Annotated in this window: 103 protein-coding genes, 1 tRNA gene and 2 pseudogenes (1 of these 106 only partly in view); 65 read left to right on the top strand and 41 right to left on the bottom strand. The window is 72.9% G+C overall.

Features of this window, described 5'->3' with window-relative positions:
• The 7 genes and pseudogenes from gdhA to AC0666_RS25190 all read left to right on the top strand — a co-directional run.
• Positions 1-679, top strand: the 3' portion of a protein-coding gene (gene gdhA, locus AC0666_RS25220; protein ID WP_478708343.1) for an NADP-specific glutamate dehydrogenase. Its footprint begins 677 nt before the window's first position; the window shows 679 of its 1,356 coding nt (coding positions 678-1,356); the start codon falls outside the window, past its left edge; the stop codon is at positions 677-679.
• 144 nt (positions 680-823) lie between these two features.
• Positions 824-2,191 carry an AMP-binding protein gene (locus tag AC0666_RS25215; protein ID WP_478708342.1) on the top strand — a complete coding sequence of 456 codons (1,368 nt, stop codon included), beginning with the start codon at positions 824-826 and terminating at the stop codon, positions 2,189-2,191.
• Positions 2,192-2,301: 110 nt separating this feature from the next.
• Positions 2,302-2,950 (top strand): annotated as a pseudogene (locus AC0666_RS25210) (DMT family transporter); the annotation flags it as partial.
• A 525-nt stretch (positions 2,951-3,475) separates the two neighbouring features.
• Complete coding sequence (locus AC0666_RS25205; RefSeq protein ID WP_478708341.1) at positions 3,476-4,588, top strand: bifunctional DNA primase/polymerase; 1,113 nt, start codon at positions 3,476-3,478, stop codon at positions 4,586-4,588.
• Positions 4,589-4,590: 2 nt separating this feature from the next.
• Entirely contained in the window at positions 4,591-6,174 is a 1,584-nt protein-coding gene (locus tag AC0666_RS25200) for a DNA primase family protein (RefSeq protein ID WP_468971911.1), read from the top strand.
• Positions 6,171-6,560: a DUF6009 family protein gene (locus AC0666_RS25195; protein ID WP_478708340.1), complete on the top strand. Its 390-nt coding sequence runs from the start codon at positions 6,171-6,173 to the stop codon at positions 6,558-6,560. The genes AC0666_RS25200 and AC0666_RS25195 overlap by 4 nt, the downstream gene beginning before the upstream one ends.
• Positions 6,561-6,719: 159 nt before the next feature.
• Positions 6,720-8,279, top strand: a complete 1,560-nt coding sequence (locus AC0666_RS25190) for an FAD-dependent monooxygenase (protein WP_478708339.1) — start codon at positions 6,720-6,722, stop codon at positions 8,277-8,279.
• Here AC0666_RS25190 and AC0666_RS25185 read toward each other — a convergent pair.
• Entirely contained in the window at positions 8,243-8,917 is a 675-nt protein-coding gene (locus tag AC0666_RS25185; RefSeq protein WP_468585598.1) for a ScbR family autoregulator-binding transcription factor, read from the bottom strand. The genes AC0666_RS25190 and AC0666_RS25185 overlap by 37 nt on opposite strands.
• Before the next feature lie 134 nt (positions 8,918-9,051).
• On the opposite strand from AC0666_RS25185, the gene AC0666_RS25180 reads away from it, so the two are divergent.
• Positions 9,052-9,900, top strand: a complete 849-nt coding sequence (locus AC0666_RS25180; RefSeq protein ID WP_468971880.1) for an NAD(P)H-binding protein — start codon at positions 9,052-9,054, stop codon at positions 9,898-9,900.
• A 27-nt stretch (positions 9,901-9,927) separates the two neighbouring features.
• Here AC0666_RS25180 and AC0666_RS25175 read toward each other — a convergent pair whose 3' ends face one another.
• Positions 9,928-10,929 (bottom strand): ScbA/BarX family gamma-butyrolactone biosynthesis protein, encoded by a 1,002-nt coding sequence (locus AC0666_RS25175; protein WP_478708338.1) that lies wholly within the window; start codon positions 10,927-10,929, stop codon positions 9,928-9,930.
• Between the two features lie 382 nt (positions 10,930-11,311).
• Between AC0666_RS25175 and AC0666_RS25170 the strand changes: the two genes are divergently transcribed.
• The 10 genes from AC0666_RS25170 to AC0666_RS25125 all read left to right on the top strand — a co-directional run bounded on the left by AC0666_RS25170 (position 11,312) and on the right by AC0666_RS25125 (position 24,394).
• Entirely contained in the window at positions 11,312-11,932 is a 621-nt protein-coding gene (locus AC0666_RS25170; RefSeq protein WP_468971876.1) for a ScbR family autoregulator-binding transcription factor, read from the top strand.
• A gap of 251 nt (positions 11,933-12,183) precedes the next feature.
• Positions 12,184-13,059, top strand: a complete 876-nt coding sequence (locus AC0666_RS25165) for an AfsR/SARP family transcriptional regulator (RefSeq protein WP_478708337.1) — start codon at positions 12,184-12,186, stop codon at positions 13,057-13,059.
• A gap of 100 nt (positions 13,060-13,159) precedes the next feature.
• Positions 13,160-13,837 carry a ScbR family autoregulator-binding transcription factor gene (locus AC0666_RS25160; RefSeq protein ID WP_468971872.1) on the top strand — a complete coding sequence of 226 codons (678 nt, stop codon included), beginning with the start codon at positions 13,160-13,162 and terminating at the stop codon, positions 13,835-13,837.
• Between the two features lie 14 nt (positions 13,838-13,851).
• On the top strand, positions 13,852-14,682 hold the full coding sequence (locus AC0666_RS25155; RefSeq protein ID WP_468971909.1) for an AfsR/SARP family transcriptional regulator: 831 nt from the start codon (positions 13,852-13,854) through the stop codon (positions 14,680-14,682).
• A gap of 92 nt (positions 14,683-14,774) precedes the next feature.
• Positions 14,775-16,433: an FAD-dependent oxidoreductase gene (locus AC0666_RS25150; protein WP_478708336.1), complete on the top strand. Its 1,659-nt coding sequence runs from the start codon at positions 14,775-14,777 to the stop codon at positions 16,431-16,433.
• Between the two features lie 968 nt (positions 16,434-17,401).
• A complete protein-coding gene (locus AC0666_RS25145; RefSeq protein ID WP_478708335.1) occupies positions 17,402-18,664 on the top strand; it encodes a helix-turn-helix domain-containing protein in 1,263 nt (420 codons plus the stop codon).
• Positions 18,665-18,729: 65 nt separating this feature from the next.
• Positions 18,730-19,695 carry an SRPBCC family protein gene (locus tag AC0666_RS25140; RefSeq protein ID WP_478708334.1) on the top strand — a complete coding sequence of 322 codons (966 nt, stop codon included), beginning with the start codon at positions 18,730-18,732 and terminating at the stop codon, positions 19,693-19,695.
• Positions 19,696-19,749: 54 nt separating this feature from the next.
• Positions 19,750-21,303, top strand: a complete 1,554-nt coding sequence (locus AC0666_RS25135; protein ID WP_478708333.1) for a hypothetical protein — start codon at positions 19,750-19,752, stop codon at positions 21,301-21,303.
• On the top strand, positions 21,300-22,241 hold the full coding sequence (locus tag AC0666_RS25130) for a 4'-phosphopantetheinyl transferase family protein (RefSeq protein ID WP_478708332.1): 942 nt from the start codon (positions 21,300-21,302) through the stop codon (positions 22,239-22,241). Before AC0666_RS25135 ends, AC0666_RS25130 begins: the two co-directional genes overlap by 4 nt.
• Before the next feature lie 110 nt (positions 22,242-22,351).
• Positions 22,352-24,394: a condensation domain-containing protein gene (locus AC0666_RS25125; protein WP_478708331.1), complete on the top strand. Its 2,043-nt coding sequence runs from the start codon at positions 22,352-22,354 to the stop codon at positions 24,392-24,394.
• A 180-nt stretch (positions 24,395-24,574) separates the two neighbouring features.
• Here the strand turns inward: AC0666_RS25125 and AC0666_RS25120 are convergent, their stop codons facing one another.
• The 5 genes from AC0666_RS25120 to AC0666_RS25100 form a co-directional block, all read right to left on the bottom strand.
• On the bottom strand, positions 24,575-26,167 hold the full coding sequence (locus tag AC0666_RS25120; RefSeq protein WP_478708330.1) for a class I adenylate-forming enzyme family protein: 1,593 nt from the start codon (positions 26,165-26,167) through the stop codon (positions 24,575-24,577).
• A 182-nt stretch (positions 26,168-26,349) separates the two neighbouring features.
• Positions 26,350-27,171, bottom strand: a complete 822-nt coding sequence (locus AC0666_RS25115) for an AfsR/SARP family transcriptional regulator (protein ID WP_356852998.1) — start codon at positions 27,169-27,171, stop codon at positions 26,350-26,352.
• Between the two features lie 283 nt (positions 27,172-27,454).
• Entirely contained in the window at positions 27,455-28,378 is a 924-nt protein-coding gene (locus AC0666_RS25110; RefSeq protein ID WP_478708329.1) for a 4'-phosphopantetheinyl transferase family protein, read from the bottom strand.
• Positions 28,375-30,147 carry a beta-ketoacyl synthase N-terminal-like domain-containing protein gene (locus AC0666_RS25105; RefSeq protein ID WP_478708328.1) on the bottom strand — a complete coding sequence of 591 codons (1,773 nt, stop codon included), beginning with the start codon at positions 30,145-30,147 and terminating at the stop codon, positions 28,375-28,377. Before AC0666_RS25105 ends, AC0666_RS25110 begins: the two co-directional genes overlap by 4 nt.
• A gap of 31 nt (positions 30,148-30,178) precedes the next feature.
• The gene (locus AC0666_RS25100; RefSeq protein WP_478708327.1) at positions 30,179-30,949 is read right to left on the bottom strand and encodes a phosphopantetheine-binding protein; all 771 of its coding nucleotides are present in this window, start codon (positions 30,947-30,949) and stop codon (positions 30,179-30,181) included.
• Positions 30,950-31,128: 179 nt separating this feature from the next.
• Between AC0666_RS25100 and AC0666_RS25095 the strand changes: the two genes are divergently transcribed.
• A complete protein-coding gene (locus AC0666_RS25095; protein WP_468585616.1) occupies positions 31,129-31,254 on the top strand; it encodes a hypothetical protein in 126 nt (41 codons plus the stop codon).
• 70 nt (positions 31,255-31,324) lie between these two features.
• Here the strand turns inward: AC0666_RS25095 and AC0666_RS25090 are convergent, their stop codons facing one another.
• Positions 31,325-31,798, bottom strand: coding sequence for a DUF1772 domain-containing protein (locus AC0666_RS25090; protein ID WP_361716244.1), 474 nt, complete (start codon positions 31,796-31,798; stop codon positions 31,325-31,327).
• A gap of 172 nt (positions 31,799-31,970) precedes the next feature.
• Here AC0666_RS25090 and AC0666_RS25085 point away from each other — a divergent pair, with 172 nt between their 5' ends.
• The 22 genes from AC0666_RS25085 (at position 31,971) to AC0666_RS24980 (ending at position 55,244) form a co-directional block, all read left to right on the top strand.
• A complete protein-coding gene (locus AC0666_RS25085) occupies positions 31,971-33,185 on the top strand; it encodes an FAD-dependent monooxygenase (RefSeq protein ID WP_478708326.1) in 1,215 nt (404 codons plus the stop codon).
• A gap of 164 nt (positions 33,186-33,349) precedes the next feature.
• Positions 33,350-34,315, top strand: coding sequence for an ACP S-malonyltransferase (gene fabD / locus AC0666_RS25080; RefSeq protein WP_468971849.1), 966 nt, complete (start codon positions 33,350-33,352; stop codon positions 34,313-34,315).
• Positions 34,316-34,407: 92 nt separating this feature from the next.
• The gene (locus AC0666_RS25075) at positions 34,408-34,830 is read left to right on the top strand and encodes an acyl carrier protein (RefSeq protein WP_356846264.1); all 423 of its coding nucleotides are present in this window, start codon (positions 34,408-34,410) and stop codon (positions 34,828-34,830) included.
• Positions 34,831-35,045: 215 nt separating this feature from the next.
• Complete coding sequence (locus AC0666_RS25070; protein WP_361716235.1) at positions 35,046-35,813, top strand: SDR family NAD(P)-dependent oxidoreductase; 768 nt, start codon at positions 35,046-35,048, stop codon at positions 35,811-35,813.
• 39 nt (positions 35,814-35,852) lie between these two features.
• Entirely contained in the window at positions 35,853-36,305 is a 453-nt protein-coding gene (locus tag AC0666_RS25065; RefSeq protein WP_356846262.1) for a hotdog family protein, read from the top strand.
• Entirely contained in the window at positions 36,302-37,588 is a 1,287-nt protein-coding gene (locus AC0666_RS25060; RefSeq protein WP_478708325.1) for a beta-ketoacyl-[acyl-carrier-protein] synthase family protein, read from the top strand. Before AC0666_RS25065 ends, AC0666_RS25060 begins: the two co-directional genes overlap by 4 nt.
• The gene (locus tag AC0666_RS25055) at positions 37,585-38,040 is read left to right on the top strand and encodes a 3-hydroxyacyl-ACP dehydratase FabZ family protein (RefSeq protein ID WP_356846260.1); all 456 of its coding nucleotides are present in this window, start codon (positions 37,585-37,587) and stop codon (positions 38,038-38,040) included. Before AC0666_RS25060 ends, AC0666_RS25055 begins: the two co-directional genes overlap by 4 nt.
• Positions 38,037-39,323 carry a beta-ketoacyl-[acyl-carrier-protein] synthase family protein gene (locus AC0666_RS25050; protein WP_361716229.1) on the top strand — a complete coding sequence of 429 codons (1,287 nt, stop codon included), beginning with the start codon at positions 38,037-38,039 and terminating at the stop codon, positions 39,321-39,323. The genes AC0666_RS25055 and AC0666_RS25050 overlap by 4 nt, the downstream gene beginning before the upstream one ends.
• Positions 39,324-39,369: 46 nt before the next feature.
• Complete coding sequence (locus AC0666_RS25045) at positions 39,370-41,742, top strand: beta-ketoacyl synthase N-terminal-like domain-containing protein (RefSeq protein ID WP_468971843.1); 2,373 nt, start codon at positions 39,370-39,372, stop codon at positions 41,740-41,742.
• 2 nt (positions 41,743-41,744) lie between these two features.
• Entirely contained in the window at positions 41,745-42,854 is a 1,110-nt protein-coding gene (locus AC0666_RS25040) for a 3-oxoacyl-ACP synthase III family protein (RefSeq protein WP_361716223.1), read from the top strand.
• 40 nt (positions 42,855-42,894) lie between these two features.
• Positions 42,895-43,764 (top strand): ester cyclase, encoded by an 870-nt coding sequence (locus tag AC0666_RS25035; protein WP_478708324.1) that lies wholly within the window; start codon positions 42,895-42,897, stop codon positions 43,762-43,764.
• Positions 43,765-43,889: 125 nt separating this feature from the next.
• Positions 43,890-44,882, top strand: a complete 993-nt coding sequence (locus AC0666_RS25030; RefSeq protein WP_468971907.1) for an aldo/keto reductase — start codon at positions 43,890-43,892, stop codon at positions 44,880-44,882.
• Between the two features lie 34 nt (positions 44,883-44,916).
• A complete protein-coding gene (locus tag AC0666_RS25025) occupies positions 44,917-46,110 on the top strand; it encodes an FAD-dependent oxidoreductase (RefSeq protein WP_468971841.1) in 1,194 nt (397 codons plus the stop codon).
• Positions 46,111-46,155: 45 nt separating this feature from the next.
• Entirely contained in the window at positions 46,156-46,809 is a 654-nt protein-coding gene (locus AC0666_RS25020) for a thermostable hemolysin (RefSeq protein ID WP_468585625.1), read from the top strand.
• Positions 46,799-48,427, top strand: coding sequence for an AMP-binding protein (locus AC0666_RS25015; protein ID WP_468971838.1), 1,629 nt, complete (start codon positions 46,799-46,801; stop codon positions 48,425-48,427). Before AC0666_RS25020 ends, AC0666_RS25015 begins: the two co-directional genes overlap by 11 nt.
• Positions 48,424-49,332 (top strand): TauD/TfdA family dioxygenase, encoded by a 909-nt coding sequence (locus AC0666_RS25010; protein WP_468585627.1) that lies wholly within the window; start codon positions 48,424-48,426, stop codon positions 49,330-49,332. Before AC0666_RS25015 ends, AC0666_RS25010 begins: the two co-directional genes overlap by 4 nt.
• A gap of 70 nt (positions 49,333-49,402) precedes the next feature.
• Positions 49,403-50,914 carry an MFS transporter gene (locus tag AC0666_RS25005; RefSeq protein ID WP_468971836.1) on the top strand — a complete coding sequence of 504 codons (1,512 nt, stop codon included), beginning with the start codon at positions 49,403-49,405 and terminating at the stop codon, positions 50,912-50,914.
• Positions 50,915-50,974: 60 nt separating this feature from the next.
• Complete coding sequence (locus tag AC0666_RS25000; protein WP_468971834.1) at positions 50,975-51,562, top strand: cupin domain-containing protein; 588 nt, start codon at positions 50,975-50,977, stop codon at positions 51,560-51,562.
• A 105-nt stretch (positions 51,563-51,667) separates the two neighbouring features.
• The gene (locus AC0666_RS24995) at positions 51,668-52,135 is read left to right on the top strand and encodes a nuclear transport factor 2 family protein (protein WP_356846248.1); all 468 of its coding nucleotides are present in this window, start codon (positions 51,668-51,670) and stop codon (positions 52,133-52,135) included.
• A gap of 225 nt (positions 52,136-52,360) precedes the next feature.
• Entirely contained in the window at positions 52,361-53,854 is a 1,494-nt protein-coding gene (locus AC0666_RS24990; protein WP_468971831.1) for a DHA2 family efflux MFS transporter permease subunit, read from the top strand.
• Between the two features lie 143 nt (positions 53,855-53,997).
• Positions 53,998-54,600 carry a dTDP-4-dehydrorhamnose 3,5-epimerase family protein gene (locus AC0666_RS24985; protein ID WP_361716193.1) on the top strand — a complete coding sequence of 201 codons (603 nt, stop codon included), beginning with the start codon at positions 53,998-54,000 and terminating at the stop codon, positions 54,598-54,600.
• The gene (locus AC0666_RS24980; RefSeq protein WP_361716190.1) at positions 54,597-55,244 is read left to right on the top strand and encodes an NADPH-dependent F420 reductase; all 648 of its coding nucleotides are present in this window, start codon (positions 54,597-54,599) and stop codon (positions 55,242-55,244) included. Before AC0666_RS24985 ends, AC0666_RS24980 begins: the two co-directional genes overlap by 4 nt.
• Before the next feature lie 111 nt (positions 55,245-55,355).
• Here AC0666_RS24980 and rfbD read toward each other — a convergent pair whose 3' ends face one another.
• Genes rfbD through AC0666_RS24965 form a run of 3 tightly spaced genes read right to left on the bottom strand, consistent with a single transcriptional unit; the run spans position 55,356 to position 58,299 of the window.
• A complete protein-coding gene (rfbD, locus tag AC0666_RS24975; RefSeq protein ID WP_468971828.1) occupies positions 55,356-56,246 on the bottom strand; it encodes a dTDP-4-dehydrorhamnose reductase in 891 nt (296 codons plus the stop codon).
• Positions 56,243-57,235 carry a dTDP-glucose 4,6-dehydratase gene (rfbB, locus tag AC0666_RS24970; RefSeq protein ID WP_478708323.1) on the bottom strand — a complete coding sequence of 331 codons (993 nt, stop codon included), beginning with the start codon at positions 57,233-57,235 and terminating at the stop codon, positions 56,243-56,245. The genes rfbD and rfbB overlap by 4 nt, the downstream gene beginning before the upstream one ends.
• On the bottom strand, positions 57,232-58,299 hold the full coding sequence (locus AC0666_RS24965; protein WP_468971824.1) for a glucose-1-phosphate thymidylyltransferase: 1,068 nt from the start codon (positions 58,297-58,299) through the stop codon (positions 57,232-57,234). The genes rfbB and AC0666_RS24965 overlap by 4 nt, the downstream gene beginning before the upstream one ends.
• 162 nt (positions 58,300-58,461) lie before the next feature.
• Here AC0666_RS24965 and AC0666_RS24960 point away from each other — a divergent pair, with 162 nt between their 5' ends.
• Positions 58,462-58,881 (top strand): ester cyclase, encoded by a 420-nt coding sequence (locus tag AC0666_RS24960; RefSeq protein ID WP_468971822.1) that lies wholly within the window; start codon positions 58,462-58,464, stop codon positions 58,879-58,881.
• A gap of 78 nt (positions 58,882-58,959) precedes the next feature.
• Here the strand turns inward: AC0666_RS24960 and AC0666_RS24955 are convergent, their stop codons facing one another.
• Positions 58,960-59,925: a Gfo/Idh/MocA family protein gene (locus AC0666_RS24955; protein ID WP_468971820.1), complete on the bottom strand. Its 966-nt coding sequence runs from the start codon at positions 59,923-59,925 to the stop codon at positions 58,960-58,962.
• On the bottom strand, positions 59,922-61,322 hold the full coding sequence (locus AC0666_RS24950; RefSeq protein WP_468971819.1) for an NDP-hexose 2,3-dehydratase family protein: 1,401 nt from the start codon (positions 61,320-61,322) through the stop codon (positions 59,922-59,924). The genes AC0666_RS24955 and AC0666_RS24950 overlap by 4 nt, the downstream gene beginning before the upstream one ends.
• Before the next feature lie 192 nt (positions 61,323-61,514).
• Between AC0666_RS24950 and AC0666_RS24945 the strand changes: the two genes are divergently transcribed.
• Entirely contained in the window at positions 61,515-62,687 is a 1,173-nt protein-coding gene (locus AC0666_RS24945) for a glycosyltransferase (RefSeq protein WP_468971817.1), read from the top strand.
• A 289-nt stretch (positions 62,688-62,976) separates the two neighbouring features.
• On the opposite strand, the gene AC0666_RS24940 is transcribed toward AC0666_RS24945, so the two are convergent.
• Positions 62,977-64,602: a condensation domain-containing protein gene (locus AC0666_RS24940; RefSeq protein ID WP_478708322.1), complete on the bottom strand. Its 1,626-nt coding sequence runs from the start codon at positions 64,600-64,602 to the stop codon at positions 62,977-62,979.
• Between the two features lie 164 nt (positions 64,603-64,766).
• Here AC0666_RS24940 and AC0666_RS24935 point away from each other — a divergent pair, with 164 nt between their 5' ends.
• Positions 64,767-65,357, top strand: a complete 591-nt coding sequence (locus AC0666_RS24935) for a TetR/AcrR family transcriptional regulator (protein ID WP_478708321.1) — start codon at positions 64,767-64,769, stop codon at positions 65,355-65,357.
• Here the strand turns inward: AC0666_RS24935 and AC0666_RS24930 are convergent.
• The 3 genes from AC0666_RS24930 to AC0666_RS24920 all read right to left on the bottom strand — a co-directional run bounded on the left by AC0666_RS24930 (position 65,341) and on the right by AC0666_RS24920 (position 69,881).
• Positions 65,341-65,799, bottom strand: a complete 459-nt coding sequence (locus AC0666_RS24930) for a DUF2871 domain-containing protein (RefSeq protein WP_361716160.1) — start codon at positions 65,797-65,799, stop codon at positions 65,341-65,343. The genes AC0666_RS24935 and AC0666_RS24930 overlap by 17 nt on opposite strands.
• 109 nt (positions 65,800-65,908) lie before the next feature.
• Positions 65,909-66,340 carry a hypothetical protein gene (locus AC0666_RS24925; RefSeq protein WP_468971812.1) on the bottom strand — a complete coding sequence of 144 codons (432 nt, stop codon included), beginning with the start codon at positions 66,338-66,340 and terminating at the stop codon, positions 65,909-65,911.
• A gap of 67 nt (positions 66,341-66,407) precedes the next feature.
• On the bottom strand, positions 66,408-69,881 hold the full coding sequence (locus tag AC0666_RS24920; protein WP_468971810.1) for an AMP-binding protein: 3,474 nt from the start codon (positions 69,879-69,881) through the stop codon (positions 66,408-66,410).
• Positions 69,882-71,148: 1,267 nt separating this feature from the next.
• On the opposite strand from AC0666_RS24920, the gene AC0666_RS24915 reads away from it, so the two are divergent.
• Positions 71,149-71,274 (top strand): hypothetical protein, encoded by a 126-nt coding sequence (locus AC0666_RS24915; protein ID WP_361716151.1) that lies wholly within the window; start codon positions 71,149-71,151, stop codon positions 71,272-71,274.
• Positions 71,275-71,361: 87 nt separating this feature from the next.
• On the opposite strand, the gene AC0666_RS24910 is transcribed toward AC0666_RS24915, so the two are convergent.
• Both AC0666_RS24910 and AC0666_RS24905 read right to left on the bottom strand, forming a co-directional pair.
• The gene (locus AC0666_RS24910) at positions 71,362-71,685 is read right to left on the bottom strand and encodes an acyl carrier protein (RefSeq protein ID WP_361716148.1); all 324 of its coding nucleotides are present in this window, start codon (positions 71,683-71,685) and stop codon (positions 71,362-71,364) included.
• Positions 71,686-71,863: 178 nt separating this feature from the next.
• The gene (locus AC0666_RS24905) at positions 71,864-72,073 is read right to left on the bottom strand and encodes a hypothetical protein (protein WP_468971807.1); all 210 of its coding nucleotides are present in this window, start codon (positions 72,071-72,073) and stop codon (positions 71,864-71,866) included.
• 382 nt (positions 72,074-72,455) lie between these two features.
• Here AC0666_RS24905 and AC0666_RS24900 point away from each other — a divergent pair, with 382 nt between their 5' ends.
• From AC0666_RS24900 to AC0666_RS24890, 3 genes are all read left to right on the top strand, one after another.
• Positions 72,456-73,679, top strand: coding sequence for an aminotransferase class V-fold PLP-dependent enzyme (locus AC0666_RS24900; protein ID WP_468585645.1), 1,224 nt, complete (start codon positions 72,456-72,458; stop codon positions 73,677-73,679).
• Positions 73,680-73,799: 120 nt separating this feature from the next.
• Complete coding sequence (locus AC0666_RS24895; RefSeq protein WP_468971805.1) at positions 73,800-75,374, top strand: acyl-CoA carboxylase subunit beta; 1,575 nt, start codon at positions 73,800-73,802, stop codon at positions 75,372-75,374.
• Entirely contained in the window at positions 75,371-75,589 is a 219-nt protein-coding gene (locus AC0666_RS24890) for an acyl-CoA carboxylase subunit epsilon (RefSeq protein WP_468971803.1), read from the top strand. The genes AC0666_RS24895 and AC0666_RS24890 overlap by 4 nt, the downstream gene beginning before the upstream one ends.
• A gap of 229 nt (positions 75,590-75,818) precedes the next feature.
• Here AC0666_RS24890 and AC0666_RS24885 read toward each other — a convergent pair whose 3' ends face one another.
• Complete coding sequence (locus AC0666_RS24885; RefSeq protein ID WP_468971801.1) at positions 75,819-76,544, bottom strand: TetR/AcrR family transcriptional regulator; 726 nt, start codon at positions 76,542-76,544, stop codon at positions 75,819-75,821.
• Positions 76,545-76,641: 97 nt separating this feature from the next.
• On the opposite strand from AC0666_RS24885, the gene AC0666_RS24880 reads away from it, so the two are divergent.
• Both AC0666_RS24880 and sigJ read left to right on the top strand, forming a co-directional pair.
• Positions 76,642-77,715: an alpha/beta fold hydrolase gene (locus tag AC0666_RS24880; protein WP_468971800.1), complete on the top strand. Its 1,074-nt coding sequence runs from the start codon at positions 76,642-76,644 to the stop codon at positions 77,713-77,715.
• A 61-nt stretch (positions 77,716-77,776) separates the two neighbouring features.
• The gene (gene sigJ / locus AC0666_RS24875) at positions 77,777-78,661 is read left to right on the top strand and encodes an RNA polymerase sigma factor SigJ (RefSeq protein WP_468971798.1); all 885 of its coding nucleotides are present in this window, start codon (positions 77,777-77,779) and stop codon (positions 78,659-78,661) included.
• Between the two features lie 126 nt (positions 78,662-78,787).
• Here sigJ and AC0666_RS24870 read toward each other — a convergent pair whose 3' ends face one another.
• Positions 78,788-79,969, bottom strand: coding sequence for a hypothetical protein (locus tag AC0666_RS24870; protein WP_478708320.1), 1,182 nt, complete (start codon positions 79,967-79,969; stop codon positions 78,788-78,790).
• 155 nt (positions 79,970-80,124) lie between these two features.
• Here AC0666_RS24870 and AC0666_RS24865 point away from each other — a divergent pair, with 155 nt between their 5' ends.
• Positions 80,125-80,877 carry an HAD family hydrolase gene (locus tag AC0666_RS24865; protein ID WP_478708319.1) on the top strand — a complete coding sequence of 251 codons (753 nt, stop codon included), beginning with the start codon at positions 80,125-80,127 and terminating at the stop codon, positions 80,875-80,877.
• Positions 80,878-80,968: 91 nt separating this feature from the next.
• Here AC0666_RS24865 and AC0666_RS24860 read toward each other — a convergent pair whose 3' ends face one another.
• The gene (locus AC0666_RS24860; protein ID WP_468971792.1) at positions 80,969-81,982 is read right to left on the bottom strand and encodes a ScbA/BarX family gamma-butyrolactone biosynthesis protein; all 1,014 of its coding nucleotides are present in this window, start codon (positions 81,980-81,982) and stop codon (positions 80,969-80,971) included.
• A gap of 116 nt (positions 81,983-82,098) precedes the next feature.
• On the opposite strand from AC0666_RS24860, the gene AC0666_RS24855 reads away from it, so the two are divergent.
• From AC0666_RS24855 to AC0666_RS24845, 3 genes are all read left to right on the top strand, one after another.
• Complete coding sequence (locus AC0666_RS24855; RefSeq protein WP_468971790.1) at positions 82,099-82,734, top strand: ScbR family autoregulator-binding transcription factor; 636 nt, start codon at positions 82,099-82,101, stop codon at positions 82,732-82,734.
• A gap of 67 nt (positions 82,735-82,801) precedes the next feature.
• Positions 82,802-83,572: an SDR family NAD(P)-dependent oxidoreductase gene (locus AC0666_RS24850; protein ID WP_468971788.1), complete on the top strand. Its 771-nt coding sequence runs from the start codon at positions 82,802-82,804 to the stop codon at positions 83,570-83,572.
• Positions 83,573-83,814: 242 nt separating this feature from the next.
• Complete coding sequence (locus AC0666_RS24845) at positions 83,815-84,423, top strand: sigma-70 family RNA polymerase sigma factor (RefSeq protein ID WP_468971786.1); 609 nt, start codon at positions 83,815-83,817, stop codon at positions 84,421-84,423.
• A 64-nt stretch (positions 84,424-84,487) separates the two neighbouring features.
• On the opposite strand, the gene AC0666_RS24840 is transcribed toward AC0666_RS24845, so the two are convergent.
• Complete coding sequence (locus AC0666_RS24840) at positions 84,488-85,051, bottom strand: TetR family transcriptional regulator (RefSeq protein WP_478708318.1); 564 nt, start codon at positions 85,049-85,051, stop codon at positions 84,488-84,490.
• Positions 85,052-85,595: 544 nt separating this feature from the next.
• Between AC0666_RS24840 and AC0666_RS24835 the strand changes: the two genes are divergently transcribed.
• On the top strand, positions 85,596-86,522 hold the full coding sequence (locus AC0666_RS24835) for a response regulator transcription factor (protein ID WP_478708317.1): 927 nt from the start codon (positions 85,596-85,598) through the stop codon (positions 86,520-86,522).
• Positions 86,523-86,686: 164 nt separating this feature from the next.
• Here the strand turns inward: AC0666_RS24835 and AC0666_RS24830 are convergent, their stop codons facing one another.
• Positions 86,687-87,829, bottom strand: a complete 1,143-nt coding sequence (locus AC0666_RS24830; RefSeq protein WP_468971780.1) for an MFS transporter — start codon at positions 87,827-87,829, stop codon at positions 86,687-86,689.
• Positions 87,830-87,960: 131 nt separating this feature from the next.
• Between AC0666_RS24830 and AC0666_RS24825 the strand changes: the two genes are divergently transcribed.
• Positions 87,961-88,359 (top strand): MerR family transcriptional regulator, encoded by a 399-nt coding sequence (locus AC0666_RS24825; protein ID WP_468971778.1) that lies wholly within the window; start codon positions 87,961-87,963, stop codon positions 88,357-88,359.
• Between the two features lie 46 nt (positions 88,360-88,405).
• On the opposite strand, the gene AC0666_RS24820 is transcribed toward AC0666_RS24825, so the two are convergent.
• The 10 genes from AC0666_RS24820 to AC0666_RS24775 form a co-directional block, all read right to left on the bottom strand.
• Positions 88,406-89,305, bottom strand: coding sequence for a fumarylacetoacetate (FAA) hydrolase (locus AC0666_RS24820; protein ID WP_478708316.1), 900 nt, complete (start codon positions 89,303-89,305; stop codon positions 88,406-88,408).
• Positions 89,306-89,381: 76 nt separating this feature from the next.
• On the bottom strand, positions 89,382-90,686 hold the full coding sequence (locus AC0666_RS24815) for a pyridoxal phosphate-dependent aminotransferase (protein WP_468971774.1): 1,305 nt from the start codon (positions 90,684-90,686) through the stop codon (positions 89,382-89,384).
• 153 nt (positions 90,687-90,839) lie between these two features.
• Positions 90,840-92,495 carry an AMP-binding protein gene (locus AC0666_RS24810; RefSeq protein ID WP_478708315.1) on the bottom strand — a complete coding sequence of 552 codons (1,656 nt, stop codon included), beginning with the start codon at positions 92,493-92,495 and terminating at the stop codon, positions 90,840-90,842.
• Positions 92,492-93,610, bottom strand: coding sequence for a Glu/Leu/Phe/Val dehydrogenase dimerization domain-containing protein (locus AC0666_RS24805; RefSeq protein ID WP_468971770.1), 1,119 nt, complete (start codon positions 93,608-93,610; stop codon positions 92,492-92,494). The genes AC0666_RS24810 and AC0666_RS24805 overlap by 4 nt, the downstream gene beginning before the upstream one ends.
• 65 nt (positions 93,611-93,675) lie before the next feature.
• Positions 93,676-94,239: a type 1 glutamine amidotransferase gene (locus AC0666_RS24800; RefSeq protein WP_361716085.1), complete on the bottom strand. Its 564-nt coding sequence runs from the start codon at positions 94,237-94,239 to the stop codon at positions 93,676-93,678.
• Positions 94,240-94,250: 11 nt separating this feature from the next.
• Positions 94,251-95,072 carry an amino acid kinase family protein gene (locus AC0666_RS24795; RefSeq protein WP_478708314.1) on the bottom strand — a complete coding sequence of 274 codons (822 nt, stop codon included), beginning with the start codon at positions 95,070-95,072 and terminating at the stop codon, positions 94,251-94,253.
• On the bottom strand, positions 95,069-96,127 hold the full coding sequence (argC, locus tag AC0666_RS24790; RefSeq protein WP_468971766.1) for an N-acetyl-gamma-glutamyl-phosphate reductase: 1,059 nt from the start codon (positions 96,125-96,127) through the stop codon (positions 95,069-95,071). Before argC ends, AC0666_RS24795 begins: the two co-directional genes overlap by 4 nt.
• Positions 96,124-96,972: an ATP-grasp domain-containing protein gene (locus AC0666_RS24785; protein WP_468971764.1), complete on the bottom strand. Its 849-nt coding sequence runs from the start codon at positions 96,970-96,972 to the stop codon at positions 96,124-96,126. The genes argC and AC0666_RS24785 overlap by 4 nt, the downstream gene beginning before the upstream one ends.
• A 1-nt stretch (position 96,973) precedes the next feature.
• A complete protein-coding gene (locus AC0666_RS24780; RefSeq protein ID WP_361716073.1) occupies positions 96,974-97,159 on the bottom strand; it encodes a lysine biosynthesis protein LysW in 186 nt (61 codons plus the stop codon).
• Between the two features lie 79 nt (positions 97,160-97,238).
• Entirely contained in the window at positions 97,239-98,393 is a 1,155-nt protein-coding gene (locus tag AC0666_RS24775) for an isopropylmalate synthase (RefSeq protein ID WP_468971762.1), read from the bottom strand.
• 439 nt (positions 98,394-98,832) lie between these two features.
• Here AC0666_RS24775 and AC0666_RS24770 point away from each other — a divergent pair, with 439 nt between their 5' ends.
• A complete protein-coding gene (locus tag AC0666_RS24770) occupies positions 98,833-100,005 on the top strand; it encodes an acyl-CoA dehydrogenase family protein (protein WP_478708313.1) in 1,173 nt (390 codons plus the stop codon).
• 21 nt (positions 100,006-100,026) lie between these two features.
• Positions 100,027-101,250 carry an acyl-CoA dehydrogenase family protein gene (locus AC0666_RS24765; RefSeq protein WP_478708312.1) on the top strand — a complete coding sequence of 408 codons (1,224 nt, stop codon included), beginning with the start codon at positions 100,027-100,029 and terminating at the stop codon, positions 101,248-101,250.
• Between the two features lie 588 nt (positions 101,251-101,838).
• Here the strand turns inward: AC0666_RS24765 and AC0666_RS24760 are convergent.
• Both AC0666_RS24760 and AC0666_RS24755 read right to left on the bottom strand, forming a co-directional pair.
• The gene (locus AC0666_RS24760; protein WP_468971757.1) at positions 101,839-102,522 is read right to left on the bottom strand and encodes a hypothetical protein; all 684 of its coding nucleotides are present in this window, start codon (positions 102,520-102,522) and stop codon (positions 101,839-101,841) included.
• Between the two features lie 119 nt (positions 102,523-102,641).
• Complete coding sequence (locus tag AC0666_RS24755) at positions 102,642-103,394, bottom strand: GbsR/MarR family transcriptional regulator (RefSeq protein ID WP_468971755.1); 753 nt, start codon at positions 103,392-103,394, stop codon at positions 102,642-102,644.
• A gap of 242 nt (positions 103,395-103,636) precedes the next feature.
• Between AC0666_RS24755 and AC0666_RS24750 the strand changes: the two genes are divergently transcribed.
• From AC0666_RS24750 to AC0666_RS24735, 4 genes are all read left to right on the top strand, one after another.
• On the top strand, positions 103,637-104,308 hold the full coding sequence (locus AC0666_RS24750; RefSeq protein WP_469156795.1) for a DUF4097 family beta strand repeat-containing protein: 672 nt from the start codon (positions 103,637-103,639) through the stop codon (positions 104,306-104,308).
• A 28-nt stretch (positions 104,309-104,336) separates the two neighbouring features.
• A complete protein-coding gene (locus AC0666_RS24745) occupies positions 104,337-105,299 on the top strand; it encodes an ATP-binding cassette domain-containing protein (protein ID WP_478708311.1) in 963 nt (320 codons plus the stop codon).
• A complete protein-coding gene (locus AC0666_RS24740; RefSeq protein WP_468971749.1) occupies positions 105,296-106,087 on the top strand; it encodes an ABC transporter permease in 792 nt (263 codons plus the stop codon). Before AC0666_RS24745 ends, AC0666_RS24740 begins: the two co-directional genes overlap by 4 nt.
• 993 nt (positions 106,088-107,080) lie before the next feature.
• Positions 107,081-107,707 (top strand): ATP-binding protein, encoded by a 627-nt coding sequence (locus AC0666_RS24735; protein WP_478708310.1) that lies wholly within the window; start codon positions 107,081-107,083, stop codon positions 107,705-107,707.
• A gap of 619 nt (positions 107,708-108,326) precedes the next feature.
• Here the strand turns inward: AC0666_RS24735 and AC0666_RS24730 are convergent.
• Both AC0666_RS24730 and AC0666_RS24725 read right to left on the bottom strand, forming a co-directional pair.
• Positions 108,327-109,037: a hypothetical protein gene (locus AC0666_RS24730; protein WP_468971745.1), complete on the bottom strand. Its 711-nt coding sequence runs from the start codon at positions 109,035-109,037 to the stop codon at positions 108,327-108,329.
• 457 nt (positions 109,038-109,494) lie between these two features.
• Positions 109,495-109,568: transfer RNA gene (locus tag AC0666_RS24725), tRNA-Met, on the bottom strand.
• Between the two features lie 258 nt (positions 109,569-109,826).
• Here AC0666_RS24725 and AC0666_RS24720 point away from each other — a divergent pair.
• On the top strand, positions 109,827-110,228 hold the full coding sequence (locus AC0666_RS24720) for a transposase (RefSeq protein WP_478708309.1): 402 nt from the start codon (positions 109,827-109,829) through the stop codon (positions 110,226-110,228).
• Positions 110,229-110,413: 185 nt separating this feature from the next.
• On the opposite strand, the gene AC0666_RS24715 is transcribed toward AC0666_RS24720, so the two are convergent.
• Both AC0666_RS24715 and AC0666_RS24710 read right to left on the bottom strand, forming a co-directional pair.
• Complete coding sequence (locus AC0666_RS24715; RefSeq protein WP_468971741.1) at positions 110,414-110,797, bottom strand: VOC family protein; 384 nt, start codon at positions 110,795-110,797, stop codon at positions 110,414-110,416.
• Between the two features lie 203 nt (positions 110,798-111,000).
• Positions 111,001-111,825, bottom strand: a complete 825-nt coding sequence (locus tag AC0666_RS24710; RefSeq protein ID WP_478708308.1) for a TetR/AcrR family transcriptional regulator — start codon at positions 111,823-111,825, stop codon at positions 111,001-111,003.
• 88 nt (positions 111,826-111,913) lie between these two features.
• Between AC0666_RS24710 and AC0666_RS24705 the strand changes: the two genes are divergently transcribed.
• Entirely contained in the window at positions 111,914-112,303 is a 390-nt protein-coding gene (locus AC0666_RS24705; RefSeq protein ID WP_468971737.1) for a VOC family protein, read from the top strand.
• A gap of 329 nt (positions 112,304-112,632) precedes the next feature.
• Here the strand turns inward: AC0666_RS24705 and AC0666_RS24700 are convergent, their stop codons facing one another.
• Positions 112,633-112,914 carry a hypothetical protein gene (locus tag AC0666_RS24700; RefSeq protein ID WP_478708307.1) on the bottom strand — a complete coding sequence of 94 codons (282 nt, stop codon included), beginning with the start codon at positions 112,912-112,914 and terminating at the stop codon, positions 112,633-112,635.
• Between the two features lie 368 nt (positions 112,915-113,282).
• Between AC0666_RS24700 and AC0666_RS24695 the strand changes: the two are divergent.
• A pseudogene (locus AC0666_RS24695) lies at positions 113,283-113,537 on the top strand (hypothetical protein); the annotation flags it as partial.

The following is a 113,537-nucleotide window of genomic DNA, read 5'->3' as shown; positions in this document are numbered from 1 at the left end:
GCTGAAGGTCAAGGGCGCCTCCCTGGACGGCCTGAGCGCGGTGGTCTCCGGTTCGGGCAACGTGGCGCTGTACACCATCGAGAAGCTCCAGCAGCTCGGCGCGAACCCGCTGACGTGTTCCGACTCGCAGGGCTACGTCGTCGACGACAAGGGGATCGACCTGGCGCTGCTGCGGCGGATCAAGGAGGTCGAGCGGGGCCGGGTCAGCGAGTACGCGGAGCGGCGCGGGTCGTCGGCGCGCTACGTGCCCGGCGGGCGGGTCTGGGAGGTCCCCGCCGACGTCGCCTTCCCCTCCGCCACGCAGAACGAGCTGGACGCGCAGGACGCCCGTACGCTCGTCGGGAACGGCGTCAAGGCGGTCTCCGAAGGCGCCAACATGCCCACCACCCCCGAGGCGGTACGGATCCTGCAGGAAGACGGGGTGGCGTTCGGACCCGGCAAGGCCGCCAATGCGGGCGGTGTCGCGGTCAGCGCCCTGGAGATGAGCCAGAACGCCGGCCGGGTGGCGTGGAGCGCGGAGCGGGTCGAGGCCGAACTGGCCGGCATCATGCAGTCGATCCACGCCGTCGCCCACGAGACGGCCGAGCGGTACGGGGCCCCGGGCGACTACGTCACCGGGGCGAACATCGCCGGCTTCGAGCGGGTCGCCGACGCGATGCTGGCGCAGGGCGTCATCTGATCCGAGCGGCATCCGGCCTGATCAGGTGCCGTGTGCGACCTGATCGGGCCGCGGGCCCGGGGCGCCGCCGGATCCGGGGGAGCCGTAGCCTGGGCTTCCGTGCCGCCGGTGGCGGCGCCGGGGACATGACACAGGAGGCTTCGCGTGCTGACCGCGCTGGACGGGGTGTACGGGGACCGGCGGGACGCGGTCGCCGTGGCGGGGCGCACCGCCTCGTACGAGGAACTGCTCGGGGCTGCCCGGGCTGTGGCCGCGGACGTGGCCGGGGCGCCGGCCTTCGCGGTGACGGCGACGGCTTCGCTGGAGACCGTCGCCGCCGTGGTCGGCGGGCTGCTGGCCGGGGTGCCCTTCGTGCCGCTGCCGCCGGACGCGGGGCCCGCCGAACGCGAGCACATCCTGCGGGACTCCGGGGCCGTGCCCGTCGACGTGGACTTCGCCCGGCGCTCCGACTGGAAGGGGCCCGCCGCCGCGCCCGGGGATCCGGCGCTGGTGCTGTACACCTCCGGGACGACGGGCGCCCCCAAGGGCGTGGTGCTGACGGCCGCGGCGATCGCCGCCGACCTGGACGCCCTCGCCGGGGCCTGGCAGTGGAGCGCCGAGGACACCCTCGTGCACGGGCTGCCGCTGTTCCACGTGCACGGGCTGGTGCTCGGCGTGCTCGGGGCGCTGCGGACCGGCAGCCGGCTCGTGCACACCGGCCGGCCGACGCCGCAGGCCTACGCCGGGGCGGGCGGCAGCCTGTACTTCGGGGTGCCGACCGTGTGGTCCCGGATCGCCGGCGCGCCGCAGGAGGCCGCCGCGCTGTCCGGGGCCCGCCTGCTGGTCTCCGGCAGCGCCGCGCTGCCCGCACCCGTCTTCCGGGAGCTGGAGCGGCTGACCGGGCTGCGGCCCGTGGAGCGCTACGGGATGACGGAGACGCTGATCACCGTCAGCGGGCGCGCCGGGGGCGAGGTCCGCCCCGGTACGGTCGGCACCCCGCTGCCGGGCATCCGGACGCGGATCGCCGCCGAGCCGGGCGCCGAGATCGGGGAACTCCAGCTGACCGGGCCGACCCTGTTCGCCGGGTACCTGGGCCGCCCGGAGGCCACGGCGGCGGCGTACACCGAGGACGGGTGGTTCCGTACGGGCGACATCGCGGCCGTGGACGAGGCGGACGGGGTCCACCGGATCGTGGGCCGGGCCTCCATCGACATGATCAAGTCGGGCGGCTACCGGATCGGCGCGGGCGAGATCGAGAACGCGCTGCTGGACCACCCCAAGGTGAGCGAGGCGGCCGTGGTCGGGGTCCCGGACGCGGACCTCGGGCAGCGGATCGTCGCCTTCGTCGTCGCGGAAGGCGTCACGGGCGCCGAGCTCACCGAGTTCGTGGCCGCGCACCTGTCCGTGCACAAACGGCCGCGCGAGGTGCGGTTCGTGGCGGCGGTGCCGCGCAACGCCATGGGCAAGCCGCAGAAGAAGCTGCTGTTGGCGGGGGAGCCCGAACGGCCGGCCGGGCGGGAGGAGCACGCCTGAGGGGCGCGCCTGAGGGGGCCGTCTTAAGGGGCGGGCCTGAGGGATCGGACGTCCGTCCGAGGGGTCGACAAAGTGTTCGGGCGTCGGGGCGGCGTGGGTAGGTTGCCCGGATGGACGACTCGGCCGGCGATCCCAGCACCGACTACCGCGCCCTCGCAGCCGCTTCCCCGACCGTCGTGCTGTGGGCCTCGGCATTCGTTTCCATCCGGGTCCCGGCGGCCACTCTCCCCGGGGGCACAGGTCCTGGGCCGGCTGCTGACGGCCTCGCTCGCCCTCGGCCCGGTGCTCCTGGTCCGGCGGGTCCCGCCGCCGCCCCGGGCGGCCTGGCCGGGGATCCTGGGCTCGGGAGTGCTCTGGTTCGGGCTGTACATGGTGGTGCTGAACCGGGGCGAACAGCCGGTGGACGCGGGGACGGCGGCCATGGTGGTGAACATCGGCCCGATCGTCATCGCCCTGCTCGGGGGCCTGCTGCTGAAGGAGGGTTCCCGCCGAGGCTGCTGGCGGGCATGGCCGTCTCCTTCGCGGGCGCCGTGGTGGTCGGCCTGTCCACCTCCACGGGCGGCTCCGCCCCGCTCGGCGGGGGTCCTGCTCTGCCTGGCCGCCGCGCTCGCCTACGGGGCGGGGGTGGTCGCGCAGAAGCCGGCGCTGGCCTACACGTACCCGCTCCAGGTGACCACGTACGGCTGCTTCGTCGGCACGGCGGTCACCCTGCCGTTCGCGGGGCAGCTCCTGCACCAGCTGGCCGGGGTCGCCGTGTCCCGCCGCGGGGGCGGCGGGAGGAGCCCGCAGACGGACGGGTTCAGTAGCTGCTCGCTTCCGTCTCAAGGCGCGGTCCAGGCGGGGTGGAGGGCCCGCAGAGCGGGGTTTCGGGGCGCAGCGACTGAAGAAAAGCGACTGAAGGCTCTTTCAGTCGCTGCGAGGGTGGAACCGAATGCGCAGGTCAGAGGCCATGGTTGGACCGAACAGCGACTGAAGCGACTCAAGGTCCGGGTATATGGAGACATTCGCACGTGCGCGTGCGCGTGTGCGCGTGTACGTCATATATAGGGACCTTGAGTCGCTTCAGTCGCTGTTTCCTCTTGTGCAGGGCTGTGACCTGGTGTTCTGTGAGCGGCTCGGGCAGCGACTGAAGGAGCTTGAGTCGCTGCCCCTTCAGTCGCTGGGTCGCTCCGGACGGCCGGGGGGCCGTACATGTGTTCTGGCTCAAATGCCTCTCGTCTCCCAGCGGTTTCGCTAATCTGTTGTCGGGCGTTGAGTCGCTTCAGTCGCTGATGGGGGAAGTGAATGGCAGCTGAGCTGCGGGTTTCGCGCAGCGACCCAGGGCGCCTCGGAAGAGCCGCGCCGGTCGCCCCGCCCTCCCTGACGACGGCCCGGTGGTGTGCGCGCCAGGGATGGCCGGTTCACCCCCTGGCCCCGGGCCGCAAGACGCCCGTGGGCAACTGCGCCGCCTGCCGGGCCCCCGGACACGACCGGGGAGCCTGCGACTGCCTCCGGGCGGGCCGCTGGTGCCACGGCTTCCACGCCGCCACGCTGGACCTCCCGCGGATCGACCGGTGGTGGGGGCAGCACCCCGACCTCGGAGTCGGCGTGGCCACCGGGCCCGCGGGCCTGGTCGTCATCGACATCGACGCGCACGCGCAGGAGTTGCCCGGCCGGGACCGGTTACTGCCCGGGGTGGGGATCTCCGCCGCAGTCGATCTGACGGGGCTGGCGAACGGCTTCCACACCCTGGGCGTCCTGGCCGCCCTGCGCGGCGCTCAGAGCCCCGCCGACGACGACTCCACCCTGCGCGTGCGCACGCCCTCGGGGGGCCTGCACGTCTGGTACCGGGGCGACGGGGCCCACCGGTGGCAGTGCTCCGCCGGATCGGGCGCGGGTCGCGCCCTCGCCTGGCAGGTCGACGTACGGGCCCACGGGGGGTACATCGTGGCGCCCGGCACGGCGACCCCCGCGGGCGTCTACCGGCCCGTGGGGGAGGCGCGGATGCCCGCCCCGCTGCCGGGCTGGCTCGCCCGGGAACTGGAACGCACCGGGCACCTGGCCTGTGAGCCCGCGGGCGGGCCCCGGCCCGTACCGCCGCGCGCCCGGCAGGCCGTCATCGCCGCGGGCGGGGGAGGGGGCGCCCCGGGCCGGATTCTGGCGGGTGCCCTCGCGGAGGTCACCGCCTGTGCCTCCGTACCCGAAGGGGCCGCCTTCTCGGAGAAGTTGAACCGTGCCGCGTACACCCTCGGCGGACTGGTCGCCGCGGGACACCTCACCGAGGAGGAGGCCGCGCGGGCCCTGCAGGAGGCCGCCGCGCAGGCACGCCCGGGGCAGGAGCGCCGCTGCCGGGCCATCATCCGGGGCGGGCTGGGCGCCGGCCGGGCGCGTCCGCTGTCGCTCGGGGGCCGCGCGTGAGCGTGGACAACGAGAGTGCGCTGTCCGCCTTCGACGTCCAGGCCGTTGCCGCGCAGATCCTCGCGCAGCCCGTCCCGGCGCCCCGGGCGGGCCCCGGCTCCGGCGCGGCCGTCGGGAGCCCTGCCGTGCAGGCGGGTCCTCCCGCCGTCGACACCGCCGCTGCCGCCGCCGCCTCAGCAGTGACGGGCGGGCACGGCGAGGCGACGGCGCAGGGACTGCTGCCCGACACCCTCACCGACCGCGGCAACGCCAAACTGTTCGTCAAGCTCTACCGCCAGGACTACCGGCACGTTCCGGGGATCGGCTGGTTCCGGTGGGACGGGACCCGCTGGCAGATCGACGAGGACGACACCGTGCTGTGGTCCGCGGGCGACCTCGCGGAGTCCATCGCCACCACCGACCCCCGCGGGGTCCACCCCGCGGCGGCGCTCCAGCAGCACCGCCGCCGCACCCTCAGCACCAGCGGGATGAACGCGATGCTCACGCAGGCCAGGTCCGCCCCGGGGATGGTGCTCAACGCGGCGCTGCTGGACGCCGACCCGTACGCGCTGTGCACGCCCGCGGGCGTCGTCGACCTGCGCACGGGCCGTATCCGCGCCGCCGAGCCCACGAAGGACTTCCACTCCCGCTCGACCTCGGCCGCACCCCTGCCGATGCCCACCCCGCGCTGGAACCGCTTCCTGACCGACACCTTCGGTGAGGGAGCGGAGGGCTCGCAGATGATCGACTTCCTGCAGCTGCTCCTCGGCTACTCCGTCACCGGCGACGTCGGCGCCCAGGTCATGCCGTTCCTGTTTGGCTCCGGAAAGAACGGCAAGTCCGTGCTGCTGGACGTGCTGATGAAGCTGCTCGGGGATTACGCGGACGCGGCGCCCCCCGGCTTCCTGATGTCACGGCCGTACGAGGGGCACCCCACCGACCTCGCCGAACTGCACGGCCGGCGCGTGATCGTGTGCAGCGAGGTCAAGCCGGGCGACCGCTTCGACGAGGCCCGCGTCAAGCTCCTCACCGGAGGCGACCGCATCAAGGCCCGCCGGATGCGGCAGGACTTCTTCAGTTTCGAGCCGACGCACAAGCTGTGGCTGCTGGGCAACCACCGGCCGGAGGTGGGGACCGGCGGCTTCGCGTTCTGGCGGCGCATGCGGCTGATCCCGTTCGAGCGGGTCGTGTCCGACGACCGCAAGATCGACAACCTGGCGGACATCCTCGTCACGCAGGAAGGGCCGGGCATCCTCAACTGGCTCATCGAGGGGGCCCGCCGCTACCTCGGCGGCGACAAGGACCTCACGGGCCCCGAGCGGGTCCGCATCGCCACGACGGCCTACGCCGAGACCGAGGACCACACCGGGCGCTTCATCGGCGAGACCTGCCGGCTCGAAACCGATCTGCGGGCCGAACAAGCCCAGCTCTACGCGGCCTACAGGAGCTGGTGCCAGAATGAGGGGGCCCCGGCGCTGTCGTCCCGGGCCTTCGCGGCACGCGTCCGCGAGGTGGTCGGACTGGCGTCGCCGAAGGACATGATCCTGTCCAACCAGCGCAAGTACTACCCGGGCATCGGCCTGCTCGCGGACGAGGAGACAGCATGAGCGCCCTCATCGCAGAGGACGAGATCGTCCACGAAGTGGACCTTGTCTGGCTAGAGGACATCAGCCGCCTGGACTACGTCCGCCAGAGCCTGGACCGGCTGCCGACCAGGCGCGGGCGGCCCGCCTACCACCGCGACGGCCGGATGGTCGGGTACGCGCTGCTGGGGCCGAAGGCCAGGCCGTCCCGCTCCTCGGGCACTTTCCGGCGCCGGGTGTTCTGGCTCCTACCGCACGACCGCGACAGCGACCCGGACGGGCTCTACGCGACGGGAGCGCCCGCGGAGGCCGTGGACGCGCGGACGCTGGCCCCCCGCAGCAAGGGACACAAGACCGAGCGGTCCGAGGGCGGCCCCATGTCCTCGGCCATGCGGGGCCTGCTGCCCTGAACCCCCGGGAACCGGCCGGGCCCTGAGCAAGGGCCCGGCTTTCCTCGTTCGCGGTCATGGAAAAGAAACAGTCCAGCCGGTATATTTCTGGGCCGGAGTTACACGGGCCAAGGGGGAGGTACCGCTGTGCACGGGGTACGTCGGTTGCAGGCACGTCGGTTGCAGGCACAGGTGGTGGTGGCCGGCGGAGGGCCGGTCGGCATGCTCGTCGCGGCGGAGCTCGCCGCCTACGGTGTCGACACGGTGGTCCTCGAATCGCGGACCCGGGTGTCCGAGCGGCCCAAGGCGACCACCCTGCACGCCCGGGCGGTGCAGTCCCTGGCCCGCCGCGGTCATCTGCCGCCCGTGGCCGGGGTGTCCGCTGCTCCTGGCTCGTACGCCCCTTCCGCCTCGGCCGGGCCCGGCAGTCCCTTCCACTTCGCGGGCCTGCCCGGGCTGGTGATCACGGCTCCCGAGAGCGAACCGGAGCCGATCCTCAAATGCCCCCAGGCGGAGCTGGAGCGGCTCTTCGAGGCGCGGGCACGGGCGGCGGGGGCGCGGATCCTGCGCGGGCAGCGGGTGACCGCGGTGGTCCAGGAGCCGGGCGGCGTACGGATCACCGCCGAGGGGCCGGGAGGGCGCACCGCCTGCACCGCGCGGTACCTGGTCGGGGCGGACGGCGCGCGCAGCACCGTCCGCGAGGAGGCCGGCATCGCCTCCGACACCCACCCCGCCACGGTCTCCGCGCTGATGGGCGCCGTCACCCTGCCCGACCCGGACGCGCTGGCCGACGGCTGGCACCGCACCCCGCGCGGCTGGATCGCGGTCAAGCGGGACGCGGAGGGCCTGACGCACCTGCGGACGCTCAACTGCGCACGCGTCCACCCCGACCGGCGGTCGGAGCCCACGCTGGACGAACTGCGCCGGGAGGTGGCGTGGATCGCCGGACGCGACATCGCGATGGAAGGGCCGCGCTGGCTCAGCCGGTTCAGCGACTTCGCCCGGCTGGCGCGCACCTTCCGCGCGGGACGGGTCTTCCTGGCCGGGGACGCGGCGCACGTGCACTTCCCGATCGGCGGCCAGGGTCTGAGCACCGGAGTGCTGGACGCCCTCAACCTGGGCTGGAAGCTGGCGCTCGCCGTGTGTGGAGCGGCCGGCCCGGACCTGCTCGCCACCTACGACCCGGAGCGGCGGCCGGTGGCCCGGCGGGTCATCGACACCACGCGCGCCCAGCTCGCCCTGATGCGGCCCGGCAGCGAACTCGACGCCCTGCGCGAGGTGTTCGCGGGACTGCTGGCGGGGGACCGGGCCCAGGGGCGGATCAGCGGCATGATCAGCGCGCAGGACACCGTGCTGCCGGAGGGAGCAGGGCGGCCCGCCTCCGGTGCCGGAACGTTCCTTCACAACGTGGCGCTGACGACGGACACCGGCGAGAGCGATGTGATCAGGCTGCTGCAGGACGGCCGGCCGCTGCTGCTGCTCTTCGGGGAGCGGGGCAGCCGCTACGCGGCCGGGGCGCAGGACTGGGCGGGAGTCCTGCGCGTGGAGCGCGCACGGCCCGCCACCGGCGTGCCGTACGACGCGCTGCTGGTGCGGCCCGACGGGTACGTCGCCTGGACGCCGGGCGGCGAGGACCTGGCCGCGGCCCTCTCGGTGTACTTCGCCCGCGGGGCACGGCTGGCGCCGGGCCCCGCGGCACCGGCTCAGGCGGAGGCCGCCGCGCCTTCCGCGGCCTGCTGAGCCGCCTCCAGGGCCTCGGCGTACACGGTGGCTCCCCTGGCCTCGGAGAGGTCCAGCGAGGCCAGGACGGAGGGCAGCGCGACGCTGGGCAGCACGTGGCGCATCAGCGCCGAGACCCTGACCACCAGGTCGGCGTAGTCGCAGACGGCCTGGGACATGGACTGGATGCCGGCGAACGAGCCGACGATGACGTCGGCCGTTTCCCGCGGGTCGACATGAGGCAGCAGCTCGCCCTGGGCCTGCGCCTTTTCGAGGAGTTCGAGGCCGACCTCGGACCAGCGCAGGAACGGGCCGCTGCGGTCGAGGCCTTCGGCCTGCTGGTCCATCGTCAGCCGTACGCCGGCGCGCACCATGGGATCGGTCTGGAGGCGGTGTGCGTGCAGCATCACCACGTCGACGACCTCCTGCACCTTGCAGGCGCGGTGCGGAACGTAGATGTGCTGGTCCTGTTCGGCGAGGACGCCCTGGGCCAGGTCCTCCTTCGAGCGGAAGTGGAAGTACAGGGCCCCCTTGGTCACCCCCGCCGCGCCGAGGATCTCGGAGATGGTGGCCGCCTGGTAGCCGTTCTCCTCGAAGACCTTGGCGGCCGCCGACAGGATCGTACGGCGTGTGCGGATGGCTCGTACTTGCTCGGCCACGCTGCCTCCTCCCTCCTCAGGGTGCTCAACACAAAATAAAGGTCAGAAAAAACCGTCCAGTTTGTATATTACAGCGAGTTGCGCGCCATCCCGAGTGCCGGGGGCGGAAATATTCACGTGACGGAGGCCAGACCATGATCCTTGTGACCGGATCCACCGGTACGATCGGGCGCGAAGTACTCCGAAAGCTCCCTGCTGACCTGGCAGTTCGGCTGTTGGCCCGGGACCCGGCACGCGTCACCGGCGCGTCCGGAACGGCTGAGATCGTACGGGGGGACTACGACGATCCGCGGTCACTGGAGTGCGCCATGAGGGGTGTGCGCTCCGTGCTGCTGGTGACAAACCGCGTCGGGCAGGACGACGACCGGCGCCTCATCGAGACCGCGCGGTCGGTTGGCGTCCGCCATGTCGTGAAGCTGTCCGCCGCGGCCGTCGAGGACCCGGCGGCCGACGACCTGATCACCCGCTGGCAGCGGGACAACGAGGAGCTGCTGCTCGCCTCCGGACTGGAGTGGACGCTGCTGCGCCCGCGCTCCTTCATGTCCAATGCGCTGTCCTGGGCGGCCTCGGTGCGGGCGCAGTCGGTGGTCCGGGTGCTGTACGGGCAGTCCGCCAACACCTGTGTGGATCCCCGGGACATCGCGGAGGTGGCGGTACGGGCCCTGACCGAGCAGGGCCACGCGGGCCGGGTGCACACGCTGACCGGGCCGGAGGCGATCACGGCCGCACAGCAGACGGCCCAGCTGTCCGAGCTGCTGGGCCGTCCGCTGCGGCTGGAGGAACTGACCCCCGGGCAGGCGCGGGTGGCGCTGCGCGGGCGCCATCCCGAGGCGGTGGTCGAAGCGCTGCTGAGCAGCGCGGAGCGCCAGCGCGAGGGCGCGAAGGCAAAGGTGGAGCGTACGGTCGCGGACCTGCTCGGCAGGCCTGCGGGCTCCTTCCGTGCCTGGGCGGGCGCGCACCTGGGCGCGTTCGCGGCGGCCTGACGGCCGCGGCCGCCGTGCCGGGCGCGGTCAGCAGCCGTGCGAGCCGGCGGTCACGGTGGAGCTGAAGACGGGATGGCCGCCCTGGTGGGCGGTCACCCGCACGGCCTGCTCGCCGCCGGGCAGCGCCCCGGGCAGGCGGCGCGCCTCGATCATGCAGGGCGCGTCCAGTTCGGCGTACCGGGTGAACGCGCTGGTGATGCCGAGCGGAAGGTAGGAGGAGCGGCCCAGTACGGCGGCGGTGGCCTGCCGGGCCGCTTCGAGCAGGACCATCCCCGGTACGTGGTCGACGGCGTGCTCGAAGAGGACGGGGTGGCGGGTGTCGGCCCGCAGCTGCCAGCGGGCGGGGTCGGCGGTGGGCGAGAGGACGACGTCCATGGGGGACATGCGTCCGACGCTCTGCGGCGCCGCCGGGCTGATGAGCGGGAGCTGGTACCAGTCGCCGCCGCGGGCGTGGTCACCGCGCAGGCGGCGGTAGACCTCCGGGGTCATGCAGGAGAAGGAGCCGCCGCCCGTCGCGACGACGTGGCCCTCGCGGCGGAACACCGCCTCGAAGCGCAGCCCGGACAGGCGTCTGCCGCGCCGCTTGATCTCCGTGCAGGTGACGTCGATGTCGAGCGCGGCCGGGGCGTAGCCCACCCGCAGGTGCTCGGGCCGGACGGCGACGTCGATGTCCCAGACGATGAACTGGTGGCCGAGGGGCACGCCGAACTCGGCGTGGCCCAGGAGGATGCCGATCTGGCGCAGTGTCTCGCAGGCGATGAGCGGGTCGTGGTAGCCGTCGGCCACCGGGGTGAAGAAGCTGTGTCCGCGGGGCCACTGGGCGGTCATGACGAAATGGGTCTCGTCCAGGCGCTGCCAGTCGGTGAGCATGACCTCGGAGACCGCGGCCCGGTGCACCAATTCCTTCGGGACGGTGACGGTCAGCGACGGGTAGCGGAAGCTGTTCGGGATGACGGCCGAGGCCGGGGCCGACCCGGTCGGGTCCTGTGCGGTCGTGGTGCGTTCGACGTGGAACGTGCTCGCAGACATTGCTCCCCCTGGGTGCGCTGGCGAGAGAGGCGCAGATTACCTCTGGCCGGGGAAGATACATACCAACCGGTTTAATTTCTAGGGGTATCCGAGCCTCCGCTCCGGGCAGCAGGGGAGGGATTTATTCCGATCCTCACGTTTCCGCTGGTGAAACCCCTCTTTAGTGATCATCTGCGGGATCGTTCCCCGGTTTTCGGCCAGGCCGGGGGTCGAGCGCGTCTGGATCGGCCGTCGAGCGGACGCGGGGAGGGTGTCGGAGACCTCGGGGACCGGCGGGAGAGAGTCGGCCGGATCGCGTCTCGAAAAACCGCACAGACGGTTTGTTAGGATGTCCTGACCCGGGACGTCACCCGGCCATCTCCCCGCAGTGACGGAGCAGTCGATGGTCAAGCAGGAACGCGCTGCGCGTACGCGCGAGACCCTGATCAGGTCCGCCGCCGAGATCATCGACCGGGAGGGCTTCGCGGTGGCCTCACTCGCCGCGATCAGCACCCTGGCGGGCGTGAGCAACGGGGCGCTGCACTTCCACTTCGCCAGCAAGGCGGCGCTGGCCGACGCCGTCGAAGGGGCCGCCCTGGCCCGGCTGTTCGTCGTCACCGACGCCGCCCTCCCGCCCGGGGCGAGCCGCGTACAGCTCCTGGTCGACGTCACGCACGGGCTGGCCCGCGCCCTGCGCGGAGACGTGGTGCTGCGGGCCGGCTTCGAGCTGAGCGTCGAGGCGGCGCGGCCGACACAGACCGATCTGAGCCGCTGCTGGCAGCGGTGGGTCGAGGACCTGCTGGCCCAGGCCGCCGCGGAGGGCGAACTGCACCCCGCGGTGGACGCCCAGGACGGGGTGGCCGCCGTGGTGGCGGCGACGGTCGGCTTCGAGGTGCTCGGGGCGCGGGACGCGGTGTGGCTCTCGGCGGCCACGGTCTCCCGCTTCTGGCGGCTGCTGCTGCCGACGCTCGTGCGGCCCGGACTGCTGGGCGACCTCCGGGCCGAAGGGACCGCGGGCCCGTAGGCGTCCATGCGGTCTGTTTTGACCCGGGGATCGTCTCCGTCTGGAGGGAATCTGGAGCGAACGGAGAGGGGTCCTGTGCTCACAAAGAGCCCATTCGGCCAATAAAACAGCAGCTCACAGGCTTGATAGGTACCCATGACGTCCTCCAGGCGAACAAAAACAGCGCGGTCGGTTTTGTATTGACAAACCGCGGGTCCTGTTTTTTACTGAGCTCACGGCGGACGGCTCATCCACGGACAGGGGAGTACGGCGTGGACATCGATGTACTGGGCGCATTGGCAGTGCGGGAGCACGGAGTCTCCATCACGCCGACCGCCCCCAAGCCCCGGCAGGTCCTGGCCCTCTTGGCCCTCCATGCCGACCAAGTGGTGCCCGTGGCGGCACTCATAGAGGAACTGTGGGGCGGAGAACCGCCGCGCAGTGCGCGGACGACGCTCCAGACCTACGTCCTGCAGTTGCGCGCACTCATCGCCACCGCACTGGAAAAGGGTGCGGGAGCGGGCGCCGACAGCCCGCAGCACGCCGAATCGGCCCGGGAGCGCGCCTCGCGGACCGCCAAGGACGTCCTGGTCACCCTGCCCGGCGGCTACCTGCTCAACAGCGGCGGCGGCACCCTCGACGTCCGGGAGTTCGACCGGCTCGCCGGCATGGGCTACCGCGCCATGGACGCGGGGGACTTCCCCTCGGCGGCGCGACTGCTGCGCGAGGCGCTCGCCCTGTGGTCCGGGGCCGCCTTCGCCGACGTACAGGGCGGGGTCCAGCTGGACATGGAGACCCGGCGGCTGGAGGAGACCCGGCTGTGCGCCCTCGACCAGCGGATCGAGGCCGACCTGAGGCTGGGGCGGCACCGGGAACTGCTCGCCGAACTGACGGTGCTGGTGAGCCGCTACCGCACCCACGAGAACCTGCACGGGCAGTTCATGCTCGCCCTGCACCGCTCCGGCCGGCGCGGCGAGGCCCTGGACGTGTACCAGCGGCTGCGCACCACCCTCGTGCGCGAGCTCGGGCTCGAACCGTCCGCCGGGCTGCGACGGTTGCAGCGGTCGATCCTGATGGCCGGCCCCGAGAACCTGGCCGAGGCGGGCGCGGAGGCAGGCGGCCGGCCCGCCCCGCTCGTACGGGTCTGAGGCCCGGGTGTCGGGTCGGGGAGCCGGGCCCGGAGGCGGCCGCCGCGGCGTCGGGCCGGCCCAGGACCGGGGGCGGCGGCGGTCGAGAGGAGGCGGCTCGGTGCAGGAGAGGTCGGAGCGGACCCGCAGGCGGCTGGTCTGCGCGGGCGCCGGGATGTTCCAGCTCCACGGATACGCGAACGCGACGCTCGGCGACATCGCGAGCGCGGCCGGAGTGACGAAGGGGGCGCTGTACTTCCACTTCGCCTCCAAGGACGAGCTGGCGCAGGCCGTGCAGCAGCGCGGCTGCGCGCTGCTGCACGGAGCGGTACGGCAGCTGCGCGAGGACGGCGCCTCGCCCCTGCAGACCTTGATCGACATGACGCACTGGCTGGCGCGCACGCTGTACGAGGACCCGGCGGTCGCCGCGAGCTTCCGCATCACCAAGGAGTGCACCGCGACCGGCGTGCGGCCGGCCGCGGAGACCAGGCCCGCGCCGGTGGACTTCCAGGCGACGTGGATGTCGGTGGTGCGCGCCCTGCTCCGCCTGGCCCGCGACACCGGCGAACTGCCCGCTGCGGGCCGGGACTGGGAGAGCGCCCAGGCCCTGGTCGCGGCCGCGGCCTGCGGGATCGAGGTCATGGCGGGAACCGGGATGCCCTACGGGGAGTTGCAACGCAACGTCTCGGCGCTGTGGCACCTGCTGCTGCCGGGCCTCGTGGCCGGCGCGGGGGCGGACGCGTACCGGACCGACACGGCGCCCGCCGACGCCGGCGCGTTCCTGGAAAGGGCGGTGTGAGCATGCCCGTTCCCGTGAGGATCCAGGTGCTGGGCCCGCTGAGCGCCGAGGTCGACGGCGGTTCGATCCTCCCGACCGCCCGCAAGCCGCGGCAGATCCTGACGCTCCTCGCGCTCTACCCGGGGCGGGTGATGCCGGTGCCCACGCTCATGGAGGAGATATGGGGCGCCGAACCGCCCCAGAGCGCGCTCACGACCTTGCAGACGTACATCCTGCAGCTGCGCCGCAAGCTCGGCATCGCCATGGGGCCGGCCGGCTCCGGCGGCGCGGGCGGGGCGAAGGACGTGCTGGCCACGCGGCACGGCGGGTACGTGCTGCACATACCGCCGGAGTCGGTCGACGTGCACCTGTACGAGGGCCTTATCGCCCGCGGGCGGGACGCCTTCGAACGCGGGGACGACGAGGCGGCCGCCGCCCGGCTGCGCGAGGCGCTCGCACTGTGGCAGGGGCCCGCGCTGGTCGACGTCCACGCGGGACGCGTCCTGGAGATCGAGGTGACGAGGCTAGAGGAGAGCCGGCTGGTCACCGTCGAGCGGCGGATCGACGCGGACCTGCGGCTCGGCCGGCACGGCGAACTGCTGGCGGAGCTCGCGGAGCTGACCGCCCGCCACCCCGAGCACGAGGGGCTGCACTCCCAGGCGATGGTGGCGCTGTACCGCTCGGGCCGCCAGGCGGCGGCCCTGGACGTCTACCGCAGACTGCGCGCGCGGCTGATCGAGGACCTGGGAGTCGAGCCGTCGCCGCAGCTCCAGCGGCTCCACCAGGCCATGCTCGCCGTGGATCCCGCGCTGGACGTGCCGGCGGGGCCGAGGCGGGGGTCGACCTTCGACCTGTACGTCGCCTGACCGGGGGCGCTCCCGAGCGGAGCTCCGGCGGCCGTCGAGCGGGACCGGGCACCGTGGAGTCCCCCTGCCGGCGAGCCCTGGGAGACATCGTGGTGACCGTCCGGCCCGATCGCGCCGAGGTGCTCGTGGTCGGCGCCGGGCCGGCCGGGCTCACCGCCGCCTGCGAGCTGGCCCGGCGCGGACTGCGCGTCCGCGTGGTCGACATGGCCGCCCGACCCCGGCGTGCGGGCGACTCCGGCGGGGCCGTCGCCCTGCACCCGCGCACGCTGGAGACCCTCGACCAGATGGGCCTGGCCGGCCCGCTGCTCGCGCAGGGCCGGCACGTGGACGCCTTCACGCTGTTCGCCGGCGGCCGGCGGCTCGTCCGGCTGGCGGGCGACCACGGCGGCATGCCGACCCGGTTCCCCTTCACCCTCGTCATCGGGCAGTCCCGCGCCGAAGCCCTGCTGCGCAAGGCCGCCCGGCGGTTCGGGGTCGGGGTGGAGTGGGGGGTGCGGCTGCTCGGATTCGCCCAGTCCGCCGACGGGGACACCCCCGTACGGGTGCGGCTGGCGCACGCCGACGGGCGCGAGGAGGCGTACGAGGCCGACTGGCTGGTCGGCTGTGACGGCCGGCACAGCACCGTCCGCCGGCAGCTGGGCCTTCCGCTGCTGGGCCAGAGCGCGCAGTCCCTGGAGATCGTGGACGCGCCGGTGGCCGGGGCCGGCCTCGACCCCGGCTCGATCCACTGGGTGCACACGGACGGACAGGCCCTGCTGATGCTGCCCTACGCGCGGGACGGGCACTGGCGGCTGCTGCACACCGCCGCGGCCGACGCGGCAGCGGACCTGCGCACGCCGGCGCAGCGCTTCTCGCAGAAGCTGTCGGCCGGGCTGGGCCGCGAAGTCCGGGTCGGCGAGCCCGAGTGGAGCTCCGTCCTCGCCTTTCGCCGGCGCATGGCGACGCGGTTGCGGGTCGGCCGGTGCTTCCTGGTCGGAGACGCCGCCCACGTGCACAGTCCCGCGGCCGGGCAGGGCGTGAACACCGGGATCCAGGAGGCGTACAACCTCGCCTGGAAGCTGGCCATGGTCGAACGCGGCCCGGCCGGCCGGGCCTTGCTGGACACGTACGAAGCCGAGCGGCTGCCGGTGTGCCGGGCGCTGCTCGGCTCGCAGACGACCCACCTCCTCGGCCAGCTGGCAGGGCTGGTGCTGCCGGCCGTGATGGACCTGGTCCGCGGCACCGGGTTGATGCACCGGGCCATCGGGCGCACCATCCAGCGCAACGTGCTCGACACCCTGTCCGGGCCCGAACCGGGCTATCCGACCAGCCCCTTGAACACCCGGGTGGACGGCGCCGGCCTGCCGGCCGCCGGGTCGCGGGCGGCGGTCCCCCCGGCGGGCGCCGCCGACCCGGGAACGGACGGCCTGCGGGCGGAGCTGCGGGATCCGCGGTGGTCGCTGCTGTACGTGCCCGAGGGCACCGGTGAGGCCGTGGACACGGCGCTCGCCGCGCGGGAGCAGCACCGAGACTGGCTCTCGGTGCGCACCGTCGCCCTCGGCGGCGGCCCCGCCCCGCTGGCCGACCCGGAGGGCCGGCTGCGCGAGGGGCTCGGCCTCGCGGCCGGCAGCTGGCTGCTGATCCGCCCCGACGGATACGTGGCCGCCGGCGGCAGGCAGCTGACCACAACAGCGCTCGACGCGGCACTCCGCCCGCTGGACACCGAGCCGGTACGCCCGCCGGCCCCCCTGACCACCCGCCGCGCCGGCTAGAGCACCGGCCTCTCGGCTCCACCGGGGGGCTGCCGGCCCGGGATGCCCATCCCCTGGCCGGGGCTCGGAACAAGGGGCCATCGACCCCGAATGGGGAACTGCCAACGGGAAACGGCCCGCCCCTCACCGACGGGCCCGCTCCTGGACTCTCACCCCCCGGCCATCCTTCGGGGGCTTCCCGGCAGTCTGTTGTCTTTCCGGGGCGGGCCGGGCAGTCAAGGGTGGCCGAAGGCCATCGCGAAGCGACGCGAACGCAGTGAGCGCCCTTGACGGCCCGGCCAGCCCCGGAAGGACAGTGGACTGACGGGAAGCCCCCGGACTCCCTCCGACCCCGGACGCGGGGCTCCCGCACCCCGAAGCCGGGGTGCAGCCGGGCAGCCGGGCAGCCGGGCAGCCGGGCAGCAGTGCAGACGGGCAGCAGTGCAGACGGCAGCCGGACGGCAGTGCAGGCAGACAGGCAGACAGGCAGCCGGCGCCGGTGGGAGCGGCCGCCTTGGTCGGCCGGGGGAGGGCCTACTTGGGCCAGCCGATGTCGTCTTCGTTCATCACGTCCTGGACCGGTTCGGCCGACTGGTGTGAGTCGGCGGGGGCGTGCGCCGGTTGGGTTGCCCGGGGTGCGCACACCGATGGCCTCATCGTCGACTCCCCGGCGCTCGATACGAGAAGAGCAGGTCACCGGCCGGTCGACGGCCGGGCTCTGGAGAGTCTGCCGGGATGCGGTCGAGGAACGCTTGAGGAACGCACGGCATCCGCACGAGAGCGGGCGCGTGCGCGTGGCAAAGGTTTGCCCGGCTGTTTCCCGGTCACCTACGCTCGAAGCCGGTTCCCGACAGATTCCTTGCCCACCGCTTCGTTGCCCACCGCTTCGTTGCCCACCGCTTCGTTGCCCACCGCTTCGTTGCCCACCGACTCCCAGCCCCCGCTTCCTCCCCCGCCCATCGTTTCGCCCACCGACCTCAGGGATGCTCATGCTGCGACAGCCCGCGTTCGGACAGCGCCTGAGAAAGCTCCGGATGGCCCAGGGCCTGTCCCAGACGGCGCTGGTGGGGGAGGGGATGTCCACCGGCTACCTCTCCCGGCTGGAGTCGGGGGCCCGCCAGCCCACCGAGCGGGCCGTGGCCTACCTCGCCGACCGACTGGGCCTGCAGCCCGCCGACTTCGAGGAGCCGGCCACCGGCTCCCTCGCCCACGCGCTCACCCTGGCCGCCTCCACCGGCGCCCCCGACGCCATCGAGTCGCTGCGCCAGGCGCTGGCCGCCGAGGGTCACGAGAGCCCGGTCCTGCGCTGGCAGGCGCTGTGGCTGCTCGCCCGGGCCGCCCGGATCCAGGGCGACCTCGCCGTGGAACGCGACCGGCTCACCGAACTCGTCGCGCTCGGCGAGGAGGTCGGGGTCAGCGAGCTGCGGGTACGCGGTCTGACCCGGCTCGCCCGCTGCCTGCGTTCCGTCGGTGAGATCACCCCGGCCCTCGACGCGGCCGTCGAAGCCCACGGGATCGCCCTGCGCGAGCAACTGGGCGTGGAGGACCGGGCCGCCGCCCTGCTCGCGCTGGTCTCCGTACAGGCCGAGGCCGGGCGGATGGGCGACGCCCGTACGCACGCCGACGAGCTGACCGCCCTCGTCGAGGGCCGCACCGACGCCCTGTGGGCCGAGTCGATGTGGACCGCCGCCGCCGTCCGCATGCGCCAGGGCGACTACGCGGGCGCCCAGGCCTGCCTGGATGAGGCCATCGAGCGGTTCACCAGCCAGGAGGACCTGATCCTGTGGATCCGGCTGCGCCTGGCCACCGCACGGCTGCACCTGCAGAAGCTGCCCGCCGACCCGGCCCAGGCGCAGGGCCGCGCCGCCGAGGCCGAGGCCGCCCTCGCCTTCGCGGGCACACCGGCCCTGCGCCAGGACCTGACGGCCCTCAAGGCCGACCTCGCCTTTGCCACGGGCCGTTACGACGATGCCCGCGACCTGCTCGGTGCGCTGGCCGCCGACCCGTCGAGGATGACCTACCGCGGCCAGGTCCGGCTGGAGATCCTGCGCCACCAGCTGCTGATCCTCGGCGGCGACCCGGCCGGCATCCAGGGCCTGCGCGCCCTGGCCCAGCAGGCACAGCAGGACGCGAACATCGACCTGGCCGCCGAGATCTGGCGGGTCCTGGCCGACGCCCTCACCCAGGCCGGGCAGCCGGCCGCGGCCGTCCCGGCGGCCCGGAGCGGGGAAGCCGCCGTGCTCGGCGGTTGAGGAGGGCTCAAGTCGCCAGGTGCAGGCTGGGCACACCCGCACGGGCGATCAGGGGAGGTGCACTCATGCCGTCGCAACGCGTGCACGCGAGCGAGCAGACGGCGTGGGTGGCCGCCCCGGCCGGTGTGGTCTACGGGCTGCTGGCCGACGCCGTGCGCTGGCCCCTCCTGCTGCCCCTGCCCGTCCACGTCGAGCGCATCGACTTCGACGGGGTCCGCGAACGGCTGCGGCTGTGGGAGATGGACCCGGCCGGGGAGCGGGTCCGCTCCCTGCACCTGCGCCGGGTGCTGGATCCCCCCGCCCGTACCGTCGCGTTCGAGCAGGAGGACGCCGCCCGCCCCGGCCTGCCCACCACCGGCACCTGGTCCGTCGAGGCGCACGGCGAGACGCGGTCGCTGCTGACCCTGCGCCAGGAACGCGCCATGGAGGGCACGGCCTCCGCGGGCACCGCGCACAGCCGGCAGCAGTGGCAGCGGGATGCAGCCGCCCTGGTCGCCGCCGTCAAGGAGGTCGCCGAGCGCTGGGAGCGCCTGGACGGGCTGCTGCTGTCGTTCGAGGACAGCGTGCACGTCGACGGCCCCGCCGAGCTCGTCTACGACTTCCTCTACCGGATCGGGGACTGGAGCGGGCTCCTGCCCCACGTGGACGCGGTCGAGGTGACCGAGGACGAGCCCGGAGTGCAGCTGGCCGTCATGGACACCGCAGGCCCCGACGGCCGGTCCCTCACCACCCGCACGGTGCGGCTGTGCTTCCCCTCGGCCACCCGGATCGTCTACAAGGAGCCCGCGGCGCCGGGCCTGATCGCCGCGCACAGCGGCGAGTGGTCCCTCGTACCCGAGGGCGACGGCGTGCGGGTCGGCTGCGCCCGGCAGGTGATGCTGCGCGAGGAGGCCGTCGAGGAGGTGCTCGGTGCGGGCACCGGCCTCGTGGAGGCCGGCCGGTACGTGCGGACGTGGCTGGGGCGCGCCGGCACCGAGACCCTGTCCCTGGCCCGATGGCACGCACAGAGCGCTGTACGGCGCCTGCGATGAGCACGAGCCTGCGATGAGCACGAGTCTGCGATGAGCACGAGAAGGAGGCCGTAGATGGCCCTCACCCGGCCCGGTCCGCTGGAGGACCGTGAGACCCCGGTGCCCGCGGAGACCCCGGTGCCCGCTGGGGCCCCGGGGCCCGCGCCCGGACCTTCCGCCGCGGGCGCGCAGGCGTCCCCGCCACGGCGGCCGGCGCGGGCCTCCGCGCCGGCCCGTTCGTACGCGGCGCTCGCCCCCACCGTCGACATGGCGCTGCGCGCGGTACGCCTGGAGGCGCTGCTCGGCGACCCCCTCGACGAGGCCAACCCGTACGGCTTCCGGGCCCTCGCGCAGGGTTCCCCCGCGCCCGACCGCGCGGCGGCCCTGCTGGCGGACCTGGTGGGCGCCGAGTTCCGCCCGGCCTACGGGGGTGGCGTCAGCGGCGGGACCGACGGGGCCGGCGACAGTGCCGGGACCGACAGGGCCGGCGAGTACGTCGGCGGCGAGCAACTGGTGCGCGTCCTGCGCCCGCTGCTGCGCCGCGACCTCGCCCTCGGCCACGCCCAGTGCGTGCAGGGCCTGAGCGGCGCCCGGGCCGCGGGCGCCCCGGCCGGCGCACCGGCGGCCGGGCTGGAGGCCCTGCTGGCCCCGGCCGCGCTGGTCGCCTCGGCAGGCACGGCGCTGCGCGCCGCCGTACGGGTGGTGGCCGACCGTGGTCCGCACGACGCCGCCGTCCGGCAGTGGCGGGGCCCGCTGGCCGCCGCGTTCGCCGATCTGCTGGCCTGCGAGAGCCTCCTCGGCGTGGCCCTGCGCGCGCTCGCGCTGCCCCAGGGCTGCGGCCCGGCGGTGCGGGCGGCCGCCGGGTACATGGTGCCGGTCGTGGTCCGCGACGTACTCGACGAACTCGACCTGGTCCTGCGGGAGAGCGGCCTGGGCGCCGGTGCGCCGGCGCGCCGCACGGTGGCCAAGCTCGTCGCCGACCTGCCCGCGGCCGCAGCGGGCGAGGCGCAGGTGGCCGCCCGCCAGGCCGAGCTCGTACGGGAACTGCCCGCGCTGGCCGCGGCGTTCGCGCGGCGGGGGGACGCGGCGGGCTCCGGGCCGCTGCTGCGCCTCGGGGAGGAGCTGCCCGTCCGGAGCTTCCCCCCGTCGCCCGGCAGCGACGACACGCTGGTGGCGGTGCCCGCCGCCGCGCACACCCGGCTGACCGCGGCGGCCCAGGCCGGCCCGGCCGGCGACGGCGACGACCCGTTCACCGCCGTGCTCGCCCGGGTGGCGGGGCGGCTGCTGAGCGAGCAGCGCGCCCTGCTCAGGCCGAGCCGGGCCGCGGAGGAGGTGGACCCCCGCGATCCCGCGGTCCGGGCCGTCGCCGACCGGCAGGCCATGGTGCTGCTGGGGGCCGCCGTGCTCGGGGTCCAGGGGGCCGCCGACGACGGCCGGGGCCTGTTCCTCGGCGGGCGCCCCTGGGCGCTGCTCGCGGCCCTGCGGATCACCGAGCGGCTCGGGATCGCCCCCGAGGGCCCCGGCGGCCCCGCCGCCACCGCGGCGCAGCAGCGGGTCTGGGCGGAGTTGGACGCCCGGGACCGCAGGGGCGTCGACTGCGACGTGTACGCGACCCGGGTGCTGTGGTGAACGGCGGTCCGCCCGCCGGGCCCGCCGAGCCCGTCAGGCCCGCCGAGCCCGTCGAGCCCCTGCACGTGCCGGGCCCGGAGGGTCCCTGGGAGGAGGTGGGGGACCGGCTCGACGAGCACGGCCGGGTCGTGGTCTTCACGACCTGGGGGCAGTGGATGACGGCCGCGCTCCTCGACCCGGGACTGCGCCCGCTGCTCGGACAGGACTGGCCGCGCTACCGGCAGACGCCGGCCGCGGCCGGGCGGCTGCGGTTCGCCGTCTCGCGCGCCGTCATGAAGTACACCGCCGCCACCGCCCTGGACGTGTCCCCGGCCTCCCTGGACCTGGGCCACCACCCCGGCGGGCGGCCCGTACTGCGCGGTCTGGGCGGTGAGGTGGAGCTGAGCCTCGCGCACACCGACGAGCTCATCGTGGTCGGGGTCAGCCGTACCGGGCCGATCGGCGTGGACGCGGAGCCGGCCGACCGGGCCCTCTCCTTCGACCTGTTGCGCGATCACGTGTGCACGGCCCGGGAAGGCCGCGTGCTGGCCGCGCTGCCCGAGGAGGAGCGCCGGGCGGGGCTGCTGCGCCTGTGGACCCTGAAGGAGGCCTACACCAAGGCGCTCGGGCACGGACTGCGGCGCCGCTTCCCCGGCTTCGGCTTCGGCCGGGACGGCCAGGGCCGCACCGTCCTGACCGAGGGACAGGACGACGGGGCGGGCGCCGGAGCGGGTGACGGGGTGTGGGACTTCGCCACCCACCTCGTCCAGGACCGCTACGTCGTCAGCTCGGCGCACCGCCGGCGCCCGCCCGCGACCCCTCCCCGGGAGCCGGCGGTCGACACCGCTTCGGGCCGCGGTGCAGGCCCGCTTGAGGAAACGGCGGCCGGGGCCGGGGGCGAACTACGCTTTTTGCGACCGGTGACCTCCGGCCCGGGCAGAGGAAGGCGGACGCCGTGAAAGCCAGTGAACGGGCCGCGTACGTACCGTGCCCGCCGTGCCGTGCGCGCGCTGAGGGCTGAGCCGCCGCGCCCCGCCCGTCCGCCCCTCGACACCGTACGGAGCGGCCGATGAGCGGCCGCGACGCGGCAGCCGGACCCGGCCCGGTCCTGGTGGTGGTGCACGAGGTGGCGGACCGCGCGCCCGGCGCCGCGCTCCTCCTGGACGTACGCGGGCTGCGCACGGACGCGGACGCCGAGCTGCTCGCCGCCCGTATCGCCGGACGCCACCGGGGCTTCCAGGTCACCCTGGACTGCGCGGGCCCGGGCGGGCACACCCTGCGGCTGCTCCCCGGCACCGACGGCGGCCCCGCGCTGCTCGGCCCGGACCTGCTGGCCGACCTCCTGGGCCCCTACCCGGGCACCGGCGAGCCGCTCGCCCTCGCCGGCCACCAGCGCGAACTGCTGCTGGAGGCCGTCACCCGCCCCGACGGAGCGGACCGCCACCTGGAACAGGTCCACTGGACCTGGACCGGACCGCTGGAGCGGGCCCGCTTCCGGGCGGCCTGGCAGTCCGTCTGCGAGCGCGAGTCGGTCCTGCGCGCCGCCTTCGACTGGGCGGCCCAGCCGCGGCTGGTCCTGCACGCCCGCGCCGACGCCGACATCGTCCACCACCGCGCCCGCGACATCGGCTGGCAGGACCTGCTGGAGCGGGACCGCCGGCACGGCTTCGCGCTGAACCGGCCGCCCCTGCTGCGCCTGACCGTGCTGGAGGCCGAAGCGGGCGGACCGGCCCGGATCCTGCTGACCTACCACCGGGCGCTGCTCGACGAGCGCAGCGTGCACCTGCTGCTGCGCGAGTTCTACCGCGCCTACCTCGCCGGGGGCCGGCTGCCCGGCGGTGAGCGCCGCCCCGACCTGCGCGACCACGCCCGCTGGCTGGCCCGTCAGAACACCGAGGGCGCCCGGCAGCTGTGGACGCGCACCGCGCCCCCGCGCCATGCCGCCACCGCGGTGGGCCGCCGTGGCGGCGCCACCCGGCAGAGCGGAGCCGGCCGGCTGTACCGGCGGCTGGCGGAACCGCACACCTCCCGCCTGCGGTCCTGGGCGGCCGCGCGGGGCGCCGGGGAGAGCAGCGCGCTGCACGTGGTGTGGGCGCTGCTGCTGTACCGGGCGGCGGGCATCGAGGGCCCCCTGCAGGTCAGTTTCGGGGTGCGGCTGTCCGGCCGCGACATCCTGATGCCCGGGGCCGCGGGCGTTCCGGGACTGCTCGCCGGCCCGCTGCCGATGACCGTCCGGGTGGACCCGGCGCAGCCGCTGGCCGACCTGCTGCGCCAGGTGCGCGACGTGCTGCTCGACATGGCGGCGTACCCCTGGGTCTCCTCCGACCGGATCCGCGAGTGGACCGGCCGCGACGACGGCGAACGGCTCACCGACACCCTGGTCTCCTTCGACGGCCCGGCCGAACTGCCGCAGGCGCTGCGCGAGGAACTGCGGGCCCAGGGCGTCGAGGTGGCCGAGCCGCGCCAGGCCGGAGGCGGAGCCGGCCTGCCCCTGACGGTCTTCGCGCGGCACGAGAACGGCGGGGCGCTGGTCCTGAACGCCGTCTACGACCGCTCCAGCCTGGCCGACGCCGACGCCGCCGCCGCCCTGGGCCAGTGCGTGAGCCTGCTGCGGGCCCTGGCCGACCTGCCCGACCAGCACGCCACCGTCGGCCAGGCCCTGGACCTGCTGGCGGACGTCGACGTCCCGTCGATGGCACGGCTGCTGCCCCGGCCCGGGCGCACCGGGGCGCGGACGCTGCGCACGGGTGCTCCCGGGGCCGATCTCATCTGCCTCGTGCTGGTGGCGGGCGCGGCGCGGGGCGCGTACGAGCTGTTCGCCCGCCGGCACCGCGGCCCCGAGGAGGTCGTCGTGCTGGACCTGGCCGGCCCGTCGGCCCGGCGCGCTGCGGGGGCGCTGCCCCGGGAGTTGACCGAGGCGCGGGCGGCCGGGCGGCGCCTGGTGCTGTGCGGCAGCGGTCCCGGCGCGCGGGCCGCGTACGAGCTCGCGCGGGGGCTCGCGTACGGCGGCGGGGACGCGGTCCACGTGGTCATGACCGGTGTCTGCGGCCCGGAGAGCAGCGCGCACGCCCTGGCGCAGGGCTTGGCCGCCCTCCCCGTCCGCCGCCCTTGAGGTCCGGCCCGGCCGGGCCCGCCGACGGCCGCCCGGGCGGCTGGGCCGAAGGGGCCGCGCCGGCGAAGGAGGGCGAGCGCCCGGAGGAATGCGCGAGGAACGAGCGGATTCCGAGGACGTACGTCCTCCTGGAGCCGGCAGGGGCGGCCCCGGAGGCGAAGCCGCCCGAGGAAAAGGGCCTCAGGCTGCTGCCTCGACGGCGGCCTGGGCGTGCAGACGGGTGCGGACGCGGCGGCGGGCGGGTGTGCCTCCGGGGCCGCGCGGGACGGAGTCGAGGGCTTCGAGGCGGCGGATCTGCTCGCCCGGTCCCAGACGGGAGTTGGCGCGTTCGGCGATCGAGTCGAGGACGTCGAGCAGCCCGGCGGACCCCGCGGACGGCGCCCCGTCGCGCAGCACGATCCCGGCCCACACCAGCGCCCCGTGCACGGGGTCGGGCCAGTCCGCGACGATGCATTCCGCGACCCGCGGGTCCTGCCCGATCACCCGCTCGACCAGCGAGGGGGCCACGAGGGCCTCGTCGCACGCGAAGACGTCGCCGAGGTGGTCCACCACGTGCAGTCCGCCGTCCTCGTCGAGGTAGCCCGCGTCACCGGTGCGCAGCCAGCCGTCCTCTCCGTCCGGCGCCGCCGCGCCCAGGCTGCCGGGGGCCACCTGCGGTCCGCGGACCTCCACGGCACCCGTCGCCCACACCGGGACGGGGGTGCGGCCCGCGGGGGCCACGACGCGGCATTCGGTGCCGGGCAGGGGCACCCCCACCGCGCCCAGCCCGGGCCGTGCGCCGGGCAGCTGGTGGTGGGAGAGGGTGCACAGCTCGCGCAGGCCGTATCCCTGCAGGACGGGTACGCCGAGGACGTCGCGCAGCCGCCGGGCGGCGGCGGCCTCCAGGGCGGTGCCGCCGGCGAGCACGGCGCGCAGCCGCAGCCCCGCCAGGTCGGGGTGGCCGGCGGTGAACCGCTCGTCGCGGGCGAGCCGTTCGAGGCGGGAGGCGAGGCCGTAGTAGTGCGCGGCCCCGGTGCGGGCGGCCAGGGCGAGGCCCGCCCACGGGTCCGGGTCGGTGCACAGCACCTGCCGGCTCCCGGCGTGCACGGCGGCGTTGAGATGGGCGGGGTGGTGCAGCGGCAGGTGGTTCACGACGACGGCGCCGGGCACCAGCTGGTGGGCGATGGCGGTCTGCGCCGCGTTGGCGATGAGGTTGCGGTGCGTGAAGCGGACCGGGCGCAGCCCGCCCGCGCCGTGCGGGGTGAACTGCGTGCAGGCCACGGCGTCGACGTCGGGGGCGGCCGGCTCGTACGGCGTCTGCGGTACGCCGGCCAGGGCCGCGGCGAGCGGTACGGCCGAGCCGGGGGCGACCCCGTCGGCGGCGTCGGTCACCACGACGGTGTGCAGATGGGGCAGCCGGTCCTCCAGTTTGAGGAGGACCTCGGCGAGGGCGGCGGGGACGAAGGCGATCTCGGCGCCGGCCGTCGTGAGGACCTCGTACAGGGCGGCAGGTCCCGTCTGCGGGTCGACCAGGGCCAGCGGGTGTCCGCTGCGCAGCACGCCGTAGTACACACAGGGGAAGACGGTGTCGGGGGTCGGGACGGCCGCGACGGCGGCGCCGGGGCGCCGTACCGTGCGCCGTACGCAGTGTGCGATCCGGTCCGCCTCGCGGTCCATCCCGGGGTAGGTCAGCGTGGCCCGGCCGGCGGTGACGGCCGGGCCGTCACCGCCGCGGGCGGCCGCACGCCGCAGCAGGTCGTCCAGCGGGTTTTCCAGGTATCTGAGGATGGCCACGGCGCGCTCTCCTGTGCGGTACGGCGACGGCGGTGCGGAAGACCCCACTGTCCGCGCCGGTGCTCAAGAGGTCGTCGAAGGCTGCTGGAGGTCCCCACCGGGGACGTACCGGGGCTGTACCCGGGGGCGTACCGGGGCCGTACCCGGGCCGTGTGGCGCCGCGGTTGGCCGCCGGACGCGCCCTACGCGGCGAACAGGTCGAAGGTCGAGGTGTGCCGCGGTCCGGCGAGCACGTCGAGCTGCGGGTCCACGGCCAGCATCGCCTGGTGCAGCCGCTGGAGCTGCGGCGAGGGCTCCACGCCGAGGTCCTCGATCAGGCGTACGCGCAGCCGGCGGTAGACCTCCAGCGCCGATGCCTGCCGGCCCGAGCGGTAGAGCGCCACCATGGCCTGCGAGTGGAGCCCCTCGTGCTGGGGGTGACGCGCGGTCAGCTCGGCGAGTTCGGCGATCAGCCCGGAGTGGCGGCCCAGGCGCAGATCGGCGTCGATGCGCCGCTCCACGGTCACCAGGCGGCTCTCCTCCAGGCGCATGGTCTCGATGTCGAGGATCGGCCCGACCCGTACGTCGACCAGGGCCGGGCCCCGCCACAGGTCGAGGGCGGCCCGGAAGCGGTCGGCGGCCACCTGGCTCTCGCCCGCGTCGAAGGCGCTCTGGCCCTCGCGGACCAGGCGGTCGTAGTCGTGGACGTCGACGCTGTCCTCGGGGATCTGGAGCAGGTAGCCGCCGTGCCGGGTGGCCAGGACCTCCTTGGCCCCGCCGGGGGCGCCGGGGCCCATGGCGGTGCCCAGGCGCCGGCGCAGCTGGAGGATGTACGTCTGAAGGGTGGTCAGCGCGCTGTTGGGCGGCTGGGTGCCCCAGATCTCCTCCATGAGGGTGGGAACGGGCATGACGCGCCCGGGATAGAGCGCGAGAAGCGACAGAACCTGTCGTGGTTTTCCGGCCGTCGGAACAATGGATTCCCCGTTGACCTCGGCACTCAACGGACCCAGAACCTGAATCCTCACGGTCTCCTCCGTACTCGTCGAGTTCCTTGTCTCTTTCTTTCCGTCCGGTGACCAAAAAACTGCCCCCGCTGCAGGAACGCTAGCGGGGGAAGGTGCTTTCCATCTCTTTCCTTTAGTGGCTCTTGAGTCGCCTTCCACCTGCGAACTTGTGATCCGCGGCGGTGGTCGGCCGGGCGGGTTCCGAACGGGAATGGGAGAGGGCGAACCGGAGGTAAATCGTCGGCAAAGAAATGCCTTGGAACCGTTACCCAGACGGATGCCGGAACCGTTGCCCGAAGATCCGTCAAAAAGCCGGGGAAGTCCCCGGGCCGAGGCCCACCGGCGCAGGAAGCGGAAAATTCTGCGGTGCCGACCGGCTCCACGGGAAGCCCAGGTTGAGCTGGATCTCCCCGTCCTGCGCCGCGTCGGCGGGCACGGCGACGGCGACCAGCACGTCGGGCACCGGCTCCAGTTCGATGAACCACCACAGCCGGCCCGTGTCGTCCTCGGGCGGGGTGAAGGCGCGTACACCGCGTTCGTCGTCCATCGTGAAGACGAAGCTGTCGAACGGCAGCCCCAGGCCCAGGCCGCGCGCCTTGGAGTACGCCTCCTTCAGCGTCCACACGCGCAGCGCGCGCCGGTCCCGCTCCCGCCCGGGCGCCAGCTGGTCCACCCAGGCGCGCTCCTCCTCGGCGAAGGTGCGCACGATGGTGGTGATGGCCTGCTCGTCCCGGTCGTCGAGCCGCTCCACGTCCACCCCGATGCGCTGGCGCCGCACGATGCCGAGCAGGTTGTAGCCGCCCGCGTGGGAGAGGTTGAAGTCGAGCTGTGAGCCGCCGCGCGGCAGGGCGTCGGGGGCGGGCCGCAGGAAGGGACGGCCGCGCGCGGAGCGCCAGATGACCAGCTCGGCCTCGGGCAGGCCCGCCTCCAGGGCGAGGGCGCGCCGCACCAGGGTGTGGGCGATCAGGTACTGGCGGCGGTCGCGCTCGAAGAGGAACTTGCCCGCGGTCTTCTGCTCGCGGGCGTCGAGCCAGTGCCGGGCCAGCAGGCTCGCGACCTCGGGGGCGACGTCGTCGTTGGGGCACAGCCACAGGGTGACCGGGCCGGGCACGTGCGGCCCGGCGCCGACCGGGGGAGCCGGAGCCGGAGCCGGAGCCGGGGCGCTGGCCGGGGCCGGGGCCGGGGCCGGGAGCGCGGCGATCGGCGCCGTCTGCAGGTCGATGCTCACCGCTGCCCTCCCCGCGTCGCCGCCGCGGCGGAGGCGGGCCCGAGGGGCCGCGGGCGCAGCACGCTCGTGGGCAGGGTGCCCACCCGCCCGGTACCGGGGGCCGGGGCGGCGGTCAGGACGTCGAGGCCGCCCAGCCACAGGCGGGTGAGCTGCTCCCACCGGCCGCCCTGCCACAGGGCCTCGACGTACGCGAGCGTCTCGTCGAGCCCGTCCAGCAGCAGCGGATCCCCGGGGGCCGCGCCCAGATCCGCGGTGCGCACCCCCGGCGCCTGCCCCTGCTCGGCGAAGCCGGCCAGGGCCGAGGCGAGTTCGGGCAGGTCCTGCGCCACGAGGGCGAGGCGGCAGGCCATCGCGGCCCGTCCCGTACGCAGTTCCCCGGCGACGGCGGACAGCTCGTGGGCCGCCCCTTCGGGCCGCTCCAGCCAGTCGGCGATCCGGCGGGCGGTGGCGGCCAGATGCGCGGGGGTGGGCGCCGACACCAGCACCAGCTCCCCGGCCCGGCCCGCCGGCGCCCCGGGTGGCGCCGGGCGGCCGACCGAGGGCGGAGCCTCCTGGAGGAGCACCACGGCATGCGGGGCGTGCGCCGGGTGCACCCCCACCAGGGCGCGGCGGGGCGCCGGGCCGGCCCACGGGGCGGGCTCGGCGGGGCCGCCGGGCTCCGGCAGCCGCGTGGCGCGCTGCAGTTGGAGTACGGCGCGGGCGAGGGCGGCCGCGCCGGTGGCCGCCCCGGCTTCGCCCACGCAGGCCGCGACGGTCGCGGCGTCCTCCGTCAGGCCGACCTCCGCGGCCGGGACCCGGGAGGCGGCCAGGGCGCGGCGTACCAGGCGCTCGCGCAGCGGGCCGGGCTCGCCCCGGCCGGTGTGGCCGACGGCTCCGGCCAGCAGCACCGCGTGCACCGGATCCGCGTCGGCCAGCGCGGCGGACAGCGGTTTGAGCAGTACGGCCGCGACGGCCTCACCGCTGCCGGGCCGCTGCCGTGCGGGGTGCAGCCGCAGTTCGGCGGCGGCGACCAGGGCCGCCGCGCACTCGCCCGCGCGCAGCGAGGCGAGGGCGAGGTGCAGGGCGGTGAGGAAGGAGGAGTCGCCGGTGTCGACGCTCTGGCTGGGGCCGTGCAGGTCCAGCAGCTGCGAGAGCCGGCCCGCGGCGTGGGCCGGGGCGCCGGCGGTGGGTTCGGCGCGGGCGACCTGACCGTCGTGGGCGGCCTGGGCGGAGCGGCCGACGGCCGTGAACACGCCGACGGCGCGCGGTGTGCCGTCGGCACCGGTCAGCCCCGCAAGGCGGGCGCCCGCGTAGCCGGCGCCCTCCAGGGCCTGCCAGGCGCTCTCCAGCAGCAACCGCTCCTGGGGGTCCATCAGCGCGGCCTCGGCGGGGTCGATCCCGAACAGCTCCGGATCAAAGGCGTCCACGGCGTCCAGGAAGTGGCCCGGGCCCGCCGGGCCGCCGCCTTGCGGGCGGCCGTCCGGGGCCGGGCCCGAGGTGTCGCGCGCCTCCAGGGCCACCTGCCAGAACGCCTCCAGGTCGGCGGCCTGCGGGAAGCGGCCGTGGAGCGCGATGACGGCGCAGGGCTCGGCGCCCGCGTCCGCGTCCGCCGCCGCGGTGCGCGGGCCGGCGGCCGGGACGGCGGCGACGGCGGGTACCGGGGCGGTGGCCGCGGCGGGACGGCTGGCCGGACCGGGCGGGGCCGCCGGGGCTCCCGTCAGCAGGGCCATCGCGTGCCGTCGCTCCAGGGTGCCGTTCTTGAAGAGCGTCAGGATTTCCCGGTCGTCCATCTGGCTGGCGTGCCCTTCGTCTCGTCTCGTCTCAGGCGGTGCGGGCGGCCAGCAGGGCGGCGGCCTCGTCGATGCCGAGTACGTCGTCGCGCACCGCGTCCAGCAGCGCGTCGAGGTCCAGTGGCGGCGCGGCGGGACCCGCGGCCGCCGCCCGCGCCGGTGCGGACGCGGCAGCGGATCCGGCGGCCGGCGCGGGGGCGGGGACGGATCCGGCGGTCTTCGGCGCGGGGGCCGGGACGCCCAGCCGCTCGGCGAGGTGGGCGGCAATGGCGGCGAGGTCGGGGTGGTCGTAGAGCAGGGCGGCCTGTTCCTTCAGCCCCCAGGTGCGGTTGATGCCCTCGACGAACTCCGCCGCCAGGATGGAGTCCAGGCCCAGCACCGTGAAGGGCGCCCGGTCGTCGAGGTCGCCCGGCGCGCAGCGCAGGATCCGCGCCAGCTGGGTGCGCAAGGCGGTCAGTAGCGGCTCGTCCCGCGGGATGGGGGCCCGTACCGGCGCGGGGGACGGGGCCGGGCCGTCCGGGGCGCCGAGCCGCGCGGCGATGTGGCGGGCCAGCGCCGCGGGCGTCGGGTGCTCGCCCAGCGCCCCCGCCTCGATCCGCGTGCCGTAGCGGGCCCCCAGGGCGCCGAGGAACTCCACGCCCCGCAGCGAGTCCAGGCCCAGCAGCGGGAACGGCAGCCCGGGGTCGACGAGGTGGGCGTCGGTCCCCGTCATGCCGGCCAGCACCGCGGTGAGCTCGGCGAGCACGTCGGCGGCCGGGGTCTGCGGGACGGGCTGCCCGGCCGGGTGGGATGCGGTGGTCATGAGGGCGTCTCCAAGGGTCGGATCCCGGTGGCCTCCGTGTACTTTCCTGCATTTCCCTGGACCGGTCCTCGAATTGCGGTGGGGCTGCCGGAAAGGAGTCTTGACGCGCCGCCGTGCCGATGCCGAATCTCGAAGAGGCATTTCGCCGAGCGCTGCACGCGTCTGAAGGGGACATCATCGTGGTGAACAAGAAGAACGTGGCGGGATCCGAGCCGGAGCTGTCGGCGGTGGCATCGGTCGAGTCCGGTGACGGCGTGGACGAGAATGCGGACGCGTTCCTTCTCGGCAACATCGCGCTTCAGTAGAGACGCGCTCGCACGCATACGTCAGGGGGCCCACCGCCGGTGGGCCCCCTGACGTATGCGGCGGGCGGGCCTACGAGGCGGCCAGGGCCACGCACATGCCGCCGAGCGCGACGGCCTGGAGCACCACCCGGGCGTTGATGACGCTGTCCCAGGTGCGCTGGAGCGCACGCGCCTCGGGGGCGACCCGGCAGTCGAGGGCGGCGCCGGTCAGCTCCTTGTTCACCGGGGCGCTGACCTTGTTGTAGATGACCAGCCACACCACCAGTGCCAGCGCGGCCACCCCGGCGGCAATGGACGGGGCCGCCTTGCCGTCGAAGCCGGCCACCGCGGCGGTGGCGACCGTGGCCACCAGGCCGAAGACGCCGGGGACGGGCATCCGGGCGTCCCCGAAGCGGTGGATCTGGCCCATGGCGCTGGTGAGGGCGGCGTCGTCGACGTGCGCCATGGCCGGCCGCTGCACCAGCGCGGAGAAGACGTCGGTGCCGTAGACCACCGCGTTGGCCATGGTGGCCACCACGGCCAGCGTGAGCAGGAGCGCTTCCATCACAACCACCTTTGTCGGTCTTCCGGTTGCCGCGTGGCCGCGGGCCACGGGGTTTTAGCGATGCTAGATGTCCTGCCGACACTATCAAGGTCGATGCTTGAAATGCTAGCGTTGACAACTCCACGAGTCCGTCAGCGATTTCACGCCCGGACAGCCCCGAGGAGACTCAGAGATGGCCATAGGACGCGCCCGACGCATACTCATCGCCGGCGGAGGGATCGGCGGTCTCGCCGCTGCCCTCGCCCTGCAGCGCAGGGGCTTCGAGACCGTCGTCCTGGAGCGCGCCGAAGAACTGCGGGACGGCGGCGCCGGCCTGCACATCTGGACCAACGGCGTGCTCGCGCTGGACTACCTGGGCCTGGCCGAGCAGGTCCTCGCCGTCGCCCCCGCCCAGCAGACCGCGCACTTCAGCACCTGGCGGAACGAGGTCCTCGGGGCCTGGCCCATCGGCGACTTCGTGGCCCGCTACGGGGCGCCCACCATCGCCGTCGAGCGCTCCGTCCTGCACGGCATCCTGCGCGAGGCGCTGGAGGGCCCCGTGGTGCGCACCGGTGCGCACGTGGTCGGCTTCGACCAGGACGCGGAGGGCGTCACCGTCCGCTTCGCCGACGGCGGCAGCGAGCGCGGCGACCTGCTGATCGGGGCCGACGGCATCCACGGCGCCGTCCGCGACTGCATGTTCGGCCCGGCCAGGAACCGCTTCAGCGGCTACATCGCCTGGCGCGGCCGGGCCCCGATGGAGCACCCCGAGATCCCCTCGGGCACCTTCAACGCGATGTTCGGCCCCGGCACCCGCTTCACGTACTACGACGTCGCGCCCGGGCTGGTGCACTGGATGAGCGTGGCCAACGGCAAGCCCGGAGGCCGCGACGAACCCGGCGTACGGGACATGCTGCTGCGCCGCCACGAGGGCTGGGGCGGCCCCGTCGCCGACATCCTGCGCGCCACCCCCGAGGAGTGGATCCTGCGCGGCGACGTCGAGGGCCGCAAGCCCGAACGCCAGTGGGGCCAGGGCCGCGTCACCCTGCTCGGGGACGCCGCGCACCCCATCACCTTCAACATCGGACAGGGGGCCTGCCAGGCCCTGGAGGACGCCCTGGTCCTCGCCGAACACCTCGCCGGGGCCGGCAGCGACCCGGTCGCCGCCCTGCGCGCCTACGAGGGTGAGCGCCGCAAGCGGACCGCCCCCCTGCAGAACATCGCGTGGCGGATCGGGCAGATGGGGGCCGTCGAGAACCCGCTGCTGATCAAGGCGCGCGAGGCGTTCATGCGCAAGAACTGGAACACCAAGGCCTTTGTGGCGGCGGAGAAGGGCCAGGTCGCCTACGGCGCCCGCTGGGCGAAGAAGCCCGGCCGGCAGCCCGCGCCCGCCGAGCCGCTCTGGTAACCGCCGCCCGTGAATGCGGGGCCCGCCCGCCGCTGCGCAAAGGCGGGCGGTCCAGGCGCATTCGAGGAATGCGCCAGAACGAACTGCCAGATTTCTCGGAGTCGAGAACTGCTCGCCGACGACTCGACGACCTTTCACCCGCAAAGAGTGAGGTAGGAACGGGGATGATCGACAACCTATTCACGATGTTTCCCGGACAGGGTTCGCAGCGCGCGGGCATGGCCGGACATCTCCTGCGCGAACACCCCCGCACGGTCGGACGCGTCCTCGCGCAGGCCGAGGAGGCCACCGGGCTCGCGTTGACCGACCTGTGCACCACCTCTCCCGAGGCGGACCTCGCGCCGACCGAGATCGCCCAGCCCGCCATCGTCGCCACCAGCCTCGCGATCTACGAGGTCCTGCGCGAGGAGGCCGGCTTCCGGCCCGGTGCCGTCGCCGGGCACAGCCTGGGCGAGTACACGGCCCTCATCGCCGCGGGCGTCCTGGAGGCGGGCGACGCCCTGCGTCTGGTGCGCCGCCGGGGCGAACTGATGGCCGGCGTCTCGCGGACCGTCTCGGGAGCGATGACGGCGCTCATGGGGCTGGCCCCCGAGCGGATCGAGGAGCTGTGCGCGGCAGCCGCCCCGCTCGGCGTGGTGGAGGTGGCCAACTACAACGAGGTGGGCCAGACGGTGATCTCCGGGCAGAGCGCGGCGGTCGAGGAGGTCGGCCGGCTCGCCCTGGAGGCCGGCGCCGAACGCGCCGTGCCGCTGAAGGTCTCCGCCCCCTTCCACTGCTCGCTGATGAGCGCGATCGAGGACGAGTTCGCGGCCGAGCTGGAGCGCACCGCCTTCCACGCGCCCCGCCTGCCCGTCATCAGCTCGGTGACCGGCGCCCCGGTACGGGACGAGGCACACGCCCGCGACCTGCTGCGGCGCCAGCTCGCCGGCCCCGTGCGCTGGGTCGACGTCCTGACCGCCGCGTCCGCGTACGGGGTCGGCGGCTACCTGGAGGTCGGCCCGGGCCGGGTCCTCAGCGGATTCGCCAACCGGACCGTCGCCGACGTCCCCGTCCGCAGCACCAACGACGAACGGCGCATCGCCGCACTCCTGCGCGACCTGCGGCCGCAGCCCGTCGCCACGGCCGCCTGACCGCGACCGCCCTGCTCCCCTCCCACGACCGTGCGGCGCGTACGCCCCAGGCAGGCGCCGCAGGGAACAACCCATCTGAAAGGCAGCCAACGGTGCCCGAAACCCTGATCACCACTTCGACCGACTACCTCTCGGCGGTCCAGGCCGCCATCGCCGACGCGCTCGGCATCGACGAGGCCGAGGCCGTTCCCGAGGCGACCCTGCTCGGGCAGCTGGGTGCCGAGTCGATCGACCTGCTCGACATCCTCTTCCGGCTGGAGCGCGCCACCAAGGTGAAGATCACCGTGGCCGACATCGCCAACCTGCTCCAGGGCGGCATCCCGGACGAGGAGTTCGGCGACGAGAACGAGGTCGTCAACGACACGGGCCTGACCCACCTGGAGAAGGTCCTCCCGCAGTTCGACCGCAGCCAGCTCTCCGAGCCGCTGACGGCCGAGGGCGTGCTCGGCCTGTTCACCGTGCAGAACCTCACCGATCTGCTGACCGAGCGCGCCGCAGCCGCCGCCACCTCCTGACCCGGCGGTCCCCGGGCCGCCCCGAGACGGCCGCGGCGGGTCAACGGCGCCCCGCCCACGCCCCCGGAGGGATCCGGTGACCGCGCCGCCCCCCGTATCCGCCCGGCCGCCCCTCGCGGGCCCGGGCGGGCGGGACGGCGGCGCGCCGGGCGCGCACACCGCCCCCCTGGCACCAGCGACCAGGACGCCCACTCGTAGCAGAAACGGGAAGACAGATGAAGCTGAAGGACCGCTCCGCCCTGGTCACCGGTGCCTCACGCGGCATCGGCCGGGCCATCGCCCTGGCCCTGGCCGAACAGGGGGCGGCTGTCGCAGTCAACTACCGCTCACGCCGGGAGGACGCCCTGGCGGTCGTCAAGGAGATCGAGGCGGCGGGCGGCCGGGCCGTGGCGGTCGGCGCCGACGTCGCCGACCCCGAGGACGCGGCCCGCCTGGTCGCCGAGGCGACCCGTCAGCTGGGCTCCCTGAACATCCTGGTCAACAACGCCGGTGTCAGCGACGACGGGCTCATCTACCAGTCTGCTCCCGACGCCTGGTGGAACGTCATGAAGGTCAACTTCGGCGGCGCCTACCACTGCACCCACGCCGTCATGGACCAGTTCATGACCGCGGGCGACGCCACCATCGTCAACATCTCCTCCGCCATGGGCGAGCGCGGCTGGATCGGCCAGTCCAACTACTCCTCCTCCAAGGGGGCCCTCAACTCCTTCACCCGCTCCGCCGCCATCGAGCTCGCCCGGTTCGGCGTACGGGTCAACGCGGTCCTCGCCGGCTTCACCCCGACCGAACTGGTGGACGAGGTGATGCAGAAGGACGGCGGCAAGTCGATCAAGCGGCAGATCCCGCTGCGCCGGTTCGCCACGGTCGAGCAGGTGGCCGCCGCCGCCGTCTTCCTGGCCGGCCCCGACTCCGGCTACACCACGGGCGAACTGCTCACCGTCGACGGCGGGTTCTCCGCCCAGCTCGGCATCGGCCGTCCGTAGCGGACCGGAGAAGAGGAAGAACGGAAGAAGAAGACGACGATGCGATTCCACCTGATCGACCGGATCGAGTCCTGGACCCCCCGCGAGCACATCACCGCACGCAAGGTCACCACCGTCGACGAGGACTACTGGCAGGCCGCCCCGGCCGGCCCCGCACTGCCCTTCGGCCTCGCGCTGGAGGCCCTGTGCCAGTCGGCGACCTGGCTGATCATGCTCAGCACCGACCACCGGCTGCGCGCGGCGCTGCTCGCGGTCGGCGAGGCCACCGCGCACCGCGCCGTGGCACCCGGCGAGGTGCTGCGCATGGAGGCCCGGATCGAATCGATGAACGACGAGGCCGCCATCCTGGACGGCACCGTCAGCGTGGACGGCGAGACCGTCCTGGAAGCGAGCGGCATCCTGTGCGCGCTCATCGACGCCGAGCGCCTCGACGACCCGGCGAACACGGCGCGCATGGCGCGACAGCTGCAGGGCGGAGGGCCGGTGGGATGAGCGGGACCAAGCGTGTGGCCATCACGGGCATGGGTGCCGTCACCCCGCTCGGCAACGACGCGGACAGCACCTGGGAGGGCCTGTCCACCGGGCGCAGCGGCGTCGGGATGCTGACCACCTTCGACGCCTCCGGGTTCCCGGTACGCATCGCCGCCCAGGTCAAGGACTTCGACGCGGCCGCCTCCATCCCCGCCCACGTCGGCCGCAAACACCTCTCGCGGGTCGGCCAGTTCGGGGTCGCCGCCGCCTGGGAGGCGGTCCGCCACGCCGGGATCGACCAGGTCTCCGAGGAGGTCTACCCCAGCGACGAACGCGGGGTCGCCATGGGGGCCAGCGTCGGCCGGCCCGAACTCCAGGCGCTCCTGGACATCGGCCACCTGCGGGCCACCACCGGCCGGGCGGATGCCTTCATCTGCCAGCCCCCGGCCGTCACCCTCACCGACGACCAGAACGTGCCGCTGGCCGCCATGGCCCGCATGGTCGGCGCCACCGGCCCGATGATGGGCATCAGCACCGCCTGCTCGGGCTCCGGGCACGCCATCGGGGAGGCGTTCCGCGCCATCCAGGAGGGCGACGCCAAGGTGATGGTCGCGGGCGGCTACGACTCGCTGACCACCTGGCTCGACCTGCTCGGCTTCAGCCTGCTGGGCGCGCTCACCGACCAGTACAACGACGACCCCGAGCACGCCTCGCGGCCCTTCGACGCCAACCGCTCGGGCTTCGTCGTCGGCGAGGGAGCCGTCGCCGTCGTCCTGGAGGACATGGACGCGGCCCGCGCACGCGGCGCGACGATCCTGGCCGAGGTCCTCGGCTACGGCTCCACCCTGAACGCGTGGCGGATCACCGACTCGCCGCCGGACGGCTCCGGCGCGATCCAGGCGATGGAGGGCGCCCTCGCCGAATCGGGCCTGGGCACCGCAGGCGTCGACTACGTGGTGGCGCACGGCACCAGCACCCACGGAAACGACCAGTCCGAGACGGTCGCCATCAAGAAGGTGTTCGGCGCCGACGCCCAGCGGATCGTGGTCAGCGCCCCCAAGTCCATGGCCGGCCACCTCACCTCGGCGAGTCTGGGTCTCGGGGTGCTCGCCGCGGTCAACGCGATGCGCCACTCGCTGGTGCCGCCCACCGTCAACCTCGACGAGCCCGACCGCGGGCTCGACCTCGACTACGTGCCGCACACCGCCCGCCCGATGCCGGTGGGCGCCGCCCTCATCAACGCCTTCGCGTTCGGCGGCAGCAACACCAGCATCGTCATCGGCGCCCCCCGGGAGGAAGCGTGAGCACCGCCGCCGACGCCGCAGCCACCCTCGGGGCCGCCACCCTCACCTCGCTCGCCCCCGGGGTCTTCCAGGGCTTCGACCGGCTCGTGGAACTCGTGCCCGGCGAGCGGGCCGTGGCCGTCCGCAACATTCCGAGCACGCTGCCGGTCTTCGACCACCACTTCCCGCGCCACCCGATCCTGCCCGGCGTCCTGCTCCTGGAGACCATGGCGGCCCTCGCCAAGGCGGCGGCCGGCTCCGACACCCCGTGGCGGCTGGCCTCCGTGGGCGGTGTGCGCTTCAAGCACTTCGTCGGCCCCGGCGACCAGGTGGAGATCACCGCCGAGGTGACGCAGCGCACCCAAGACAAGACCGACGTACGGGCCACCGCCCGGGTCGGGGGCCGTGTGGTTGCCGCCGCTCGCGTCCTCGCCCTCGTGAGCGCCGAGAAGCCCTGGGAGGGCACAGCATGAGCGACGACAGGCGGCGCGTGATGGTGACCGGCATCGGTCTGATGACCGCGATCGGCCAGGGCGCCGCGCCCACCTGGGAGAACATCCTCGAAGGCCGCAGCGGGATCGGCCCGCTGCGCGCCTACGACCCGGCTCCGCTGCGCACCCCCATCGGCGCGGAGATCCACGACTTCGACCCGGCGCAATGGGCGACCCGGCGCACCCTGCGCATGCTGTGCCGCGGGGACCAGCTGGCCCTGGCCGGGGCCACGCTGGCCCTGCGCGACGCAGGCCTGGACGGGGAGAAGGACCTGGGCCTGCGCGCCGGCCTCTTCCTCGGCAGCAACAAGGAAATGCCGCGCATGGACGAGCTCATCGCCCAGCTGCAGGCCGTCCGCGCCGAGGACGGCACCCCCGACCTGTACACGCTGGGCCGGACCGCCTCCTCGGTGGTCGCCCCGCTGTTCTTCGTCGAGGGCCTCCAGCCCGCGGCCGGCTTCCACATCTCCGAGAAGTTCGGCATCCGGGGCGCCAACGCGTACTTCGCCGGGACCGCCGACTCCGGCGCGATGGCGATCGGCCGCGCGATGCGCACCGTGCGCCGCGGCGAGGCCGACCTCGTCGTCGCCGGCGGCTACGACGACGCGACCGGCTGGTGGGCCATGTCGAAGATGGACGGGCTCGGCGTCCTGTCCACCCGCCCCGAGCTCGGGCAGGAGGCGTTCCGGCCCTTCGACCGCGACCGCAGCGGCTCCGTCTTCGGCGAGGGGGCCGCCCTGCTCGTCCTGGAGGAGCGCGAGCACGCCCTGGCCCGCGGCGCGCACTGCTACGCCGAGGTCACCGGTTTCGGCGCGGGCAACGACTGCGTACGGCCGCCCAGCCCGCAGGCCCGCGCCCGCGGACTGTCCCGGGCCATCACCCGGGCACTGGCCGACGCGGGCGGCGTCTTCCACGACGGCGGCTACATCGCCGCCCACGGCTGCGCCACCGTGCAGGGCGACGCCAGCGAGACCATCGCCCTGCACGACGCCCTCGGGACCTCCGCCAAGGCGGCGCAGATCAGCAGCGTCAAACCGCAGACCGGCCACCTGGTCGGGGGCGCCGGCGCGCTCAACGCGGCCGTCGCCGCGCTGACCCTGGACTCCGGCGTCGTCCCCGCCACGCAGAACCTCCACAACCCCGCCGAAGAGTGCGATCTGGACTACGTCCCGCTCACACCGCGCGAAACCCGGCCCGACAGTGCACTGGCCCTCGCCCGCGGCCTGGAAGGCCAGGCGGTGGCCGTCGCCATGGGGCGGGCCTGATGACGGACATACGGAACACCCTGAAACACCCGGACGGAGTGCGGACATGACCGACGTGTACGAGCACGACACCGCGCCCGAGGGCACCGCCCGGCCGCGGACCGTGGTGGTCTGCGGCGTGGGCGCCGTGACGGCCCAGGGGGACACCGCCGAGGCGCTGTGGGAGGGCATCCGGTCAGGCTTCTCCGCCATCGGCCCCGTACGCGGCATGCCGATGGACGGCTACGGCACCGACATCGGCGGCGAGGTGGAGACCGACCGGCTGCCCGCGTACGACTACCTCGCCTCCTTCGGCGGCAGCGAGCGCGAGCCTGCGGCGGACTTCGCCCTGCTCGCCGCCGAGGAGGCCCTCGCGCAGGCCGGCATCACCGGCCTGCCCGCCGAGCGCTGGGGCGTCTCCTTCGGCTCCTGCAACGGCGGCCTGCGCAGCGCGGAGAAGCTGGCGCGCCGCACGCAGGAGAAGAGCGGCGGCGAGGACGACGGCCGGCACTACCTGCTGGTCCCGCCGCAGGCCATAGCGGAGGCGCTGAGCGGCGCCTTCGGCCTCAAGGGCCCCTCGCTGTCGGTCAACACCGCCTGCGCCTCCGGCGCCCACGCCATCGCCCACGCCACGGAGTCGATCCGGGCCGGGCGCGCCGACGCGATGCTCGTCGGCGGCAGCGACGCCTTCACCGAGACGGCCTGGGCCGGCTTCACCAGCCTCCAGTCGCTGTCCACCAAGCCGGCCGCCCCGTACTCCAAGGACCGCGACGGGCTCTCGCTCGGCGAGGGCGCGGGCATGCTGGTCCTCGCCGAGGAGTCCGTGGCGCGCGCCGCGGGCGCCCCGATCCTGGCCGAGGTCCTCGGCTACGGGCTCTCCGCCGACGGCTACCACGCCACCGCGCCGCACCCCAAGGGCGAGGGAGCGGCCCGGGCGATCCGCGGGGCCCTCCAGGCGGCCGGACTCGGCCCCGAGGACGTCGACTACATCAACGGCCACGGCACCGGCACCGCGAAGAACGACTCCGCCGAGAGCAACGCGGTGCGCGCCGCCCTCGGCGAGGCGGCCGGGGGCGCGCCGCTCAGCAGCTCCAAGTCGATGATCGGCCACCTGCTCGGGGCGGCCGGCGCCGTCGAGGCCATCGTCACCGTCCAGGCGCTGGTGGAGCAGATCGCCCCGCCGACCGCCAACTTCACGGGCGTGGACCCCAAGTGCGGCCTGGACGCGGTGCCGGACGCGGACCGCGCGATGGCGATGGACGCGGCGCTGTCGAACAACTTCGCCTTCGCCGGAGCCAACGCGTGCGTGGCCTTCGGCAGACCGGCCGGGCGCCGCTTCACGCCCGCGCCCGAGCCGGCCGCGGAGAAGATCGTGATCACCGGCTTCGCCGCGATCACCTCGGCCGGCGAGGGGGCCGAGGCGTTGTGGCAGGCATGGCAGGAGGGCCGCCCGCTGGGCACCGAGGAGGGCGGAGTGCGCGTCGCGCGGGCCGACTTCGACCCGGCGGCGTACACCACGCCCGCCGAGCGGCGCCGCATCGACCGCCTCAGCCAGTTGGCCATCGCCTCCTCCCGCATGGCCCTGGAGCACGCCGGCCTCACCGCCGACGAGCGGGTCGGCGTGGTCCTGGGCACCGGTCTGGGTCCGATGCGCTCCATCGAGCAGTTCCTGCTGCCGGTCCTCGGGGGCTGCCCCGACCACGGCAGCCCGGCCGTCTTCCCCAACACCGTCTTCAACGCGGCGGCCGGCCAGGTCGCCATGAACGTCGGCGCCAAGGGCCCCACCTCCACGGTGACCACGGGCCACGCGGCCGGGGCCTCCGCCCTGACCGTCGCCCACGACCTGCTGGTGCAGCACCGCGCGGACGCCGTCCTGTGCCCGGCGGTGGAGGACCTCTCGCCGGGCGTACTGGAGGCCTACCGCGGGCTGCCCCTCTTCGAGGACGCCGGCTACACCCTGGCCGAGGGCGGCATCGCCCTGGTGCTGGAGCGCGAGTCGACGGCCCGGGCCCGCGGGGCGCGGATCCTGGCCGAGTTCGCCGGGCACGCCACCGCCTCCGACGCCCAGGGCATCGGCCGCTGGGACGACCGGGGCGAGGGCGTGGAGCGGGCGATGCGCCAGGCCCTGGCCCACGCCGGGGTGGAACCGGCCGAGCTGACCGCGATCTGGGCCAATGCGGCCGGGCTGGGGCGGGCCGACGGCCCCGAGGCCCTGGCCACCGGCCGGCTGTCCGCGCAGGCGGACTGCCCCGTGCACACGCCCAAGCGGACGCTCGGCGAACCGGTCGGCGCGGGAGCCCAGCTGGCGGCCCTGCTCGCGCTCACGAGCTGGGACGGCGGCCGGGACGGTGGCCGTGGCAGCGGCCCGGTGCTCATCAACAGCTCCTCGCTCGGGGGCACCCACATCAGCCTCGTCCTGCGTCCCGCTACGGAGAACTGACCATGTCCACACCTGCCGACCGGCACGTATCGATCCTCGCGACCGGCGCCCACCTGCCCGGCGACCCGCTCGACAACGACGACCTGGCCCGGATCTGCGGGCCGCTGCCCGACGACGTACTGGAGGGCATCCAGGTCCAGCGCCGGCACTGGATGGTGGACCCGGCCACGGGTGAACACCGCACGAGCACCTCCGCCATGGCCACCGCGGCCGCCCGCCAGGCACTGGAGCGGGCGGGCGTCGAGGCGGCCGAGGTCGACCTGATCGTGCTCTCCACGGCCAGCCCCGACTACCTGCTGCCGGTCGCCGCCACCTACGTGCAGGAGCAGCTCGGCCTGGAGGGCTGCGCGGTCATCGAGGTCCGCGCCGGATGCGTCGGCGCCGTCCAGGCGCTCGACATCGCGCGCCGCCAGCTGGCCGACGGCACCTACCGGACCGCGCTCGTCATCGGCTCGGAGTCGGTCTCCCCGCTGCTGGCCCCGGTCTTCCTCGGCCGCGACCCGTACAGCGTGCGCATGCGCGACCGGCTGACCGTCTACACCTTCGGCGACGGGGCCGGGGCCATGGTGCTGCGCGCGGGCGAGGAGGGCTCGGCCCACGAGGGCAGCCGCCAGGTGTTCGCCACCCGCTCCATGGGCGGCGCCCGCAAACCCGGCATGCTCATCGTCGGCGGCGGCACCGACGTGCCGCTGGCCGAGCAGCAGCAGCGCAAGCGCCTGATGGACATCAGGCTCGACATCCCCGGCACCGCGCAGTTCGGCCCGCGGGTCTTCGTCGAGGGCATCCACGACATGCTGCGGCGCTCGGGGCTCGCCCTCGACGACATCGACGCGTGCGTGCTGCCCGAGGGCAACGCCGAGTACTTCGCCAGCGAGTACGGCACGGCCGGGCTGTCGGCCGCCGACCAGGCCACCCTCAGCAAGATCATCGTGGAGAACCTCACCGACGTCGGCGCCACCGGCTCCGCCGCGGTGCCGCTCGCCCTCGACGCCGGCTGGACCGAGGGCCGCATCAAGCCCGGCGACACCGTGCTGCTGCTCGCCATCGAGGCCAGCCGCTACCTGTACGCGGGCCTCACCCTCACCTGGGACGCCCCCACTCCCGCCCGCTGACGCCCACCTCGCCAAGTGACCACGTAAGGATGGATGGAACGTGTCGATACAAGAGACCGAGCGCACCGGCGTGAGTGTCGAGGAGCGCAACAAGAAGACCATCCGATCGGTCTTCGACACCTTCGTCAACAAGGGCGACTTCTCGATCGTCGACGAGATCTACAGCCCCGACATGGTCGACCACCAGCCGCTGCCGGGCGCACCGGAGGGCCTGGAGGGCGTCAAGTACACCATCGCGGGGCTGCGGGAGGGCTTCCCGGACCTGCACGTGACCATCGAGGACATGAGCGCCCACGGCGACCACGTGGTCATCCACAACACCTGGCGCGGCACCCACCTCGGCGAGTTCCTCGGCATGGAGCCGACGGGCAAGTTCATCGAGTTCCAGGGCGTCGTGGTGTGGCGGCTGCTGGACAACGGCCTGATCGCCGAGCGGTGGGGCATCGGCGTCGAGTCCAACATGCTCTCCGTGCTCGGCATGCGCCGGCTCGCCCCGGCCTCGCGCGGCGCCGCGCGCGCCGCCGCGCGCCGCACCGTCAAGCCGGCCACGGTGCTGCTGCCCCTGCCCGAGGGGCGGGCCGGGCGCTGGGCGCAGGTCCAGGAGCAGCTCGCCGGTGCGCGCCTGCGCGCGTACGAGGCCTCCCGGCGGCGGGCCGGGATCCTCCAGGAGTCCTTCGCGGTGCAGGAGCTCGGCGGGCAGGACGTCGTGGTCCTCCAGCTTGAGGCCCGTGACCCGGCGGGCGCGGCGAAGCGGCTGCGGGACTCCGAGGACGCCTTCGACGTGTGGCTGCGGCAGGAGGCGGCCGAGGTGTTCGGGACCGACCCGTGGGCGCGGCTGGCGCAGGGCGGTGCGGCCGCCCAGGGCCACAGCTGGTCCTCCGTCACCGCCGAACTGGCCGCGAAGGGCTGACACACGCGCAACGACCCCTTGAGGCCGGGTGCTTGCACCCGGCCTCAAGGGGAGCTCGGCCACTTCTCTAGTCTAGCAACGATAGAATCTCAAGCGACGACAACCCACCGGGAAGGCGCACGATGATGCGGCAACGAAAGCTCGGCAGCCAGGGTCTTGCGGTATCCGAGCAGGGGCTCGGCTGCATGGGCATGACCTTCGCCTACGGGCCGGCCGACGACCAGGAGGCCCTGCGCACGGCCCACCGCGCCCTCGAACTCGGCGTGAACCTGCTCGACACCGCGGACTTCTACGGCCCGCACACCAACGAGGAGTTCGTCGCCCGGGTCATCGCGGGCCGCCGGGACGACGTCATCGTCTCCTCCAAGGTCGGCAACGAGGTCACCGAGGACGGCACCATCACCGGCAGGCTCAACGGCCGCCCGGAGTACATCCGGGCCTGCGTCGAGGGCACCCTGCGGCGCCTGGGCACCGACCGGCTCGACCTGTACTACCTGCACCGGGTCGACCCCCAGGTCCCCGTGGAGGAGTCCTTCGGCGCCCTCGCCGAACTGGTGGCCGCCGGCAAGGTCCGCTACCTCGGCATCTCCGAGGCGGCCGCCCCCACCATCCGCCGCGCCCACGCCGTCCACCCGCTGACCGCCGTGCAGACCGAGTACTCGCTGTCCACCCGCGACGTCGAGGTCAACGGCGTCCTGGAGACGGTGCGCGAACTCGGCATCGGCTTCGTCGGCTACAGCCCGCTCGGCCGCGGCCTGCTGACCGGGGCCATCCGCGGCGTCGAGAACCTGGCCGCACACGACTTCCGCCGCATCGCCCCGCGCTTCCAGAAGGAGAACCTCGACGCCAACCTGCACGTCGTCGAGCAGCTGGAGGCCCTGGCCGCGACCAAGGGCATCACCACCGGGCAGCTCGCCCTGGCCTGGGTCCTCGCCCAGGGCGAGGACGTGGTCGCCATCCCCGGCACCAAGCGGGTCAAGTACCTCGAAGAGAACGCGGCGGCCTCCGCCGTCACGCTCAGCGCCGAGGACCTCGCGGCGCTCGACCGGATCGCCCCCCACGGCAGCACGGTGGGAGACCGCTACCCCGCCGGCGCCATGGCCACGCTCGACGGCTGAGCCATGCCCTGCCAATCCGAAGGTGAGTGAGTGCATGACCACGGCGAACATCACGATCATCGGCGGTGGACTGGCCGGCCTGGCCGCGGCGATCGCAGCCGCCGAGAAGGGCGCCACCCGCATCACCGTCCACGAGGCCCACTCGCACCTGGGCGGCCGCGCCCGGTCCGCGTCCGGGCCCTACATCACCAACGACGGCCCGCACACCATCATGGACAACGGCCCCGTCTGGCAGTGGCTGCTCAACCGCGGGCTCGCCGGACGCTACGTACGGCTGTCCTTCCACGAGTGGACGCGGATGCGCTTCCGCCACCAGGGCAAGCTGCGCATGACGCTGCCCGGCGGCTACATGAAGATGACCTGGATGCACCGGGACATCGAGGTCCCCGTCGACCGCTCCTTCCAGGACTGGGCGAGCGAGCGCTTCGCCCAGCAGACCGTCAACGAGGCCCTCGGCTTCCTCGGCCCGATCCTCTTCGACGGGGACCCCGGCCGGCTGTCCGCCGCCTTCGTCTGGGAGCGGCTGCTGCGCGTGGGCACCCCCCGCTTCCCGCTGCCGAGCCGCTACTTCATCGGCGGCTGGGGAACCGTCATCGAGCGCATGGAACGCGTGGCCAGGCGGCACGGCGTCGTCATCGAAACCGGCTCGCGCATCACCGAACTGCCCACCGACGGACCGGTGATCGTCGCCACCTCGCTGGCCTCCGCCCGCAGCCTGCTCGGCGACAGCTCGCTGGACTGGCCCAGCGGCACCGCCGCCCTCGTCGACCTGGCCGTGACCCGCTCCAAGAAGGACGGCAACGTCTCCTTCGACATGGACGAGGGCGGCTTCACCTCGCAGTACTCCGACCACGATCCCTCGCTCGCCCCCAAGGGCCAGGCACTCTTCCAGGGTGCGATGCCCCTGCGGCCGGGCGAGTCCAAGGCCGAGGCGATCGGCCGCCTGGAGAAGCTGTTCGACCTCACCACACCGGGCTGGCAGGACCGCACCCTGTGGCGCCGCGACGGAGTCTCCCGCGGCCGCACCGGAGCCCTCGACCTGCCCGGCCTCAGCTGGCGCGACCGCCCCGCCATCGACCGGGGCGACGGCGTCTACCTGATCGGCGACGCCGTGGCCGCTCCCGGCATCCTCGCCGAAACCTCCGTCAACAGCGCCCTGCGGGCCGCGGAACTCGCCGTCAGCACACAGCCGGCGGCCAGGCGTTCCGCCGCCCTGCTGGGGCGGTGAGCACTTCCCTCCGCTCCCACTCCATCCTCTAAGGCGGCGCAGCACATGAGAATCACGCTTTCGCAGCGCGGTACACCGGACTGGCAGGTCGCTGCGGACATGGCACGGGAGGTGTTCGCCAAGCAGTACCAGGCCGACATCTCCCCCGACCCCGACGGCTTCCTCGCGTTCTTCGAGAAGAACGAGGACGGCAGGGAGGAAGTCCTCGCCTGTGCGGGCCTGTCCTTCCCCGAGGGCGCCGACAGCATCCTGCTGGAGTGCTACCTCGACGCCCCGGTCGAACAGGTCATCGCCGGCGCCGTGGGAGAGGAGGTCCAGCGCTCCCAGGTCCTCCAGATAGGCAACATCGCCTCCGTCCGGGCCTCCGCGGGCGGCGAGATCATCAAGTCGATCCCCCTCGTCATGGCCTGCCTCGGCCGGCCCTACGCGGTCATGACGATGACCGGCCGCCTCGCCGCCCTCATGGAGCGCCTCGGCTGCGTCTTCCACCCCCTCGCGGACGCCTCGCCCGACCGGCTCGCCCCCGAGGAGGCCGCCTCCTGGGGCTCCTACTACGACACCCGGCCGATGGTCGGCTACGCCAAGGCCGTCGACCAGAGCACCCTGCTCTTCGCCGCGATCGGCCGCTACTGCTTCGAGTCCGTCGACATGAGGCTGCTGAGCAGCCGTCCGGAGAAGGTGCTGACCCGTGCCGCCTGAGACCGCCGTCCTCTCCCTCGCCGAGGGCCTGCTGGCCCAGGCCGACAGCGACGCCGTGATGGTGCGGGTGCTCTCCGCCGACGGAGCCGCCGGCGCCACCTGGCGCTACCGCGACATCATCGGCGCGGCGCTCGTCCTGGCCGGACAGATGCAGGAGTGGGCCGCCGACCACGGCCGTCCGGCCCGCGTCGGACTCCTCGCCGAGAACTCGCCCGAGTGGGTCGTCGCCGACCTCGCCGTCCTGTTCTCCGCCGCCGTCGAGGTGCCCGTCCCCACGGCCTTCGCCGCCGACCAGGCCGCCTCGCTCCTCGATGCGGCCGACATCTGCCTGGTCGACGAGGGCGGCACCCGCGCCCTGGAGCGCTGGGCCAAGGACACCGAGCGGGGCGTCCTGCGGGCCGACTGCCCCGTGGTCCCGATCGACGTACGGGCGCTGCTGGCCCAGGCCGGCGACGGAGCGCCGCGGCCCGAGGTGCCCGCCGAGGACGCCGTCGTCAAGGTCATCCACACCTCCGGCACCACCTCCGCCCCCAAGGGCGTGCAGATCCGCCGCCACGGCCTGGACGCCCTGCTGACCTCGCTGCGCGCGCGCACCGAGCCCGCCGTCTTCGAGCGCTACCTCTCCATCGTCCCGCTCAGCCTGCTCATCGAGCAGGTCGCCGGCCTCTACATGCCCTTCCTGGCAGGCGGTTCGGTCTCCTTCCTGCCCCCCGGCACCGCGCTGGTCGGCACCGCCGCCGACGCCGCCCCCCGGATGCTCGCCCTGCTGCGCCAGGCCCGCCCCACCGCCCTGGTCGTCCCGCCCACGGTCGCCGGCCTCTTCCTCGCGCTGTGCGACCAGCACCCCGAGGAGAGCGTGGCGCAGCGGCGCACGCGCATCTTCGGGCACGAGGCCGGGGTCTTCATCGCCTGCGGCGGAGCGCCCGTCCCGGCCGAAATCCTCCAGCGCCTGGACGCGTACGGGCTCACCGTGCACGAGGGCTACGGGCTGAGCGAGAACTCCTCGGTGGTCTCCTGGAACTTCCCCGGCGAGGTCCGCTTCGGCACCGTGGGCCGCCCCCTGGACCACGTCCAGGCCGAACTCGCCGAGGACGGGGAGCTGCTCATCCGCTCCACCTCGCTGTTCGCCGGGTACACCCGCGAGGACCCCTCCAGCGTCGTCGTCGACGAGCAGGGCCGCCTGCACACCGGCGACCTCGCCGAGATCGACGAGGACGGCTACCTGCGCATCACCGGCCGCAAGAAGTCCATGGTGATCACCGCGAGCGGCCGCAACGTGTCGCCCGAGTGGGTCGAGGCCCGCTACCGGGAGATCGGCTTCATCCGCGAGGCGGCCGTCGTCGCCGACGGGCTGGAGCAGGTCCACGGCCTGTTCGTCATCGAGTCCGGTCTCGAACACGGCCCCGCGCGGCGCCGTATCGAGGAGTTCGGCCGCGAACGCCTCTCCGGCATCGAGCGCGCCGCCGTGGTGCACCTGATGTCCGAGGACGACCCCGCATACGCCACCTGCTTCACCGTCACCGGCCGTCCGCGCCGTGACGTCATCCGGTCCCACGTGCTGCGAGAGCACCGGGCCGGCGAAGGCGCCGAGCCCGCCACGACCAAGGAGAGAGCATGAGCACCGCTGTGAAGACCACCGCCTACGGCACCGGTAGCGGGCTGCTGGTGGAGCCCGTCGAGGGCGGCAGCCTCGCGGACGTGGAGCCCAAGGTCCTGCGCGACCTCCTCGCCGAGGCCGGATTCCTGCTGCTGCGCGGCTTCGACTCGGACATGGACTCCTTCACCACGCTGGTCCAGAACACCTCCACCTCCACCACCCTCGACCCCGCCCGCGACTTCTACTCCGAGGTCGCCCAGAAGGTCGACGCGGGCTTCGACGAGGTCGGCCTGCACACGGAGAACGGCAACAGCCCCTTCCGGGCCCACGTCGCCTGGTTCTTCTGCGAGAAGGCGGCCTCCTCCGGCTCCCAGACCACCGTCTGCGACGGCTACCGGGTCTGGGACGCCTTCAGCCCCGCGGCCCGCGAGGCCTTCGCCGCCCAGGACATCGTCTACAGCCGCTACGTCTCCGAGGCGCAGTGGCGCGCCATGGCCCACCACCTGCTGGGCAAGACGAAGCCCGCCGAGGAGATCAAGGTCGAGGAACTCCTCGCGCTCGCCTCCCGGCTGGACGGTACGGAGATAGTCCCCCAGGAGGACGGCGGCGTCCGCTACTCCTTCCGCACCCCCGCCGCCGGCACCACCGTCTTCGGCGAGCGGCTCTCCTTCGCCAACTCCATCCTGGGCCCCTCCTTCAACTACGAGAAGCCCACCATCACCTTCGCCGACGGCACCGCGTTCCCGCCGGAGCTGCTGGCCGAGGTCGAGGAGGTCACCGCCCGGCTGACCGAGAACCTCGACTGGCAGGACGGCGACGCCGCCGTCATCGACAACACCCGGGTCATGCACGGCCGCCGCGCCATCACGGACCCCGACCGCACGATCTACAACGCCCTCAGCTACATCGAGGCACCCGCCGCCTGACCGGCCCGTGCCCGCCCCGGCATCCCACCGGTGCCGGGGCGGGGACCGGGGCCACACCCGAGGGGACACCATGGACACCGAAAAGCGCGCGGCCCGCCCCGGCGGCGAGCAGGCATCCGCAGACAAGGACAGCGCTGCCGGCCCCACCGCCCCACCGCCCGACCCCAGGCGCTGGCGCCTGCTCGTCTTCGTCGCGCTGGCACAGTTCATGGTGCTCCTGGACACCACCGTGGTGAACCTGGCGCTGCCCGCCATCCAGTCGGACCTGGGCGCCGGCGCCACCGGCATCGAATGGGTGCTGACCTCCTACGTCCTGTGCTTCGGCGGCCTCATGCTGCTGGGCGGGCGCACGGCCGACCGCTGGGGCCGGCGGCGGACCTTCATCGTGGGCGCCGTGCTGTTCACGGCCGCCTCCCTGCTGTGCGGCCTCGCCGACGGCACGGGCCTGCTGATCGCCGCCCGCGCCCTCCAGGGCTGTGGGGCGGCGTTCCTGTCGCCCGCCGCCATGTCCCTGGTCACCACCATCTTCCCGAGCGGCAAGGAGCGCACCACCGCCCTCGCCATCTGGGCCGCGCTCGCCGGTCTCGGCGCCACGCTCGGCGTCATCGTCGGCGGCCTGATCACCGACAGCCTCGACTGGCGGTGGATCTTCTACGTCAACCTCCCCATCGGGGCCGTCGCGGTCGCCGGGGTCCTGGTCCTGGGCTCGGGGCGGACCGAGGCCCGCGGCAGCGGACGCCCCGACCTGCTCGGAGCCGCCACGGTCACCGGCGGTCTGGCGGCCCTCGTGTACGCGGTCGTCAGCATCCAGGACCACGGCTGGAGTTCGCCGGCCCACGTGCTGGCCCCCGCCGCCGCGGCGCTGGCCCTGCTCGGCGCCTTCGTCCTCGTCGAGCGGCGCGTCGCCGACCCGCTGATGCCGCTCAAGCTGTTCGCCACCCGCTCGCTCGCCACGGCGGGCCTCGGCCGGGTCCTGACCAGTGCCGTCCAGGCCTCCGTGCTCTTCCTGTCCAGCTACTACCTCCAGCGCACCCTCGGCTACTCCACCCTCAAGTCGGGCTTCGCCTTCCTGCCGCTCGGGATCATGGCGATCCTGATCACGGCGCCGGCGACCGGCGTCATGCACAAGTACGGGCCCCGGCCGGTGTACCTCGCCGGAGCGCTGGGCACCGTCCTCGGCCTGGTCCTGCTCAGCCAGGCCCCGGCCCACGGCAACTACCTGCTGGACCTGCTGCCCGCCCTGCTGATCCTGGGGGCGTCCATGCAGTGCTGCGGCATCCCGGTCAACGTCCACGGGGTCTCCGACATCCCGCAGGAACAGCAGGGCATCGCCTCGGGCGTCCTGGTCTCCGCCTTCCAGGTCGGCGCCTCGCTCGGGGTGGCCACGGTCGCCACCAGCGCCCTGTCCCGCACCACCGGCGCACTCGAAGCCGGCACCGCCCCGGCGCTCGCCTGGCTGGACGGACTGCACCTCGGCTTCTGGATCGCCGCGGGCATCGCCGTCCTCAACGTGCTCAACGCCTTCCTCGGACTTCCCGGGCGCCGGAGCACCGCCGCGGCCGCCCGGACCCGTACCGCCTGAGCGACCGCCCCCTGCCACCCGCCCGCCCGACCACCCCCGTACCGAACGGAGAGTCATCCGATGGCACGTCCCGGAGACATCCTGCACCTCGGAAACGACCGCCTGACCTTCCTGACCACCGCGGCGGAGACGAACGGCGCCTACGTCGAGGTGGAGGTGGACTACGCGGCCGCCGCCGTCAAACCGCCGGTCCACTACCACCCCCGGCAGACCGAGAGCATGCGGCTGGAGAGCGGCGAGATCCACCTCCAGCTCGACGGCGTCGTGCACAAGTACAAGGCGGGCGACGAGTTCTACATCCCGCCGGGCGCCGCCCACTCCATGTGGAACCCGGGCCCGGAGCGGACCCGCATGGTGTGGCGGACCACTCCCGCCTACCAGACCGAGAAGGTCTTCGAGACCCTGTGGGGGCTGACCAACGAGGGCCGGCTGAAGCCCGACGGGACCCCCCGTCTGCAGATGCCGCTGCTCGCCCTCGCCTTCCGCGACGAGTACCGCGTCGTGACGGGCCGCCCCTTCGCCCTCGACATGGCCCTGTGCACCGTGCTCGCACCGGTCGGCCTGGCCTGCGGGTACCGGCCCACGTACAAGCCGCCGCAGCCGCCGGCGCAGGCGCGGTCGCAGGCGCGGCTCCAGTCCACCGCCTGATCCGACCCCCTCTGCGTGTGTTCGAGCGCCGCGCGAGGGTGCGACGAGGTGCGCGCCCTAGCGTCGGCCGCAACCGAAGACGGTCGAATGCGTGGAGGAATGGTCATGGCCATGGAGAACGAGTTCATCCTGCCCGGAGCGGACCTCCCGGCACCCGACGCCGAGCTGCGCAAGAGGCGCGAGGCGGTGGTCCTGGAGCACACCGTCGCCGAGATCGCCTGGGACCTGGACGGCGTGTTCGCCACCTTCCCGCGCGGCCCCGTCTACCGCATCCAGGCCTTCGAGGACAGCCCGTTCGTCGGCGCGGACGCCATCAAGAAGGGCTACTTCGCCGAGCTCCAGGCCGCCTTCCCCAACATGGAGCACGAGCTGCACCACGTCCACCACACGCCGACCGCGGTGATCCTGGAGGCCCAGGCCCGCGGCAAGCAGGAGGCGGACTACCGGGGCATCCCCAACCGCGGCAAGTCGATCGACGCCCCGGTCGCGGTCTTCTTCCACTTCGACGGCGACGTGCTGGTCGACGAGACGCTGTTCTTCGACTTCGCCACCTTCCAGCGCCAGCTCGCCTGACCCCTCCTCCTTTGCGCAGCCGCGGGGCTCCGTACCGGCACCGGTACGGAGCCCCGCCGCGCCGGCCGGCCGGGACGCCCCGAGTCCGGTTCAAGGGGGACTTGAGTCTCGTTCCGTAGCGTCGTGAGCGCCCGGCACGGAGTGTGCCCGCGGCGGTCACCGCAAGTCAGACATGTCTCGGCGATGAGCATCTCGTACTGACAAGCCTCCAGAAAGGATGCTCGGATGAGCTCCGTCAACCCCCCAGCCACGGGCGGTGGAAAGAAGGGGGTGGTCTTATGGGCCATCCTCACCACCAGCGTCGCCTCCTTCATGGCGGGGCTGGACAACCTTGTGATCATCACGGCGCTGCCGACGATCAAGGACAAACTCGGCGGCAGCCTGGCCGACCTCGAATGGACGGTCAACGCCTACACCCTTTCCTTCGCCGTGCTGATGATGTTCGGTGCCGCCCTCGGTGACCGCTTCGGCCGGCGCAAGGTCTTCGTCCTCGGCCTGCTGCTGTTCACCCTCTCCTCGGCCGCCGGGGCGCTCGCGCCCGGCATCAACGAGCTCATCGCGGCCCGGGCCGTGCAGGGCGCCGGCGCGGCGCTCATCATGCCGCTCTCGGTGACGCTGCTGACCGCCGCCGTCCCCGCGGAGAAGCGCGGTACGGCCCTCGGCATCTGGGGCGCCGTCAACGGACTCTCGATCGCCGCCGGCCCGCTCGTCGGCGGAGCCATCGTCGAGCACCTGTCCTGGCAGTGGATCTTCTGGTTGAACGTGCCGATCGGCCTGGCCCTGGCCCCCGTCTCCTGGCGCAAGCTCACCGAGAGCCGCATCGCCGGGGCCCGTCTGGACGCCGTGGGCACCGTCCTCGCCAGCGTCGGACTCTTCGGCATCGTCCTCGGCCTGATCAAGGGCCACGGCGACGGCTGGACCTCCGCGGGAGTCCTCGGCTCGCTCATCGGCGGCGCCGTCGTCATGGTCCTGTTCGTGGTCTGGGAGACCAAGACCGAGCACCCGATGGTGCCGATGGGCATGTTCAAGATCAAGGCGTTCACCGCGATCAACCTGTCCGGCACCCTGATGTCGGTCGGCATGTTCGGCGCGATCTTCCTGATGACGCAGTTCCTGCAGAACATCCAGGGTTACTCGGCGATGGAGGCCGGCGTCCGGCTGCTGGCCTGGACGGCCATGCCGATGGTCGTGGCCCCCCTCGGCGGCATGGTCTCGGACAAGATCGGCGGCAAGCCGGTGGTCACCCTGGGCCTCGCGATGATGACGGCCGGCATGGTCTGGTGGGCCGTGATCCTCGAACCGGACACCTCCTACGTCGCCCAGCTGCCCTCCCTGATGATCTGCGGCGCCGGCATGGCGCTGTTCTACGCACCGCTGATGAACCTGACGATGGGCTCCGTCGCCGAACACGAGCAGGGCATCGCCTCCGGCGTCACCGCCGCCACCCGCGAGGTCGGAGCGGCCCTCGGCGTGGCCCTGCTGGCGTCCATCTTCAGCGCCAACGGCGGATACGCCTCGCCGCAGAACTTCGTCGACGGCCTCGTGCCCGCGATGTGGGTCGGCGCCGCGGCGGTGGCCGCCGCGACGCTCTCCATGCTGATCGCCCCCGGCCGCAGGAAGGGGACCCACGCGGTGGCCGCGTCCGCGCCCGCCGCGGCGGCCGCACCGGCCGCGCCGGCCCCCGTGGCCGGCCAGCCCGCCCCGGCGCCGGTGCGCTGAGCACCCCGCCCCTCCCGTACGCCGATGGCCCCCGCAGCCGCGGGGGCCATCGGCGTACGGGCTCCAGCCGCACCCGAGCGGGTCAGGAGAAGGTCGCCACAGAATCGAATCCGGCCTTCACGACGACAAGGAACCGAGGAAGCATGGCAATCGAGGAGATGAAGATCCGCGACGCGTTCCGGATCACGCCATCGCAGCTGTCGGACAACCGGGGCCTGTTCTACGAGGCCTGGCGGATCGGTGAGCTCACCGAGCTCAGCGGCCAGCCGTTCACCGTCAAGCAGGTCAACTTCTCGGTGTCCCGGCGCAACACCCTGCGCGGCATCCACGGCACCACCCTGCCGCCGGGCCAGGCCAAACTGGTGACCTGCGTGCGCGGCGCGGCCCTCGACGTGGTGGTGGACCTGCGGGTCGGCTCCCCGACCTTCGGCATGTTCGACACCACGCTGCAGGAGGCGGACTCGGGCATCGGCGTCTACCTGGCGGACGGCCTCGGCCACGCCTTCCTCGCGCTCACCGAGGACACCTGCATGAACTACCTCTGCTCCGAGGAGTACGTGCCCGGCACCATGGTGGACATCCAGGCGCTCGACCCGGCCCTCGGCATCCCGTGGAACACCTCCGAACCGCTGATCCGCTCCGAGAAGGACGCGGCCGCCCCCACCCTGGACGAGGCCGTCGCCCTCGGCCTGCTGCCCACCTACCAGCAGGCGGTCGCCTCCTACGGCGGGGGCCGCACGGCATGAGCGCCGTCGCCGTCCTGGGATCCGGCAGCGTCGGCTCCACCCTCGCCGCGGGCCTGGCCCGCGCGGGGCACACGGTGCTCATCGGATCGGGCGACCCGGGCCGCCGCGCCGCGGACGCCGGCGCCCTTACCGCCGCCGGGGTCCGCTTCACCGGCCGCGCCGAGGCCGCCGGGGCCGCCGACGTGGTCTTCAACGCCACCCCGGGCGAGGCCTCCGTCGAACTGCTGAGCGCCCTGGAGCCGCAGTTGCGCGGGCGGGTCCTGGTGGACGTGGCCAACTCGGCCGTGCGCGGCCCCGAGGGCTTCCCCGTCGCGCCCCTCTACCCGGACAGCAGCCTCGCGGAGGAGATCCAGCGGGTGCTTCCGCACACCGCGGTGGTCAAGTCCCTCAACACGATGGACTCCGCGGTGATGGTGGACCCGCGGATCCTGTCCTCGCCGCCCACCGCCTTCCTGGCCGGGGACGACGCCCGGGCCAAGGCGGCCGCGGCCGCGCTGCTCGACGGGCTCGGCTGGCCGAAGGAGTGGATCCTCGACCTCGGCGGGCTCTACAACGCGCGCGCCTTGGAATGGAACTACCTGATGCTCGGGCCGTTCGTCCGCGCCCACGGTTTCGTGCCGTTCAGCCTGGCCATCACCCACTGATCCGGCCGGCCGCCCCACCGGACCGGCCGCGGCGGGCGACATCCCCCCTCGCCCGCCGCGGCCGCCTTCCCGCGCCCACCCGCCCCGGCCGACCGGCCGGCGCGCCCCGCCTCACACCCGGGCCGGCTCCGGCAGCTCCGCGGCCCGCAGCGCCGGCATCGCCGCCCGCAGCGCCTCGCGCCAGTCGCGGATGGGTGCGATGCCCGCCGCCTCCCACCGGTCGTGGCCCAGCGCCCCGTACGCCGGTCCTCGCGCCGCCGATCGGGAGGCGCCGGCCGCCGGCCGGACCCGCCGCGGATCCGCGCCCAGCAGCCGGAACACCTCGCGCGCCAGCTCCAGCCGGCTGCACTCGCCGCCGCTCGTCGCGTGGTAGATGCCGGGCGCCGCCCCGCGCAGCGCGGCCTGCCCCAGCGCCGTGATCCGGTCGGCCGCATCGGCGCACCAGGTGGGCTGCCCGCGCCGGTCGTCGGCGACCTCGACGAAGTCCCGTTCCCGCTCCAGCCGGATCAGGCGGCGCACGAAGTTGTCGCCGCCCTCCCCGTACAGCCAGGCGGTGCGCACCACGTAGCCGGTCCACGGCAGCAGCCGCAGCACCGCCCGCTCGCCCTCCAGCCTGGTCCTGCCGTACGCCGTCCGGGGCGCGGGCCAGGCGTCCTCCGCGTAGGGCGTGCGGGCATCGCCGGAGAACACGTGGTCCGTGGACACGTGCAACAGCAGCACCCCGAACTCCCCGCAGGCGTTCGCGAGGTACAGCGGCGCCGCACCGTTGACGTGCCGCGCCTGCGTCTCGTGGCTCTCCGCCGCGTCGAGGTCGGTGAAGGCCGCCGCGTTGACCACCACCAGCGGCCGGTGCACGGCGATCGCCGCGCGCACCGCCCGCCGGTCGCGTACGTCGAGTTCCGCCCCGGGAAGGGCGACGGCCTCGACGCCGGCCCGGGCGAGCGCGGAGCACAGATCCCGGCCGAGCAGGCTCTCCGCGCCGGTCACGAGCCATCTGCTCACAGGGCGGCCCTCTGCTTGAGCGGCTCCCACCAGGCCCGGTTGTCCCGGTACCACTCGAAGGTCTCCGCGAGGCCCTTGGCGAAGTCCTTGCGCGGGCGGTAGCCGAGCTCGGTGGAGATCTTGGTGCAGTCCACCGAATAGCGCAGGTCGTGGCCGAGCCGGTCGGCCACGTGCTCCACCCGGTCCCAGCCCGCCCCGGCCAGGTCCAGGAGCAGGGCGGTCAGCTCCCGGTTGGTCAGTTCGGTGCCCCCGCCGATGTTGTAGACCTCACCCGGGCGGCCGCCCGCGCGGACCAGCTCGATGCCCTGGACGTGGTCGTCGATGTGCAGCCAGTCGCGGACGTTGCGCCCGTCCCCGTACAGCGGGACGTTCAGCCCGTCGAGGAGGTTGGTCACGAACAGCGGGATGACCTTCTCCGGGAAGTGGTGGTGGCCGTAGTTGTTCGAGCAGCGCGTCACCCGCACGTCCAGGCCGTGGGTGCGGTGGTAGGACAGCGCCACCAGGTCGGAGGACGCCTTGGAGGCCGCGTACGGGGAGTTGGGCCGCAGCGGGTCGGTCTCGGGCCAGGACCCCTCGGCCACCGAGCCGTACACCTCGTCGGTGGAGACGTGCAGGAAGCGGGCGCTGCCCCCGGGGCGGCGCAGCGCCGCGTCGAGCAGGGTCTGGGTGCCCAGCACGTTGGTGGTGATGAACTCGGCCGCGCCCAGGATGGAGCGGTCCACATGCGACTCGGCGGCGAAGTGCACGATCTGCTCGTGCTCGGCGACCAGGCCGGCGACGAGCACGGTGTCGCAGATGTCGCCCCGGACGAAGCGGAAGTCCGCGTGCCCGCGGACCGGGTCCAGGTTGGCGGGGTTGCCGGCGTAGGTCAGCTTGTCGAGGACCGTGACCTCGACGTCGCCCGGCCCCTCGGGGCCCAGCAGCGTGCGGACGTAGTGGGAGCCGATGAAGCCGGCGCCGCCGGTGACGAGGATGCGTGTGGTGGTCATGAGGATATCTGCACCTTGCTGTGGTCGCCGAGTACGAGCCGGTGCGCGGCGGGCACCCGCGGGGCGGGCGTCACCTCCACGTTGCGTCCGATGATCGAGGCCTCCACGCGGCTCGTTCCGGTGAGCGAGGAGCCGTCCAGGACGATGGAGAACTCGATCTCGCTGTCGGTGATCCGGCAGTCGCGGGAGATCGAGGTGAACGGGCCGATGTACGAGCCGCTGACGCGGGTGCCCGCGCCGATCACGGCGGGGCCCACGATGCGCGAGGCGGTGACCGAGGCGCCCTCCTCGATCACCACCCGGCCGATGATCTCGCTCTGCGCGTCGACCTCGCCGAGGTTGCGGGGCTCGGCGAGCTCCAGTACGCAGCGGTTGACCTCCAGCATGTCCGTGACGTTCCCGGTGTCCTTCCAGTAGCCCGAGATCGTCGTGGAGCGGACGTCGTGCTGCCGGTCGATCAGCCACTGCAGGGCGTGGGTGATCTCCAGCTCGCCGCGCCAGGACGGCTTGATGGCACGTACCGCCTCGTGCACGGCGCCGGTGAAGAGGTAGACCCCCACCAGGGCCAGATCGCTCTTGGGCACCTCCGGCTTCTCCTCCAGGCCCACGACCCGGCCGTCGGCGCCGAGCTCGGCCACGCCGAACGCCCGGGGATCGGAGACCTGGGTGAGGAGGATCTGCGCCGCCGGCCGCTCGGCGCGGAAGGAGTCGACGAGTTCGCGGATGCCGCCGACGATGAAGTTGTCGCCGAGGTACATGACGAAGTCGTCGTCCCCGAGGAACTCGCGGGCGATCACCACCGCGTGCGCCAGGCCCAGCGGCGCCTCCTGCGGGATGTAGGTGACCCGCAGGCCGAACTTGGAGCCGTCGCCGACGGCCTGCCTGATCTCGTCGGCGGTGTCGCCGACGACGACGCCGACCTCGGTGATACCGGCGTCGGCGATGGCCTCCAGGCCGTAGAAGAGCACCGGCTTGTTGGCGACGGGCACCAGCTGCTTGGCGGACGTGTGGGTGAGGGGGCGCAAGCGGGTTCCGGCCCCACCGGAGAGAACGAGTGCCTTCATGGCATCCGACGCTAGGAGCGGCGACTTGAGCCGGGGTCGGGGGCGGACCGGGCCCAGGGGGTTTTCCAGGGGGGCTCGACCGGGGGTGCGGATCCTCGGGGTGGCAGCGCCCGCCCAGCGACATCAGCACCGTGATGCGAGCCCCCAGAGAGGCACTCACCCATGGCAGAGAACCACCGCGCACTCGTCCAGCTCTTCGTTGACATGATCAACAGTCATGACGTGAGCACCATCGGCGAGCACACCGCGGCCGGACACATCGACCACAACCCCATCGTCGACGACGGCATCGAGGCGAACCGCGCCTTCTTCCAGCAGATCTTCGACGCCTTCCCGGACGTCAAGGCCGTCGCCCACGACGTGATCGTCGACGGGGACCGGATCGCCGCCCGCCTGGAGTACTCCGGCACCCACCAGGGCACCTTCTTCGGCATACCGGCCACCGGGCGCACGCTGAACTTCCAGTCCATCGACATCTGGCGCGTCGAGGACGGCCTGCTCGCCGAGCACTGGGACCAGCTGGACGTGGCCGGGATGTTCCACCAGCTCGGCGCCGATTTCTACGCCCTCCAGGCCCAGTAGCGGGCCCCTTCCCCCCACGCTCCGCGCCACGGCCCGGCGGGTACCGCGTACCCGCCGGGCCGTGGCGCGTCCCGCCCCTCAGCCCTGTGCCGCGCGCTCGATCTCGTCCACGAGCCGGGCGTGCGCGAGGACCGCCTCGGTGTGCGGGGTGAAGTCCTCCCCCTCCAGCACCGCCCGGGCGAACACCCCCGCGATGTTGGTGAAGTGGTGGTCCCGGGCGAGCGGGATCTCGCTGGTGACGCCGCCGCGCTCGACCTGGAGCACCGGCGTGAACTCGTCGGGGGTGCTGAACGCGCGCTCCAGGCGCAGCCGCCCCTCACTGCCCCACAGGCCGTACCCGCTGCGGTAGCCGTGCTCCACCCCGTACGCGAGATGGGCCGCCACCCCCGAGGGCGCCGTAAGCAGCGCACTGCCCGCGGGCTGCGGACCGTACGGGCTCGCCGGGCGCACCTGGGCGCCCGCCACCCTCAGCCCCTCGCCGAGGAAGAGCCGGGCGGCGCGGATCGGGTACGCCGCCACCTCCGGCAGGGTGCTCGCGCGCTCCCCGCCCGGGCGCAGCGGGATCCCGAACTCCGAGGTGAACAGCTGGACCTCGCCGATCAGCCCCTCCGCGACCAGCTCGCGCACCCGGGCGTGCTGCGAGTGGTGGAGGAACATGAAGCTCTCCATCAGCAGCAGACCGCTCTCGCGGGCGAAGGACACCGCCTTCTCCGCGTCGGCCAGGGAGGCGGCGAACGGCTTCTCGCACAGCACGTGCTTGCCGGCGGCCAGCGCCCGCAGGGTCCACTCCACGTGCAGTTCGGGCGGCAGCGGGATGTACACCGCGTCGACGTCCTCGCGCTCCAGCAGCCGTTCGTAGCCGGCCACCGCGGCGCCGCCGAACTTCGCGGCGAAGTCCTGCGCCCGCTCGATCCGGCGGCTGGCGACGGCCGCCACCTCCACCAGGGGCTGGCGCAGCATCGAGGGCAGCATCCGCCGCTCGGCGATGTCGGCGCAGCCCAGTACGCCGATCCGTACGGCTCCGTTGGCTCCCGCGGTGCTCACCGTCCGTACCTCCCGTTCAGTGCCGAGACCGCGCCGAGGCCGGTCAGCAGGGTCCTGGCCTCGATGTTCAGGTAGTTGCTGTGCCGCAGCAGGCCGGTCAGCTGGCCCGGGGTCACCCAGAGGAACTCCTCCGGCACGTCCACCGGGAACTCCTCCCCGACCTCGACGAGCGCATAGCGGTTGCCGGCGTGGTGGAAGCGGCCTCCCTCCTCCGACTGCACCGTGTCGTACAGCAGCTGGCCCGGGCCCGCCCGCAGCACCAGGTCGAGGAAGCGCGGCTGCTGGGCCGCGGGCAGGGTCAGGGCCCGGCCCGGCTGGCACTGCACGGTGGGGCCGAGCTCGGCCACGTCCAGGACGCCGGCCTCGGACCGGGCCTGCGCCAGCAGGTGGGGCACCCCGCAGATCCGGCGGACCACGAAGGCCGCGAGCCCCTGTTCGGCGGGGGCCAGGAGGGGCTGGGTCCAGCTGGTCACCTCGCGGTTCGCCGCCGCCACGGAGGCCGCGATGACGGTGAAGTGGTGGCCGCTCTCGTGCCCGATCTCGTACTCGGTGTGCTGCCACTGCTCGACGTCGGACAGCGGGATGGTGCTCTGCACCAGCTCCCGCATGGCCTTGATCTCGGTGAGCCGGTTCAGGAGGTGCTCGGTGGAGTGCAGCGACGGGCCGTCCTCGGCGAAGGAGGGGATCAGCGACAGCACGGTCCGGGCGTCCATGTTGACGAGGTTGGACTGCTGCAGCAGCTGGTGGATCTGGCCGAGGGTCAGCCAGACGAAGTCCTCGTGCTCCGGCACGTCGCCGATCGCCTCGACCACCATGTTCCGGTTGCGCTTGCGCAGGAACCAGGAGCCCTGCTCCGACTGGAGGGAGTCGTAGAGCACCTTGGAGCTGACCCGGGGCGGGCGGAAGTACTCGATGTAGTGGACGGCGTTGCCCTTGTGCACGCCGGTGTAGTTGCTGCGCGTGGCCTGCACGGTGGGGGAGAGCTCCACCGTCTCGATGTTCCCGGGCTCCATCTTCGCCTGCATCAGGAAGTGCAGGACCCCGTCGAACTCCTTGACCACGATGCCCAGGATGCCGATCTCGGGCTGGTTGATGATCGGCTGCGACCAGGAGGCGCCCCGCCCCTGCCACTCCGTGCGCACCCGCAGGCCTTCGACGGAGAAGAACCGGCCGCTCTCGTGCACCAGGTTCCCGGTGGAGTCCTGGAAGTGCCAGCCGACCAGCTCGGAGAAGGGGATGCGCTGCACGTCGTAGCGGTTGGTGCGGCGCTGCTGCGCGAACCACTCCCGGAAGACCGCATTGGGCGTCACAGGGCTGTCCAGGGTCTCGGCCGACAGCGCGAAGCGCTGTCCGAGGCTCGTCGCGATGCCGGGGGGCACCAACTGGGTGATGGTCATCAGTGGACTCCTTCGCCTTCTCCTGCGTGCCCAGGGGCAGTCGGCCGCACGACGACGATGGGGGAGGGTGATCGGCTGTGGCTGGAGGACGCCTGGAGATGCCCCGTACGACGGCTCGACAGATGGGTTGTCGATGCTAGGTTTACTAGCGGCACTAGACAAGGGGTGGGCGGCGCCCCTACGCTGAGGCTCATGAGAATCCTCTTCGCCAGCGTGGGCAATTTCGGGCACATCTTCCCCTTGCTTCCCTTGGCAGGGGCCGCGCGAGCAGCCGGCCACGAGGTCGCGTTCGCCACGGGCGAGCAGTTCCACCAGACCCTGCGCGAGGCCGGCTTCGAGCCGGTGACCGCAGGCCGCTCGGTGCCCGAGGCGTTCATCGAAGCAGCGGGCGGTCAAGCCTTCCTTGAGCAGCACGGCGGCGAGGTGGGCGCCCAGGACGTCCCGGCCGAGGTGCTCGCCGACCTGCACATCAAGGTGTTCGGATCGGTGCTGCCCCGCTGGGTCGCCGCCGACCTGGCCCCCGCCCTCGAACGGCTGCGCCCCGACCTGGTCGTCCACGAGGTGCTCAACCCCGGGGCCGGCTTCGCCGCCCAGCTCGCCGGCATCCCCGCCGTCGCGCACGGCGTCGGCGTGCTCTCCCAGGACCACGAGGCGGCCCGCCTCCAGCAGGAGGTGCTCGCCACCGCCGCCGAGCTCGGCGTCCGCGTGCCCGACGGGCAGGCCTTCACCCTCGGCAACACCCTCATCGACATCTGCCCGCCCTCCCTCCAGGACCCGGCCCTGCTCTCCTCGGGCCTGCCGCGCATCGAGCAGCGCCCCGTCTCCTTCAAGGAGGAGGGCGAACTGCCCGGCGCGCTGGGCCGGTCGGGCGAGCCGTTCGTGTACCTCACCCTCGGCACCGCCCTGGGCTCCGCCGAGAACCTGCGCACCGTGATCGACGGCCTCACCCCGCTGGGCCTGCCGGTCCTGGTCGCCACCGGCTTCCGGGTGCAGATCGCGGACCTCGGCGAACTGCCCGAGAACGTCGTCGCCGCGCCGTGGCTGCCCCAGTCGCAGGTGCTCGCGCGTGCCGCCCTCGTCGTCCAGCACGGTGGCAGCGGGACCACCCTGGCCACGCTGGAGGCCGGGCTGCCGCAGCTCATCGTGCCCCAGGGCGCCGACGGCCCGGCCAACGGCCGTGCCGTGCACGCCGCGGGCGCCGGCGAGGTGGTCTTCGACCTCAAGGCCGAGGCCGTGACGGAGTACGCCCGCCGCATCCTCGGCGACGACGGCTACCGGGAGGCGGCCCGCAAGATCGCCGCGGAGATCGCCTCGCTGCCCGGCCCGGACGAGGTCGCCGCGAAGCTCCCCTCCTTCGCGGCCTGACCCGGCAGGTGCGGGGCGGCCCCGGCCGGCGTCCCGCACCGGTCCTCCTGCTCCCGGGCGGACGTCCCCCGCCGCCCGGGGTCACCGGCATCCGGTGCGCGCACCTCCCCGGTCGCGCGCACCGGATGAGCCGGCTTCCCGGCCGTCAGGCGAACCCCGCCGTCAGACGAACTCCGCCGTCAGGCGAACCCCGGCGTACGACGGCCCCCCGTCCGCGTGGCGTGGGTGAGTGCGGCGGGGGACCGTCGGCTTGCGGGCGTCGCAGGTCTCGTACGGGAGTCGTACGGGCCTACGACACGGGCACCGGTGCGAGGGGGGCCAGGTCCAGCCGCGGGGGCAGCAGGTCCTCGACCGCGGCGGCGGGCCCGGCGGCCGCGAGGGCCTCCAGGGCCGCGGCCACCTCCTGCGCCAGCCCCGCGGCCTCGGCGCGGGTCAGCACCGAGGAGGCGAAGTCCAGGGACAGCAGCGGCTCCTCCCGCCAGCCCAGTACGGCCAGCTCCGCGTCCGCGGTGGCTCCGCCCAGGTGCCCGTGGTGGAAGCGCGCCGTGAGCGGCCCCGCCTCCAGGCGCGCCGGGAGCAGCTCGTCGTGGGCCGCGAAGGCCACCTGGGTCAGGGCGGTCCGCGACCGGTCGCCGCGCACCCCGAGCTCCCTCGCCAGCGCCGCCGGGTCGAGGTCGGCGTAGCGCAGCCCCTCGCTGAACGCGCAGGCGATGCCGCGCAGGAAGTAGTCGGTGCCGCCCTCCAGTTCGCAGCAGACCGGCACGTGCACCGTGCACGGTGCGACCGTGCGCAGCAGGGCCGCCGTGGGGCGGCGCGGCATTTCGGCGCCCACGAGCAGCCACTCGCGACCGGCGCGTCGGCCCACGGCCAGCGCCCAGGCGGCGAGCACCACCGCGGTGTGCGGCACGCCGGCCCGTGCGGCCGTCGCGTCGACCGCGTCGCGCAGCCGCGCGTCGAGCCCGAACAGCAGCCGCTCCCCCCGGAAGTCGAAGACGGCCGGCCGCCGCGCGGGCGCCGCCAGGTCCACCACCTCGGGGAACTCCCGCAGTTGCCCGACCCGTTCGGCCGTCAGCGCGCGCAGTGCACCCGAGCGGTCCAGTGCGGCGGCCCGGGCGGCGACCGCGTCGGGCCCGGGTGCGGGCGCGAGGTCCAGCGGACGGCGGCGGACCGCGCGGGCGTAGTCGGCGAGCAGCTCCCGCCAGACCAGGGCCGCGGACCAGGCGTCGGCCACGGCGTCGTGGTACAGGAAGGTCAGCAGGTGCCGGTCGGCGGCCAGCCGGCTCAGGACGAAGGCCAGCGGCGGCCGGTCGGGGTGGCCCACCAGGCGGTCCACGTCCGCGGCGATCCTCGACTGCACCGCGGAGACGGCCTCTTCGCCCTCGTACGCCTGCGGCGTCGACATCAGCGGCACCGTCCAGTCGTCGAGGACGCGGCGTACGGGGCCGCGCGCCGAGGAGGCGAAGGCGGTCCGCAGCCCCTCGTGCCGGGCGCCGAGTGCGCTCAGCGCCGTACGCAGCGCGGCCATGTCGAGGGGGCCGGCCAACTCGGCGGAGAGCATGCGGTGGACGGCGGCGGCGCCGGTGTACGGCTGGGCGGTGAGCGCGGCCAACTGGGAGGGCAGGAGGTCCTGCGCCGCGGACGGCCCCGGGAGCGGGAGCGGCACGGGGGCCTGCGGTACGGGAAGGGCCCGCGCCAGTACGTCGGCGAGCGGGACGGGCCCCATCAGCCCGGACAGGTCGAGCGCGAGCCCGAGCCGTTCACCTGCGCGGGCCTGGAGCCGCATGGCCTGCCCCAGTCCGCCCCCGAGCGTGACGAACGGCGAACCCGCGGCTGCGGCGTGCAGCGTGCGCCGGTCGCGGCCCAGGGCGTCCGCGGCCAGGTCGAGCAGCTCCTCCAGGGGAGTCGGGGTCTGCATGGGGGTGGCCCTCTCTGTGGGCGGTCTTGCCCCGCATGCTGCCGACCGTGCCTCGAAGGACACTTGAGGTCCGCCGGCGGCGTGTTCACCGGGGGGGGGCGGACGAAGCGCAGGATTCTATCACTGCTAACTAAAATTTCGCCGAAAGTGCTAAGGTGGGCGGCATGACTCCCCGAGAGCGCCGCCTCCGCGAGCAGGCCCAGCGAGGCCGGCTGATCCTCACCACGGCCCGCGAGATGGCCGAGGCCGAGGGCTGGGACTCCGTCACCACGCGGCGCCTCGCGGAACGCATCGAGTACAGCCAGCCGGTGCTCTACCAGCACTTCAAGAACAAGGACGCGATCGTCCACGCGGTCGCCCTCGAAGGGTTCGCCGAACTCGCCGCCGAACTGCGCGCCGCACGCCTCGGTGCCGCCGACCCGCACGCCGCACTGGACGCGGTCGCCCGCACCTACCTCGACTTCGCGGCCCGGGGGCCGGTCCTCTACCAGGCCATGCTCACCCTCGACGTGGGGCTCGAACACGCCGGCCCCGACACCCCCCGGCCGCTGCTCGACACCTTCGCCGAGATCCGCGATGCGGTCGGGCCCGTCGCGGGCGAACGCGACCCGGAGGTGCTGGCCGAGGTGCTGTGGAGCGCCTGGCACGGCCTGGCCACCCTGTCCTGGGGCCGCCGGCTGCGCCCCGGGCCGGCCCAGGAGCGGCTCGCCGCCCTGACCGGCCTGGTGACCGGACCGCTCAGGCAGCGGTCCTGACCTGCTCCGGCTCGGTGGGCTTGGCGGGCTCGGCGTTCGCGGGCTCCTTCAGCTTCTTGCCGAGCAGCACGAACAGCAGGATCAGACCGACCGTCAAGACGATGTGGCCGATGCCGCCGACCAGCGAGAAGAGTTCGGGGACCTCGTTGCCCAGCACGGTCTGGGTGCCGCGGTAGAGCATGCTCGCGCAGGTGATCGTCAGACCCGTGTTGTAGAACCAGAAGAAGTAGGTGAACTGCTTCGTCCCGGACAGTCCGAATACCTTGTCCAGCCCGAGGACGATGAGGAACACGAGCATGCCCAGCGCGAGCAGGTGGGTGTGCAGCACGGCGAGCTGGGTCTCGCCCTCGAAGTCATTGATCTTGGTGAGCTCGCGGTAGTACAGCCCGGAGATCACTCCCACGATCATGTAGACGTGTGCCGCGTAGTACGACTTCCGCATCTCCGCACTCGCTCCCTGATGATCCGATACCGCCCCTGACGGGGCCCATTCAAGCACTGGGAGTGGGCAGTTCATCGCCCCTTCGGATCATCACTCAAGCGGAGCTCGACTACGCCTCGACCAGTTCCCGAGCGGCCGGCGAGAGCTGCGGCAGATCGACCAGCGAGGCGAAGGCCCCCGCGGTCTGCTGGAGTTCCCCGTCGGGGTTGTGGAGGAACCGGGGCCGCGGAAGGCCCTTGGTGCCCTTGACCCAGCGCAGGTAGCGGGCCGCCTCGTCCATGAGCGGCGCGGAGGTGTCCAGGGTGAAGACGGGGAGGTCGGCGGTCCGCGCGAGGTACTCGGCGCTCAGGTGGACCGCGTCGTGGTCGAAGCGCAGCAGCATGACCTCGACGCCGTCCCGGCGCAGGGCGAGGTCGGCGGAGGGGGTCAGCGGGCTCTCCACGAGCAGGACGGCGGAGGGCGCCGGACCCGGGGCGGAGCCGGGGGCGGAGTGCGGGGCGGCCGGTGCGGTCACGATGCTCAGGGGGGTCATGACGGTCATGACGGGCTCCTCGGAAGTCGTGGGCGAAGGCGGGCGCGGCCGGGGTCGGAGGCCGGGCGGGAGGGTTTCAGAAGCGGTCGTTCAGGTGGTCGTTGAGGTGGTCGAGGCAGAGCTCGTACACGTCCTCGGAGTGCGTCTCGTGCCAGCCGGCCACGAGGGGGACGCGGGCCGGCCACAGCGCCCGGTGCCCGGCGCCGTCCGCGACGACCACGAAGGTGGCGAACTCGTCCGCGAACGGGTCGTCGGCGCACGGGTGGTCCAGGACGTGCAGGCTGCCGTCCTCGTCCACGCGGGCGGCGTGCCCGGTGCGCCACATACGGGCCGCCGCGTCCCCCGGCCCCGCGAGCGGGTCGGGCAGGAAGCGCTCGCCGGTCGCGCCGGGCAGACCCGCGTACCCCTGGGCCACGCCCACCCCGCCGATGTACAGCGCGCCCACCGCCCCGGCCGCGACCGGCCGCAGCTGCGCATCGAGCACGTAGGCCCGGTAGCCGGGAGCGGGTCGGGTGCGGCCGCCCGGCGTCCGCTCGACCAGCAGCCGCCCCTCGGGCCAGCCGCTGCTGACGGTCAGCGCCGTGTCCTGCGCCCGGGCGAGCGCCACCAGCACGTCGTCCGCCGGGCCGAGCACCACCGAGGCGCCCTGCTCGCGCAGCCACTGGAGCACCTCGTGCGGGGCGCCGTGGGTGAGGGCCGGGCCGGGCAGGTGCACCCGGGCGCCGCCGACGAGCGCACGCAGCAGCCCGAGCGCGGCCTCCGCGTCCGGGTAACCGGGCACCAGCCAGGCGGCGTCGGCAGCAGGCCCCGGGCCGGCCGCGGCGGCGCTGAGCCGTTCCCCGCCGATCGCGATGGTCGCGGCGGTCGGGATCGTCGCGTGGGCGGTGTGCGCCAGCAGCACCGGGGCGTCGGGGTCGAGCGGCCGCGTACGGTCGGCCGCGCGGACCGGCCAGCTGCTGCCCGCCGGCAGCTGGTCGGCGGCCGCGGCGCGCACCAGCCGGACCGCCCGGGGCACCGGCGCCAGCACCCTGTCCGCGGCCTCGTCGAGCAGCAGGACCGCCGGCCACACCGCGGCGGGCAGCCCGAGCGCCGGATCCAGCGGCATGCACGCGGCGCCCGCCTTGGCCACGGCGAGCGCGGCGACGGCGAAGCCGGTCGGGGAGGCGATGGCGGTGACCACGCAGGTGCCGGGCCCCGCCTCGTGTTCGAGCAGGACGTGCGCCAACAGGTCGGAGCGGGCGTCCAGTTCGGCGTAGTCCATGCCGCCCAGGGCGGCCGCCCCCGGGGTGCGGGCCACCTGCTCCGCGAAGAGCGAGGCCACGCTCTGCGCGGGTACGGTCGGCAGCTCCCGCCCGACACCGCTCCACAGGCCGACGGCGTCCACCGGCTCCGCGCCGGGCAGCAGCCGCAGCCGGCTCAGTGCGCTGTCCGGGGTCTCGACGGCCGCCTCCAGCACCGCGACCAGCTGGCGCGTGAGCGAGGCGGCGGCGGCCTCGCCGATCGCCTCGTACGGGAAGGCCGCCGCCCCGGCGATCCCCGCGGGCTCCCCCTCCGGGTCGTGACGCTCGGTCAAGGTCAGGCCCAGGGACGCCGTGGGCGAGGGCAGGCGGGGCTCGGCGGCCTCCACCGTCAGCGCGCCGGCCGCGAAGACGCCGGCCGTCTCCTGCAGCACGGTCAGCGCGACCCCGCCGGGCAGCGCCAGGGCCGCCTCCCCGTCCCGGTACGCCGCGAGGTCCGCGGCGCGCACCCGCCGCAGCAGCTCGGTGAAGGCGGGATCGCCGGAGGCGTCCACGGACAGGGCCAGCACCCGCCCGTACGGTCCGACGGCCCGGCGCAGGGCAGCGCTGTCACGGGCCGGGACCGGCGCGGCCACCGTGACCACGGGACCCGTGCCGAGGCGCGTGAGCAGCGCCGCGAGCGCGGCGTGCACGAGCATGAAGAGGGTCACCCCCTGCTCGGCGGCCAGCGCGGCGAGCTGCGCGTGCAGGCCGGCGTCGAGCGCGAAGGCCAGGTGCCCGGCCTCCGCATCACCCGCGTACGGGCCGCTGCCCGGGACCGCGGTGGGCTCGGCGTCCCCGAACAGGGCCCGCTGCGCACCCTGCGGCGCGGCCGTCGGCCAGCGCGGGGCGTCCCCGCGGGCCCGCGCCCCGTAGGCCAGGGCCAGTTCGGCGGCCAGCGGTGCGTGCGACCACAGGTCCACCGCATCGCCCGGCAGCGTCAGCTCCAGCAGGTGCTCGGCCGCGGCCAGGGACCGCAGCCGGGTGCCGGCCGAGCCCAGCCGGCTGTTGCGCAGCGCCTCGTGACGGCGGCCCAGGTCCTTCAAGGCCTCGTCCAGGGCGTCCGTGTCCAGCGGGCCGCGCAGCCGCAGGGGCAGTACGGCGCTGCCGGCCGCGGCAGCCCGCCCCGGTCCGGTGGCGGCCGCGGGGCCGTCCCCGACCAGCGCGGCGAACAGGGCCGGGGTGGGGGCCCGGCCGAGGGCCCCGCCGCCCGGGTCGGCGTCCAGCACCTCGCGGGTCCGCGCCAGCAGGCGGGCCGCGGCCGCCGGGCCGCCGCCGAGGCGGAAGAAGTCGCTGTCCGCGTGCACCGCGCTGCGCGGTACGCCGGCCGCCTCCGCGAAGAGGTCCCGCACGATCTCCTGGACCGGCGTGCCCGGCGGCGTCGCGGCCGGGGCCCCCGCACAGACCGCGCCGGGTGCGGCCGCCTCGTGCCAGGCGGCCGGGGTCCCGTACAGGTGCAGCAGCCGGGGCGCGGAGCCGGCGCGGTGCACGACCTGCCGCAGCAGCTGCGGGTCGCAGGCCGTCGGACCGCCGAAGGCGAGGGTGTGCAGCGGGTCGAAGGCCGCCGGCCGTTCGCGGGCGGTCCGCTCGAAGTCCGCGCCGGGCAGGAGCAGGACGCTCACCTCCCCCTCCCGCAAGGCCGCCGCCAGCCGCCCCGGGTCGGCGACGGTGTCCGCGTCCAGCCCCACCAGCCGGGCCCCGGCCGTCAGGGCCGCCCAGACCTCCAGGGAGGCGGTGTCCTCGTCGGGAGCGGCGACCTGCCCCACCCCTTCGCCGGGCCGCACCCGCAGCGGACCGTCCGGCCCGGCCAGGGCGAACACCTCGCGGAGGTACGCCGACTCCTGCGCCTCGGCCGCCACGCCGGGCAGGGCCCCGGGCCGGGCGGCGATCTGCGCGGCCTCGGCGTCGAGGGCGACGACCTCGGCGCCCAGGCCCGCGTACGCGGCGGCCCGCCGCCCGGAGGCCACCACGGCGCGCACGGGGCCGCCCGGCAGACCGGGGCGGGCGCCGGGGTCGAGCGCCACGTACGAGGCGCCGGCCCGCAGGACCGCGAGCCAGGCCGTCACCAGCTCGGGGCCGGCCGGCAGCACGGTCGCCACCCGGTCACCGGGGCGGACACCGCGGGCGATGAGATGGGCGGCGAGCCGGTTGGCCGCGAGGCTGAGCTCCCGGTAGCCGAGGGAGGTCCCTCCTGCGCCGGGGGCGCCGTAGGTGAGGGCGATGGCCTCGGGCCGCGCGAGGACGTGCTGCTCGATGAGGCCGGAGATTGACATCAGGGCTCGCTCCTTCGACAGCGGCTCGGCTTGTTTGGCAAAACCTTGCCTAGATGCTGGCAAGCGGAAACTGAGGCTCTGTCTCGAACCGCTGGAGATTCACTCGACCTCGCCGCCCCCCACCGCCACCTGCCCGGACCCCACGCACGCCGCCCTGGGCAAGCGGCGCTACCGGACATGCGCAGGGCCGCGCCCCGCGTACGGGGGCGCGGCCCAGTGCCCGGCGCCCGACCCCGCGTCCGGGGCGGGGCCCCGCATGCTGCCCGGTCGGCGGCCCGGCAAGGGGCGCTGGGCTGTCCCGCGTACGGCCGGCGGCCCGGCGTCCGCGCCCGCGTACACGGCGCCCGGCCCCGCGTGCGGGCCGCGGCCCCGCACGCCGCCTTGTCGGCGGCCCCGGCAAGAGGCGCTGGGCTGCCCGGCGTACGGGCGGCGGCCCGGCGTCCGCGCCCGCGTGCGTGGCGGCGGCTCCCAGTAAGAGGCGCAGGGCAGGCGCCTGGGGCAAGAGGCGCCCAGGCTGGCGTGCGCAGGACCTGCCCCCCGAACGGGGGGGCGCCCGGACCGTGGGCCCGCGGGCACGCGTTCGTGGCGGCGGCCTCGCGCCCGGCCCCGGCCCGGCGTTTGGGGAGCCCGCATGCCGCCCGGTCGGCGGCCCCGCGCCCGCGGACGTGGCAGCGGCCACCGATAGGAGGCGCCGCCGGGCAGGCGGCCTGGGGCAAGAGGCGCCCGGCCTGGCGTGCGCAGGACCTGCCCCCCGAACGGGGGTTCGGCACCCGACCTGTGGGCCCGCGGGCATGCGCAGGGGCGCGGACCCGCGGCGGCCCGGCACTCCGGACGCGCGTACGGGTGCGGCGGTCTTGCGCAAAGGCTCCGGCCGGGCGTGCGCAGGACCCGCGTCCCCGCGTACAGGCGGGCCCGGCGCTCGGCCCGGCATGGGCAGGGCCGTGACTCCGCGTACGGGCCAGAGGCCAGGCCCCCGCGTATGGGGCGCGGCCCGCACGCCGCCCGGTCGGCGGCTTCGGGCAAGAGGCGCCGGGCCGCCCCGCGTACGGCCCGCGCCCTCACGTACGAGGTCCGGCCCGGCACCCGCCCCGCAGGCATGCGCAGGACCCGCGACCCCGCACGAGAGGCGGCTCCGCGTACCGGCCGCGGGCCCGCACCCCGGACCGCGGACCCGGGGGTCCGCCCGCGGCGCCCGGGGCGTTCGAGGCCGCTGCGAGGCGGCCCTGGCACGCTGGTCCCCCGTTCCCTGCCACCGTGGAGGCCGACCATGGGCACACGCATCCCCCAACCGAAGCCCGACCGCGGCGAGGCCCCCGAGGTCTCCGCTCAGGCCGAGTCCGACGAAGCCCCCGCCACCTCGCGCACCGTCCTGTCCCACATCTCCAGCCTCTGACCCGCTCCGCCCGGAGCGGTACGGACAGCGGAAACGACCGAAGCCCCCGCCGACGGCGGGGGCTTCAACGGTTGTACGGGCCGTTCGTCAGGCGACGGCCCACGGGGAGGCGCTGCGGATGCCGCCGACCGGTTCGGCGCGGCGGTCGTCGGCCCACACCGGATGGAGGGCGGCGGACAGGATGCCCCAGAGCTGACCGGCGGTCAGGGTGCGGACGGGGATCACCACCTGGCCGGCGAGGCTGACGCGGAACGCCGACTCCAGGCTGCTGACGATGCCGATGAGCGCCATGGAGTCCAGGCCGTACGCCTCCATCGGAACGTCCGCGGCCGGCGCCTCGCCCCGGCCCAGTCCGGGAAGTCCCTGGCGCAGGAGGTTCTCGAACTTCGCGTTCCACGGTGCGTGGGCCATCGGTGGACTTCCTTCCGGGACGGGCGACGTGGTGCCCCTGCACCGTGCCGCATCCCGCTAGAGCCGCCGTGGACCCCTTCTCGCTCCCCGAGCACGGCGGGCCTGGATGAGCCCGCCCGGCGAGCCACCCGGCGTACCGCCCGGCGCACGAGGAACGGCGCAGGAGGAACGGCGCCGGTTACGGCCAGTCGATCTGCCCGGCGGCCGGGCCGGTGGAGGTGCCCGGGGCGACCGGCCAGTCGATCTGGGCGCCCGCCGGGGCGGCGGAGGTGCGGGGGGCGACCGGCCAGTCGATCTGTCCGCCGTCGGCCTGGGCGACACCGCCCGCAGTGAGAACGGCGGCGGAGACGAGAGCGGCGGTGGCGACGGCGCGGGCGATGGTCTTCATGGTGACTCCTCGGTGGCAATTGTTTGTTTCGGCTTGGCAAGTCCTCTGCCAGAAGATTGGCAACCCCCCCTCGGGATTCACTCGGAAATCGCTCAAGATTCCCTGGAGGCGGCGCCCAATACCCGCACACAGGGCCCGTCGCGCCCTATTCGGAAGCGATCACACCCGCCTTGACCTGCGCCTTTCCTGAATCGGCGGGCACGGCAATACGAGTTGCCAAAAGTTGCCAGAAACCCGCTGACTTGAGCCTCGCCGGAGCGGGGTTGCCCGGATATTGCCAAGGCGGCCCGGCGTTGGGCAATGTCTTGCCAAGCGAGTTGGCAATTCTTGGTACAGCAGGGCCGGGTACCCGCCGGGCCCCACAGCGGAGGGAGGCCCCTCGATGAACGCGCCGACGCACCAAGGGCAGCGAACGGCCCACCTGGACACCGCGGGCACCGGCCGGATGCCGGCCGCCGTGCAGTCCGTCCTCGCCGACTGCACCGCCCGCGACGACCGCTTCGGGACGCACGCCCTGGAAGAGGAGCTCGGCGCCGTCCTGCACACGGGGATCCACGAGCGCCTGGGCGCCCTGCTCGGCGTCCCGGCCGGCCGCACCGCCCTGGCCGCCGGCGCGGCCGACGCCTTCCACGCCTACGTGTCCCGCCTCGACCTCGGTCCGCGCGACCGGATCTGGACGACCCCGCACGAGGGCGTGGCCCACCTGACCACCCTGTACGCCCTGCGCGAGCGCACCCGCTGCCGGCTGGAGGTCGTCCCGCTGCGCGCGGACGGCGACCTCGACCTGGAGTGGATGCTGGAGCACATCGACGAGGACGTCGCCCTCGTCTCCGTCGTGCACGTCTCCGCGGTCTGCGGAACCGTCAACCCGGTGGAGGCCGTCGGCCGGCTCCTCGCCCCGCACCGGGCCCTGTACGCGGTCGACGCCTCACACGCGGTGGGCCGGCTGCCCGTCGACGCCGCGCGCATCGGCTGCGACCTGCTCACCGCGGACGGCTGGAGGTTCCTGCGCGGACCGCAGGGCATCGGCTTCGCGTACGCGGGCCCCCGGTCGGCCGAGGCGTTCCCGGCGCCGCCGGCCCCGGCCGCCGTCGCCGCCCTGCACACCGCGCTCGGCCACCACACCGCGGCCATGTCCCTCCCGCACCCGGAGCTCCTGCCGCGCCTGCGCAGCACCGTCGCCCGGGCGCCGGGGATCGAACTGCTCGCCGCGGGCCGGGTGCAGGCCGGGATCGTGGGCTTCCGCCACGGTGAGGTGCCCGCCGCGCTGATCCGGCGCGCCCTGGCCCGGCGCGGGATCGTCGTACGCAAGACGGTCGCGCAGGAGCACCCGCTGCACCCGGCAGGGCGCGAGGCGCCCACGGCCCTCGTCGCCTCCGTCCACTACGACAACACCGCCGAGGACATCGACCGCCTCGGGACCGCCCTGCGCGAGGCACTGCACGAGATCGTGCGCGAGGAGCGGAAGTTCGCCGCCGTCTCGGCGGTACGGGTGCTCGCCGCGGCCGGAGCCGCCCCCGTGGGCCGCCCGCCCGTACGGCAGGACCCGTACCGCCGCCCGGAACCCGTCCGGCGCGGCCACCTCACCCTGCACACGACGTCCTGAGCCCCGCGCGACGACCCGGTCCCGACCCCGTATCGCGGGGGGTTCCAGCGGACTTCGACGACATCTTGAGCCCCGCCCGCGACGGTGGCTGCAATCCGGCCTCAGACCTGGAGGATCCACATGACCATCATCGACGCGCCCCTCATACCGGTCCTGGACCGTGCCGCGGAACTGGCCGACATCAAGGCGCAGGCCGTCGCCGGACCGGATGAGCGGGCCACGCAGCGTCAGCACGACAAGGGCAAGCTCACCGCCCGCGAGCGCATCGACCTCCTGCTGGACGAGGGCTCGTTCCACGAGATCGAGGCGCTGCGCAGACACCGCGCGAGCGGTTTCGGACTGGAGGACAAGCGCCCCTACACCGACGGCGTGGTCACCGGCTGGGGCACCGTGGACGGCCGTACCGTCTTCGTCTACGCCCACGACTTCCGCATCTTCGGCGGCGCGCTCGGCGAAGCGCACGCCGAGAAGATCCACAAGGTGATGGACCTGGCCGAGTCGGCCGGCGCCCCCCTGGTCTCCCTCAACGACGGCGCGGGCGCCCGTATCCAGGAGGGCGTCTCGGCGCTCGCCGGGTACGGCGGCATCTTCCAGCGCAACACCCGCGCCTCCGGGGTCATCCCGCAGATCTCCGTGATGCTCGGCCCGTGCGCGGGCGGCGCCGCGTACAGCCCGGCCCTGACCGACTTCGTCTTCATGGTCCGCGAGACCTCGCAGATGTTCATCACCGGCCCCGACGTCGTCCGCGCCGTCACCGGCGAGGAGATCTCCCAGAACGGCCTCGGCGGCGCCGACGTCCACGCCGCGACCTCCGGGGTGGCCGCCTTCGCCTACGACGACGAGCAGAGCTGCCTGGAGGACGTCCGGCACCTGCTGTCGCTGCTGCCGGCCAACAACCGCGAGACCCCGCCCCGTGAGTTCACCAACGACCCGGTGGACCGGCGCACCGAGGCGCTGACCGGCATCGTCCCCGTCAACCCGCAGCAGGCGTACGACATCCGCAAGGTCATCGAGGAGGTCGTCGACGACGGCGAGTACTTCGAGGTCCAGCCCGCGTGGGCGACCAACGTGGTGTGCGCGCTCGCCCGGATGGACGGACACGTCACCGGCTTCGTCGCCAACCAGCCCGCCAGCCTCGCCGGGGTGCTCGACATCCACGCGAGCGAGAAGGCGGCCCGCTTCGTGCAGTTCTGCGACGCCTTCAACATCCCGCTGGTCACCCTCGTCGACGTCCCCGGCTTCCTGCCCGGCGTGGACCAGGAGCACGGCGGCATCATCCGCCACGGCGCGAAGCTGCTTTACGCGTACTGCAACGCCACCGTCCCGCGCATCTCCCTCGTCCTGCGCAAGGCGTACGGCGGCGCGTACATCGTCATGGACTCCCGCTCCATCGGGGCGGACCTGGCGCTGGCCTGGCCCACCAACGAGATCGCGGTCATGGGCGCGGAGGGCGCGGCGAACGTCATCTTCCGCCGGGAGATCGCCGCGGCCGACGACCCCGACGCGATGCGCGCACAGAAGATCAAGGAGTACACGACGGAGCTGATGCACCCGTACTACGCCGCCGAACGCGGCCTGGTGGACGACGTGATCGACCCGGCCGAGACCCGCTCGGTGCTCGTGGGCGCGCTCGGCATGCTCCGTACCAAGTACGCCGACCTGCCGTCGCGCAAGCACGGCAACCCGCCGGTATGACGGCCGCGGAGGGCGGGGCGCCGCCGCAGACCTGGCGGATCACGGGCGGCAACCCCGACGCGGAGGAGACGGCCGCCGTCATGGCGGTCCTCACGGCCCTGCTGGCCGGTGCGCCCGAGGCCGAGCCCGAACAGCCGCCCCGCAAGGGCCGCGCGGGCTGGGACCGCACCCCGGCGGACGCGTTCCGCACGACCGGCACCTGGCGCCGGCCCTGACCGGCCGCCGAAGCCGCTGAAACGCCTGACTGCCGAAGCGTCGACGCCGCTGACGGCAGCGTTAACGGCGTTAACGCCGTTAACGCTGCCACCCCGTCAACGCCGCTGACGCCCCAGCGCCGGGCCCCGCCAGGGGGCCCGGCGCCGCCGCGTCCGGGCCCGGTCGGCGGCCGGGACGACCTGGCACGACCCGGGCGGCGCGACCCGGTGGACCTTTCCGGTCACAGCACTAGCTCTGCTCGACCAGCACCGCGACCCCGTCCAGGATCCGCTCCAGCCCGAAGTCCAGCGGATCGCCCCCGGGCGGGGCGAAGGCCCCGCCCGCGATGGCCGAGCTCAGCGCCGGGAAGCGCGCGCCGTGCCGTTCCAGCACCTGCGCCGTGAGCCGGTCCCACTCCTCCCGGCCCTCCGCGTCATCGTCGGCGCGCTGCTGCGCGAGGCTGCGGATGTGCCCGATGAGCAGCAGGAAGACCTCGTGCTGCTGCGCGAAGGACAGCCCCGTTCCCGCCAGTGCGCCCAAAGCCGAGTCCAGCCAGGCCAGCTGGCGGGGCCCCATCAGCTGTCTGCGCATCCCGGTGGCGACCACCATCCACGGCCGGCGCCGGTACTGCTCCCAGCACGCGCGCGCCCACGCCTCCAGCTGCGGCCGCCAGCCCCCCGGCACCCCGTCGACGGCGGGAGCCGGGCCGAAGGCGGCGTCCACCATCAGGTCGAGCAGTTCGGCCTTGCCCGGCACGTAGCGGTACAGCGCCATGGTGGTCACCCCCAGGCGTGCGCCGACGCTCTGCATGGACAGCGCGTCCAGCCCCTCCGCATCGGCGATGCCGAGGGCGCTGTCCACGATCCGGTCGATGCTCAGCGAGGGCTTGGGCCCGCGTCGGGGCTGCGCCTGCTCGCCCCACAGCAGCGCCAGGCTCACCGCCGGATCACGCTTCTCGTCCTTGCTCCTGGCCATGAGGCCCCGCTCCTCGCATCGTTGACGACCCGTCGCCTAACTGTGTATAACATAAACGAAATCGCTTACGTGATACACAGAAACCCGGGGGTCCTCCATGCTCGCCACCGTCCTCACCGCCGGCGCCGCCCTGCTCACCGCACCCGCCGCCGCCCTGCTCGGCCACCGCGCCCTGTGCCGCGGCCGCAATGCCCGCCTCCTGCGCATCGACAACCCGTCCGGCATCGACGAGCAGCGCTTCGTCCGGATCGGCGGCATCGACCAGTGGATCTCGATCCGCGGCGAGGACCTCGCCAACCCGGTGGTGCTCGAAATCCACGGCGGCCCCGGCGCCTCCCACTCCCTCTACGGCGCGCTCACCCGGCCGTGGGAGAAGCACTTCACGATCGTGCGCTGGGACATGCGCGGTGCGGGCAAGACCTTCGGCCGCTCCGGGCCCGGAGGGCAGGGCGAGATGACCTTCGCCCGGCTGTACGAGGACGCCGTCGAGGTCACCCGGTACGCCCGCGAACGCCTCGGCACCGACCGGCTCGTCCTGGTCGCCAGCTCCCTGGGCAGCGTCTTCGGCCTGCGCCTTGCCCGCAACCACCCCGAGCTGTACGCGGCCTACGTCGGCACCGACCAGAACGTCCTGGACGCAGGCCGCGACACCTCGGCCCACGCGGCCCTCCTCGCCCGCCTGCGCGCCACCGGACGGCACAAGGACGCCGCGGCCGTGGAGCGGATGGGTCCCGACGCCCGCCACTGGAGCGCCGCACAGCGGGCCGCGTACGACAAACTGACCGTGGCGAGCGACCCCTTCACGCTCGACACCCTCAAGCGCGTCGTGCTGCGGTCCCTGTGGTTCTCGCCGCTGCACACCCTGCGCGAGATCGGGCAGTACTTCGCGGCCATGAAGTTCTCCGGCGTGCTCACCCCCGAGACGGCCGCGTTCGACGACCGCGCCGACGGCACCCGCTTCGAGATCCCGTTCTTCGTCTTCCAGGGCGACCGCGACGTCATCACCCCGGCCGACCGCGCCCGGCGGTTCTTCGACGAGGTCGAGGCCCCCGTCAAGGAGTTCGCCCTGATCGAGGACGCGAGCCACTTCGCCTCGTTCCGCCGCCCCGAGCAGTTCCTGCACCTGATGCTCACCCGCGTCCGCCCGCTCGCGGCCACCCCGGCCGGCTGACACGGGCCGGGGAGCCCGTCATGATCACGGCGCGGAACTCCCGCACGAAAGGACGTGACCGGTGTACGAGAGCTCATGGCCGACCGACCGCTTCGAGCAGGAGAGGACCAGGCTGCGCGCCGTCGCCTACCGGATGCTCGGCTCCCTGGGCGAGGCTGAGGACGCCGTCCAGGAGGCCTGGCTGCGCCTGGAGCGCACGGACGCCGCCGAGATCGAGAACCTGCCCGGCTGGCTGACCACGGTCGTGGCGCGGATCTGCCTGAACATGCTGCGCTCGCGCGAGACCCGCCGCGAGGAGCCCCTCGAAGTCCGCATACCCGACCCGGTCGTGACCCGCGAGGACGTCATCGACCCCGAAGCCGAGGCGCTGCTGGCCGATTCGGTCGGCCTGGCGCTGATGGTGGTGCTCGCCTCGCTCCAGCCCGCCGAGCGGATCGCCTTCGTCCTGCACGACATGTTCGCCGTGCCGTTCGACGAGATCGCCCCGCTGATCGACCGCACGCCGGCGGCCACCCGCCAGCTCGCGAGCCGTGCCCGCCGCCGCGTCCAGGGGCAGGCCCCGGTGCCCGATCCCGACCTCACCCGCCAGCGCGAGGTCGTCGACGCCTTCTTCGCCGCCTCCCGCGACGGCCGGTTCGACGCCCTCGTCGCCGTCCTCGACCCCGATGTCGTCCTGCGCTCCGACGGCGGCGTCGCACGCGCCCGCCACACCGTCGTCCTGAACGGCGCCTCCACGGTGGCCTCGCAGGCCCTCACCTTCAGCCGCCTGAGTCCGTTCGTCCGCCCGGCCCTGGTCAACGGCGCGGCCGGAGTCGTCGTCATCGCCGACGGCCACCCGCTGTCGGTCATGGCCTTCACGGTTACGGCGGGGCGCATCACCGCGATCGACGTGGTCGCCGACCCGGAGCGCCTGCGCACCCTCGACCTGACGGACTTCACCGGCTGACGGGCTTCGATCCTGACGATTTCACCCGCGGCGGCAGGGGGTGTCCGGCCGCGATCCGCCGGACACCGCCTCCCTGGCCCGACGTGCGGCCCGGCCCGACTCGCACATCGGGCCGGGAGCCGCGGATCAGTGCCGCCCGGCCACCGAGTTCAGCACCTGGAGCCGCTGCTGCGTCAGGTGCAACAGCCGCGGCTCCAGCGACGGCAGCGCGCCGAGCAGGCGCAGCAGTTCGGGCCCGGCCTCCCGCGCCGCGGCCTGGTCCTTGAGCTGTGTCCAGCAGTACAGCGCCCCCGCCCCGGCGGCCAGCACCTCCGGGGCGTCCGGCGCGTGCCGCTCCAGGCGGGTCGTCCCGGCCCGGATCCACAGCCGGGTCGCCAGCCGGTAGTCGCCGGCCATCCGGGCGAGGTCGGCGCGGATCTCCGCCCAGTGGGCCGCCTCCGACGAGCCCGGCCCGCAGGCCCGCAGCGCGTGCTGCTCCCAGGCCCGGGCGAGCGCGGCCGCCTCCTCGTGGCGGCCCACGGAGGCCAGGGCGTGGATGTGCGGCCGCGGATCCTCGGCCGACTGCGACTGCGACTGCGACTGCGACTGCGACTGCGCGTGCGGCTGCGCGTGCGGCTGCGCGGGCCGGTCACTGAGCGCGCGCGTGGCCGGCAGCACCAGCGTGCCCGGCGGCAGCGCGGCCGCCCCCACCGCGAAGGCGTGCACCTGTACGTTGCCGGGCCGGTGCGGGCCGCGCCGCAACTGGTCCACCCAGTGCCGCGTGTACGGGCTCACGCCGTCGGGCCCGCCGGCGAACGCGGGCGGCACGACCACCCCGTACACCTCGGCGGACGGCGAACCGGGCAGGCTCCCGTACTCGTGCAGCACCGGCCACGCACTCTTGTCGGCGACCAGGTCGAGCACCACCGTGGTCAGCCCGGCCGACCGCGCCCGCAGCTCGGTCCCCAGCCACTCCCACGGGAACGCCGTATAGCGCACCGACGACGCGGTGGTCCCCGCGAGCGCCAGATGCAGGTGCCGCCCGCGCCGGTCGAGCGTGAGCCGCCCCGACAGGTACACCAGCAGCGGCCCGGAGGTGGCGGCGGCCGCCCGCAACCGCAGCAGCACGGTGTGCGGATCACGGGCCCCGTCCAGATAGGTGGTGTCGCTGGGCACCTGACTGCCCAGCAGCACCGCGGGCGGCACCGCCGCCACCGCCGCCACATTGGCACTCGGCGCCACCTGCACGGCCCGCCGCCGCACGGCGGCATCCCCCGCTATCAGAAGGACATGCCCCCGCTGCGGCGCGCCCAGCTCATCGATGTGCATGCACAGACGGTACTCACGTCTTTCCCGGCCGGGTCCGCGGGGCGAGGACGGGGCGAGGCCCCGGGAGCACTCCGGGAACCGTTTTCGCTGCTTGTCCGCCCCTGACCCGTTGTGTGATCTTGTCCCCGAGCCCCTCCCACGGAAGGCACGACACGATGACCACGACCGCCGTGCCCACGGCCTCCGCCCGGGCCGCCGAGGCACCGCGCGCCCGCGAGACCGGGACCGAGGCCGAGTCCGCCGAGCCGGTCGAACTCGTCATCTTCGACTGCGACGGGGTCCTCGTCGACAGCGAGCCCATCGCCGTCCGCACGCACGTCGCCCTCGGCGCGGAGCTGGGCTGGCCGCTGACCGAGGACGAGGTCTTGGAGCGCTTCGTGGGCCGCTCCACCACCTCCATCGGCGAGCAGATCGCCGCCCGGCTGGGCGCCGGCACCGCCCGCGTCTGGGACGAGCGCTTCCGTACGCTGCACGCCGAGGCGGTCGACTCCGGCCTGCAGGCGGTCGACGGCATAACGGAGGCCCTCGACGGCCTCCGTGCCGCGGGCCTCGGACCGCAGCAGTGGTGCATCGCCTCCAGCGGCAGCCACGACAAGATGCGGCACACCCTGGGCCGGGTCGGACTGTACGACCGGTTCGCCGGCCGCATCTTCAGCGCCCACGAGGTCGAGCACGGAAAGCCCGCCCCCGACCTGTTCCTGCACGCCGCCCGCTCCCTGGGGGTGGACCCGGCCCGGTGCGCGGTCGTCGAGGACAGCCGCTTCGGCATCCAGGCCGCCGGCGCCGCCGGAATGCGCGGCTTCGGCTACGCGGGAGGCCTCACGCCCGCCGCACGGCTGGCGCTGCCCGGAACGGTGGTCTTCACCGACATGCGCCGGCTGCCGTCCCTGATCGCCCCTCACCTCTGAGGCCCGGGCGGTCGACGGCCCGGCTCCCACGCGGCTCGCGGGTGCCGGGCCGGGGCCCGCGTCACCGGCGGGCCGGACCGCCGGGTCCGCGTCACACGCCCGCCGGCTCGGTGTCGTAGGCGCCGGCTCCCTGCGGTTCGAGGGTCACGATGCACGAGAAGGCGATCCCCCCTCGCTGCAGCGCGACGACGTCGACGCGCGGCCGGCCCCGGTGGTCGGGCAGCGTCGGCTCCGCCGCGATCCGGCACGGGGCGTCGAACTCCACGTACTGGAAGAACGTCGAGTCGAACGCGACGGGCAGCGCACGCCGCGGGCCGACGCGGACCAGCGCGGCCTGGCGGGCCGCCTCCAGCAGCAGCATGCCCGGTACGTGGTCCACCGGGTGGTCGAAGAGGACAGGATGCGAGGTGTCACTGCGCAGCAGCCAACGCGCGGGGGCCTCCGCGACCGACAGCACCACGTCCGCCTGCCGCAGGCGCCCCACGGAGGCTGCGGGTATCGGGGGAGGCACCGGCCGGGCCGCGGCCATGGCGGTGAGCGGGTCCGCGTACCGGGCGCGCAGGCGCTTGTAGATGGCGGGCGGGTTGCTGGTGAACCGGGCGCGCGCGGAGCCGAGCTCCCTGCCGCCCGCGAACGCCGTGACGTCCATGGTGATCGCGGCCATGCGGGCGGCGCGCCGGACGATGTCCGAGCAGGTGATGCGCAGTTCGACGACGGCCGGGCGGTGCTGGATCCGCAGGGCGGCCGGGTCGACGCTGTAGGTGAAGTACTCCCAGATCAACTGGTGTCCGAGCGGGACGTCGTAGGCGACGTGGGAGAGGAACGGGATGCTCTGGCGCACCGTCTCCGCGAACAGCAGCGGATCGAAGGCGCCCAGGCACCGCTCGTAGAAGGCGTGCGAATCGGGCCAGCGGGCGGTGACGGTGAAGTCGTCGGATCCCCGTCGCTGCAAGCCGGTGAGGAGCACCTCGGCCGGTCTGCGTTTGTGCACCAGGAGCTGGATGGCCTCCGCCGAGGTGGGTCGGCGTAACGGCTGGTCGGGAACGGTGCAGTGGGCGTGCGGGGCGGCGGCGGAACGGACTTGCGCAGGCTGGATGTTGATCACTGATTCACTCCAGGTACGGCGAGCAGGCCTCGTTGTAACCTCAGTCGCGGGCGGTGGGGGGGACCGAGAGTCATAAAATAACGTGTGTTCTTTTTGTTTGTCGATGGAGATACTCGATGCACGAGCCGAAGCAGGAACGCGCCGCCAAGACGCGCGACCAGATCCTCCGAGCGGCGGCGGCGCTGCTCGAAGAGCACGGCTACCGCGGTACCTCCATGAGAGCGCTGGCCCAACGGGCCGGAGTCACGCTCGGAGCGGTCTACTTCCACTTCCCCAACAAGGAGGCGCTGGCCCGCGCCGTCATGAACGCGCAGCCCGACACGATCGTCCCGTACCTCGGATCGGCGGGCCTGCAGCGGCTGGTGGACATCACGCTGGTGTGGTCCTGGCGGCTGCGCACGGACCTGCTGCTGCGCGCCGGCGTGCAGCTCGCCGTGGAGCAGCGGGCCCTGGGCGTACGCGACGACACCTCCTTCCGCGACTGGCAGGAGATCATGGAGGGCTGCCTGGAGGAGGCCGTGGACAGGGGTGAGCTCCTGGAAGGGGTCCAGCCCTCGGAAGTGGCCGAGTTCATCGTCGGTGCGTGCACCGGGACCCAGCTGCACTCGCAGCTGATGTCCGGGCGGGCCGACCTGACGGACCGGGTGGTCCGCATGTGGAGGTTCCTGCTCCCCGGCCTCGCCCCGGCCGCGGTCGCGGCCGCCATCGACCTCGACCCGCAGCGCGGGAAGGCGGAGTCGCGGGTGGGCTGAACGGGCCGGCCGCCTTGTGAGAAGGATCATGCGGAGGGGCCCGAAAGCGCGTGGTTGAATGCGCAACATGCGAGTTGAGGGTTTACTCCGGGGCAAGGCTGTCATGATCACCGGTGCATCCAGCGGCATCGGGGCCGCCGCTGCACGGCTCTTCGCCGCAGAGGGCGCGGACGTCGTCCTGATGGCGCGCAGGAAAGACCAACTGACCGCAGTGGCACGGGAGATCGCCGAGGCCGGGGGCCGGGCGACCGTACTGGCCGGGGACGTCACCGACTCCGGGGACGTCGAGCGCGTCGTGGCCGGCGCGGTGGAGGCCTACGGCCGTCTGGACGGGGCGTTCAACAACGCGGGCTGGGCGACGGCCGGCACCCCCCTGCACGAGACCGACGACTCCGTCTTCGAGCGGGTCATCGACGTGAACCTGCGCGGGGTCTGGCACTGCATGAAGCACCAGATACGCGCCATGCTCGCCGCCGGCTCGGGCGGCTCCATCGTGAACACGGCCAGCGTGGCCGCCGTGCTCGCGACGGGAGCCACCGCCTCCTACGTCGCGGCCAAGCACGCGGTGGTGGGGCTGACGAAGGCCGCCGCCGACGAATACGGCGGCCAGGGCATCCGCGTCAACTCGCTGGTGGTCGGCAGTACCCTCACCGAGCTCATGCAGGAGGTGCTCGCCGACATCCCCGCCCTGGAGGAGCCCTTCACCTCCCGTTCCATGCAGAAGCGGATGGCCGAGCCCGCCGAGGTCGCACAGGCCGCGGCCTGGCTCCTGAGCGGCCGGGCCTCCTTCGTCACGGGGACGGCCCTGCCCGTCGACGGCGGGTGGACCGCCAGGTAACCGCAGCGCCGCAGTCGTGTCAGCGCCGGGCGCCCGCAAGGCGGCGCCCGGCGCTTTTGCGTGTCCGCACTCCGGTCCTCGCGGCGCCGCCACAGCCCGACGTGCCAAGACCGGCGCGGATGTTCACCGTACCGAAGAAAAACGAACGCTAGATATGTAGCCTGTGCGTACCCACACAGTCCTCCGCCGTATCCACCTGTACTCCCGTGGTACGGCGGGCGTACAGGAGCGCAAGAACCCCCATGACGGACACGACCACGGTCCCCGCCGCAGAGACGGACGAGCAGCGCTCGACTCGCTTCGAGCGCGATGCCGTCGGCTACCGAACCCTGCTGTACGCCCACGCCATGCGGCTGACCCGCAACCCGCCCGACGCGGAGGACCTGGTCCAGGAGACGTACGCCAGGGCCTACCGCAGCTTCCACCAGTTCCGGCCCGGCACCAACCTGCGGGCCTGGCTGCTGCGGATCCTCACCAACGCCTTCCTCACCGACTGCCGCAAGCAGCAGCTGGAGCCGCGCTGCGCGCACACCTCGGACATCGAGGACTGGCAGCTCGCCAGCGCCGCCTCCCACACCTCCGGGGGGCTGCCCTCCGCGGAGTCGCAGGTCATGGACCGGATCCCGGACCCGGTGATCAGCGAGGCGCTGCGGGCGATACCGGGGGACTTCCGGACCGTCGTCTACCTCGCCGACGTCGAAGGCCTGCCGTACGAGGAGATCGCCGCTCTGGTCGGCATTCCCAACGGCACCGTCAACTCCCGCCTGCACCGCGGGAGAAGGCGGCTGCGGACCCTGCTCGACGGACACCTGGGGTACCGGGCCGACACGGGCACCCAAGTGGGGGAGTAGGCGCTCCGCACCGCGGGCGGCGGCGGTGGCGGGGTCCGCGTGCAGTCGGGCCCCGCCTGCCCCGTCAGGGCGCGGCCCTGCCCCCACACGCGATTCCGGGCAGCACCAGGTGCCAGATGCGCGTGAGTTGCTGCTCGGCGCTGTCACCCTGGTCTCCAGGGGACTTGGCGCGGCTGCGGGCGTACGTCTCGGCACCGGTGACGAGGTAGGCCACCAGGGCGAGCACCGTCTCGTGGTCCGCGTCCGGGCGCAGTTCGCTCGGCGCCGCTCGCGCGAGCAGGCGGTCGAGGATGGGCAGCCAGAGGGAGCACCAGGCCGCCGCGCCGTCCATGCGCTCGCGCGCGAGCCGCGCAGCGGCGCGGACGGGAGGTTCCTCCTCCAGCAGCCTCGCGATCTCGATGGTCAGGGCGACCACGGACTGGAGGGGCACTTCCTCGCACACCGCCACCCGGTCCGCTGCGGCCCGCAGAGCGGACTCGCCACGCGCCTGGACCGCGTCCGCCAGTTCGTCCTTCGACCGGAAGTGGAAGGTGAGGGCCCCGATGGAGATGCCGGCGGCGTTGCTGACCCGGGCGAGTGTCGTGGCCTCATACCCTGCGCAGTCGAACGCCGCGGCGGCGGCCTGCACCAGAGCCTCCCTGGTACGGACGGCTCTCTCTTGTTTCACCATGGGCATTCTCCGGATTCCACCCAGGTGCATGCGTGCATGGGGGTCTCTTCGGTCACGTGGTCGACCAACGGTGAGCCCATGATGGCCCCGCTGGTTGAACGGATGGGGGGCTGCTCCCGGGCCGTGGCGCATTCTCGCCGGGGCGGGCTGGGGCCCTGGAGTGGACGCATGGGTGCGGCCACATGTCACCTCCATCGCCGGCATGTTGGCTTCCGCTTCGCCTGCGGTTCCGGCACCAACGCAACTGGCGAGGGGTGTCTCGCCTTCCCGGATCACCACGATTCAACCGAAAGTGGCGCGTTCTCACCCCACCGTGAAGCTGTCGGCGTCCGGGCGAGTCCGTACGGGTGTGCCGGCCGACCCTGGTCTACGTGTCGACGCCGGGAACGGAAACCGCGTAACCCCGTGGCCGCCGTGACCAAGGCGTGGACATCGACGATCGAAAAAAAGAGAACGTTCGTTATGCTATGAGGGACGGTCACGCCAGGGAGGGGGATGCAGCATGGCGGGAAACCGAGCACGTCGAACGCCGGGGTCGGATCGCGAGAAGCCGGCCTCCTTCTTCGCCGAAATGCTGGTCGGCCGACTGCCGCAGGCTGACCAGCGGCGCACCCTCGCCCCAACCGGTTATGAGGGGGGAGCAATGACTCAGGGGGCCACCTTGCGAACCGAGGAGGCCGGCCGGACGCAGATCGCGCCTGCCGGATCGCGGCCGCAGACACCGCCGATCTCTCGCTTGCAGCTGAGAAAGGTCATCACGTCGCCGATGGCCCGCGTCCTCGTGGTCGAGGACGACGCGGCTGAAGCTGAAACGAGGGTGCGGGACCTGCGTCGGCAGGGGTACTCGGCGAGCAGTGTCGACACCGGTGCCGAAGCGCTGAGAACGCACCAGCACTCCGACCTGGTCCTGCTCGACCTCGACCTGCCGGACATCGACGGCCTGGAAGTCTGCCGGTTGATCCGGGAGGCGGGGGACAAGCCGATCATCTCCGTCACCGCTCGCGACACCGAACTGGACCGGGTCCTCGCCCTGCAGGCCGGAGCCGACGACTGCGTCGTCACCTCGTGCGGCTTACGCGAGATGACGGCTCGTATCGAAGCCGTGCTGCGTCGGGCCCATCCGCAGCCGGAGCCGACACGGATCATTTCCCTCGATCCGCTCCACATCGATGTCGGAACCCGAGAAGCCCGCTTGCACGGCGAGCCGGTGAACCTCACCGGCAAGGAGTTCGATCTGCTGCACATCCTGGCTGCGAACCCCGACGGCGTCGTGTCCCGCAGGGAGCTGATGGCCCGGGTCTGGGACACCAGTTGGGCGCATTCCAGCCGAACCATCGACACGCACGTAAGCAGCCTGCGCGCGAAACTGGGCGCCAGCAGGTGGATCATCACGGTCCGCGGTGTCGGCTACCGCATGGGCCGAGGCTGACCTCCCGTGGAAACCGGTATGCGGACGCGGCCCCCATGTGATCAACGGCTTCAGACGCCTTGATCACAAAGGGGCCGCTGCTCGGTCCGGCAGTCCCGTGCTCCACCCACCCCGAAACCGGGATGAACGCGGCCCACGGCCCTGTCGTGCCGTCCGGCGATGCGTCAGGCCGAGTCCGGCCGCTTGGCGGGGAAGCCGTGCGCACGGGCGCCGACCACGACGAGCAGCACCGGCACGAGGAGGACCAGGACGCTCCACGGGAAGGAGGTGGGGCTGAGCGCGGAGAGCAGGAGGCCGCCGACGGCCCCGCCACCGGCCATGAACGAGTTCCACGTGGTGACCAGCAGAGCCTGCCCGCGGTCGCCCCCCGCATCGGTGACCGCGGTCTGCAGGAGGGTGGCGACACCTCCCCAGCCGAGCCCCCACAGCACCATCGCCACATAAACCACGAGGGGACTCTCGGCCACCAGGGCCAGCAGGACTGCCGCCACGATGAACAGGGCGGTGCTACCGATGGTCAGCGCGCGCAGCCGGCGGTCGACCAGTGCTCCGGTGATGAAGATGCTCACCATGGAGGCGATTCCGAAGACCAGCAGCACGAGGTCGCGGGAGCCGCCCATGTCGTACTCGTCGAGGAACGTGGCGATGTAGGTGTAGAGGATGTTGTGGGCCAGCACGTACGCCGCGACCACGAACAGGACCGCCACCACGCCCGGAAGGCGCAGGGCCTTCAGGATGGGCTCCCGGTTCTCCGGCCGCTGCCCCGGGGAGTCCGGAACCGACGCGAGGATCCACACCACCAAAAGGACGGAGACCACGCTCACGAGGCCGAACGTCAGCCGCCAGCCGAACAGTCCGCCGAGGAACGTGCCCAAGGGGATGCCCAATGACAGGGCGAGCGGGATGCCGGCCATGGTGATCGCAATGGCCCTGCCCTGCAGGTGAGGGGGGGCCAGGCGGCGGGCATAGCCGACCAGCTCCGCCCACACCACGGCCGCTGCGACGCCGGCCACCAGGCGGAACGCCATCGTCAGGGCGTAGCTGGACGAGATGGCCGTGACCAGGTTGGCAACGGCGAACACCACTACGGCGAGCAGGAGCAGCTTCTTGCGCCGCCACCCTGCCGTGGCCACGGACACGGGGATCGCCGAGAGGCCCGTGGCGATGGCGTAGATCGTCAGTGACTGCCCCGCCGCCGACTCGCTGACCGAGAGGTCGCGGGCCATCTCGGGCAGCACTCCGGCCGGCAGCGCCTCGGTCAGGATGCCCATGAAGGCGGCCGTACCCAGCGCCAGCAGCGGCGACATGGGAAGTTTCCTGTTGTCGGTCGCGGGGGGAGAAACGTTCGGTGACTCAGTGTGGGAAGTCGTCATGACTTGTATCCTCAAACCCTTACATAGATGTGAAGGTCAAGATGATCCGGTGTGGGGTGGGTCACATGCTGATCGGGCAGTTGTCAGAGCGCACCGGCACCTCCCGCCGGCTGCTGCGCTACTACGAGGAGCAGGGCCTGATCCGGTCCCGTCGCTCCCTGAACGGGTACCGGGAGTACGACGAGGACTTCGTGGACCGGGTCCTCCAGATCAGAGGACTGCTCGCCGCCGGGTTGCCGACCCGGGTGATCAAGCAGGTCCTGCCGTGTCTGGACACGCCCAAGGCGATCCACGTCTCCGGCGCCACCCCGGAGACGATCGCCGCACTCGAACTTGAGCGCGACCGGATGACCGAGCGCATCCGGTGCCTGGAACGCAACAGAGAGGCCATCTCCGGCTACTTGGCAGCCGTGCGCCGCGCCTCCTGTGAGAGGGCGCCCGCGGAGGCGGCCGCGACGGCCTGACCGCACTGGCGCGCGCCGGTCGGGGCGGACCCGGCCGCCCCGACCGTCAGGCGGCCTCGACCGGGCGGACGTACTCGATGACGTTGGACAGCACGACACCGTGGCTGGCCACGTCGATGGTCACCCGGTCGCCGTCGGCGATCCGGAACCCGTCGTGATAGCTGGCCTTGTCGGCCCCGAGCAGTACGTAGCTGACCAGTCCCGGCCGACGCATCACCGGATACGAGAACAAGTGGCCGACCATGTCCTCGACCCGGTGGTACAGGGCGTCCGCGCCGCACGAGAAGTCCCCCTTCCAGGCCGCCGCCCCCTCGCGTTCGATGGTGATCTGGCCGGTCACCGTACGAGGCGGTTCGCCGAGGAACAGCCACGGCGTCATGGACGTTTCGCAGAGCTTGGAGTAGGGGGTCCATCCCCACGGGTTCTTCAGGTGGTAGCCGATGTCGTTCAGGTCATTGGCGAACGTGTAGCCGACGTAGCGCGGAGTGCCTGCCTCGTCGTTGACGTAAACCAGGGCGACCTCCGGCTCCTCCAGCAGAGCGACGGTCGACACGGCGGCGGCCAGCGGCTCGTCCGGCATGCGCACCCAGGAGCCGAAGCCCTTGATCAGCCAATTCGGCGGCCTGAACTCCGCTGCGGGGTCCGGGGCGTCGGCGTACTTGGACCGGTGTGTCCCCATGAAACCGGTCAGGAGGGCGTCCCCGGCGGTCGTGGGCAGCAGCGGCGGGAGGAGGTGCACCTCCGGGTCGCCGGCTGTCACAGTGATCGTCTCGGCCCCCTCGGTGACGGCGGCGATCACTGCCTCCGGGCCGCCGCCCGCGAGGAAGGCGGCTCGGAGCTGCCCGTCGGTCACCCGGTACAGGGTCTTGGTCTCGCCGGCGACCGCCTTGCCGAGGCCCGCGTACCGCAGGCCCTGGTACTCGCATTCGAAGAGGATGATGGACATGGTGGTCAGAGACCTCCTGGGTTGTGGGCTGACCCGCGTGCCGGGGCGGGCCCCTGCGCGCGGCGGTGATGAGTGGTTACGGTCGCCCGCTCAGCGTGTTCCGAGCGGCGAACGGTTCGGTGAGGTCGGTCAAGACCTCCGCGATGCGGTCCAAGGACGCTCTGATCCAGGGCAGTCGCAGCGGGTCCGCGGCGGTCAGGGCGGCGGTGCGCTGGGCGTCGGTCTCACCGTAGAGCCGGCTGGTTGCGGCCCGGATCCGCAAGGCGCGCTCGGGCTCCCCGAAGGCGGTGCCCGGCAGCAGCCCGACCCCGTACCGCTCCGCGAAGAGGGCCGCGAGGCCCCCGCCGCCGTGTACCCCGTGCACGCGGCCGAGTTCGTCCCGGAGCGGCTCGAAGTCAGGGTAGAGGTAGGAGGTTGCCCGCACGGGCGCCAGTTCGGCGCCGACGGCGGCGAACCGATGAGACACTGCGCAGACCACCTTCTCGTGCAGCCGCCGGCAGGAGGCGACGTGCGCGAGGACCTCGGGCGGCTCCGCGAAGGCGTACGCCGCGGCGGCCTGCACGGGGGCCGCGGTGCTCGACCAGATCTGGCTGGCGACGCCGATCAGCCGGGTGTGCACCTCACGCCCGAGCGGGCTGTCGGGGAGCCGGGCGACCCCCATCCGCCAGCCGCCGAGAGCCAGGCTCTTGGTCAGCCCTGTGGTGACCACGGTCCGCTCGGGCGCGAAGGAGGCGGGGGAGACCGCACGGTGGGCCGGGTCGAAGACGAGGTCGCAGTAGATCTCGTCGGAGATGACGACCAGGTCGAGCTCCCGCGCCGCGTGAGCCAGGCGCCGGACGGTTCCCGGCCCGGCGATGGTGCCGGTCGGGTTGTCGGGCAGAGTCACCACCACGCACCGCGGGTTGCGCCCGGCGGAGCGGGCGAGGGCCACCGCCTCACGCAGCGCCGCCGGGTCGGGCACCCCGCCCTCGCCCGGCAGGGTCGGAACGGGAATCGGCCGCGCCCCGGCCAGTTCGGCCTGCGCCGCGTAGCTGACCCAGCTCGGCACCGGCACGACCACGTCACCGCCGACGGCCAGCATCAGGGCGAAGAGCAGCGGCTTGCTCCCCGGACCGCAGACCACCAGCCCGGGATCAGTGGGAAGGCTCCTGCGGCCCCAGTAGCCGGCGGCCGCGGTGCGCAACGCAGGACTTCCCGCGACGGGGCCGTAGGCGTTGCGGTCCGCAGCCCCGGCGAGCCGCTCCCGCAGCGACGGGAGGACCGGGAGGCCGATCTCGCCGCTGGCCAGCGAGAGGACCTGCTCCCCGGCACGGCGGCGGCGGTCCAGCTCCTCGTCGGCGGCGAGGGTCGCCGACATGGTCACCGGCGCGGGTGCGGGCATGAGTTTGCCTCCAACTGATCGGGCTTCGGCGGTCGCGGAGTGGGGGAGCGGGGCTTCGGGGGGTGACACGGGGGCGGGTCACCCCCCGAAGCGGGGTACCGGGGGTGGCGGGGGAGAGGTCACCCCCGGGGCATCGCTGCCGGAGGGCGGGGGTCACCCGCCGGCGTACAGCTCCCGCAGCTCGACCTTTCGGATCTTTCCGGTGAGGGTCTTGGGCAGGGCCTCGACGACCTCAAGGCGCTCCGGGAAGAACCGGGGGTCCTGGCCGGCACCTCGCAGGTGTTCGCGGATCTCGGCCAGCGTGGGGTGGTTCTTCCCGCGGGGGACGGCGACGGCGAGGATCGGGTCGTCGACCGTCCCGTTGGGGCCGACGAGGGTTGCCTCGGCCACCTTGGGGTGCCGAGAGATGATCGCCTCCAGCTCCGCCATGGGGACGACGATGCCGTCGCGCAGGATGGTGTCCCTGGAGCGGCCCAGGATGCGGATGCCCCCGCGCCCGTCCTCGCGCGCCACGTCACCGGTGTCGAACCAGCCGTCTGCGGTGAGCTCGGCGTCGAAGGCGTCCTGCTGCTTGTAGTAGCCGAGCGCTTGTGACGCGCCGCGTGCCCGCAGCCGGCCCACCGGGGCCCGCTTGCTGGGGTCGTGGCACAGGTCGATGCGGATCTCCATGGAGTCGATCGGCCGCCCGTGGCTGTGCGCCGCCCAGTCCTGGTTGTAGTCCAGCCGGCTGATGGTGACCGGACCGAACTCGGACATGCCCCACACCGAGTACGTGCGGGCTCCCAAGGTGTTGCGCAGCTCGTCCACCAACTGCTGGAGCACCGGTGCCGCGCCGGTGACCGTGTGGCGCAGGCTGGAGACGTCGTGCGGATCGACCTGCTGGGCCCGGGCGACACCGGAGAGGGTGGGCGGCGGCCCGTAGAGCAGGGTGGCGCCGTACCGCTCGACCAGATCCAGCATGCCGGCGTGGTCCTGGCCGTCCTGGAAGGCGATCGTCCCGCCGAGCATCACCCCGGCGAGGACGCCTTGGCCGAATCCGGAGTAGTGCACCAGCGGGGTGGTGACCGCGATCACGAGGTCGTCGCGGAGCAGGAAGGTGTCGACGTAGCCCCGCACGCCCGAGTGGACGGTGTTCTGGCTGTGCACCACGCCCTTGGAGTAGCCGGTGGTGCCGGAGGTGAACAGCACCACGAACGGCTCGTCGGGCCTGAGCTGGCGGCCCTCCAGATCGCTCGACCGCTGCTTCTCCCAGTGCGCGGCGACGAAGTGGTCGTGGAAGTCGGTCGCGCCCTCGGGGGCGTGCCCGCCGACCACCACCACGTGCTCCAGAGGCAGCTCGGACTGCAGCGCGCGGACGGTGTCGGCGAGCGGGTAGCCGTCCCAGTCCGGCACGGTGATGCACACCCTCGCTTCGGTGAGTGCGAGGCGGTGGCGCAGCTCGTCCTCTTGGCAGACGGGGGCGATCGGACAGATGATCGCGCCGACGGCCATGCAGGCGAACATCAGCGGCACCATCTCCCACCGGTTGGGCAGCTGTACGGCGACGACGTCGCCGCGCTGCACGCCCAGTTCGAGCAGGGCCCCCGCGAACCGGTCGGTCAGCCGGGCCAGCTCGGCGTAGTCGAGGGTGTCGGTGCGGGCATCGTCGAGACGGCGCCCGGCGACGGCCAGTTTGCGGGGCCGTTCGCGCGCTTGACGGCGCAGGTCGTCGAGGAAGGTCTCGTCCCGCCACCAGCCGCGCCGGCGGTACTCGGCCATGCGGTCGGCGGGCGACCCCGCGGCCAGGATGGCGGAGGTTGTCGAGGTCATCGGCGTTCCTCGCGGCGGGTGGCGAGCAGCTCCGGCAGCGGGTCGCCCGCGCCGGCGGCGGCGATCTGGAGAAGGTCGCGGGTGTTGCGGCGCACCCGGTCGCCGACCCAGTCGAACACCCAGGCCTTGCGGGCCTCGGCCTCCAGGCCGAAGGGGACGACGCGGGTGACGGCCAGGGCGGCAGAGGCGGCCCCACCAATGTTGGCGATCACTCCCGGGACCAGGACGGCGCCCGAGGCCCGCACCTTGTCCTTCGCCTCGGCGCTGGAGCTGAGGTTGCCGCCTTCGACCACGAGGCCGGCACGGAGCCGGTGCGCGTTCTCGGCGCTCAGCGCGTACTTCTGCGCCGCGAGGATCAGCAGGTCGGCGTCAACGTCGAGCCAGGCGTCCGGCTCACCGGACACGGTGACGTGCTGCGGCAGCCGGGAGCGATCGATCCGTCCGAACTCGTCGGTGATGGCGACAAGGTCGGCCACCGGCAGGCGGTCCGCGCTGATGGTGCCCTCGATGTCGGCGATGCCGACGATCACGTGCCCGCGGTCCTCCAGGAACCGGGCGACCGCCCGGCCCACCGCACCGAAGCCCTGGACGACGACCCGGGCCGGCTCGGTCCGGCCGCTTGCCTCCAGGGCGGTGACGGCCGCCACCCCGACGCCGTGTCCGGTGCAGTCGATCAGCGGCTCGTAGTACGTGCGCCAGTCGATGGGCATGTCGGGAGCGCCAAGCCTGTACCGCGGGTCGTAGCCGGCCTCGGCGAAGAAGACGGCGCGGTCTGCCGGGGTGACGCCCATGTCGATGCCGAGGTGGATGCCGCCGTGCAGCAGCGGCTTGACGGTCCGCCCGAAGGTCCGGAACGTCTCCTCGCGGTTGCTGCCGTCGGAGACGATGCCGGCCTTGGCACCGCCGATGGGCAGGCCGGCGAGGGTGAACTTGTGCGTCATGTCACGGGCGAGCCCGGCCACCTCCGCCTCGGTGACCCCGGTGGTCATCCGTGTGCCGCCCATGGCCAGTCCGTCGTACAGGGAGTCGACGACGACCCAGCCCCTGACCGTGCCGCCACTGCCGTTCAGGTGGACGGTGAACGCGGGTTCCTGTGGGTTTTCCAGATCACTCATTGCCAAGTCCTTGCGTACGTAGATGTGTTCATATGACTGCGTGCGCTGGGTTCACGCGGCGAACGTCACTGGTAGAGCTGCGTGAAGCCCCGGAGGATCTCCAGGCCGTCGCTGCGGAATTCGAGGTGCGCCTGCGAGCCGAGGATCCGGCCGTCGTCGGAACGCATGAATTCCACGGGCGCGAGCTCGGAGCGGCCGATGGAGCGGAAGCCTTCCGGGGCCTCCTGGAGGTAGAGGGTGTGGCGGTGGAAGACCGTCACCGTCGGCTTCACGTACGTGAAGAGCTGCTCCTCCTTGTCCACCTGCACCTCGTAGCCGCCGACCCGCTGCGGTCCCTCGGCGAGCCGGCCGCCGGCTGCGACCGCGAGGATCTGCATGCCGCCGCAGATCCCGAAGACCGGGACGTCGGCGCCCATGACGAGGTCGATGAGCGGCTTGTAGTAGTCGCGGTCGTAGGCCCTCACCTTGGTGCCGCTCAGGACAATCGCCTGGTGGCGGCCGTCGAGCCGGGCCGGCACGGACGCCGCGTCGACCACTTCGGTTTCCGAGCCCAATTGCTCAAAACTCTGCTGCAGCTGCTTGAGGGACAGCGTTCCGTTGTTGACGACGAGTACACGGGGTTGCGCCACGTTCTTGCTCCTCACGTTCGCGTGATGACGGTGCCGGTGCGGGCCGCGAGCAGATCCGTGACGTGCGCGCTGCCGATCACGACGCGCTCCGCACCCCGCTCCAGGGCCTCGCCCGCGGCCCGCAGCTTCTTGCGCATGCCGCCGGTGGCACCCTTGTCCCGGAACCTGGTTGCCGCCTCCGCGGTGATGCGGCGCACCGGCTCGCCGTCGATCAGCAGGTGCGCGACATCGGTGACGAGGACCAGGTCTGCGGCGCCGACGGCGCCGGCGATGGCGGCGGCGGCCCGGTCGGCATCGGTGTTCACCTCCTGGCCCGCTGCGTTGCGGGCCAGCGGCGTGACGAGGTAGGCGTGGCCTGCCTGCAGGTTCTTCAGCGGTGCCGGGTCCACACCGGAGATCGGCCCGACCAGGTTGGCCAACTCGACCAGCTGCTTGCCCTGCCACCACCAGCGCTCGCCCTCGCCGGCGCTGATCAGGCCGTCGCTGCCGAGCAGCCGCTCCGCGGTGATGCCGCGCGGTTCGAGCAGCTCGAAGACCTGATCGCTCAGCGCAGCGCTGACGGTCTTGATGTCCTCGATGACCTCGGGCGTGGTCCAGCGGCTCTGATTGCCGTACCGGTCGCGCAGGATCGCGGACGGCTCGCTGTAGCGCGGGCTGAGCTGTTTCAGGGGTTTGGACCAGCCGTGCACCAGGATCAGGGGGCGGTCCCTGCCGTACTCGGCGAGATCGTCCCACCAGGCGCCGTCGAGGTCGTCGAGGCAGCTGCCGCCGAGTTTCACCACCGTCGGGGCCGGATGCTGCTGCTTCTGCAGGTTCTTACGGGTGTCACTCATGCGGGCATCACCGGCTGCATCGTCAGGCCCGTCTCCTCGGGCAGCGTGAATCGCTTGTTGGCGGCCTGCACGGCCTGGCCCGCGGCTCCCTTGACGAGGTTGTCGAGGGCGGCGAGGACGACGATGCGGCCGCCCTCCTCGTCGTGCAGGACGGTCACGTCGCAATAGTTGGACCCCAGGACGGCCTGCGGATCGGGTACCGGGATCAGCGTCTCGGTGTTCCGCCGCACCCGCACGAAGCGGTGCTCCTTGTAGAAGCGCAGGTAGGCACGCTGCAGCTCCCGGCCGTCGACCTCGTCGTCGGTGAACACGTAGGCGCTGGCGAGCAGCCCGCGCACGTGCGACACCCCGTACGCCGACATGGTCAGCGAGCCGACGCTGCCGGGCTTGCTGCGCTCCAGGAAGTCGCCGACCTCGGCGGCGTGCCGGTGCCCGGTGGGCGCGTAAGGTGCGATGGCGCCGTTGCGCAGCGGATGCAGGTCCGGCACGCGCAGCTGTACGCCGCCGCCGCTGGAGCCGCTCTTGCCGTCGATGACCACCGTCTTCAGGTCCAGGCCGAGGCCGAGGGTCAGAGGGGCGAGCCCGAGCGTGATCGCGGTGGCGTAGCAACCGGGGACTGAGATCAGCGGGGCGCCGGCCAGTTGGTCCCCGACCAGCTCCGGCACTCCGTAGACGAAGCGGTCTGCCAGTCCGGTGCCCCGCCTGGCCTTCGGGTACCAGCGTTCGTGCAGTTCGGGGGTGCGGATCCGGAAGGCCCCGCTCAGGTCGATCACGCATTCGACTCGGTCGGCGAGGAGCGCGGCGAGCTCGGCCGAGACCGGGGCGGGCGTGGCGAGGAACACCACGTCGCACCGCTCGGCGATCGCCTCGGCCGTGACGGGCTCGATGGTCAGGCCCAGGTCGAGGCGGAGCCCGGGGTGCAGCTGGGCGGGGCGCTTGCCGGCGCTTGAGTTGCCGCCGAGGAAAGTCAGCTTGAATTCGGGATGCTGGTTCACCAGCCTGATCAGTTCACCGCCGGTGAAGCCGGAGGCGCCGACGATTCCCACTCTGATCATGCGAGTATCTCCTGCAGGTGACGGGCGACGGCTGACGGGATGTCCACTTCCGTCGTCGAAGCCACTCCCCGCCAGGCGGGGGCGTGGTTGACCTCGTTGACGAGGTAGCCCGAAGGGGTCTTGAAGAGATCGACCCCGTATATGCCGGCGCCGAGCTGGTCCACGACGCCGTCCACGATCTTCTGCACCTCGGGGTCGTGGGCGAGGGCCCGGCTCTGGTTGCCAAGCGCCGCATTGCTGCGCCAGTCGACGCCTGCGCTCTCGAACTCCGCGGCCGCGACGATCTGTCGGCCGACGACCAGGCAGCGGATCGAGCCACCGCCGAGGTACGGCTCCACCAGGCAGGCCTGCTCGAAGGCGTGGCCGAGGTCCTCGACGTAGTCGTAGACGGAGTGCGCCAGGTCGGAGTCGCGGACCAGGGTGACGCGCTTGCCCATGCCGCCGTAGACCGGCTTGAGCACCACGGGCAGGCCCAGTTCGGCGAGCGCCTTGTCGAAGTCGCTGCGGGAGAGGACGAGCCGGTAGTCCGGCACCGGCACGCCGGCGGCGGACAGTACGGCGCGCAGCACCAGCTTGTTCTCGCAGGCGTGGATGGCCGCTGCGGAGTTGAGGGCGGTCACTCCGGTCGACTCGGCCAGGGTGGCGAGCAGGCCACCGCGGGTGTAGCTGCGGCTGCGGACGAGCAGGGCGTCGTAGCCCTCGATCGAGGGGGCCTTGGGGTCCCCGAGGCACAGGGACTCGTCATTGATCCAGTCGATGTGCAGGCCCCATTCCGGTGCCGCCCGGATGAGCTGGCGTTCCTCCCAGCCGACCCGGTCGGCGACGATGGCAATGCGGTTGCCCATCTCACTGGCCCCAGTCGCGGAGCTGTACTTCGACCATCTGCAGGCGCAGCTGACCGTCCTGGATGTCCTCGACGCGGAGCGTGAGCATGCACTCGGGGCAGGCGATGGTCTCGCCCTGGACGATCGGCGGCACGGTCAGGTCGGTTTCGCACTCGGGGCAGACGCCGGTGAAGGTGGCGGTGGACATCGGGCAACTCCGTATGTTGTACGTGGTCTGGGTGTGAAAGGAGGGGCTGATCTGGGTCCCGACCCTGTCGGGAGCAGGTTCAGACAGCCTGGAAGTCGATGGCGGCCTTGCGTATCGCGTCCCGGTCGAGCAGCGGGCGGCCGTCCCGCTCCTGCCGCTCGATGAGCCACGGGGTGAAAGCGTCGACGTCCACGACGACGCCCGACTCGGCGAGCGCCCAGGTGACGAGCGGGGGAGTGAGGCGCGTGCGCACACAGAGCTCACGGGTGTTGCCGACGAGCTCGGCCGGCAGCGTCTCGTACGCCTCCGGGTTGTTGAGCTGACCCGGCAGCTCGTACGCGAAGGCATGTGGCGTTGTCGGCCCCGACTGAAAGGCGTTGCCGAGGCCGGCGCCCCTGAGTGCGACCCGTGACAGCTCGGTGAGGTGGGTCAGGTCGAAGCGGGTGTCACCGTGGAGGACGCGCAGGGAGGTGAGCAGCTCGGCCAGCGGGGCGTTGCCGCCGCGCTCACCGATGCCGCCGACGGTCGCCGAGATCCACTGGGCGCCGGCGCGGATTGCCGCAAGGGAGTTGGCGACGGCCATGCCCAGCATGTTGTGCGAATGGATTTCGATCTCTGAGCCGTCGATCGCGGTGAGGTCGGCGATCACTTCCTCCATCTGCCAGGGCGACAGGTACGCGACGGTCTCCGCGAGGCGGAACCGGTCGGCCCCGGCTTCGAAGCCCGCCGTGACGTAGGGGACGAGCCGTCCCTTGGGTGTACGGGCGCCGTCCTCGCCGCTGAAGGTGACGTGGAAGCCGCGCTCCTTGGCCTGCGAGATCGCCGAACGGGCCAACACCTGAAGGTACTTGGGGCTGGGAGAGCCGAGCTTCAGCTTGGCGTGCTGCTCGGAAGTGGGAATGGAGTACATGATGTGGCGCACGCCCAGGCGCTCCGCCTCATCCAAAGCCTTCGTGACCTGCTGTCGGTCCTGCACCACCACGAGCGTCATGCTGCGTTCGGGACCGACGGCTTCGTGGGCGGCGAGGACCAGGTCGGCGTCCTTCGAGTTCGGGCCGGAGATCATGCCCACCTCGACCAGGTCGATGCCGGTCTTCACCAGCAGGTCCGCGATGACCGCGGCGTCCTTGGGGCCGAACTCGACGCCCGCCATGTGCGCGGAGTCTCGCAGGGTCGCGTCGGACAGGTGGGGAAGTCCTTTCGGAAGACTTCCCTCGTGCTCTGCTATCGCCATTGCGTTCCCTCCTTTTTCAGAACCGGTTTCCGTGTTTACCCGGCCGGTTCTGCGCTTAATTCTCGTCGCCTGGTGCAGGTGAGCGGACAACGCCAAGAGCAAGGCGATGTGGGGCGCTGCCGAATATGTTGGCCGACTCGCCGTGCAGGTACAACGGCCCCCATGTCAGAACTGTGTCAAGGACTGTGATGGAAGGTCGGGGCAGGTGAGGTATGCACATGCCCCGCTGATCGGATGCCAAATATCCGCAGGCGCCCTTAGATGTGCAGGGGATCGCCGGCTACGCTGTTCGGGTCCATTTCGATAAAAGGAGTGGAGTAATTGATTCGAAGTTCCGAAAGTCCTTCGATCGCTGCGATGCCAACGAGATGTCCGCAGACCGATGTGTGCCCGCGGTCTCGTACCAGACTCCGTTCAAAGGGAAGAGAAAGGGAATCCGATGGCGTTTCCGCATTCCCCCGTCGACGCCGGCGGTGCCGAGCCGATGCTCGCTGAGCGGGCTCGGGAGCTCGCCGACCGAGTGGCGCGACCGACAGTCATGGACCGCGACCGCGACCGCCGGTGGGACCCCGGGCTCTTCGCCGGGCTGGCCGATGCCCGGACCGGGCTGGACCTCGCCGGGCCGCTGGTTCCGCGCGCCCTGGGCGGTGGCGGCCTGTCCGCCATGCAGACGTGTGCCCTGCTGGAAGGTCTGGGCGAGGGCGCCCGCGACCCGGGCCTCGCCCTCGCGGTCAGCGTGCACGCGGTACTGGGCACCGTGCCCATCCGGGCATTCGGCACCCCCCGGCAGCGCGAGCGCTACTTGCCCCGTATGGCCTCGGGCGACTGGATCGGAGCGGTGTCGCTGCGCCAGACGCAGGGCGCTGCCCTCGCTCCCGCCATCATGGCCAAGCCCGCCGCGGCCACGGCAGGCGGCTGGGAACTCACTGGCGAACTGGACCTGGTGGCGTGCGGTCCCGTGGCCCACCACTTCCTGGTCATCGCCGCGCACGACGACGGCGGCCGCACTGCGTTCGTGGTGGACCGCGCCACACCCGGGCTGCTGATCAACGAGGCCGGCCCGGCGGCCATGAGTACCTGCCCGTGGGGGCGGCTGGCGCTGGACGGCATTCAGCTTCCGGACGAAGCGGTGCTGGGCAGCGTCGGCGGCGCCGCAAGCGAGGTGGAGCCGCTGCTGGCGGCGCTCGACTGGGTGTTCACCAGCGCATCCTGGCTCGGCGTCATACGCGCGCTGACCCGGGACGCAGTCGACGGCGCCCGCGAGCGCCGTCTCTTCGGCCGGCCCCTGGCCCACGACCAGTCCGCCCGACTCATGCTGGCGGACCTGGGCACGCGCTGCGAACTGGCTTCTGGGCTGCTCTACCGGGCCGCCGGGCAGTTCGACGCCGGCGGTCGTCCCTCGCAACAGGACGCGGCCGCCGCCCGGCTCTTCGTGGCGGAGGCCGCACGAGCGGTCACCAGTGGTGCGGCGACCCTGTCCGGGCCGCTCGCCCCCACCGGCGACCACCTGATCGAACGGGCACACCGTGACGCGCTGTTCTTCGCGGGCACCGGGGGCGGTACCGAGGTGCTGCGGCCGGTGATCGCGGCATCCCTGCTCGGACTCGGCTGAACGTAAGGACTGCACACTGACATGAATGGCGGACAACGCGGCATCGACACCGCGCCGAGCTTCCCGGGCATTGCCGCCCGGGCCACCGAAACCGATGCGACGGGAGACATACCACCGCAGAACTGGAAGGACCTCATCGACAGCGGCTACCTTCGGCTGTTCCATCCGCCGGAGCTCGGCGGCACCGGCGCTGACGGCCCCGCCTTGGCCGAGGCCATGGAGGCCCTGGCCGGGGCCTGTTCGAGCACTTACTGGTCGGCGACCGTTTCCGCCCTGCTGTGCGGCAAGCTGATCTCCACCTACGGCGACCCCGGCAAACATCGGCGGCTGCTCGACCCCCTGCTGGCCGGGGAAGAGCTGGCCGCCTTCGCCATCGTCGAGTCGGCCGCAGGCAGCGACGCCAGTACCTACCGCACCACTGTCCGCCCCGCCGGGCCGCCCGGCAGTGGCTTCGTCATCAGTGGTGAGAAGGCCCGCATCACCAACGCCCCGGACGCGGCCCTGGCCGTGACGCTCGCCCGGCGGGAGAAGCCCGCCGGGGACGACGGCCCCGACTGGTGCTTGGCTTTCGTGGACCTGCGGCAGCCGGGCGTCCGCCGGTACGAGATTCCGCACATGGGCCTGCGGGGTATGCCCTGGGGCGGCATCGTCTTCACCGACGCCCACGTCTCCGAGGACGACGTGGTGCCCGTGCCCTTCACGGAGCTCGCCGAAGGCATGACGTGGGGGTGGCTGCTGGTTTCGATCGCAGCCATCGCCACCGCTGAGTCCGCGCTGGCCGCCTCGGTGCGGCACGCCCGGGAGCGGGTCTCGTTCGGCCGGCCGCTGGCGCACATGGAAGGCGTACACGCGCAGCTGGCCGAGTCCCGCGCCCAGATCGACGCAGCGCGGTTGCTGGCCCGACGGGCGGCGTGCGAGCGCGCCTCGGGCCGGTCGGCCAAGGACCTGATCGGCATGCTCAAGATCTACGCCACAGAGATGGCCGTCGAGGTGACCGCGCGCGCCGTGCAGATCCACGGGGCGGCTGGTGTGACGCAGGGCCACGAAGTGGAGCGCCACTACCGAGACGCCCAGATGAACGTCATCGGCGCGTTCGCCACCAACCGGCTGCGCGAACAGGTCGCCGAGGGCATGGGCCTGGGACCGGCGGTCTACCGGCCCTTCGACTGGGTGACGCCCACCGGCCTGACCCGGGACTCGGCGGGCCTGGACGGTTTCCCCCGCCCCGCGGAAACCGTGTCCTGACTGCGGCGGCGGACGGCGTCGGCGCCTGACTGGCCTGCTCAAACGGACGAAGCTCCTGGCAACGGGCGATCTCGGTCGTACACCTGTGCCAGGGCATCGGCGCCGTCTGCCGCGTCCCGCAGCACCCTCGGGACCGCCTGGGCCTCCAGGCGGTCGCCCTGCTCGCCGCTCCACCTTCTCCGGCCCGTACGCCGAGGCCGTCAAGGCCGACATCCTGGAAGGCCTGCAGCTCGCCGGCCTGATCGGCGCCGGACTGCTGGTCCTGGGCGGCATCCTCGCCCGCGCCTTCAAGAAGGACGCCCCGCCGCCGCCCAGGTGGAACCCGCCGCCGAGGCTGCGCAGGAGAGGGAGCCGCAGCACGCGATCGGCTGAGCACCGGCCCCCGAAGGACGGGCCGGCTCAGTGCGGGACCGGGCAGCCGTCCGGACCGCACACGTGCCCGCCGCCCGCGCCGCTCCCCACCTGGAGCGGCGACCGGCTCCCCCACGCCTTCGCCGGCGCCCGGGAGAAGGCGTCCACCGGCTGGGCCCGGAGACCCCGTACGTGCGGTCGAACACGAAGAAGGGCACCCCCTGCGCCCCGGCCGTATCAGCAGGCCGCAGCTGCGTAGTGGTCGAGGTACTCCTGCAGATGAGGGGCGAGCATGCCGTCCTGGTTGCTCTCGTTGAGGTGCATCCACAGCTCGTTCTCCACGACGAACCGGTAGGCGAACTCCTTGAAGCTGCCGGCGCACCGCACCAGCGAGGCCGCGGCCGCTGCACGGAGCGCGTCCAGGTGCTCCTCCCCGACCTCCGCGTAGGCGCTTTCCAGCTCCAGGTGGGAGCAGACGACGAACGTCTCCCCCGAGGGCCGCAGGTACAGGTACCAGATGACACAGTCCTGCTGGTCCCTCAGGAACCGTATGAGGCGGGCGCCGTCCTCGGCGGGGCTCGGCAGCGGGTCGGACACATCGCTCCAACAGGCCGTCACCGACACCTCGTCGAGCCCACGGCACAGGCGCTCGCTGCCGTAGAAGGTCCGGAAGTCCTCGGGCAGGTGCAAGCCGATGGACGCCAGCTCCGCCTGTATCGCCGCCAGGTGCTCCCGGTGCGCGGAGGACTGCTCGTCCGGTGCGTCCGGACCGCCGAGCCATCCGAAACCGCCGTCGAGGCGGGCGGAGTCCACGACGGGCAGGCTCTCCAGGGGATACACCTCGTAGGTGAACTCGCAGGGCCGGTACGAGCCCAGATCAGAGGCGCACCATCCGGAAGGGAACTGGACGGGTGTGGACATGGGACATCCCCTTGCTCGGTACCGGGTTCAGCGTCCCGGTGGTTCAGCGGTACGCCCCAGCGTCGCACCCGCCACTGACAGCCCCCTCCCGCGCAGCCCGCCGTCGGCGCGGCCGCCCCTCAGGGTTCCGAACCCGGCGTGGCAGCGCCGTCCGAGACCGTTTCGGGTTTCGTGTGGAGGACTTCACGGGCCTGGTTCGCGGCGCGGGTGATGCTCTCGGTGACGAAGTCGAGGAAGCGGGCGATGTTCTCCATGCGGGCGCCGGCCGGGGTGTGGGCGCCTAGGACGGCGACGCCCTGCCGTGCGGTTTCGGCGACCTGGGTGGTGCCGCGGGCGCTGGCCATCATGGACTGGTACCAGACGTCGTCGTCGACGATGTAGCGCTCGCGGCGGCGTTCGTCGCGTTCCCGGCGGACGAGGCCCTGGCCCTCCAGGAACGTGATCGCTTTGGAGATGGACGCCGGGCTGACCTGGAGCCGCTGGACGAGTTCGGACGCGGTGAGGCTGCCCGAGTCGCTGGTGCACAGGCAGGCCAGGACCCGGGACATCATCTTGGGCGCGCCCGTCTGCATGAGGATGGTGGTGAACGTCTCCTCGTACTGGCGCACGGCCTCCGCGTCCCGCCCGTGGGCCTGCTCGGGCGCCTGCGGCCCTCGGGGCGCGGCCTGCCTGCGCCGGTGGGAGCGTTGTTCGGTGGCCCGGTGGGCCAGGTCGGCCCGGTAGGCGGTGGGGCCGCCGTTGCGCATCACCTCGCGCGTGATCGTCGAGGTCGGACGGTCGAGGCCTCTGGCGATCTCTGCGTACGCGAGGCCGTCGGCCAAGCCCACCGCGATCTGCCGGCGTTCCTGCTGGGTGAGCCTGCCTCCCGGCATTGCGGTCTCCTTCGTGGTCTGAGGTGCCTCCAGTATAGCGTTCACTCACAGTTCATTGCAACGCAACTGCAGGCGTTGTTGCATTGAACGCCAAATCATTGCAATGATTTAACGCCTCTGACCTGCGTAAACGACATCCATACGCAACGACAGTGTTGCCTGATCCATGAATGCAACGTAGCTTTCCAACATCAGAAAGCAGCGGGCCGACAGGGCGCACGCTGCACACGAAGGAGAGCACCGTGCAGAAGTTCGACACCCCCGCCGCCATCTCGACCGTCCTCGACATCCCCGCCGGCCGCATCAGCTTCATCGCCGCCGACCGCGCCGACACCACCGTCGAGATCCTGCCCGCGGACCCCTCCAAGAGCCGCGACGTGAAGGCGGCGGAGCAGATCGAGATCGCCTACCGCGACGGCGTCCTGCGGATCGAGGCCCCGGCAGCGAAGAACCGGATCCTCGGCCCTTCCGGATCCGTCGAGGTGACGGTCCAACTGCCCGCCGGCTCCCGCATCGAGGCGAAGGCGGCCAGCGCCGAACTCCGCGGCGTCGGACGGCTCGGCGACGTCGCCTTCGAAGGCGCGCTCGGCACCGTCAAGCTCGACGAATCCGCGAGCGCCCGCCTCACCCTCGCCTCCGGCGACATCTCGATCGGCCGCCTGAGCGGCCCCGCGGAGATCAGCACCCAGAAGGGCGACCTCCACATCACCGAGGCCGTGCACGGCACCGTCACGCTGCGCACCGAGTACGGCGGCATCTCGGTCGGCGCCGCCCGCGGAGTCTCCGCCTCCCTGGACGCCGGCACCTCCTACGGCCGGATCCACAACGCGCTCAAGAACACCGACGGCGCCGCCGCCGGCCTGAGCATCCACGCGACCACCGCCTACGGCGACATCACCGCCCGCAGCCTGTAGTCCGCAGCCTGTCGAAGGAGCACCCCTCATGACCAACCTGGCCATCGCGGCGAACGGGCTGCGCAAGTCCTACGGCGACAAGACGGTCCTCGACGGCGTCGACCTGGCCGTCCCGGAAGGAACCGTCTTCTCCCTGCTCGGCCCGAACGGTGCCGGCAAGACCACCGCCGTCAAGATCCTCTCCACCCTCGTCTCACCCGACCCGGGCACCGGCGCCATCCACATCGGTGGCCACGACCTGGCCGCCGCCCCCCAGTCGGTGCGCGCCGCGATCGGCGTCACCGGCCAGTTCTCCGCCGTCGACGGCCTGATCACCGGCGAGGAGAACATGCTCCTCATGGCGGCCCTGCACCACCTCTCCAAGCGCGAAGGCCGGCAGACCACCGCCGAACTACTGGGACGCTTCGACCTCACCGAGGCCGCGAAGAAGCCCGCCTCCACCTACTCCGGCGGTATGAAGCGCCGCCTCGACATCGCCATGACCCTGGTCGGCAACCCGCGGATCATCTTCCTCGACGAGCCGACCACCGGCCTCGACCCGCGCAGCCGCCACAACATGTGGCAGATCATCCGCGAGCTCGTCGCCGACGGCGTCACCGTCTTCCTCACCACCCAGTACCTGGAAGAGGCCGACGAACTCGCCGACCACATCGCCGTGCTCAACAACGGCAAGATCGCCGCCCAGGGCACCGCCGAGCAGCTGAAGCGGCTCGTCCCCGGCGGACACGTCCGGCTCCGCTTCACCGACCCGTCCGCGTACCAGCGCGCCGCCTCCACCCTCCACGAGGCCTCCCGGGACGACGCATCCCTCGCCCTCCAGATCCCCAGCGACGGCACCCAGCGCGCCCTGCGCACCCTCCTCGACCGCCTGCACTCCACCGCCGTAGAAGCCGACGAACTCACCGTGCACACCCCCGACCTCGACGACGTCTTCTTCGCCCTGACCGGCGGCGCCGCCCTCCCTCACCAGCCCAAGGAGAACGCCCGATGAGCTCCCTCTCCCTCGCCGTACGCGACTCCGCCACGATGCTGCGCCGCAACCTCCTGCACGCCCGGCGCTACCCGTCCCTCACCCTCAACCTGCTGCTCACGCCGATCATGCTGCTGCTGCTCTTCGTCTACATCTTCGGCGACACCATGAGCGCAGGCATCGGCGGCGGCACTCCGGACCGCTCCGAGTACATCGCCTACATCGTCCCGGGCCTCCTGCTGATGACCATCGGCAGCACCACGATCGGCACCGCGGTCTCCGTCTCCAACGACATGACCGAGGGCATCATCGCCCGCTTCCGCACGATGGCGATCCACCGCGGCTCCGTGATCATCGGGCACGTCATCGGCAGCGTCCTGCAGTCCGTCATCAGCGTGGTCCTCGTCGGCGCCGTCGCCGTGGCCATCGGCTTCCGCTCCACCGATGCCACCGTCCTGGAATGGCTCGCGGCCCTCGGACTGCTCGTGCTCTTCGCCACGGCGCTCACCTGGATCGCGGTCGGCATGGGCCTGATCAGCCCCAACGCCGAGGCCGCCAGCAACAACGCGGTGCCCCTGATCCTGCTGCCGCTCCTGTCCAGCGCCTTCGTCCCCCTCCACTCGATGCCGGGCTGGTTCCAGCCCATCGCCGAATACCAGCCCTTCACCCCTGCCATCGAAACCCTGCGCGGACTCCTCCTCGGCACCGAAATCGGCAACAACGGATGGCTCGCCCTCATCTGGTGCCTGGGCCTCGCGGTCCTCGGCTACTTCTGGTCGACCGCGAAGTTCAACGACGACCCCAAGTAACCCCGTGACACCCCCGAGGGCGGCGCACCCCGACACCCCGTCGGCGTACGCCGCCCCGTTCGCGTACGAGGGAAGCCACCGGCCACGGCCGACTCCGCGGCACCACGGGTGCCCACACACACGAAAGCCGATGACCGCCAAAGGGCGTCATCGGCTTTCGCGGCAGTCCACGCGCCAACGTGACCTGCAATGTCCCTGTGCGAGCCATGGTTGGAGCCAGTAGCAGTCAGGGCGCATGGGTCGGTCCGGCCTCCCCGGTTCCCCCCCACCTTTCGAGGTCAATCTTCGGCCCTGCGTACGGGCAACTTGAGGCCCCCTAGGTGGACAGATACGGAGCCAATGCCCGGGTCCGGCTCTGCGCCGCAGGTCAGGCCGGGTCGGGCTGTCCCACCGGCCCGGTTCGGCATGGACAGATGTCGGGCCAACTTTCCGGGCTGCTCCGAAGGTGCTCCGGGACTGGAATGGTTGTCGGTTGAGTGGACGTGTATCGCTGCTCGGGTGACGCCAATCGTTCGGCGATCGCGGCCAGTTGGAGCCAGTGGCAGCCGGGCGGCGGCCGAAAGGTCGCCGCCCGGGTACAAAGAGAGCCCCAATCAGCCGTACCGGCGGGGCATCAGCCCCCACCACCCCCTCGCCCTCCACCGCGAGCGTCCGCTTCGGCATGGCGCACGCCTGGTCGGCCTCCGCACTCAAACGCACCACCTCGGGCAAGACCCTGCCCCCTGGGACCTCGTCCACCACGTCATGGCCGTCTGCGGCGGGGACCGGATCCTCGTACGGCACGCGCGCGAACTCCACGAGCGTGCGGCGCAGGCACTGAAACGGAGGGCGCGCCAAGCCAAGAGGTCCACCATCGCGCCGCGGCCCGAACTCGTCCGCGACAGGGCGGACCTGAGCGGGGCCCTACGCGAGGGGCGGATCCGCGAGGAGGCGCATCTCGCAGCATGACCGTGCAGCCGGAGAACATGCGACACCAGGCGGGATACTTGTCTGATGGACATGTCGAGGGCTTCCTGGGTCAACACGACGCACGATTGGTCCAGCGTCGTTGATGCGGATCATCTGGCACAGATCCGACAGAGCCCCGCGGAGTTCGCCCCGGATGGACCTTGGCACCTCGTCCTTGAGGTACTCGCCTATGCCGCCGACGAAGCGTCAAGCAAGGGCGGGGGACGCTGCGTCGTCGTTCTCCATTCCGACGGTTCCCTGTCCGTCCGGGATGACGGACGGGGCACTGACACCCGCGTGGACGAGCACGGCCGGAGCGTGAAGAAGCCGGTCATGGCCACGAAGGACCTCCGGTTCTTCGATTTTCCGCAGGTCGAGGTGCTGCCTGACGGCCATCCTCGGCGCGGCATGTCCGTGGTTGCGGCGCTCAGCGAGTGGCTCGCCCATACCAACCGCCGCCGCAACGGGGCCTGGACTCAGCGCTACGAATACGGTGTCCCCGTCACTGATCTTGAGCCCGTCGAGGCCGACGGCACGACCGGGACGCTGGTCCATTTCAGGCCGGACGGGTCGCTGGGTTCGCTGACCGTGCCGACGGCCGGCGACCTTTCGCGCCTGGCCACGGCCTGGCCGCATCTGAAGGTTCAGGTCGATGACCGGCGCCATCACTGACGGATCCGGCGGCGGTGACCGGTCGCTCATCACGGTGATCAGCTCGCTGTAACGACCGTTGCGGTCTGTGGTCGGCGGCTGGCGGCGGCCAGCAGGATCCGCTTGCGCAGGAGGGGGAGGTGGGCACGACCAACATGCTGCGCCTGAGGGCCCTGAGGTCGTTGACGCGGCCCTCGACCGGGCCAGAAGAGCCCCCGCGACGGCTCGACGCCGATGTCGTCTTCCGGTCGAGTTGGGCTCCTCGGATGGACGAGGCACCCGGGGGGCCGCGGTCGTCAGGCGAATGGCCGGAGTCCTGGATCGACGTCTCCAGGGTGCGGGCATCGTGGCCAAGGGCATGAACACCCGCTGACTCCGCCACCGCGACACCACCGAAACGATCATCGGCGTCCTCACCGCCACCCACTGCGCTTCACACGCCTGCACCTGGACACGGCGGGGCGGGCCCGATCGCGGCCGCCGGCTGAGAGAGCAGGCGGGGGCCGGCCGCCGAGCGGTGCAGCCGGCTACCGGAAGGCGATGCCGGCTCGTGAAGGGCAGAGGGGTTTCCCCGCCGGGATACGACGGAAAAACCCCTCTGAATTCTCCCGCGGGCCGGACAGCGGGAAATCGCCGCCTATCAGACGCCGCTACCGCCGATTGCGGTCTTTCCGTTCCCCCAGACCTTTACCTGGGCCCACGGGTGCAGAGTGGCGTAGCAGCCGTACTTGAAGATGCACAGGTCCACTTCGCGCTTCATCATCGACGAACCGGAGGATGCCGGGGTCGCCGACTTGGTGTCGACGAGCCGCTTGGGCGTGACCTTGACCTGGGCGACCAGGTCTTCGTCGGTGAAGTCGTCGTACCGCTCGCCCCAGGCGCGCACCTTGCCGCCGCCGTAGTTGAACTTGGCGTACGTGTGGTACTTGAAGATGATCGCGCCCGAGTAGCTGCGGTGCGTGTGCGTGATGTGGGTCATCTTCCACGAGCCGCCCGTGATTCCCGTGAGGGACGAGGTGGTCGCGGCGGCGGTGTCTCCCTCCGCGGCGGTCGTGACCACCTCGGCGGGATTGCTGGGTACGGCGTCGGCGGGCGGCATGACGTCGGCGAGCTGCTTGGTCGTCAGCGCCGAACCGTCGATGGCCGAAACCGCCTGGCCGCCGGCGGTGAGGACGGCGGAGGCGGTGGTGACCTCAGCCGGGCGGGTGACGTCCTCGACCACGGCGGCGAGCGACGGGATCGAGCGGATCAGAGCGACGTCCGCCTGGGTCCACGTGCCGTCACCGTGCCGCTTGAGTGCGGCGCTGATCTGCGCGTCGGTCGGCGTGGCAGCGTGAGCGGCCGGGCCCACCGTGACGGCCAGAGCGGCCGCTGCGACTACAGCGCCGATACGAGCCTTTGAAAGGAACTGCCCTCGTGCAAACAACAGAACTCCCCATATGTCTGTACAGTCGGCAAGAGGGCCTCTATTCGGTGGCAGTGGTCGGCTGCCGGAAAGGGCTGAAGATGGCCCGCTTTCCCCCGCGGCCGCTCTTGCTGGGCCAGACGCTACGCGCAAGATCCACGGGCCGGGAAGGGGAGATCGCTCCTTCTGAGGAACAATTGAGGTACCGCAGCAGTCGCCGGACAGCCACACCCGGCTCGCCCCGCGCGGCTGCCGCCCACCGCGACATCCTGACCCCCAGTGGCGTGCCGACCCGCTGTGCCACCGGCGTTGTGAGTAAGCGAAGAGTGCCGCGACGCCCGCCTGCGCTGCGCTACAGAAGAAGGGCCCGGATCCTGGGGGATCCGGGCCCTTCGACGTTCAGTAGCGGGGACAGGATTTGAACCTGCGACCTCTGGGTTATGAGCCCAGCGAGCTACCGAGCTGCTCCACCCCGCGTCGGTGAACCCCACCCTACGCCACCGCCACGCTGCCGCCGACCAGCTTCGACGGGCTCAGGCGTCGTGGTGCCCGGCCATGGTGATGAGTCGGATGCCCAGCTGGTCGTGGGTTCCTTCCCCTCGCCGGACCAGGTGAGCTCGCCGCCCAGGTGGGGAGGGCGATGATGGCGGCGATATCGCGGAGCAGGTTCGGCGGTGGCGATGACAGCTGCTCGTCGGGGTGGCGGTGAGACCTTCCTGCCGGTCGCGGGCGTCGATGAGTGGCCCCTCCCTCAGGGTGGGTCATCCTCGGTCACCGACCGGTCTTCATGGATGCCGCCCGCATCTGGGCGCTGCAGCATACGGAGGGTTCACCACCAAGCTGCACCTGGCCATTGAGCAAGGCCGAAAGCCCATGTCCATCACGGTCACGCCAGGACAGCGCGGCGACCCGCCGCAGGTCGAACCCGTACTGGAGAAGGTCCGCGTGCCCCGCACCGGGCCGGGCCGACCACGCGTCCGCCCCGACCGCGTGCGGGCCGACAAGGCGTACGCCTCTCGCAAGAGCCGCGCCTACCTACGCCGCCGGGGAATCCGCTGCACCCTCCCGAACAAGTGCCGATCGAGCCCGCAACCGTCAGAAACTTGGTTCCCGCGGCGGCCGTCCGTCGAAGTTTGAACGGGATTTACAAGGGCCGCCACGAAGGTCGAATGCGGCATTAATCGCCTCAAGGGCACCGCGCTGTGGCCCCACAAGGTACGACAAGCTGGCAGTCCGCTACGAGGCGACCGTCCTCGTAGCGGCCATAGACGAGTGGCTGGGACCAGCGGGCACACCAAACCGGCCAGGACAGCGCCTGGGCGTCAGGAACCCCTCGCAGCTCGGTCGGACTCGCTGCGAAGAACGCAGAACTCGTTGCCTTCGGGGTCGGCAAGGACTGCCCAGCCAGAGCCATCGGGATTCCGGTGATCGGCGACCAGGGTGGCACCGAGGTCGAGCAGCCGTTCCACCTCCTGCTCGCGCGATGTCTCAGGGCGCAAGCACAGATGGATCCGATTCTTGATCTTCTTGGACTCGGGCACCTGGTTGAAGTACAGCACTGGGCCCTCCGCCAGCAGCACCTGAGTCTCCCGATCACCCGGTTTGTCCTCCGGATGCAGTGGACGGCCAGTCACTCTGCTCCAGAACCGGGCCAGTTCGTAGGCATCCGCACAGTCAATCGCCACGTTCTGCACCACCGAAACCATGCACACGAGCCTTCCTCACATCCACTCCAGACGCCACCGAGTTGCGCCCAGCCTCAGCGCACACGGCTCCGCCGCATGGCGGCGCTTTCGATACACCCTCCAGCTGGACTGATGAGGCTGTTTGCACCCCTCCTGTGCTCGGAGAAGAGCCAGACCTCCGCACCGAGTTCCCCGGCCGGAGCACTGGCGGCAGGTGCTGCGGCTCACGGGGCCGGCTCAGGGGCAGTGGCGTCGTGCCGGCGGGATGAAGTCGACGCCTTCGCGTCTCCGCTTCGGTCGATCAGGGCGGCGAAGGCGTCGAGGACGCGTTGCAGGCCGAAGGAGTAGGCGTGGGCGGGGTCGTGGGCACTGTTGTGTGCGGCGCCTGCGGCTGCGCCGACGCGGACGGCAGTGGGGTAGGCGTTCTCGTCGAGGACCCGGGCGAGGAGCGGGGCGTTCAGCTCCCACCATTGTTGGTCGTTCAGGGCGCTGTCGTGCTGTGCGGCGCGGGCGTCGGCGGCTGCACGGGCGCATGCCTGCACGAAGGTGAGCAGGTGGGTCAGGCAGTCATCCATCTCGACGTCGCTGAGGCCGAGGCCGTCGAGCCCGGACAGTTCGTGCTCGTACTTCGACATCTGCCCCGGCCCCAGCGGAGGCCTGATGGTGGAGACGGCCGCGGCCCATGGGTGGCGTTCGAAGAGGGCTTTGTTTTCCTCGGCGATGGCGGTGACGCGTTGGCGCCAGGGCTGTCCGGTGGTGTCGGTGCGGGGCATGCGGGCGTAGGCGGCGTCGAGCATGAGGTCGAGGAGCTCGGCCTTGCCGGGGACGTAGGTGTACAGCGTCATGGGCACCACGCCGAGTTCCTTGGCCACCCGGCGCATGGTCACCGCGTCCAGGCCTTCGGCGTCGGCGACGGCGGTGGCGGCCTCGACCACCGCGTCGAGGCTCAGCCCCCGGCGCGGCCCTCGGCGACGGTCGGAGGAGGAGTCGCGCCACAGCAATTGCAGGGTGAGGGCCGGGTCGCCCGAGCTGGTCCGTTCCGTTGGCACGGGGTCATCCTCTCGCATCCGTACTCTGTACGATGTACATTGTACTGCGTACAGAGAATAGGCTCGTCGATCTCTCGGAGGAGTTTTCTTGAAGATCACCTCTAGTGCCGTGTCACTCAACGTCGACGACGTCCCCGCATCCAGCGCCTTCCTCATCGAGCACTTCGGGTTCCGCGAAGAAATGGCGGCCGACGGCTTCGCGTCCCTGACGCGCGACGACGTCGGCATGAACGTCATCTTTTTGCGGCGGGGGTTGGAAAGCCTCCCGGCAGACCAGCGCGACGAGCACGCCGCAGGTCTGATCCTCGCCTTCGTCGTCGAGGACCTCGAAGGCGAGCTGGCGCGCCTTCGCTCCGAAGGCGTCGCTATCACCATGCCGCTGACCGACGAGGAGTGGGGCGAGCGCGCCTTCCAGGTCCGAGACCCCAATGGCGTCATCGTCCAACTGGTCGACTGGAACGCCCCCACCAGCCGCTGAGGCAACCGACGGCACCGCCTTCCGTGCCCGAGAAGCGGTCGCCTCGCACTCGCGAAGCGACCGCATCACTGCCGACCTCATGCAGCCGGGGCCACGGCGAACAGGCCAGCGCTCCCGGAACTCGTGAGCAAGGGCTCCCTCCACGTACCTTCTCGCCCTCCCGGCATGCGCAGCGACGGGCGTGGACACGCGGGAGCACTGACGTCTCGTGGTGGAGCGCCGTAGTTGGCCGTACTGGCCAACTACGGCGCTCCGTCACACCAGGCCGGTGTGACGGAGCGCTTCAGTTGGCCCCTGGGCGTGGTCCGCGGCGCCGAGTCAGTTGCCGGTTACTCGGGCGGAGCGGGGTCGGGCGCGCAGGGCAGGCAGCCGTCGGGGACGGCCAGCCGGGGTTCCCCGCCCAGGAGCAGTGGAAGGTGCTCGCCCTCCGGCAGCAAGGCACCGAACGCATCGATCACGCCGCCGTCGTCCGGATCGTCCAGTGCGCCGGTGAGCCGTTCCTGCACGCTCTCCAGCGACAACTTCTGCGTCGCGGTCTCCAACCGGCGGAACAGGAACGGGCACGTTCCACAGTAGGAGCTGAGCTCAAAGGCAGGATCGTCGTCGACCATGAGCAGGCGGCGCCGCGGCCCGCCGCCGATCTCGTGCCGTTCCGTATCGAAGTGCAACCGCGCCGCGGAGTCAGGGAGGCCGAGGGCGCGCGGGTCGCCCCGTATGTCAAGCCACGGGATGACGTGTCGTGACGTGAAATGGCTGGCTGGGGCGTACTGGAGTCATGGATGCAACCTCGACGAGCAAGGGAACTGCCATGCACCGTATGCCTCAGTCGCGCCGATTCGTGCTTCTTTCCGTCTCCGCTGTCATCGCGGGAGGGGGCGTTCTGCTTCCGTCCACCGCGTTCGCCGCTGAACCCCAGCAGCACAGTGCCTCCGTCTCCGTGGCACCAGCTGATCACAACGGCCACGGAAAGGGCGGCAGCATGAAAGGCGACGGCAGCGGCAGGCACAAGACGCCGGCGCCGAAGCCGGTGCCGGACCTGCCTGGTCTGCCGAAGCCCGGGCTGCCGAAGACGGGTCCGGTTGGCCAGATTCCGGAGGTGCCGCACGTTCCCGTGGGGAAGCTGCCGCTGCCGCCCGCGCCCGGGCTGCCGAAGACGGGTCCGGTTGGCCAGATTCCGGAGGTGCCGCACGTTCCCGTGGGGAAGCTGCCGCTGCCGCCCGCGCCCGGGCTGCCG

This window comes from Streptomyces sp. NPDC043680 (genome assembly GCF_056436685.1).
The sequence above is the reverse complement of the archived record's forward strand: the minus strand, read 5'-3'. Positions and strand labels throughout refer to the sequence as shown.

Bases quoted from the DNA above. Each gene is read 5' to 3' on its own strand.
- AC0666_RS25205 (WP_478708341.1), top strand. From the start codon at position 3,476: ATGGCAGCTGAGCTGCGGGTTTCGCGCAGCGACCCAGGGCGCCTCGGA.
- AC0666_RS25195 (WP_478708340.1), top strand. From the start codon at position 6,171: ATGAGCGCCCTCATCGCAGAGGACGAGATCGTCCACGAAGTGGACCTT.
- AC0666_RS25180 (WP_468971880.1), top strand. From the start codon at position 9,052: ATGATCCTTGTGACCGGATCCACCGGTACGATCGGGCGCGAAGTACTC.
- AC0666_RS25175 (WP_478708338.1), bottom strand. From the start codon at position 10,929: ATGTCTGCGAGCACGTTCCACGTCGAACGCACCACGACCGCACAGGAC.
- AC0666_RS25170 (WP_468971876.1), top strand. From the start codon at position 11,312: ATGGTCAAGCAGGAACGCGCTGCGCGTACGCGCGAGACCCTGATCAGG.
- AC0666_RS25145 (WP_478708335.1), top strand. From the start codon at position 17,402: ATGCTGCGACAGCCCGCGTTCGGACAGCGCCTGAGAAAGCTCCGGATG.
- AC0666_RS25140 (WP_478708334.1), top strand. From the start codon at position 18,730: ATGCCGTCGCAACGCGTGCACGCGAGCGAGCAGACGGCGTGGGTGGCC.
- AC0666_RS25135 (WP_478708333.1), top strand. From the start codon at position 19,750: ATGGCCCTCACCCGGCCCGGTCCGCTGGAGGACCGTGAGACCCCGGTG.
- AC0666_RS25125 (WP_478708331.1), top strand. From the start codon at position 22,352: ATGAGCGGCCGCGACGCGGCAGCCGGACCCGGCCCGGTCCTGGTGGTG.
- AC0666_RS25105 (WP_478708328.1), bottom strand. From the start codon at position 30,147: ATGGACGACCGGGAAATCCTGACGCTCTTCAAGAACGGCACCCTGGAG.
- AC0666_RS25100 (WP_478708327.1), bottom strand. From the start codon at position 30,949: ATGACCACCGCATCCCACCCGGCCGGGCAGCCCGTCCCGCAGACCCCG.
- AC0666_RS25090 (WP_361716244.1), bottom strand. From the start codon at position 31,798: ATGGAAGCGCTCCTGCTCACGCTGGCCGTGGTGGCCACCATGGCCAAC.
- AC0666_RS25085 (WP_478708326.1), top strand. From the start codon at position 31,971: ATGGCCATAGGACGCGCCCGACGCATACTCATCGCCGGCGGAGGGATC.
- fabD (WP_468971849.1), top strand. From the start codon at position 33,350: ATGATCGACAACCTATTCACGATGTTTCCCGGACAGGGTTCGCAGCGC.
- AC0666_RS25070 (WP_361716235.1), top strand. From the start codon at position 35,046: ATGAAGCTGAAGGACCGCTCCGCCCTGGTCACCGGTGCCTCACGCGGC.
- AC0666_RS25065 (WP_356846262.1), top strand. From the start codon at position 35,853: ATGCGATTCCACCTGATCGACCGGATCGAGTCCTGGACCCCCCGCGAG.
- AC0666_RS25060 (WP_478708325.1), top strand. From the start codon at position 36,302: ATGAGCGGGACCAAGCGTGTGGCCATCACGGGCATGGGTGCCGTCACC.
- AC0666_RS25050 (WP_361716229.1), top strand. From the start codon at position 38,037: ATGAGCGACGACAGGCGGCGCGTGATGGTGACCGGCATCGGTCTGATG.
- AC0666_RS25045 (WP_468971843.1), top strand. From the start codon at position 39,370: ATGACCGACGTGTACGAGCACGACACCGCGCCCGAGGGCACCGCCCGG.
- AC0666_RS25040 (WP_361716223.1), top strand. From the start codon at position 41,745: ATGTCCACACCTGCCGACCGGCACGTATCGATCCTCGCGACCGGCGCC.
- AC0666_RS25030 (WP_468971907.1), top strand. From the start codon at position 43,890: ATGCGGCAACGAAAGCTCGGCAGCCAGGGTCTTGCGGTATCCGAGCAG.
- AC0666_RS25025 (WP_468971841.1), top strand. From the start codon at position 44,917: ATGACCACGGCGAACATCACGATCATCGGCGGTGGACTGGCCGGCCTG.
- AC0666_RS25020 (WP_468585625.1), top strand. From the start codon at position 46,156: ATGAGAATCACGCTTTCGCAGCGCGGTACACCGGACTGGCAGGTCGCT.
- AC0666_RS25010 (WP_468585627.1), top strand. From the start codon at position 48,424: ATGAGCACCGCTGTGAAGACCACCGCCTACGGCACCGGTAGCGGGCTG.
- AC0666_RS25005 (WP_468971836.1), top strand. From the start codon at position 49,403: ATGGACACCGAAAAGCGCGCGGCCCGCCCCGGCGGCGAGCAGGCATCC.
- AC0666_RS25000 (WP_468971834.1), top strand. From the start codon at position 50,975: ATGGCACGTCCCGGAGACATCCTGCACCTCGGAAACGACCGCCTGACC.
- AC0666_RS24995 (WP_356846248.1), top strand. From the start codon at position 51,668: ATGGCCATGGAGAACGAGTTCATCCTGCCCGGAGCGGACCTCCCGGCA.
- AC0666_RS24990 (WP_468971831.1), top strand. From the start codon at position 52,361: ATGAGCTCCGTCAACCCCCCAGCCACGGGCGGTGGAAAGAAGGGGGTG.
- AC0666_RS24985 (WP_361716193.1), top strand. From the start codon at position 53,998: ATGGCAATCGAGGAGATGAAGATCCGCGACGCGTTCCGGATCACGCCA.
- AC0666_RS24980 (WP_361716190.1), top strand. From the start codon at position 54,597: ATGAGCGCCGTCGCCGTCCTGGGATCCGGCAGCGTCGGCTCCACCCTC.
- rfbB (WP_478708323.1), bottom strand. From the start codon at position 57,235: ATGACCACCACACGCATCCTCGTCACCGGCGGCGCCGGCTTCATCGGC.
- AC0666_RS24965 (WP_468971824.1), bottom strand. From the start codon at position 58,299: ATGAAGGCACTCGTTCTCTCCGGTGGGGCCGGAACCCGCTTGCGCCCC.
- AC0666_RS24960 (WP_468971822.1), top strand. From the start codon at position 58,462: ATGGCAGAGAACCACCGCGCACTCGTCCAGCTCTTCGTTGACATGATC.
- AC0666_RS24950 (WP_468971819.1), bottom strand. From the start codon at position 61,322: ATGACCATCACCCAGTTGGTGCCCCCCGGCATCGCGACGAGCCTCGGA.
- AC0666_RS24945 (WP_468971817.1), top strand. From the start codon at position 61,515: ATGAGAATCCTCTTCGCCAGCGTGGGCAATTTCGGGCACATCTTCCCC.
- AC0666_RS24940 (WP_478708322.1), bottom strand. From the start codon at position 64,602: ATGCAGACCCCGACTCCCCTGGAGGAGCTGCTCGACCTGGCCGCGGAC.
- AC0666_RS24935 (WP_478708321.1), top strand. From the start codon at position 64,767: ATGACTCCCCGAGAGCGCCGCCTCCGCGAGCAGGCCCAGCGAGGCCGG.
- AC0666_RS24930 (WP_361716160.1), bottom strand. From the start codon at position 65,799: ATGCGGAAGTCGTACTACGCGGCACACGTCTACATGATCGTGGGAGTG.
- AC0666_RS24925 (WP_468971812.1), bottom strand. From the start codon at position 66,340: ATGACCGTCATGACCCCCCTGAGCATCGTGACCGCACCGGCCGCCCCG.
- AC0666_RS24920 (WP_468971810.1), bottom strand. From the start codon at position 69,881: ATGTCAATCTCCGGCCTCATCGAGCAGCACGTCCTCGCGCGGCCCGAG.
- AC0666_RS24915 (WP_361716151.1), top strand. From the start codon at position 71,149: ATGGGCACACGCATCCCCCAACCGAAGCCCGACCGCGGCGAGGCCCCC.
- AC0666_RS24910 (WP_361716148.1), bottom strand. From the start codon at position 71,685: ATGGCCCACGCACCGTGGAACGCGAAGTTCGAGAACCTCCTGCGCCAG.
- AC0666_RS24905 (WP_468971807.1), bottom strand. From the start codon at position 72,073: ATGAAGACCATCGCCCGCGCCGTCGCCACCGCCGCTCTCGTCTCCGCC.
- AC0666_RS24900 (WP_468585645.1), top strand. From the start codon at position 72,456: ATGAACGCGCCGACGCACCAAGGGCAGCGAACGGCCCACCTGGACACC.
- AC0666_RS24895 (WP_468971805.1), top strand. From the start codon at position 73,800: ATGACCATCATCGACGCGCCCCTCATACCGGTCCTGGACCGTGCCGCG.
- AC0666_RS24890 (WP_468971803.1), top strand. From the start codon at position 75,371: ATGACGGCCGCGGAGGGCGGGGCGCCGCCGCAGACCTGGCGGATCACG.
- AC0666_RS24885 (WP_468971801.1), bottom strand. From the start codon at position 76,544: ATGGCCAGGAGCAAGGACGAGAAGCGTGATCCGGCGGTGAGCCTGGCG.
- AC0666_RS24880 (WP_468971800.1), top strand. From the start codon at position 76,642: ATGCTCGCCACCGTCCTCACCGCCGGCGCCGCCCTGCTCACCGCACCC.
- AC0666_RS24870 (WP_478708320.1), bottom strand. From the start codon at position 79,969: ATGCACATCGATGAGCTGGGCGCGCCGCAGCGGGGGCATGTCCTTCTG.
- AC0666_RS24865 (WP_478708319.1), top strand. From the start codon at position 80,125: ATGACCACGACCGCCGTGCCCACGGCCTCCGCCCGGGCCGCCGAGGCA.
- AC0666_RS24855 (WP_468971790.1), top strand. From the start codon at position 82,099: ATGCACGAGCCGAAGCAGGAACGCGCCGCCAAGACGCGCGACCAGATC.
- AC0666_RS24850 (WP_468971788.1), top strand. From the start codon at position 82,802: ATGCGAGTTGAGGGTTTACTCCGGGGCAAGGCTGTCATGATCACCGGT.
- AC0666_RS24845 (WP_468971786.1), top strand. From the start codon at position 83,815: ATGACGGACACGACCACGGTCCCCGCCGCAGAGACGGACGAGCAGCGC.
- AC0666_RS24835 (WP_478708317.1), top strand. From the start codon at position 85,596: ATGGCGGGAAACCGAGCACGTCGAACGCCGGGGTCGGATCGCGAGAAG.
- AC0666_RS24830 (WP_468971780.1), bottom strand. From the start codon at position 87,829: ATGTCGCCGCTGCTGGCGCTGGGTACGGCCGCCTTCATGGGCATCCTG.
- AC0666_RS24825 (WP_468971778.1), top strand. From the start codon at position 87,961: ATGCTGATCGGGCAGTTGTCAGAGCGCACCGGCACCTCCCGCCGGCTG.
- AC0666_RS24820 (WP_478708316.1), bottom strand. From the start codon at position 89,305: ATGTCCATCATCCTCTTCGAATGCGAGTACCAGGGCCTGCGGTACGCG.
- AC0666_RS24815 (WP_468971774.1), bottom strand. From the start codon at position 90,686: ATGCCCGCACCCGCGCCGGTGACCATGTCGGCGACCCTCGCCGCCGAC.
- AC0666_RS24810 (WP_478708315.1), bottom strand. From the start codon at position 92,495: ATGACCTCGACAACCTCCGCCATCCTGGCCGCGGGGTCGCCCGCCGAC.
- AC0666_RS24805 (WP_468971770.1), bottom strand. From the start codon at position 93,610: ATGAGTGATCTGGAAAACCCACAGGAACCCGCGTTCACCGTCCACCTG.
- AC0666_RS24795 (WP_478708314.1), bottom strand. From the start codon at position 95,072: ATGAGTGACACCCGTAAGAACCTGCAGAAGCAGCAGCATCCGGCCCCG.
- argC (WP_468971766.1), bottom strand. From the start codon at position 96,127: ATGATCAGAGTGGGAATCGTCGGCGCCTCCGGCTTCACCGGCGGTGAA.
- AC0666_RS24785 (WP_468971764.1), bottom strand. From the start codon at position 96,972: ATGGGCAACCGCATTGCCATCGTCGCCGACCGGGTCGGCTGGGAGGAA.
- AC0666_RS24780 (WP_361716073.1), bottom strand. From the start codon at position 97,159: ATGTCCACCGCCACCTTCACCGGCGTCTGCCCCGAGTGCGAAACCGAC.
- AC0666_RS24775 (WP_468971762.1), bottom strand. From the start codon at position 98,393: ATGGCGATAGCAGAGCACGAGGGAAGTCTTCCGAAAGGACTTCCCCAC.
- AC0666_RS24770 (WP_478708313.1), top strand. From the start codon at position 98,833: ATGGCGTTTCCGCATTCCCCCGTCGACGCCGGCGGTGCCGAGCCGATG.
- AC0666_RS24765 (WP_478708312.1), top strand. From the start codon at position 100,027: ATGAATGGCGGACAACGCGGCATCGACACCGCGCCGAGCTTCCCGGGC.
- AC0666_RS24760 (WP_468971757.1), bottom strand. From the start codon at position 102,522: ATGTCCACACCCGTCCAGTTCCCTTCCGGATGGTGCGCCTCTGATCTG.
- AC0666_RS24755 (WP_468971755.1), bottom strand. From the start codon at position 103,394: ATGCCGGGAGGCAGGCTCACCCAGCAGGAACGCCGGCAGATCGCGGTG.
- AC0666_RS24745 (WP_478708311.1), top strand. From the start codon at position 104,337: ATGACCAACCTGGCCATCGCGGCGAACGGGCTGCGCAAGTCCTACGGC.
- AC0666_RS24740 (WP_468971749.1), top strand. From the start codon at position 105,296: ATGAGCTCCCTCTCCCTCGCCGTACGCGACTCCGCCACGATGCTGCGC.
- AC0666_RS24735 (WP_478708310.1), top strand. From the start codon at position 107,081: ATGGACATGTCGAGGGCTTCCTGGGTCAACACGACGCACGATTGGTCC.
- AC0666_RS24720 (WP_478708309.1), top strand. From the start codon at position 109,827: ATGAGTGGCCCCTCCCTCAGGGTGGGTCATCCTCGGTCACCGACCGGT.
- AC0666_RS24715 (WP_468971741.1), bottom strand. From the start codon at position 110,797: ATGGTTTCGGTGGTGCAGAACGTGGCGATTGACTGTGCGGATGCCTAC.
- AC0666_RS24700 (WP_478708307.1), bottom strand. From the start codon at position 112,914: ATGGTCGACGACGATCCTGCCTTTGAGCTCAGCTCCTACTGTGGAACG.